104 protein-coding genes, 3 pseudogenes, 1 CRISPR repeat array and 2 other annotated features (2 of these 110 cut by a window edge) are annotated in these 115343 nt (G+C 36.5%); of the genes and pseudogenes, 87 read left to right on the forward strand and 20 right to left on the reverse strand.

Annotation, left to right across the window (positions count from 1 at the left end; translation table 11 throughout):
• A protein-coding gene (locus PYW32_RS05305) for an argininosuccinate synthase (protein ID WP_016175368.1) crosses the window boundary here: on the reverse strand, nucleotides 1–832 show its 5' portion. The gene continues 371 nt to the left of window position 1, outside the view; 832 of the gene's 1203 nt are visible here — the first part of the coding sequence; the start codon lies at nucleotides 830–832; its stop codon lies off the left edge, out of view.
• A gap of 206 nt (nucleotides 833–1038) precedes the next feature.
• On the opposite strand from PYW32_RS05305, the gene PYW32_RS05310 reads away from it, so the two are divergent.
• From PYW32_RS05310 to PYW32_RS05420, 23 genes are all read left to right on the forward strand, one after another.
• A complete protein-coding gene (locus tag PYW32_RS05310; protein WP_211210802.1) occupies nucleotides 1039–2499 on the forward strand; it encodes an amidase in 1461 nt (486 codons plus the stop codon).
• Between the two features lie 109 nt (nucleotides 2500–2608).
• Nucleotides 2609–3136, forward strand: coding sequence for a YqeG family HAD IIIA-type phosphatase (locus PYW32_RS05315; RefSeq protein ID WP_016175366.1), 528 nt, complete (start codon nucleotides 2609–2611; stop codon nucleotides 3134–3136).
• A complete protein-coding gene (gene yqeH / locus PYW32_RS05320) occupies nucleotides 3133–4242 on the forward strand; it encodes a ribosome biogenesis GTPase YqeH (protein WP_016175365.1) in 1110 nt (369 codons plus the stop codon). The genes PYW32_RS05315 and yqeH overlap by 4 nt, the downstream gene beginning before the upstream one ends.
• A gap of 11 nt (nucleotides 4243–4253) precedes the next feature.
• Nucleotides 4254–4565 (forward strand): ribosome assembly RNA-binding protein YhbY, encoded by a 312-nt coding sequence (yhbY, locus tag PYW32_RS05325; RefSeq protein WP_016175364.1) that lies wholly within the window; start codon nucleotides 4254–4256, stop codon nucleotides 4563–4565.
• A 60-nt stretch (nucleotides 4566–4625) separates the two neighbouring features.
• On the forward strand, nucleotides 4626–5225 hold the full coding sequence (locus PYW32_RS05330; RefSeq protein WP_245558574.1) for a nicotinate-nucleotide adenylyltransferase: 600 nt from the start codon (nucleotides 4626–4628) through the stop codon (nucleotides 5223–5225).
• Complete coding sequence (yqeK, locus tag PYW32_RS05335) at nucleotides 5215–5802, forward strand: bis(5'-nucleosyl)-tetraphosphatase (symmetrical) YqeK (protein WP_016175362.1); 588 nt, start codon at nucleotides 5215–5217, stop codon at nucleotides 5800–5802. The genes PYW32_RS05330 and yqeK overlap by 11 nt, the downstream gene beginning before the upstream one ends.
• Before the next feature lie 32 nt (nucleotides 5803–5834).
• The gene (gene rsfS / locus PYW32_RS05340) at nucleotides 5835–6176 is read left to right on the forward strand and encodes a ribosome silencing factor (protein WP_211210801.1); all 342 of its coding nucleotides are present in this window, start codon (nucleotides 5835–5837) and stop codon (nucleotides 6174–6176) included.
• 2 nt (nucleotides 6177–6178) lie between these two features.
• A complete protein-coding gene (locus PYW32_RS05345) occupies nucleotides 6179–6907 on the forward strand; it encodes a class I SAM-dependent DNA methyltransferase (protein WP_016175360.1) in 729 nt (242 codons plus the stop codon).
• Between the two features lie 437 nt (nucleotides 6908–7344).
• Nucleotides 7345–7582: a binding site (T-box leader), on the forward strand.
• Nucleotides 7583–7644: 62 nt separating this feature from the next.
• Nucleotides 7645–9012 (forward strand): anthranilate synthase component I, encoded by a 1368-nt coding sequence (gene trpE, locus PYW32_RS05350; protein WP_016175359.1) that lies wholly within the window; start codon nucleotides 7645–7647, stop codon nucleotides 9010–9012.
• Nucleotides 9009–9569 (forward strand): aminodeoxychorismate/anthranilate synthase component II, encoded by a 561-nt coding sequence (locus tag PYW32_RS05355; protein ID WP_016175358.1) that lies wholly within the window; start codon nucleotides 9009–9011, stop codon nucleotides 9567–9569. The genes trpE and PYW32_RS05355 overlap by 4 nt, the downstream gene beginning before the upstream one ends.
• Nucleotides 9570–10583: an anthranilate phosphoribosyltransferase gene (gene trpD, locus PYW32_RS05360; RefSeq protein WP_016175357.1), complete on the forward strand. Its 1014-nt coding sequence runs from the start codon at nucleotides 9570–9572 to the stop codon at nucleotides 10581–10583.
• Nucleotides 10583–11350: an indole-3-glycerol phosphate synthase TrpC gene (gene trpC / locus PYW32_RS05365; protein WP_016175356.1), complete on the forward strand. Its 768-nt coding sequence runs from the start codon at nucleotides 10583–10585 to the stop codon at nucleotides 11348–11350. Before trpD ends, trpC begins: the two co-directional genes overlap by 1 nt.
• Nucleotides 11337–11948, forward strand: coding sequence for a phosphoribosylanthranilate isomerase (locus PYW32_RS05370; RefSeq protein ID WP_016175355.1), 612 nt, complete (start codon nucleotides 11337–11339; stop codon nucleotides 11946–11948). Before trpC ends, PYW32_RS05370 begins: the two co-directional genes overlap by 14 nt.
• The gene (gene trpB, locus PYW32_RS05375; RefSeq protein WP_016175354.1) at nucleotides 11929–13119 is read left to right on the forward strand and encodes a tryptophan synthase subunit beta; all 1191 of its coding nucleotides are present in this window, start codon (nucleotides 11929–11931) and stop codon (nucleotides 13117–13119) included. Before PYW32_RS05370 ends, trpB begins: the two co-directional genes overlap by 20 nt.
• Complete coding sequence (gene trpA, locus PYW32_RS05380) at nucleotides 13116–13880, forward strand: tryptophan synthase subunit alpha (protein WP_016175353.1); 765 nt, start codon at nucleotides 13116–13118, stop codon at nucleotides 13878–13880. The genes trpB and trpA overlap by 4 nt, the downstream gene beginning before the upstream one ends.
• A gap of 469 nt (nucleotides 13881–14349) precedes the next feature.
• Nucleotides 14350–16032, forward strand: a complete 1683-nt coding sequence (gene ilvD, locus PYW32_RS05385) for a dihydroxy-acid dehydratase (protein ID WP_016175352.1) — start codon at nucleotides 14350–14352, stop codon at nucleotides 16030–16032.
• Between the two features lie 11 nt (nucleotides 16033–16043).
• Nucleotides 16044–17750 (forward strand): biosynthetic-type acetolactate synthase large subunit, encoded by a 1707-nt coding sequence (gene ilvB, locus PYW32_RS05390; protein WP_016175351.1) that lies wholly within the window; start codon nucleotides 16044–16046, stop codon nucleotides 17748–17750.
• Nucleotide 17751: 1 nt separating this feature from the next.
• The gene (gene ilvN, locus PYW32_RS05395; RefSeq protein ID WP_016175350.1) at nucleotides 17752–18225 is read left to right on the forward strand and encodes an acetolactate synthase small subunit; all 474 of its coding nucleotides are present in this window, start codon (nucleotides 17752–17754) and stop codon (nucleotides 18223–18225) included.
• Nucleotides 18226–18294: 69 nt separating this feature from the next.
• The gene (gene ilvC, locus PYW32_RS05400; protein WP_016175349.1) at nucleotides 18295–19290 is read left to right on the forward strand and encodes a ketol-acid reductoisomerase; all 996 of its coding nucleotides are present in this window, start codon (nucleotides 18295–18297) and stop codon (nucleotides 19288–19290) included.
• A 24-nt stretch (nucleotides 19291–19314) separates the two neighbouring features.
• Nucleotides 19315–20571, forward strand: coding sequence for a threonine ammonia-lyase IlvA (gene ilvA / locus PYW32_RS05405; protein ID WP_016175348.1), 1257 nt, complete (start codon nucleotides 19315–19317; stop codon nucleotides 20569–20571).
• A gap of 88 nt (nucleotides 20572–20659) precedes the next feature.
• The gene (locus PYW32_RS05410) at nucleotides 20660–21700 is read left to right on the forward strand and encodes a hypothetical protein (protein ID WP_016175347.1); all 1041 of its coding nucleotides are present in this window, start codon (nucleotides 20660–20662) and stop codon (nucleotides 21698–21700) included.
• Between the two features lie 9 nt (nucleotides 21701–21709).
• Nucleotides 21710–22966 (forward strand): tetratricopeptide repeat protein, encoded by a 1257-nt coding sequence (locus PYW32_RS05415; RefSeq protein WP_016175346.1) that lies wholly within the window; start codon nucleotides 21710–21712, stop codon nucleotides 22964–22966.
• Between the two features lie 10 nt (nucleotides 22967–22976).
• A complete protein-coding gene (locus tag PYW32_RS05420; protein ID WP_016175345.1) occupies nucleotides 22977–23534 on the forward strand; it encodes a YpiB family protein in 558 nt (185 codons plus the stop codon).
• A gap of 106 nt (nucleotides 23535–23640) precedes the next feature.
• Here PYW32_RS05420 and PYW32_RS05425 read toward each other — a convergent pair whose 3' ends face one another.
• A complete protein-coding gene (locus tag PYW32_RS05425; RefSeq protein ID WP_016175344.1) occupies nucleotides 23641–24849 on the reverse strand; it encodes an ISL3 family transposase in 1209 nt (402 codons plus the stop codon).
• Nucleotides 24850–25147: 298 nt separating this feature from the next.
• On the opposite strand from PYW32_RS05425, the gene PYW32_RS05430 reads away from it, so the two are divergent.
• The 4 genes from PYW32_RS05430 (at nucleotide 25148) to tnpA (ending at nucleotide 29042) form a co-directional block, all read left to right on the forward strand.
• On the forward strand, nucleotides 25148–26254 hold the full coding sequence (locus PYW32_RS05430; protein ID WP_016175341.1) for an IS4 family transposase: 1107 nt from the start codon (nucleotides 25148–25150) through the stop codon (nucleotides 26252–26254).
• 95 nt (nucleotides 26255–26349) lie between these two features.
• Nucleotides 26350–27069, forward strand: a complete 720-nt coding sequence (locus PYW32_RS05435; RefSeq protein WP_016175343.1) for an aspartate/glutamate racemase family protein — start codon at nucleotides 26350–26352, stop codon at nucleotides 27067–27069.
• Between the two features lie 129 nt (nucleotides 27070–27198).
• Nucleotides 27199–27432: a binding site (T-box leader), on the forward strand.
• An 89-nt stretch (nucleotides 27433–27521) separates the two neighbouring features.
• The gene (locus PYW32_RS05440; protein ID WP_016175342.1) at nucleotides 27522–28385 is read left to right on the forward strand and encodes a MetQ/NlpA family ABC transporter substrate-binding protein; all 864 of its coding nucleotides are present in this window, start codon (nucleotides 27522–27524) and stop codon (nucleotides 28383–28385) included.
• A 183-nt stretch (nucleotides 28386–28568) separates the two neighbouring features.
• Complete coding sequence (gene tnpA, locus PYW32_RS05445) at nucleotides 28569–29042, forward strand: IS200/IS605 family transposase (protein WP_016174131.1); 474 nt, start codon at nucleotides 28569–28571, stop codon at nucleotides 29040–29042.
• 463 nt (nucleotides 29043–29505) lie between these two features.
• On the opposite strand, the gene PYW32_RS05450 is transcribed toward tnpA, so the two are convergent.
• Nucleotides 29506–30612, reverse strand: coding sequence for an IS4 family transposase (locus PYW32_RS05450; protein WP_016175341.1), 1107 nt, complete (start codon nucleotides 30610–30612; stop codon nucleotides 29506–29508).
• Between the two features lie 291 nt (nucleotides 30613–30903).
• A CRISPR array of direct repeats spans nucleotides 30904–31268; the repeat unit is 32 nt; unit sequence GTTGCAGTCTTCATGCCTGCATGGATTGAAAT.
• A 648-nt stretch (nucleotides 31269–31916) separates the two neighbouring features.
• Here PYW32_RS05450 and PYW32_RS05455 point away from each other — a divergent pair.
• The 3 genes from PYW32_RS05455 to PYW32_RS05465 all read left to right on the forward strand — a co-directional run bounded on the left by PYW32_RS05455 (nucleotide 31917) and on the right by PYW32_RS05465 (nucleotide 34974).
• Nucleotides 31917–32993 (forward strand): hypothetical protein, encoded by a 1077-nt coding sequence (locus PYW32_RS05455; protein WP_016175340.1) that lies wholly within the window; start codon nucleotides 31917–31919, stop codon nucleotides 32991–32993.
• Nucleotides 32990–34156, forward strand: a complete 1167-nt coding sequence (locus PYW32_RS05460) for a nucleotidyltransferase (RefSeq protein ID WP_016175339.1) — start codon at nucleotides 32990–32992, stop codon at nucleotides 34154–34156. Before PYW32_RS05455 ends, PYW32_RS05460 begins: the two co-directional genes overlap by 4 nt.
• Before the next feature lie 98 nt (nucleotides 34157–34254).
• Complete coding sequence (locus PYW32_RS05465; protein WP_016175338.1) at nucleotides 34255–34974, forward strand: YebC/PmpR family DNA-binding transcriptional regulator; 720 nt, start codon at nucleotides 34255–34257, stop codon at nucleotides 34972–34974.
• A gap of 39 nt (nucleotides 34975–35013) precedes the next feature.
• On the opposite strand, the gene PYW32_RS05470 is transcribed toward PYW32_RS05465, so the two are convergent.
• On the reverse strand, nucleotides 35014–35343 hold the full coding sequence (locus tag PYW32_RS05470) for a hypothetical protein (protein WP_016175337.1): 330 nt from the start codon (nucleotides 35341–35343) through the stop codon (nucleotides 35014–35016).
• A 125-nt stretch (nucleotides 35344–35468) separates the two neighbouring features.
• On the opposite strand from PYW32_RS05470, the gene PYW32_RS05475 reads away from it, so the two are divergent.
• The 3 genes from PYW32_RS05475 (at nucleotide 35469) to cls (ending at nucleotide 38039) form a co-directional block, all read left to right on the forward strand.
• Nucleotides 35469–35642 carry a hypothetical protein gene (locus PYW32_RS05475; RefSeq protein ID WP_016175336.1) on the forward strand — a complete coding sequence of 58 codons (174 nt, stop codon included), beginning with the start codon at nucleotides 35469–35471 and terminating at the stop codon, nucleotides 35640–35642.
• 127 nt (nucleotides 35643–35769) lie between these two features.
• A complete protein-coding gene (locus tag PYW32_RS05480; protein WP_035010184.1) occupies nucleotides 35770–36411 on the forward strand; it encodes a hypothetical protein in 642 nt (213 codons plus the stop codon).
• A gap of 59 nt (nucleotides 36412–36470) precedes the next feature.
• Nucleotides 36471–38039 carry a cardiolipin synthase gene (gene cls, locus PYW32_RS05485; RefSeq protein ID WP_016175334.1) on the forward strand — a complete coding sequence of 523 codons (1569 nt, stop codon included), beginning with the start codon at nucleotides 36471–36473 and terminating at the stop codon, nucleotides 38037–38039.
• Between the two features lie 36 nt (nucleotides 38040–38075).
• On the opposite strand, the gene helD is transcribed toward cls, so the two are convergent.
• Complete coding sequence (gene helD / locus PYW32_RS05490) at nucleotides 38076–40346, reverse strand: RNA polymerase recycling motor HelD (protein ID WP_016175333.1); 2271 nt, start codon at nucleotides 40344–40346, stop codon at nucleotides 38076–38078.
• Nucleotides 40347–40446: 100 nt separating this feature from the next.
• On the opposite strand from helD, the gene PYW32_RS05495 reads away from it, so the two are divergent.
• The 12 genes from PYW32_RS05495 (at nucleotide 40447) to thrS (ending at nucleotide 52415) form a co-directional block, all read left to right on the forward strand.
• Nucleotides 40447–41289: an aminoglycoside 6-adenylyltransferase gene (locus PYW32_RS05495; RefSeq protein ID WP_016175332.1), complete on the forward strand. Its 843-nt coding sequence runs from the start codon at nucleotides 40447–40449 to the stop codon at nucleotides 41287–41289.
• 77 nt (nucleotides 41290–41366) lie between these two features.
• Nucleotides 41367–41900: a sigma-70 family RNA polymerase sigma factor gene (locus PYW32_RS05500; protein WP_016175331.1), complete on the forward strand. Its 534-nt coding sequence runs from the start codon at nucleotides 41367–41369 to the stop codon at nucleotides 41898–41900.
• Between the two features lie 172 nt (nucleotides 41901–42072).
• Complete coding sequence (locus tag PYW32_RS05505) at nucleotides 42073–42300, forward strand: PH domain-containing protein (RefSeq protein ID WP_035010182.1); 228 nt, start codon at nucleotides 42073–42075, stop codon at nucleotides 42298–42300.
• Between the two features lie 360 nt (nucleotides 42301–42660).
• Nucleotides 42661–43185 (forward strand): GNAT family N-acetyltransferase, encoded by a 525-nt coding sequence (locus PYW32_RS05510; RefSeq protein ID WP_016175328.1) that lies wholly within the window; start codon nucleotides 42661–42663, stop codon nucleotides 43183–43185.
• A gap of 213 nt (nucleotides 43186–43398) precedes the next feature.
• On the forward strand, nucleotides 43399–45258 hold the full coding sequence (gene asnB / locus PYW32_RS05515) for an asparagine synthase (glutamine-hydrolyzing) (protein WP_016175327.1): 1860 nt from the start codon (nucleotides 43399–43401) through the stop codon (nucleotides 45256–45258).
• A gap of 136 nt (nucleotides 45259–45394) precedes the next feature.
• Nucleotides 45395–46663: a carboxylate--amine ligase gene (locus PYW32_RS05520; RefSeq protein WP_016175326.1), complete on the forward strand. Its 1269-nt coding sequence runs from the start codon at nucleotides 45395–45397 to the stop codon at nucleotides 46661–46663.
• 6 nt (nucleotides 46664–46669) lie between these two features.
• Nucleotides 46670–47398, forward strand: coding sequence for an aspartate/glutamate racemase family protein (locus tag PYW32_RS05525; protein ID WP_016175325.1), 729 nt, complete (start codon nucleotides 46670–46672; stop codon nucleotides 47396–47398).
• Between the two features lie 115 nt (nucleotides 47399–47513).
• Nucleotides 47514–49349 carry an FAD-dependent oxidoreductase gene (locus PYW32_RS05530; protein WP_016175324.1) on the forward strand — a complete coding sequence of 612 codons (1836 nt, stop codon included), beginning with the start codon at nucleotides 47514–47516 and terminating at the stop codon, nucleotides 49347–49349.
• Between the two features lie 192 nt (nucleotides 49350–49541).
• Nucleotides 49542–49796 carry a DUF488 family protein, N3 subclade gene (locus tag PYW32_RS13350; RefSeq protein WP_414841545.1) on the forward strand — a complete coding sequence of 85 codons (255 nt, stop codon included), beginning with the start codon at nucleotides 49542–49544 and terminating at the stop codon, nucleotides 49794–49796.
• A complete protein-coding gene (locus tag PYW32_RS13305) occupies nucleotides 49742–49894 on the forward strand; it encodes a DUF488 family protein (protein WP_338070862.1) in 153 nt (50 codons plus the stop codon). The genes PYW32_RS13350 and PYW32_RS13305 overlap by 55 nt, the downstream gene beginning before the upstream one ends.
• 35 nt (nucleotides 49895–49929) lie before the next feature.
• Entirely contained in the window at nucleotides 49930–50106 is a 177-nt protein-coding gene (locus PYW32_RS05540; RefSeq protein WP_016175323.1) for a 2-hydroxymuconate tautomerase, read from the forward strand.
• Nucleotides 50107–50477: 371 nt separating this feature from the next.
• Nucleotides 50478–52415 (forward strand): threonine--tRNA ligase, encoded by a 1938-nt coding sequence (gene thrS / locus PYW32_RS05545; RefSeq protein WP_016175322.1) that lies wholly within the window; start codon nucleotides 50478–50480, stop codon nucleotides 52413–52415.
• A 161-nt stretch (nucleotides 52416–52576) separates the two neighbouring features.
• Here thrS and PYW32_RS05550 read toward each other — a convergent pair whose 3' ends face one another.
• Nucleotides 52577–53029, reverse strand: a complete 453-nt coding sequence (locus tag PYW32_RS05550) for a TetR/AcrR family transcriptional regulator (RefSeq protein WP_016175320.1) — start codon at nucleotides 53027–53029, stop codon at nucleotides 52577–52579.
• A 384-nt stretch (nucleotides 53030–53413) separates the two neighbouring features.
• Here PYW32_RS05550 and PYW32_RS05555 point away from each other — a divergent pair, with 384 nt between their 5' ends.
• The 12 genes from PYW32_RS05555 (at nucleotide 53414) to ribF (ending at nucleotide 62121) form a co-directional block, all read left to right on the forward strand.
• Nucleotides 53414–53671 (forward strand): hypothetical protein, encoded by a 258-nt coding sequence (locus PYW32_RS05555; RefSeq protein WP_016175319.1) that lies wholly within the window; start codon nucleotides 53414–53416, stop codon nucleotides 53669–53671.
• Nucleotides 53602–54078, forward strand: coding sequence for a carcinine hydrolase/isopenicillin-N N-acyltransferase family protein (locus PYW32_RS05560; RefSeq protein ID WP_245558573.1), 477 nt, complete (start codon nucleotides 53602–53604; stop codon nucleotides 54076–54078). Before PYW32_RS05555 ends, PYW32_RS05560 begins: the two co-directional genes overlap by 70 nt.
• Nucleotides 54079–54175: 97 nt before the next feature.
• Nucleotides 54176–54613 (forward strand): DUF4234 domain-containing protein, encoded by a 438-nt coding sequence (locus tag PYW32_RS05565; RefSeq protein WP_016175317.1) that lies wholly within the window; start codon nucleotides 54176–54178, stop codon nucleotides 54611–54613.
• A complete protein-coding gene (locus tag PYW32_RS05570; protein WP_016175316.1) occupies nucleotides 54598–54939 on the forward strand; it encodes a DUF2752 domain-containing protein in 342 nt (113 codons plus the stop codon). Before PYW32_RS05565 ends, PYW32_RS05570 begins: the two co-directional genes overlap by 16 nt.
• A 155-nt stretch (nucleotides 54940–55094) precedes the next feature.
• Complete coding sequence (gene rimP / locus PYW32_RS05575; RefSeq protein WP_016175315.1) at nucleotides 55095–55568, forward strand: ribosome maturation factor RimP; 474 nt, start codon at nucleotides 55095–55097, stop codon at nucleotides 55566–55568.
• A 20-nt stretch (nucleotides 55569–55588) separates the two neighbouring features.
• On the forward strand, nucleotides 55589–56731 hold the full coding sequence (nusA, locus tag PYW32_RS05580) for a transcription termination factor NusA (protein WP_016175314.1): 1143 nt from the start codon (nucleotides 55589–55591) through the stop codon (nucleotides 56729–56731).
• A 17-nt stretch (nucleotides 56732–56748) separates the two neighbouring features.
• On the forward strand, nucleotides 56749–57045 hold the full coding sequence (gene rnpM, locus PYW32_RS05585) for an RNase P modulator RnpM (RefSeq protein ID WP_016175313.1): 297 nt from the start codon (nucleotides 56749–56751) through the stop codon (nucleotides 57043–57045).
• Complete coding sequence (locus PYW32_RS05590) at nucleotides 57038–57340, forward strand: YlxQ-related RNA-binding protein (RefSeq protein ID WP_016175312.1); 303 nt, start codon at nucleotides 57038–57040, stop codon at nucleotides 57338–57340. The genes rnpM and PYW32_RS05590 overlap by 8 nt, the downstream gene beginning before the upstream one ends.
• A 12-nt stretch (nucleotides 57341–57352) precedes the next feature.
• Nucleotides 57353–59752, forward strand: coding sequence for a translation initiation factor IF-2 (gene infB, locus PYW32_RS05595; RefSeq protein WP_016175311.1), 2400 nt, complete (start codon nucleotides 57353–57355; stop codon nucleotides 59750–59752).
• Between the two features lie 27 nt (nucleotides 59753–59779).
• Complete coding sequence (gene rbfA, locus PYW32_RS05600) at nucleotides 59780–60127, forward strand: 30S ribosome-binding factor RbfA (RefSeq protein WP_016175310.1); 348 nt, start codon at nucleotides 59780–59782, stop codon at nucleotides 60125–60127.
• Between the two features lie 123 nt (nucleotides 60128–60250).
• Nucleotides 60251–61171 carry a tRNA pseudouridine(55) synthase TruB gene (gene truB / locus PYW32_RS05605; RefSeq protein ID WP_016175309.1) on the forward strand — a complete coding sequence of 307 codons (921 nt, stop codon included), beginning with the start codon at nucleotides 60251–60253 and terminating at the stop codon, nucleotides 61169–61171.
• Nucleotides 61172–61185: 14 nt separating this feature from the next.
• Nucleotides 61186–62121, forward strand: coding sequence for a riboflavin biosynthesis protein RibF (ribF, locus tag PYW32_RS05610; RefSeq protein WP_016175308.1), 936 nt, complete (start codon nucleotides 61186–61188; stop codon nucleotides 62119–62121).
• A gap of 44 nt (nucleotides 62122–62165) precedes the next feature.
• Here ribF and PYW32_RS13355 read toward each other — a convergent pair whose 3' ends face one another.
• Nucleotides 62166–62369, reverse strand: coding sequence for a DUF3923 family protein (locus PYW32_RS13355; protein ID WP_081633714.1), 204 nt, complete (start codon nucleotides 62367–62369; stop codon nucleotides 62166–62168).
• 43 nt (nucleotides 62370–62412) lie between these two features.
• On the opposite strand from PYW32_RS13355, the pseudogene PYW32_RS05615 reads away from it, so the two are divergent.
• Nucleotides 62413–64571 (forward strand): annotated as a pseudogene (locus PYW32_RS05615) (ATP-binding cassette domain-containing protein).
• 41 nt (nucleotides 64572–64612) lie between these two features.
• Here PYW32_RS05615 and PYW32_RS05620 read toward each other — a convergent pair.
• The 3 genes from PYW32_RS05620 to hemW all read right to left on the reverse strand — a co-directional run bounded on the left by PYW32_RS05620 (nucleotide 64613) and on the right by hemW (nucleotide 67810).
• On the reverse strand, nucleotides 64613–65569 hold the full coding sequence (locus PYW32_RS05620; RefSeq protein WP_245558540.1) for a CAP domain-containing protein: 957 nt from the start codon (nucleotides 65567–65569) through the stop codon (nucleotides 64613–64615).
• A gap of 235 nt (nucleotides 65570–65804) precedes the next feature.
• Nucleotides 65805–66578 (reverse strand): HAD family hydrolase, encoded by a 774-nt coding sequence (locus PYW32_RS05625; RefSeq protein ID WP_016175303.1) that lies wholly within the window; start codon nucleotides 66576–66578, stop codon nucleotides 65805–65807.
• Between the two features lie 68 nt (nucleotides 66579–66646).
• Nucleotides 66647–67810, reverse strand: coding sequence for a radical SAM family heme chaperone HemW (hemW, locus tag PYW32_RS05630; protein WP_016175302.1), 1164 nt, complete (start codon nucleotides 67808–67810; stop codon nucleotides 66647–66649).
• A gap of 240 nt (nucleotides 67811–68050) precedes the next feature.
• Here hemW and hrcA point away from each other — a divergent pair, with 240 nt between their 5' ends.
• The 5 genes and pseudogenes from hrcA to PYW32_RS05655 form a co-directional block, all read left to right on the forward strand.
• Complete coding sequence (gene hrcA / locus PYW32_RS05635) at nucleotides 68051–69091, forward strand: heat-inducible transcriptional repressor HrcA (RefSeq protein WP_016175301.1); 1041 nt, start codon at nucleotides 68051–68053, stop codon at nucleotides 69089–69091.
• A gap of 16 nt (nucleotides 69092–69107) precedes the next feature.
• Complete coding sequence (grpE, locus tag PYW32_RS05640) at nucleotides 69108–69683, forward strand: nucleotide exchange factor GrpE (protein WP_051113384.1); 576 nt, start codon at nucleotides 69108–69110, stop codon at nucleotides 69681–69683.
• 50 nt (nucleotides 69684–69733) lie between these two features.
• Entirely contained in the window at nucleotides 69734–71557 is a 1824-nt protein-coding gene (gene dnaK, locus PYW32_RS05645; protein WP_016175299.1) for a molecular chaperone DnaK, read from the forward strand.
• 169 nt (nucleotides 71558–71726) lie between these two features.
• Nucleotides 71727–72887 (forward strand): molecular chaperone DnaJ, encoded by a 1161-nt coding sequence (gene dnaJ / locus PYW32_RS05650; protein ID WP_016175298.1) that lies wholly within the window; start codon nucleotides 71727–71729, stop codon nucleotides 72885–72887.
• Between the two features lie 79 nt (nucleotides 72888–72966).
• Nucleotides 72967–73584 (forward strand): annotated as a pseudogene (locus tag PYW32_RS05655) (ABC transporter permease); the annotation flags it as partial.
• 42 nt (nucleotides 73585–73626) lie between these two features.
• Here the strand turns inward: PYW32_RS05655 and PYW32_RS05660 are convergent.
• Complete coding sequence (locus PYW32_RS05660) at nucleotides 73627–74364, reverse strand: amino acid ABC transporter ATP-binding protein (protein ID WP_016175296.1); 738 nt, start codon at nucleotides 74362–74364, stop codon at nucleotides 73627–73629.
• A 1-nt stretch (nucleotide 74365) separates the two neighbouring features.
• The gene (locus PYW32_RS05665) at nucleotides 74366–76522 is read right to left on the reverse strand and encodes an amino acid ABC transporter substrate-binding protein/permease (RefSeq protein ID WP_016175295.1); all 2157 of its coding nucleotides are present in this window, start codon (nucleotides 76520–76522) and stop codon (nucleotides 74366–74368) included.
• Between the two features lie 253 nt (nucleotides 76523–76775).
• Between PYW32_RS05665 and uvrB the strand changes: the two genes are divergently transcribed.
• The 5 genes from uvrB (at nucleotide 76776) to whiA (ending at nucleotide 84707) form a co-directional block, all read left to right on the forward strand.
• Entirely contained in the window at nucleotides 76776–78761 is a 1986-nt protein-coding gene (gene uvrB / locus PYW32_RS05670) for an excinuclease ABC subunit UvrB (protein WP_016175294.1), read from the forward strand.
• Nucleotides 78762–78779: 18 nt separating this feature from the next.
• Nucleotides 78780–81605: an excinuclease ABC subunit UvrA gene (gene uvrA, locus PYW32_RS05675; RefSeq protein WP_016175293.1), complete on the forward strand. Its 2826-nt coding sequence runs from the start codon at nucleotides 78780–78782 to the stop codon at nucleotides 81603–81605.
• Nucleotides 81606–81864: 259 nt separating this feature from the next.
• Nucleotides 81865–82749, forward strand: a complete 885-nt coding sequence (gene rapZ / locus PYW32_RS05680) for an RNase adapter RapZ (protein ID WP_016175292.1) — start codon at nucleotides 81865–81867, stop codon at nucleotides 82747–82749.
• The gene (locus PYW32_RS05685) at nucleotides 82746–83753 is read left to right on the forward strand and encodes a gluconeogenesis factor YvcK family protein (protein ID WP_016175291.1); all 1008 of its coding nucleotides are present in this window, start codon (nucleotides 82746–82748) and stop codon (nucleotides 83751–83753) included. Before rapZ ends, PYW32_RS05685 begins: the two co-directional genes overlap by 4 nt.
• A gap of 18 nt (nucleotides 83754–83771) precedes the next feature.
• A complete protein-coding gene (gene whiA / locus PYW32_RS05690) occupies nucleotides 83772–84707 on the forward strand; it encodes a DNA-binding protein WhiA (protein WP_016175290.1) in 936 nt (311 codons plus the stop codon).
• A gap of 38 nt (nucleotides 84708–84745) precedes the next feature.
• Here whiA and PYW32_RS05695 read toward each other — a convergent pair whose 3' ends face one another.
• On the reverse strand, nucleotides 84746–85258 hold the full coding sequence (locus PYW32_RS05695) for a thioredoxin domain-containing protein (protein ID WP_016175289.1): 513 nt from the start codon (nucleotides 85256–85258) through the stop codon (nucleotides 84746–84748).
• A 173-nt stretch (nucleotides 85259–85431) separates the two neighbouring features.
• On the opposite strand from PYW32_RS05695, the gene cdaA reads away from it, so the two are divergent.
• The 8 genes from cdaA to PYW32_RS05735 all read left to right on the forward strand — a co-directional run bounded on the left by cdaA (nucleotide 85432) and on the right by PYW32_RS05735 (nucleotide 94470).
• Nucleotides 85432–86322, forward strand: coding sequence for a diadenylate cyclase CdaA (gene cdaA / locus PYW32_RS05700; protein WP_016175288.1), 891 nt, complete (start codon nucleotides 85432–85434; stop codon nucleotides 86320–86322).
• Nucleotides 86322–87515 carry a CdaR family protein gene (locus tag PYW32_RS05705; protein WP_016175287.1) on the forward strand — a complete coding sequence of 398 codons (1194 nt, stop codon included), beginning with the start codon at nucleotides 86322–86324 and terminating at the stop codon, nucleotides 87513–87515. Before cdaA ends, PYW32_RS05705 begins: the two co-directional genes overlap by 1 nt.
• Nucleotides 87516–87517: 2 nt before the next feature.
• The gene (glmM, locus tag PYW32_RS05710) at nucleotides 87518–88870 is read left to right on the forward strand and encodes a phosphoglucosamine mutase (protein ID WP_016175286.1); all 1353 of its coding nucleotides are present in this window, start codon (nucleotides 87518–87520) and stop codon (nucleotides 88868–88870) included.
• Nucleotides 88871–88975: 105 nt separating this feature from the next.
• Nucleotides 88976–89905, forward strand: a complete 930-nt coding sequence (locus PYW32_RS05715; protein ID WP_016175285.1) for an AAA family ATPase — start codon at nucleotides 88976–88978, stop codon at nucleotides 89903–89905.
• A gap of 4 nt (nucleotides 89906–89909) precedes the next feature.
• On the forward strand, nucleotides 89910–90923 hold the full coding sequence (locus PYW32_RS05720) for a DUF58 domain-containing protein (RefSeq protein ID WP_016175284.1): 1014 nt from the start codon (nucleotides 89910–89912) through the stop codon (nucleotides 90921–90923).
• Nucleotides 90920–93055 (forward strand): transglutaminase-like domain-containing protein, encoded by a 2136-nt coding sequence (locus PYW32_RS05725; RefSeq protein ID WP_016175283.1) that lies wholly within the window; start codon nucleotides 90920–90922, stop codon nucleotides 93053–93055. The genes PYW32_RS05720 and PYW32_RS05725 overlap by 4 nt, the downstream gene beginning before the upstream one ends.
• A gap of 128 nt (nucleotides 93056–93183) precedes the next feature.
• Nucleotides 93184–93807, forward strand: a complete 624-nt coding sequence (locus PYW32_RS05730; protein ID WP_016175282.1) for a hypothetical protein — start codon at nucleotides 93184–93186, stop codon at nucleotides 93805–93807.
• Nucleotides 93808–93927: 120 nt separating this feature from the next.
• Entirely contained in the window at nucleotides 93928–94470 is a 543-nt protein-coding gene (locus PYW32_RS05735) for an HdeD family acid-resistance protein (protein ID WP_016175281.1), read from the forward strand.
• 40 nt (nucleotides 94471–94510) lie between these two features.
• On the opposite strand, the gene PYW32_RS05740 is transcribed toward PYW32_RS05735, so the two are convergent.
• The 5 genes from PYW32_RS05740 to PYW32_RS05760 form a co-directional block, all read right to left on the reverse strand.
• Nucleotides 94511–95077: a hypothetical protein gene (locus tag PYW32_RS05740; RefSeq protein ID WP_016175280.1), complete on the reverse strand. Its 567-nt coding sequence runs from the start codon at nucleotides 95075–95077 to the stop codon at nucleotides 94511–94513.
• A gap of 13 nt (nucleotides 95078–95090) precedes the next feature.
• A complete protein-coding gene (locus tag PYW32_RS05745; protein WP_016175279.1) occupies nucleotides 95091–96158 on the reverse strand; it encodes an RnfABCDGE type electron transport complex subunit D in 1068 nt (355 codons plus the stop codon).
• The gene (gene rsxC / locus PYW32_RS05750; RefSeq protein WP_016175278.1) at nucleotides 96151–97491 is read right to left on the reverse strand and encodes an electron transport complex subunit RsxC; all 1341 of its coding nucleotides are present in this window, start codon (nucleotides 97489–97491) and stop codon (nucleotides 96151–96153) included. Before rsxC ends, PYW32_RS05745 begins: the two co-directional genes overlap by 8 nt.
• A gap of 138 nt (nucleotides 97492–97629) precedes the next feature.
• Entirely contained in the window at nucleotides 97630–98070 is a 441-nt protein-coding gene (locus PYW32_RS05755) for a hypothetical protein (RefSeq protein ID WP_016175277.1), read from the reverse strand.
• Nucleotides 98071–98151: 81 nt separating this feature from the next.
• Nucleotides 98152–98679: an HdeD family acid-resistance protein gene (locus tag PYW32_RS05760; RefSeq protein ID WP_016175276.1), complete on the reverse strand. Its 528-nt coding sequence runs from the start codon at nucleotides 98677–98679 to the stop codon at nucleotides 98152–98154.
• 142 nt (nucleotides 98680–98821) lie between these two features.
• Between PYW32_RS05760 and PYW32_RS05765 the strand changes: the two genes are divergently transcribed.
• The gene (locus PYW32_RS05765) at nucleotides 98822–99307 is read left to right on the forward strand and encodes a hypothetical protein (RefSeq protein WP_016175275.1); all 486 of its coding nucleotides are present in this window, start codon (nucleotides 98822–98824) and stop codon (nucleotides 99305–99307) included.
• Nucleotides 99308–99331: 24 nt separating this feature from the next.
• Here the strand turns inward: PYW32_RS05765 and PYW32_RS05770 are convergent, their stop codons facing one another.
• Nucleotides 99332–99928, reverse strand: coding sequence for a nitroreductase family protein (locus tag PYW32_RS05770; RefSeq protein WP_016175274.1), 597 nt, complete (start codon nucleotides 99926–99928; stop codon nucleotides 99332–99334).
• 259 nt (nucleotides 99929–100187) lie between these two features.
• On the opposite strand from PYW32_RS05770, the gene PYW32_RS05775 reads away from it, so the two are divergent.
• The 10 genes from PYW32_RS05775 to PYW32_RS05815 all read left to right on the forward strand — a co-directional run bounded on the left by PYW32_RS05775 (nucleotide 100188) and on the right by PYW32_RS05815 (nucleotide 114191).
• Nucleotides 100188–103730, forward strand: coding sequence for a PD-(D/E)XK nuclease family protein (locus PYW32_RS05775; RefSeq protein WP_016175273.1), 3543 nt, complete (start codon nucleotides 100188–100190; stop codon nucleotides 103728–103730).
• A complete protein-coding gene (gene addA / locus PYW32_RS05780; RefSeq protein WP_016175272.1) occupies nucleotides 103723–107391 on the forward strand; it encodes a helicase-exonuclease AddAB subunit AddA in 3669 nt (1222 codons plus the stop codon). The genes PYW32_RS05775 and addA overlap by 8 nt, the downstream gene beginning before the upstream one ends.
• 66 nt (nucleotides 107392–107457) lie before the next feature.
• On the forward strand, nucleotides 107458–107778 hold the full coding sequence (locus tag PYW32_RS05785) for a winged helix-turn-helix transcriptional regulator (RefSeq protein WP_035010301.1): 321 nt from the start codon (nucleotides 107458–107460) through the stop codon (nucleotides 107776–107778).
• 328 nt (nucleotides 107779–108106) lie between these two features.
• The gene (gene pheS, locus PYW32_RS05790) at nucleotides 108107–109150 is read left to right on the forward strand and encodes a phenylalanine--tRNA ligase subunit alpha (protein WP_016175270.1); all 1044 of its coding nucleotides are present in this window, start codon (nucleotides 108107–108109) and stop codon (nucleotides 109148–109150) included.
• Between the two features lie 5 nt (nucleotides 109151–109155).
• Nucleotides 109156–111576, forward strand: coding sequence for a phenylalanine--tRNA ligase subunit beta (pheT, locus tag PYW32_RS05795; RefSeq protein ID WP_016175269.1), 2421 nt, complete (start codon nucleotides 109156–109158; stop codon nucleotides 111574–111576).
• Nucleotides 111577–111759: 183 nt separating this feature from the next.
• Complete coding sequence (locus PYW32_RS05800; RefSeq protein WP_016175268.1) at nucleotides 111760–112737, forward strand: NERD domain-containing protein; 978 nt, start codon at nucleotides 111760–111762, stop codon at nucleotides 112735–112737.
• A 295-nt stretch (nucleotides 112738–113032) separates the two neighbouring features.
• Nucleotides 113033–113443, forward strand: coding sequence for an ABC transporter ATP-binding protein (locus PYW32_RS05805; RefSeq protein ID WP_016175267.1), 411 nt, complete (start codon nucleotides 113033–113035; stop codon nucleotides 113441–113443).
• 5 nt (nucleotides 113444–113448) lie between these two features.
• Nucleotides 113449–113769, forward strand: a complete 321-nt coding sequence (locus PYW32_RS05810; protein ID WP_016175266.1) for an ABC transporter ATP-binding protein — start codon at nucleotides 113449–113451, stop codon at nucleotides 113767–113769.
• Nucleotides 113770–113843: 74 nt separating this feature from the next.
• Nucleotides 113844–114023 carry an ATP-binding cassette domain-containing protein gene (locus tag PYW32_RS13360; protein ID WP_102035476.1) on the forward strand — a complete coding sequence of 60 codons (180 nt, stop codon included), beginning with the start codon at nucleotides 113844–113846 and terminating at the stop codon, nucleotides 114021–114023.
• A 12-nt stretch (nucleotides 114024–114035) separates the two neighbouring features.
• Nucleotides 114036–114191: an ABC transporter ATP-binding protein/permease gene (locus PYW32_RS05815; protein WP_143139824.1), complete on the forward strand. Its 156-nt coding sequence runs from the start codon at nucleotides 114036–114038 to the stop codon at nucleotides 114189–114191.
• 39 nt (nucleotides 114192–114230) lie between these two features.
• Here the strand turns inward: PYW32_RS05815 and tnpB are convergent.
• Nucleotides 114231–115343: pseudogene (gene tnpB / locus PYW32_RS05820) on the reverse strand (IS200/IS605 family element RNA-guided endonuclease TnpB); it runs 16 nt beyond the window's last position.

Below are 115343 nucleotides of genomic sequence, written 5' to 3' on the forward strand. Positions count from 1 at the left end.
AGGTCATTGCACCTGGGCATTCGTAAACTTCTCTTGATTTAATCCCTACGAGACGATTTTCAATATGGTCGATACGACCAACACCATGGTTTCCTGCTAATTGATTCAATTCAGCAACTAGAGAAGACAAGTTCATTTCTTTCCCGTCTAATGCAACCGGCACACCTTTTTTAAAGGTAATTTGGACAATATCAGCTTGATCAGGTGTATCTTCTAGTTCTTTTGTTAATTCATATGCCCCTTTTGGAGGTGTTGCCCATGGATCTTCTAAAACGCCACATTCACATGCACGTCCCCATAGATTTTGGTCAATAGAATATGGATTATCTAAGTCAGCCGGAATTGGCACTCCTTTTTCTTGGGCATAAGCAATTTCTTCTTCACGTGACCATTTCCATTCACGAACAGGTGCAATTACTTTTAAAGATGGATCTAACGCTGCGATAGCAACTTCAAAACGTACTTGGTCATTTCCTTTTCCAGTACAACCATGAGCGATAGTTGTCGCATTCGTTTCATGTGCTAATTCTACCAATTTTTTAGAAATCAAAGGACGTGATAAAGCAGAAACTAATGGGTAAGAATTTTCATAAAATGTATTCCCTTGTAAAGCGATTAAAGCAAAATCTTGTGCAAATTCTTCACGAGCATCAATAGCATAAGAAGCGCTAGCACCAACAGCTAATGCTTTTTGGCGAATTGATTCAGTATCTCTTCCTTCACCCACGTCTAAACAACATGCAATAACATCGTATCCTTCATCTACTAACCATTTTACTGAGACAGAGGTGTCTAATCCTCCAGAGTAAGCTAAAATAACCTTTTCTTTCATATTTATATAATACCTCGCTTTTAATGTGATGACGTTATAGTATCAGAAAATATTCTAATAGGCAATAGAAAATAGAATAAATATTCAATATTTATAAATAAAAAGGTTAAATATACATTTATAAATCATCTGTAAACGAAAACATGCAAGAAAAATTATGAAATTCGGCGTATTTATGGTAAAAAGAAAGAGAGGTGAAGGAAATGATACAAGATGGATTATTTTGGTCAGAGCAATTGAAAACAAAGCAATTGTCTTTTCAAGAATACGTGGAAGCAATCGAGCAGAAAGTCAAAAAGGAAAATCCACAATTAAATGCCTTAGTCACTTTTGATAAAGATGCAGCCTTGCAACAATATAATGAAACAAAAAATATTCAAGAAACCACTTTTGCTGGTTTGCCGATTCCTTTAAAGATGTTAGGTCATTCTAAAAAAGGTTGGTTAGCAACATCAGGTAGTCGTTTGTTTATCAAACAACGTGCAACTTATACGAGTCATTTTGTTCATGGATTGGAAAGAAATGGCTTGATTCCATTGGGACAAACGGCCGCTCCAGAGTTTGGGTTTAAAAATGTAACGGATGCGAAAATTTATGGTGACACGAGAAATCCTTGGAACTTAGGGCATTCAGCAGGTGGATCAAGCGGTGGTGCCGCATCTGTTGTGGCGGCAGGTATCTTTCCAATTGCGGCAGCAAGTGATGGAGGTGGCTCGATTCGCATTCCAGCCTCATTTAATGGATTGATTGGTTTAAAACCAACCAGAGGAACAATGCCAGTAGGACCTTCAGGCTGGCGCGGATGGCAAGGAGCGTCGATTTCTTTTGCCTTAACTGTGTCAATGCGTGATACGCAGACGCTTTTTTATGGCATGCGTGGAACGGAATTAGCGGCTCCTTATCAAGCACCCGCAGTAGAATGGCATCAGCATCAACCAGCCAATAAACAGCCATTGAAAATTGCTTTTACAACGACATCTCCGGTAGGAACACCGGTGTCAACAGAGGCAAAACAAGCAGTGAAAGAAGCTATTGCATTTTTAGAAGAACAAGGCTATGAGCTAACAGAGATTACGTATCCAGTAGATGGTCCTCGTTTAATTCGTGACTATTATCAAATGAATGGTGCCGAAACAGCTGCAATGTTTGAAGATATTTCGCAAGGATTCAAACGTGAGATGACTATGGAAGATATGGAACTAATGACATGGGGCATTTACCAGTACGGGACTAAATTATCGGCATCAAGTTACGTCCATTCATTACAATCGTGGGATGAAGCGACGGATCAAATGGAGAAAATGTTCCAAGAATATGATTTGTTTTTAACTCCAGCAACCGCACATACTGCACCAAAAATAACGACAGATTTACAGAGTGACAGTATTCGTGAACGGTTGTTGCATGCAGCAGAACTTTCGGCAAATGAAGCGGCAGAAGTTGTCTACGACATGTTTGAAAAAAGTTTGGCATTATCACCGTATACGCAACTAGCAAATTTAACAGGACAACCTGCAATTAGTTTACCTACATTTGTTACGCAAGAAGAGTTGCCATTAGGCATTCAGTTTATGGCATCTAAAGGGCGAGAAGATTTGTTATTCCAAATTGGTTTGAGCTTTGAAGAACACCAACGTTTCCAACTTCCTAAAGTTTATCGTGTGTAATAAGAAACTTTTAAGTAGATAACTTTTATTTTTAAGCATTTTATTGTATAATCAACGGTTGAGGAGTACATCACAGTACTCCTTCATTTTTTGACTACGAGGAGAAAATATGTTTTCAAATTACAAACCAACTTGGATGGTAGATGCGATTTATAAAGTGACTCCTGAACAATTAAATAAACATGGTATCAAAGCTGTGTTGACTGATTTAGACAATACGTTAATTGCTTGGAATAACCCCGATGGAACAGACGAATTACGTATATGGCTTGAGTCCATGAAGAAAGCCAATATCCCTGTTATCGTGGTGTCAAATAACAATGCCGAACGTGTAGGACGAGCACTCCAAGCTTTTGAACTTGATTATGTTGCACGTGCCTTAAAACCTTTTGCAAAAGGCATTAACAAAGCGTGTAAGGATCTTGGCGTAGAAAAAGATGCCATTGTGATGGTAGGCGATCAAATTATGACCGACATTCGTGCTGCGAATCGTTCTGGTGTGAAAAGTATTTTGGTGCGTCCTGTAATCGATACGGATAGTTGGAAAACGCAATTGAACCGTATGATGGAACGAAAAATTATGAAATATCTTTTAAACAAACATCCGGAAATGAAATGGCAAGGTGAAATAAAATGACAGAAACAATTCAATGTATCGGTTGTGGCGTAACAATCCAAACTGAGAATAAAGATGAATTAGGCTATACACCCAATGCTGCATTGGAAAAAGGGTTAGAGACAGGTGAAGTTTATTGTCAACGCTGTTTTCGATTGCGTCACTACAATGAAATTCAAGATGTTTCATTAACTGATGATGACTTTTTGCGTCTTTTAAACGAATTAGGTCAAAAAGACGCATTGATTGTGAATGTGGTTGATATTTTTGACTTCAATGGTTCACTAATTCCTGGTTTGCATCGCTTTGTCGGTAATAATCCAGTGTTATTAGTGGGAAATAAAGTGGATATTTTACCTAAATCATTGAAAAAATCAAAATTAACTCAATGGATGCGTGAACGTGCGCATGAAGCTGGTTTACGCCCAGTTGATGTATTATTAACGAGCGCAAAAAAACCACATGAACTATCGACCTTATTAGATGCGATTGAAGAACATCGTAAGGGTCGCGATGTCTATGTTGTTGGTGTAACGAATGTTGGTAAATCAACTTTGATTAATCAAATTATTCGTCAATCCGCTGGTGTACAAGAACTAATTACGACGTCACGTTTCCCAGGAACGACTTTAGATAAAATTGAAATTCCATTAGAAGATGGTCGGTTTTTAATTGATACACCAGGAATCATCCATCGTCATCAGATGGCACATTATTTAGGAAAAAAAGATTTAAAAATTGTCGCACCTCACAAAGAAATTAAACCAAAAGCTTACCAATTAAATTCAGCGCAAACATTGTTCTTAGGTGGCTTGGCACGTTTTGATTTTATTCAAGGGGAGCGCAGTTCGTTTATTGCCTATGTCTCAAATGACGTAGAGATTCATCGAACAAAATTAGAAAAAGCAGATGCGTTTTATGACAAACATGTCGGTGGATTGTTACAACCACCACGTGCTGAAGAAGTTGCGGCGTTTCCTGAACTTGTTCGTTTTGAATTTTCAATTAAAGAAAAAACAGATATTGTCTTTGCTGGACTTGGCTGGATTACCGTAACGCAACCTGGCGTTGTTGCAGGATGGGCGCCTAAGGGTGTCGATGTGCTAAGAAGAAAAGCATTGATTTAAGGAGAAAAAAGATGGAATTAAGAGGAAAACAAAAACGTTTTTTACGTAGCGAAGCACATCATTTACAACCAATCTTTCAAGTAGGAAAAGGTGGAGTAAATGATGCAATGGTCGCTCAAATTGGCGAAGCATTAGAAAAACGTGAATTAATTAAAGTGTCATTATTACAAAATACCGATGAAATTGCTGAAGATGTTGCAGCAGAATTAGAAGCTGCTTTAAATTGTGATATTGTTCAAATTATTGGACGTGTCTTAGTTGTATTTAAACCATCATCAAAAGAAAAATATCAAAAAATTTCATCACGTGTTCGTTCAATCTAATGAAGGAGGTCTTTTGAGTTGCAAGGTGAAACATTTAGTCGTGTACAAACATTTACAGAAATGGAATCAATTCGTACCTCACCACGAAAGCAAGTAGGGATTCTTGGCGGGACATTTAATCCTGTTCATATCGCTCATCTCATTACGGCCGATCAAGTGGGAAAAGCATTAGGGTTAGAAACTGTGGCATTAATGCCGTCTAATCAACCCCCACATCAAGACGAAAAAAAGACGATTGATGCGAGTCATCGTTTGCAGATGCTTGAATTAGCACTTGCAGACAATCCATTATTAACAATTGAACCGATTGAACTACAACGTGCAGGTAAAAGTTATACGTACGATACAATGAAATTACTGACGGAGCAAAATCCAGATACCGACTACTACTTCATTATCGGTGGTGACATGGTAGAATATCTACCAAAATGGTATAAGATTGATGAGTTAATGCAAATGGTAAACTTTGTTGGTGTACGTCGACCTAACTATGCAACGGAAACACCGTATCCAATTATTTGGATTGATGTACCATTGATGGATGTCAGCTCGACACAACTACGCAAAAAGATTGCACAAGGTTGTTCCGTTAATTACCTCGTTCCACCAAATGTAGTAAACTATATTCAAGAAAAGGGGCTGTACCTAGATGAATTATAGTGGGAAATATACCAAATTAGAACGTGAATTATTAATGCAACGTGTCCAAATGCAAATGAGTGAAAAGCGTTTCCGTCACGTATTAGGTGTGGAAGAAACAGCCATTGCGCTTGCTGGTAAATATGGTGCTTCATTGGAAAAGGCGAGCATTGCGGCTTTAACGCACGATTATGCCAAAGAACGTTCGGACGATGAATTTCAATTAGTGATTCGTCGTGACCAGTTTGATTTGGATTTATTGCATTGGGGAAATGAAATTTGGCATGGCTTAGTAGGTGCAAATTTTGTTCAACGTGAATTAGAAATTGACGATGAAGAAATTTTGCAAGCAATTCGTGTGCATACGACAGGTGCTGCTGAAATGTCATTACTAGATAAAATTATTTATGTAGCTGACTATATCGAACCTGGTCGTAAATTTCCTGGTGTGGAAAAAGCACGTGAAATTGCCTTAATCAATTTAGATGATGCAGTTGCTTATGAAACCAAGCATACATTAGCACATCTTGTTGAAAAAGAGGTGCCAATTTATCCAAAAACAATTGAAACATACAACAAATGGGTCGCTAAAAAGTGACCAAGGAGGGAATTATCATAGATAGTAAACAAATTTTAGAAATCGCTGTTCGTGCAGCTGATTCTAAGCATGCAGAAGATATTATCGCATTAGACGTTCATGAAATTTCATTATTAGCAGATTATTTTGTCATCTGTTCAGGAAATAGTGATCGTCAAATTAATGCAATCGTTGAGGAAATCATCGAACAAGAAGAAAAAGCACAAGTAGAAGTAAAACGTGTGGAAGGAAAAGATGGCGGTAAATGGGTATTAATCGATTTAGGCGATGTAATTATCCATGTATTTAGCAATTCTGAACGTGATTTCTACAATCTTGAAAAACTTTGGTCAGATGCACCATTAGTTGACATTCGTGAATGGGTCGTTGAGTAATCATGGCGTATGAAACCTTTGCATTCGTTTATGACGAAGTAATGGATACGGGACTATATAAGCGTTGGTTAGAGTTCTCCTTACGTCATCTTGGTGAACGCAAACAAGTTTTAGAGTTAGCCTGTGGAACGGGTGCCTTAGCTGTGGAATTTGCAAAAGACGGATTTGATGTGACAGCATTGGATTTATCAGAAGAAATGTTAATGATTGCCAGTGGACGTGCACAAGAAGCAGAAGTTGATATTCAGTTTGTAGAAGGCGATATGTTGGATTTATCTGATGTGGGCACTTATCAAGCAATTACTTGTTTTTCTGATTCTATTTGCTATATGCAAAATGAAATGGATGTACAACAAGTATTTGATGGTGTGTATCAAATTCTTGAAGACGAAGGGGTCTTTATTTTTGATGTGCATTCAACTTATCAAATTGATGAAGTATTTCCTTCATACAGCTACCATTATCAAACAGAGGAATTTGCCTTTTTATGGGACAGTTATCAAGGTCAAACACCGCACAGCATTGAACATTTTTTAACATTTTTTGTTCAAGATGAAGAGGGGCGTTTTATTCGTGAAGATGAATTACATGAGGAACGAACGTATTCATTAGGTACGTATTTAATGTTGTTAGAAAATGCTGGATTTAGTAATGTCGAAGCTTATGCTGATTTTATCGATAGTGAACCAAATGAAAAAAGCCGTCGCTGGTTTTTTGTTTGTCATAAGTAATCAGAAGACTGAGAGAAATCTCGGTCTTTTTTGTTTGTAAAATAGTTGTATTTGGGGAAGCATGGTATGCTTTATCTATAAGAAATACTTTGAATAAATCCTTGGTGCGAATCCCATGCTCCCAGAAAATCCCTAAAAGACTCGCACCATAAAAATCACCTTTTCGAGTTGCAGTCTCCATAACTGCACGAATTAAATTATCAATATTGTCCGACTGAAGCCTATTAATACAAACATCAAAATCTTTACAAAAAGTTCCATCTCGCTCCCAACGTATGTCCAACACATCAAAACTTACAATAACATCGTGTGAGAACTATTTTTTGCTCAGATAATTATTGTTTTCTCTGTCAGAAAAATAGTGAAACTACAAATTTTAATAAAATGATAAAAATATATTGACAATTAAATGAGAAAACTGTAATATTCTGATTAAATATTAAGCGGACAAAAGAAGAGTAACTTTTTTGATACTTTACAGGGAGCTAACGGTTGGTGGGAGTTAGTAAGTTAGAGAAAGTGAATGGGCTTTTGCGCTGAGGCATTGAACTGAAGTAGGTGACTCCGGGAACTCCCGTTATAGAGGAAAATCGTTGATAGACGATTGATAACGAGGATTTGAATAGAATTATTCAAATTAAATTGAGGTGGCACCGTGAATTATTCGCCCTCAGATTTGCTTTTTAGCGAGTCTGAGGGCTTTTTTGTATCTAACGGTCAAGGAAAGGATGAAAAAAATGAAAATTATTCGACAAATTCAGGGGGATTATTTGACGCCTGTCTCCATTTTTTTAAGAATTCAAAATGATAAAAAATTTTTGCTAGAAAGTAATCCGCGTGAAGCAGAAGAAGGGGCGCGCTATTCAATTATTGCTCTTGATCCTGTTAAAGAATTACGCTATCAAGAAGGAATTTTTTCAATCAATGGCGAAAGCTTTCCTTGTGCCGATCCATTAAAAGAATTAGAAAAACATATTCTACATGAAGAAGAAACAATTCCTGAAATTCCCTTCCAAGGTGGGGCTATTGGTTATGTCGGTTATGATGTGGCAGCTTGCTATGAGAACATTGGCGAGATTTCAAAAGATGAATTAAATGTACCAGATATTTATTTTTATGTTTTTGAAGTTTTCGTCGTATACGATCATCGAACTGAAACGGTAACAATCGTACATTCAAATGCCTATAGTCAAAAAACAACTGACGAGATGGAAAATAGAATTCAAGAAGTTATTGAGTATTTACAAACACCTTCAAGCAAAGAATTGATTGAAAAAAAAGAATTGAATTTACCATTTACTAGTAATGTCACGCAAGCAGAATTTGAAAATCGTGTACGTAAAGCGAAAAAGTTAATTGAAGAAGGCGATTTGTTTCAAATTGTTTTGTCACAACGTTTACAAGCAGAATTTGAGATTGATCCATTTGATTATTATCGTTACTTACGTTTATCCAATCCGTCTTCGTATATGTATTTTCTTGATTTTGAAGAATTGCAAGTAGTAGGCTGTTCTCCTGAAAGTTTAGTGAGTGTCAAAAACGGATTGGTCACGACCAACCCAATTGCCGGTACTCGAAAACGTGGCGCAACGGTTGAAGAAGATGTTGCATTAGCCGAAGAATTATTAGCTGATGAAAAAGAACGTGCAGAGCATATGATGTTAATTGATTTAGGACGAAACGACATTGGACAAATTGCCAAACGTGGAACAGTTCGTTTACCGATTCATATGACGATTGAAAAATATCGTTATGTGATGCATATTGTTTCTTTAGTAACTGGTGAACTAAAAGAAGGATTAACACCAATGGATGCGTTACGAGCAACCTTGCCGGCAGGAACTGTCAGTGGAGCACCCAAAATTCGAGCGATGACACGCATTTATGAATTAGAACCTGTAAAACGTGGGATGTATGCTGGCGCTGTGGGTTATTATTCCATGGATAATCAAGCAGACTTTGCGATTGCGATTCGTACGATGTTAGTGAAAGACAAAAAAGCATATATTCAAGCAGGTGCGGGAATTGTCGCTGATTCAGATCCAACTGCTGAATATTATGAAACGTTACAAAAAGCCAAAGCTCTTTTGGAGGTGGGAAGATGATTTTACTTGTTGATAATTATGATTCATTCACACATAATCTAGCACATCAATTTCATACAGAATTAGTCATTTTACGAAATGATGATCCCAATTTAATGGAGACGGCACAAAAAGCTTCAGCAATTGTGTTTTCACCAGGTCCAGGCCGACCAAATGAAGCGGGACTTATGGAAGAGGTAATTCGTCGTTTTTATAAAGAAAAACCGATGTTGGGTATTTGTTTAGGTCATCAAGCATTAGGAGAAGTTTTTGGAGGGAAAATTAGTATTGCGAGTAAAATCATGCATGGCAAGGTTTCTCAATTAAAGCATGAACAACAAGGATTGTTCCGGGATGTCACTTTAGACACCGATATCATGCGTTACCATTCTTTAATTATTGAACCGGATACTTTACCCGATGTTTTTGAAATATATGGTTATGCTGATGACGAAATTATGGCAATTAAACATAAAGAGTATCCTGTATATGGACTGCAATTTCACCCAGAATCAATTGGTACAACAGAAGGTCAGACAATGATTGATACATTCCTAGAGTCAGTGGAGGATAATTAAATGAAAGACATATTTGAAAAATTATATCAAGGAAATGATTTAACCGAAACAGAAATGACGCAATTATCCGAAGCGCTTTTTGCAGGTGAATTAAAAGATACTCAAATTTCTGCAGCGTTAATTGCTTTGAAAATGAAAGGTATTACGTCAACTGAAATGGCAGCTATTGCGAAAGTCATGCAAAAAAATGCGTTAACCATTGAAAATGCGCCAGTAAATGCGATGGATAATTGTGGGACAGGAGGCGATCATTCAAATAGCTTCAATGTCAGTACGACTACTGCTTTTGTATTGGCGGCTGGAGGAATTCCGATGGCAAAACACGGCAATCGTAGTATCTCAAGTCGTTCGGGTAGTGCCGATGTTTTAGAAGAGTTGGGTGTAAAATTAATGACATCGCAAGAACAAATTAGTCAATTGCTAAATGAAATTGGTATTGCCTTTTTATTTGCACAAGCGATGCATCCAAGTATGCGTTATGTGAGTAATGTTCGTCGTGAACTAGCAACCCCAACTATTTTAAATTTAATTGGTCCTTTAACCAATCCAGTGCATTTAGAAACGCAACTGATGGGGACTTTTGCAGGGAATTTATTAAAAGAAACCGCAGAAACGCTTGGAAAACTTGGACGAAAACGCGCGATTGTTTTACAAGGTGCGTACGGAATGGATGAAGCAAACTTGGCAGGCGATACCAAAATTGCGTTATTGGAAGATGGTGAAGTCATTGAGCAAACCATTTCTGCAGCAGAAGTGGGATTACCAGAATATCCATTAGGTGCAATTGTGGGTGGCGATGCGAAACGCAATGCAGAAATTTTAGTTTCTGTATTAGATAATCAACCATCTCCATTTTTAGATACCGTTTTATTAAATGCTGGTTTAGGATTTTACGCAAATGGCAAAGTAACGAGCGTTCAAGAAGGTGTCGAAGAAGCACGCAAAGTGATTGCTTCCGGAGCGGCTCGTGAAAAATTAGCTCAATTAGTTGAGAAACAAAAGGAGGTCCAGTAATGGATTTTTTAGAGAAAATTTTAGTAGAAAAACGTAAAGAAGTTGCTCAATTACCAGTGGTTGAACGACAAAATCAAGCAGCAGCCTATCCGTTTTACCAACAAGTTAAAGCGCATCCTGAAAAGTTACACGTGATTGGCGAAATTAAGCGTGCTTCTCCTTCAAAAGGCGAAATTAACGTTGATGTCGATATTGTGTCACAAGCAAAATCCTATGAACAAGCAGGCGTTTCAGCTATTTCAGTTTTGACAGATGAAGTATTTTTCAAAGGGAATATAACTGATTTGCAAACCGTCGCTAAAAATGTACAGGTACCAGTTTTATGTAAAGATTTTATTATTGATGAAAGACAGTTGTTCCGTGCAAAAAATGCAGGCGCAAGTATGGTGTTGTTAATTGTTGCGGCGTTACCTTTCGAGCAATTAAAAGAATTGCATGAAAAAGCGACAGCATTGGACTTAGAGATTTTAGTTGAAACGCATAATGTAGAAGAAATGGAAAAGGCACAGGCAATTGGCGCAAAAATTATTGGTGTCAACAATCGAAATTTAAAAACTTTTACGGTCGATATTCAGCATAGTTTAGATTTAGCTCAACCGGATGATGGTCCTGTATACATTAGTGAATCTGGATTTGTGACAGGGGCAGATGCTCAACGTGTTGCGCAAGACTATCATGTCATTTTGGTTGGTGAAACACTCATGCGTGCAGAAGACCCTAAAGCTAAAATTACTGAACTGCGAGTGAGTCGTCATGACGAAAGTTAAAATTTGTGGATTGATGGATAAGCAAACGGTAGATGAAGTCTGTCGCTTGGGCGCAGATTATATTGGTTTTGTCTTTGCGAAAAGTAAACGGGAAGTCTCTCCTGAACAAGTTCGTTTACTAACAGAAGATGTCCCGTCATCGATAAAAAAAGTCGGAGTTTTTGTTTCTCCAACTATTGGACAATTACAAATGGTCATTGAGAAAGCGGGACTGGACTTAGTCCAAATTCATGGTGAATTTCCAGAAGGGACATGCAGTGTACCTATGATTCAAGCGAAAAGTGTCAAAGGAAATGAACGGAATTTAGCTACTACTGCAGATTTTTTACTATTAGATGCACCTCCGAAAGAGTATTATGGAGGAAACGGAGAACCGTTTTCATGGGAAACAATTCAGCCGAATACTTTGCCGCAAGAAAAATTATTTGTTGCTGGTGGACTGACCGTTGCAAATGTGCAACAAGCAATTGCCTATTTTCAACCGTTTGGTGTTGATGTTTCTAGTGGCGTTGAAACAAATGGCGTGAAAGATTTAGCAAAAATTCAAGCATTTATTAACCAAGTAAAGGAGTATGATCATGTACCAACAACCAGATAATAAAGGATTTTACGGTGAATTTGGTGGACAATTTGTTCCAGAAACACTGATGTATGCTGTAAAAGAATTGACACAAACTTATGAAGAAGCAAAAAAAGATCCAGAATTTCAAGAAACATTAGATTATTATTTAAAACAATATGTTGGGCGTGAAACACCTTTATATTATGCAGATAACTTAACCAAACATCTTGGTGGTGCCAAAATTTATTTGAAACGTGAAGATTTGAACCATACAGGAGCACATAAAATCAATAATGCGATTGGACAAGTATTGCTGGCCAAACGTATGGGGAAAAATAAAATTGTTGCGGAAACCGGTGCTGGTCAACATGGAGTTGCGACGGCTACTGCAGCAGCGTTATTCGGTATGGAATGTATTATTTTCATGGGTGAAGTGGACGTAAAACGTCAAGAATTAAATGTTTTCCGGATGGAATTATTAGGTGCAAAAGTTGAAAGTGTTGTTTCAGGTAGCCGTACATTAAAAGATGCCGTGAATGAGGCGTTGCGCTATTGGGTGGCAACTGTGGAAGATACCCATTATGTTTTAGGTTCCGCTTTAGGTCCTCATCCTTTTCCAGAAATTGTTCGTGATTTCCAAAGTGTGATTGGTACAGAAGCGAAGCAACAATATTTAGAAGTAGAAGGGAAACTGCCAGAAGTGGCGTTAGCTTGTGTTGGCGGTGGTAGTAATTCGATAGGGTTATTCTATCCATTTATCAATGATAAAGATGTCCGCTTAATTGGTGTCGAAGCTGCTGGTAAAGGATTGGATACCGAAGAACACGCAGCATCTATTACCAAAGGGGATGTGGGGGTGTTACATGGAAGCAAAATGCATTTACTGCAAGATGACGATGGGCAAGTGCTAGAAGCCTTTTCTATTTCAGCAGGCTTAGATTATCCTGGGATTGGTCCTGAGCATTCTCATCTATATACTTCTGGCAGAGCTGAGTACAAAACGATTACAGATGAAGAAGCACTAGAAGGGTTCCATTTATTATCACGTACAGAAGGTATTATTCCTGCGCTTGAAAGTTCTCATGCGATTGCTTATGCCATGAAATTAGCGAAAGAAATGTCACCAGAAGAAAGTATTTTGATTTGTTTATCTGGACGTGGGGATAAAGATGTGCAACAAATTAAAGAAAGGATGGCACAGGAATGAAATCATTGACGCGTGTATTACAACAAAAAAAAGACAATGGCAATAAATTGTTTATCCCGTATATTATGGCTGGAGCAAATGGCTTAGAACGTTTGGCTCATGAAATTGAAATGTTAGCAGAAAGTGGCGCTAGCGCAATTGAATTAGGCGTACCGTTTTCTGACCCAGTAGCAGATGGCCCAGTGATTCAATTAGCTGGCATCCATTCTCGTGAACGGGGAACCACTTTGAAGAAAATTATTGCTTTCTTAAAAGAATTCAATTCACCAATACCTTTAATTTTAATGGGCTATTTTAATTCATTTTTACATTATGGTTTAGAGGGATTAGTAGAAGATTTGAGTTCGACAGATGTCAAAGGTGTAATTATTCCTGATTTACCTTACGAACATCGTGAAATGTTTTTAGATCCAGCAAAAGAAAGTGATATTGCATTCATTCAATTGGTCACATTAACAAGCTCTGATGAACGAATAGATCAATTAGTCAGTGAAGCAGAAGGGTTTATTTATGCCGTAACAATTAATGGAACAACTGGAATCAATCGTGACTATCAAGACAATTTGTACCAACATCTCCAAAAAATTACTGAAAAGAGTCCGATTCCAGTTCTAGCGGGATTTGGTGTCTCAAAACCAGAGCATGTGCAAATATTTAATAACTATTGCGATGGTGTTATCATTGGTAGTTGCATCGTACAAAGTCTGGCTCAAAATGGTATAGACGAAACGCAAGAATTAATTGAAACATTGTTTGCTTAAGGCGCATTGCGACATTTTTTGTCGCAATGCTTTTTTTAGGATTTATTTACTTAACATTCATTTGTTTTTCATGTACAATGATAAAAACGTCGATATTTTTTAATTTTTTTTTCATTTTACGGTGTGCATTTTGGTAAAGTTTACCATTTGTGCAGAAAATAAAAAAAATTCAGAAAACTTATTGACTTTTATTTTGATTAACGTTATATTGTAAAAAATCAACAAAATAAACCAGATTTAAAAATAGATTTTTCAACTTGTAAGGAGACGATTCACATGCACAAAGAAAGACAATACTTATTAGTCATTATTAGGTAAGTGGACTTAGAACACGGAAAAAACAATCCGGTTGTTTGAGTCCTATTTGTGTTAGTGAATGGGATTCTTACAAGAGAGCATCCCATTCTACTTGTTAGAAGGATGCTCTTTTTTTCAGAAAAATCTGGCGTAAGGAACTAGGAGTGGAACTATGAGAAGCGATCAAATAAAAAAAGGAATTGATGCTGCACCAGCTAGAAGTTTGTTATATGCGACAGGGCAAGTAAAGAATATTCAAGATATGAATAAGCCGTTTATTGCTATCTGTAATTCATATATTGATATTGTCCCTGGACATGTTCATTTAAGAGAACTAGCTGATGTGGCAAAAGAAGCAATTCGTGAAGCAGGAGGTATTCCGTTTGAATTCAATACAATTGGTGTTGATGACGGAATTGCGATGGGTCACATCGGGATGCGCTACTCATTACCAAGTCGTGAATTAATTTGCGACTCTGCAGAAACAGTTATTAACGCTCACTGGTTTGACGGAGTTTTTTACATGCCAAACTGTGACAAAATTACACCAGGAATGATTATGGCAGCGATGCGTACTAATGTACCAGCTATTTTCTGTTCAGGTGGCCCAATGAAAGCGGGTATTGATCCACGTGGTCATCAAATTACATTGTCAAGTATGTTTGAAGCGGTTGGTGCACATAAAGCAGGAACAATGTCTGCGGAAGAATTTAAATTTATGGAAGAAAATGCATGTCCAACATGCGGTTCATGCGCAGGAATGTTTACGGCCAATTCAATGAATTGTTTATTAGAAATTTTAGGATTAGCTTTACCAGGAAATGGAACGACATTGGCAGTTTCAGAAGATCGTCGTGAGCTTGTTCGTCAAGCTGCGTTTCATTTAATGGATTTAGTTAAAAAACAAATTAAACCACGTGACATCGTGACGAAAGAAGCGATTGATGATGCCTTTGCCTTAGACATGGCAATGGGAGGTTCAACCAATACGGTTCTTCATACGTTAGCAATTGCCAACGAAGGGGAAATTGATTACAACTTAGCCGATGTGAATGACATTGCCAAACGTGTACCGTATCTTTCAAAAATTGCGCCATCGTCTGCTTATTCGATGCATGATGTTCATGAAGCTGGTGGTGTTTCTGCTATTATTCGTGAACTCTGCGATATAGAAGGCGCTATTCATCCAGACCGTATAACAGTTACTGGTAAAACGATTCGTGAAAATGTTCAAGATGCAGTCATTCATAATACAGAAGTGATTCACCCGAAAGAAAATCCATATAGTCCAGTTGGTGGTTTATCTATCCTTTATGGAAATATCGCCCCTGAAGGCAGTGTGATTAAAGTAGGTGGGGTCGATTCAGATATTCATGAATTTAGAGGCGAAGCTATTTGCTTTAGTACACATGATGAAGCAGTAGCAGCGATTGATGATGGCACAGTTAGAAAAGGACATGTCGTGGTCATTCGTTACGAAGGGCCAAAAGGTGGTCCAGGGATGCCTGAAATGTTGGCACCTACTTCTAGCATTGTTGGTCGTGGTTTGGGTCGGGATGTAGCCTTAATTACGGATGGACGTTTCTCAGGAGCAACGCGAGGCATTGCCGTGGGACATGTTTCACCAGAAGCCGCAGCAGGCGGTCCATTAAGTTTGGTTAAAGACGGCGATATTATTACTATTGATTTAACAAATCGTACATTGAATGTGGAAGTATCGGATGAAGAATTAGCGGAACGCGAAAAAACACGTCCGAAGTTTGAATTTAAAGTAAAACATGGTTGGTTAGCACGTTATACAGCATTAGTAACATCTGCCCATACTGGGGGAATTATGCGAGTTCCAGAAGACTAGGAGGAAATTTAATGAAGAATCAAGAACAAGAAATAGCTCAAAAAATGTCAGGCGCAAGACTTTTATTAAAATGCTTGCAAAAACATGATGTTGAATTAGTTTTTGGGTATCCTGGTGGTGCGGTTCTTCCATTATATGATGCTTTATACGATGCAGAAATTCCAAATATCCTAACAAGACATGAACAAGGCGCGGTACACGCGGCAGAAGGATATGCCAAAGCAACTGGCAAACCTGGTGTAGTAATTGTAACAAGTGGCCCTGGGGCAACAAACGTTGTAACCGGAATTGCCGATGCGATGGGCGACTCAGTTCCCCTAATTGTTATTACAGGGCAAGTTGCGACACCTGGTATTGGAAAAGACGCGTTCCAAGAAGCAGATATTTTAGGAATTACACTACCTATCACAAAACACAATTATCAAGTGCGTGATGTAGAAGAATTAGAAAAAACAATCGATGAAGCTTTTCATATTGCGACAACAGGTCGTAAAGGTCCCGTGGTGATTGATTTACCAAAAGATATTTCAATTATTGAAGGGACGTATACACAGCGTACAAAACCCGTAAATTTGGTTAGTTATCAACCAACAACCAATCCTTCACAATTACAATTAACGCGCTTGATGGATCAATTGAAAAAAGCGAAAAAACCGATTGTGTTGGCAGGAGCAGGTATTACGGCTTCTAAAGCGGCAGACCAATTGAAAGAGTTTGTAGAACGCTACAAACTACCGACAGTCAATACGTTACTTGGTTTAGGAACACTACCAGCCGATTGTCCATATTTCTTAGGAATGGGCGGCATGCACGGTAGTTACGCAGCGAATATGGCATTAGCTGAATGTGATTTACTGATTAACATAGGAAGTCGTTTTGATGACCGTTTAGCGACATGTCCGAGTCAATTTGCAACAGGAGCAGTGATTGCGCATATTGATATCGATCCCGCTGAAATTGGTAAAATTATCCCAACAGACATTCCAATTGTAGGAGATGCCAAAAACGCGTTAGAAAAACTATTGGCTTTTGAACCATTTGATATCGATAGTCAAGAATGGCAAGATATTTGCCAAGAGCGTAAACAAAACTACCCATTTAAGTATGACCGTGACAACAAAGATGAAATTAAACCACAACGTGTTATTGAAAAAATTGGTGAAATTACAAAAGGACAAGCCTTTGTTTCAACCGATGTTGGGCAACATCAAATGTGGGTTGCACAATATTATCCATTTAATTTCCCAAATCAATTGATTACAAGTGGTGGACTAGGAACGATGGGCTTTGGAATTCCAGCAGGAATTGGCGCGCAATTTGCGTATCGTGATCGTCCGGTAATTGTTTTTGTTGGGGATGGTGGTTTCCAAATGACCAACCAAGAATTTGCAATTTTAAACGAAAATGGTTTGAACGTAAAATTTGTTTTAATCAACAATGGTTCATTAGGAATGGTTCGCCAATGGCAAGAGCGATTCCATAATGAAAGACGTTCTTCTTCTGTCTTTGACGGACAGCCAGATTTTGTTAAATTAGCAGAGGCTTATGGAATTGATGCTGTGCGTATCATGAATCCTGCCACTGTCGATAGCGAGTTAGAAGCAGCCTTTGCAAAAGAGGGACCATTGTTAATTGAAGTAATTGTTTCAAATTCGGAACAAGTTATGCCAATGGTTCCAGCAGGGATTCCTAATGATCAGATGATAGGGGTGGAATAAGATGAGACGAATTATAACGGCAATCGTTTATAACAAATCCGGTGTATTGAGTCGAATTACAAGTGTGTTGAACCGTCGACAAGTAAATATTGAAAGTATTTCAGTTGGCGTGGTTGAAGCAGAAATTTCTCGAATGACAATTGTCATTAATGTGAATACTTTGTCAGAAGCAGAGCAAGTAACCAAACAATTGAACAAACAAATTGAAGTGGTGAAAGTATCTGATATTACAGATGATCCACATATCGAGAGAGAATTAGCTTTAATTCAAGTGAATGCACCAATGAGTATACGATCTGAGATTCAAGCAGTCATTGCACCATTTCGTGCCGATATCGTTGATGTGGCACAAAAAACTATTATTATTCAAGTGGTTGGTACCCACGATAAGATTGACGCATTTATTGATGTGTTACGTCCGTATGGTATCAAACAATTGGCAAGAACCGGTATTACCGGTATAAAAAGAGGTTAATCGCATTAAATATGCTTTTAATATATATATTATAAAAAAGAAGATTATAACTTTGGAGGGAATAGATTTATGGTAAAAGTTTATTATGAAGATGCAGTAGTAGAAAATGCACTAGAAGGAAAAACAATTGCGGTTGTGGGATACGGTTCTCAAGGTCATGCCCATGCTCAAAACTTAAGAGATAATGGCCACCAAGTTATCATCGGAATTCGTGAAGGTAAATCAGCAGAAGCAGCCCGTGAAGATGGCTTTGATGTTTTTGAAGTAAGTGAAGCAGCGAAACAAGCAGAAGTAATCATGATTTTAGCACCAGACGAAATTCAAGGTTCACTTTATGAGAAAGAAATTGCACCAAACTTGGAAGCAGGAAACTCTTTAGTATTTGCTCATGGATTTAACATTCACTTTGATGTTATCACTCCTCCAGCAGATGTTGATGTATTCTTAGTAGCACCAAAAGGACCAGGTCACTTGGTTCGTCGTACATTTGCAGATGGCTTTGCTGTACCAGCATTATTTGCGGTATATCAAGATGCAACAGGTAAAGCAAAAGAAACAGCATTATCTTATGCACAAGGGATCGGCGCAACTCGTGTAGGTGTATTAGAAACAACGTTTAAAGAAGAAACAGAAACTGACTTATTCGGTGAACAAGCAGTTCTATGTGGTGGTTTAACTAGTTTGATCGAAGCAGGTTTTGAAACATTAGTAGAAGCTGGTTACCAACCAGAATTGGCTTACTTTGAAGTATGTCATGAAATGAAATTAATCATCGACTTGATTTATGAAGGTGGATTCGCTAAAATGCGTGATTCTATCTCAAACACTGCAGAATACGGTGACTACGTTTCTGGTCCACGCGTTATCACAGAAGTTGCAAAAGCAAACATGAAAGAAGTTTTAACAGACATCCAAAATGGTACATTTGCAAATAACTTTGTAAAAGACAACGAAAATGGTTTCCCAGAATTCAAGAAAATGCGCGCAGAACGTGCTGGTCACCAAATCGAAGCTGTTGGTGCTGAATTAAGAAAAATGATGCCATTCGTAAAAACAATCGACTAAGACATAAGTAGGGGTGTGAATAATTTGGGGTTAGTAACAAGAAATGATGTAGACCAAGCGTATCAGCTACTCAAATCAGCTGTTGCTCATACACCATTACAATATGATCGATATCTATCAGAGAAATATCAAGCAACAATCCTACTAAAACGAGAAGATCTGCAAAAAGTTCGTTCATTCAAATTGCGAGGCGCTTATTATGCGATTAAAAAGCGCTCGCAAAGCGAACTAGCAGCAGGCGTTGTGTGTGCCAGTGCAGGAAACCATGCTCAAGGAGTTGCGTACACTTGTCGAGAGATTGGTGTCCAAGCCGTAATCTTTATGCCAAGTACAACGCCACAACAAAAAGTATCACAAGTTTCTTTCTTTGGTGGCAATAATGTCACGATTGAATTAGTAGGAGATACCTTCGATGCTTCGGCAGCAGCAGCTAAAGCTTTTGCAAAAGAAAAAGGGATGGCGTTTATTGACCCGTTTGATGATCCCGCGATTATCGCAGGACAAGGAACGTTAGCCGTTGAAATGATGGCTGATGCGTTAGCAGAAAGTTATCAACCTGACTATGTCATTGCAGCTATTGGCGGCGGTGGTTTAATTAGTGGTGTTAGCACGTATGTAAAAGACGTTAGCCCAGTAACTAAAATTATTGGCGTGGAGCCAAAGGGAGCCCCTTCGATGCAAGAGGCTTTTGACTACGGCGCACCTATCGCCTTGGAACAACTCGATAAATTCGTAGATGGAGCAGCTGTAAAAGAAGTCGGACAACTTACCTATCAACATGCGAAAGAATATGTTGATCAGCTGATGACAGTGGACGAAGGATTAGTTTGTTCTACAATTTTAGAATTGTATAGTAAGCAAGCAATTGTCGCAGAACCTGCAGGAGCGTTAAGTGTCGCGGCATTAGAAGCGATACAAGACGAAATTAAAGGGAAAACCGTTATTTGTATCATTAGTGGCGGGAATAATGACATTAATCGTATGGCTGAAATTGAAGAACGTTCATTGATATATCAAGGATTGATGAATTACTTTGTTATCAATTTTCCTCAACGCCCAGGAGCATTGAAAGAATTTGTTAACGATGTATTAGGTCCAGATGATGATATTACTCGTTTTGAATATACGAAAAAAATCAATCGTGGCTCAGGTCCAGTTGTTTTAGGTGTTTTATCAAAAACACGTGAGGATGTACCAAGTTTATTTGAGCGAATTGTTGAATTTGATCCAACATACATTGATTTAAGTGAAAACCAATCGTTATTCACCTTATTAGTCTAATGAAAAAGCAAAATCTTTCGAGATTTTGCTTTTTTCTGCTCTTTAAAGGAAACATGCTATAATATTACATAACAAAGGAGGGAGAAAAATGCAGTTAACTTACCAAAAAACGAAGAAACAAAGTACAATTGTTTATGGCGAAATTTTATCCGCCAGTATTAAACCAGAAATGTTTCAAAATAAACACATTATTGTCGTAACGAATCAACGGTACTACGATCGCTTTTTTGAAAAAATACAACACATTTTTTCTCCCCAACCAATTGATTGGTATGTTTGTAGTAATTTGATCTATGGAAACAACGTTCGGGAATTGATGGATATATTAGATTTTTTAGGGCGTTTTCCACCAAATAAAGAATATTTATTTATCGCTTTTGGAAATGAAGGCGTCATTCAATTGACTGGTTTTGTTCAAAAAACAACAATTTTACCAGGTGACTTTTGGGTGTTACCGACTACGTTACGCGCTTTTGCAGTAGCTATCGTGGAAGATCGTTTCATCTGTAAACAACCAATGGAAATGTTGCTCATTGAAAAGAATTTACCTGAAAAAATCTTTTTAGATCAAACAATTGTTGCTGGACAGAAAGATGGGAAATTAGTTGATTTACAAACGTTCATTCGTATAGGTTTAGTTCATGATTATGCTTTTTTACAAACATTGTTTAAGAACTTTCCGAATAAAAAACAGGTACAAGGAACCTCATTTATGGCGTTTGTCGAACAACTAACGACTAGCTATCAACTAGCTTCAAAAGAAATTGAAGACTTTGGTAAAATTTTTGAAGAAGCTTTTTATCTAACTACCAATGGTCATTTCCTATCAGAGAACATGAAACGTTTTCTAGGAGTAATGTTACATTTGTTTTGGAATCTTGAAATAATTGACTCTTCTTTTCGAATTAAGAATTTTATGATTTGGTTAAAACATTTAGGGTTTCCAATTCTTTTTCCCGAGCAGATTTCGGTTGCTGAATACTTACAAAATGTGTTACATTTACAAAAAAAGTACCCACAGTTGGTGGTTTTGGCAGAAATTGGTACAATAGGAAGAGAGCAATCGATGACTGAAAAGCAGTTGATAAAGGTAATGGAACAGTATCAAAAAATGATTGCAGAGATTTGAGGGAAGAAAATGACATACAGTGAAAAAATGCTTCAAGCATTACAAAATGAAGATTTGGCTGAAGCGCAATTATCTTTAGAAGAAGCATTAAAAAAAGACGATGATGCTATTTTAGCAGAATTAGGCGAAGAATTATTAGCGATTGGCTTTTTAGAAGAGGCGAAAGTTGTTTTTGCAACTTTAAAAGAACGTCAACCGAAAGAAGACGCGTATTATTTACCGCTTGCTGAAATTGCGATTGAGAATAATGAAATTGAAGAAGCTTTTGATTATTTAGAAGCTATTCCAACCACAAGTGACGCGTATCCACAAGCGTTATTGATTACAGCAGATTTGTATCAAGTTTTAGGAATTCCAGAAGTAAGTGAAGCAAAATTAAAAGAAGCTGCTCAGTTACTTCCAGATGAAAATCTGATTCAATTTGCTTTAGCAGAGTTATATTTTTCAATGGATAAGTTTTCTGAAGCAGAAAAAATTTATCGTTCTTTATTACAAGATGAAGAGTTAGATATTACAGGCGTGTCTATGACTGAAAGAATCGGTTCTTCATTAAGTATGCAAGGAAACTTTGAAGACGCAGTATTGTTTTTAGAAGAAGCGTTAGAAGAAGAACAAACAGATGATCGTTTATTCCAAACAGCTTTTGTCTATTTACAATTGAAAGAAAATGAGAAAGCTATTTATTATTTACAACAATTACGTGCATTGAATCCACAATATCAAGCATTGTATTTATATCTAGCAGAAGCGCTACAAGAAGAAGAATTATTAGAAGAAGCACAAGCAGTCATTGAGGAAGGGATTCAAGAAAATCCATTTCAAGTTGACTTTTATCATTTTGCTTCTGAAAATAGTTACCGTCTGCATGATGCTAAAAAAGCAGAAGAATTCTTGGTGAAAGCTTTAGAAACTGGCGAAAAGACTGATGAAACATTATTGACATTAAGTAATTTGTACTTAAATGAAGAAATGTTTGAAGAAGTCATTGATGCAGTTGGTCGTATGGAAGAACAAGAAAATCCATATGCTTTATGGAATTTAGCGCATGCTTATAATGAATTAGAAGAATTTGATTCTGCTGCAAAATACTATGAAGAAGCAAATGATGCGTTACATCATGAACCAGAATTCATGAAAGAATATGGTATTTTCTTACGAGAAGAAGGTCGCCTAGAAGAAGCTAGTCATCTATTGTCTCATTATTTGGCTCATGAACCAGGTGATTTGGAGGTACAGTCTATTTTAGACGATTTATCAGAAAGATAGGGTGAAAAAAATGACCATCAATGTTGCAGATAAAAAACGTTTTTTAAATTGGTTAGTGTCACATGAGTCTTTTTCACGACGAGAAGTTTCTTGGATTTTGAATTATTTAACGAATCACGAGACGATATTGAAAAATGTTCATTTTGTTGAAATTGCTGATAAAACGCCTCGCGGAATTTGTGTGCAAACAACGACTATTGAAGGTGAGGCGATGTCCTTATTTTTAGAAGGGAAAGTCTTTACTGATAGTGATCAAATTTTCCATGAAATTCGTTTGAATTGGAAAAATCCGTTATACTTAGAATGTCGTTTTAATCGTTCATGGGAAAATGAATTCTTTTTGGCTGTTTTAGAAGACAATCCTTATCATCGTTGGAACGAAACCTTAGATGCTGACGTTGTTTCTAAGGTAGAGGAATATTTTTTTAAAGAAGATGTAGAGATGAAAATTGCCGATTTATATAGACAAATCGATCAAGCCTTAGAAAATGATAATCACGAATTGTTTCTACAATTATCTGCCGAGGTTAATCAGCTATTAGAAAAGAAAGCATTAGTGACTGAATAAAAAAGATCCAAGGACAATTTTTAGGGCTCTTTGTCAATAAGGACTGATGAAGAGGAATTTTATAAATCAGAGTAAGTAGAGAAATCGTCTTACTCTGATTTTTTTGTTATTTTACAATAATCAACTGATTCATCATAAAAATTCTCGTTCTCATATTGTCAAAGGATTTAAATCCATAACTCACTCGCTTCAGTGTTTTGATGTGTGTATTTTTAGCTTCTATTTTTCCGTTAGAATAAGGATATACCATGGCATTTCGTATGCCTTCTTCATACTTAGTTAGTCCTTGGAGTTTTATATTATGGAAGCATTCATAAGTTTCTTTTAAAGCTGGTGAGTAATTCAATAAACGATCGATCATCATAGCTTCTGTTAAATATGGATATTTAGGTGCACGAAAACTTCGCCATGTTTTATATTCTGTATGTTGGATTAAGCTTCTATTTTTTGTGAGATAACGCCAATTTGCTTTTAATTTAAAGTAGGCTTCTTTATTTTTCGTCACAGCGATTCGCTTCATTTCTTTAACTCTAAAATCCTGAAAGGATTTATTTAAATGTTTTATGATGTGAAATCGATCGATGACTACTTTCGCATTTGGAAAGACACGTTTCGTTAATTGGTCGTAAGCTGCATTCATATCCGTTACGAGATAACGGACATTCATTCGAGAAGGGTTTTCCATAAAATAGTGTGTTAATTTGTTTAATTTCCTCTTTGGTAAAATATCCACGAGTTTTCCCGTTTCCCCATCTGCACAAATAAAACTCATTTTATCTTCTAAAGAAGCGTGAGAACGAAATTCATCCACCATTAATACACTAGGCAAACTAGATGTGTTAGGATTTGGAATATAAGTGCGTAATCCTTTCAGGATTCGAATCACTGTGGTGATAGAAACATGACAAAGTTTAGCAATCAACGTAAGTGAGCATTTTTCTTTTAATAAATCGATAACTTTGAATTTTACATGATAGCCAATCGAACAACGTTTTTCAACTAAAGAACTTTGGGCAGTCCAGTTACTTGAACATTCTTTACACTTGTATCGCTGTTTAAATATCTTGATAATTGTTGGAAGATGATTGTATTGATCTAATCGTACACGTACACATTTTTTTCCATTCTTCACAATTGAAAGCTTTCCGAACTGATTTTGAGCTGTACATCCACAATTTGGACAGCTCTTTTGATAAGGAGAACAAGTAGCCTCAATGACGATTGTTTGTCTATTTTTGATAGTTTCGTAAGAAACATGGATAATTTTTAAAGAAGGGTCTGTAATTCTTAGCATTTTTTTGATATGATTATTCATAAGACATACTCCTTTCTCTTGTTTATTTTGTAGTGATTTAATCATACAGGAAGTGGGTATGTTTTTTAATACCTAAAATTACAAATGGACTGATGAATTGAATTCAATTCATCAGTCCATTAAATTATAGAGCCATTTTTAGTTGTTCTTGGATCTTTTTGTTCTTTTTCATGATAAAATAAAGTAATAAAAAAATACACTAGTGTTGCATTAAAAATTGTACTATTCCATGAAACAAAAAAATTCTTTATACTAGCACTTGGATGACTTATCCAAGACCAATACAAAGAACCACAATGTGGATAAGTATAAAACAAATTCTGCATTTAATAAATGGTTTTCTGCCATAAATTTAGAAAATCTTTCTGTTTGTGCTAAACAATTCATTGTCAATTACAATTCATATCGGAAAAAACTCTCTTTTGAAGCGGTTCTGAAGCTCTTTCTCTACGCCATTAACGAAGAAAAAGAAAGCTTACGTGATTTGAGTACCTCTCTAATCAACGAATCACTTCAGCTAGAAACTGATGTGACAACTATCAGTCATACTCAATTATCGCGTGCATTTAATGCCCTTGATTCAAGCGTGTTAGAAGAAATCTTCCAACGGCTTTTAGAAAAAGTCCACTATCAGACAAGACCAACGAAACGAAACAGTCTGTATCTGATTGATTCCAGTACCTTTTCTCTCAGTTTGAAACGTCATAAGTGGGCGACTTTTCGCCAAACAAAATCAGGTGTTAAGTTACACTTAAACTACTGTTATATGGACGATACTACGATGTATCCCACTGATTTTACCTTAACGAATGCCCGTGAACATGATGTCAATCAACTGCCCTTGCTGGTGAATAAACCTGAAGCGACCTACGTTTTTGATCGTGGCTACTTGGATTTTGAAAAGATGGACCAGATGCATTGGGATGGCTACTTCTTCGTTACACGTATCAAGAAAAACACCACTGTTCGCTTGATTGAAACCTTGGAAAAATCACCCGAAAAAGAAATTCTACGAGATGAATCGGTTCGTTTGGGTTCTAAAGCGTATGTGACAACGCTGCTTCGTTTGGTCACCGTTCAAGATGACACAGGACGAGTGTTTCAATTTATTACTAATCGAATGGACTGCACGTCAAAAGAAATAGCGGACATGTATCACGCTCGGTGGCAAATCGAATTGTTTTTCAAACACATCAAACAACACATGACCAGTAAAACCTTCTTTTCTCAAAGTGAACAGGGCGTGCAGAATCAATTGATTCTAACGATGATTTCTGCACTGCTCACGTTTCTCATCAAATTGGAAACAAAGACAGTAAAATCGGTGTTTCAGATCAAACGATTCTTTCGATATTTACTCTTTCAACCAGTTGAATGTTGGTTAGAAAAGTTAATTCCCACATGAGAAATAAGAAAAATAGCTCGTTACTTTTGGTTTTCAGTTGAATAACAGCTAAAAAATTCTGGAAAAAGTCATCCTCTGCGTCAGCACAGCTTCTTTTGACCTATTTCCAGAGAAAGTGGTTTTCAGAATATTCTGAAAGGTTTTTATGCAACACTAGTGATTATGAACAAATCAATCAATTAGTCAATCAACGATTAGGAGGTTTGCATTCGGCCAAGATTCTTTTAGCTAGTGTTGATTTTGATGAGATCGAAAAACTGCAATCACAAAATGAATGGGAAAAAAGTGGTCAAATACTTGGAGAAGTTGCTAAGAGTTTGGAAAAAGCAGGAGCAGAATTTTTTTTAATTTGTACCAATACCATGCATAAGGTCGCAGACCAGGTCCAAGAGGCGGTAACAATCCCTATGCTGCATATCGCAGACGCAACAATCAAAGAATTGAATCAAAACAAAATTACCAAAGTGGGATTGTTAGGAACCAAATATACGATGCAGCAAGACTTTTACAAGCAACGAATCCTTGCTTCTAATATTGAGGTACTTGTGCCTGAGTCGGAAGATATAGAGAAGATCAATCAAGTGATTTTCAATGAACTTGTCTTAGGTGAGATTACTCCCGAGTCCAAACAAGAGTATCAAATCATTATTGAAAAATTGATCGCAGCTGGTGCACAGGGAATCATCCTCGGATGTACAGAAATCGGTTTGTTGATCCAGCAGGATGACGTGACGATCCCGATTTTTGACAAGACAGTGATCCACTCAAAAGCAGCAGTGGATTATGCTTTAAATGATTCGGAGCAACTAAACTAGTGAGCCTGTTTGTAATCGCTAAACAAAAGAAATGTTAGCAAAATATTTCTTTTATTTACCACTCTTTTCATATTTGTTGTTGACATTGAATTGTTTCTAAGGTAAATTACTTTTTAAGCAAATAAAATAATTCGTCTGTTGAAGAGAAGAGTAGTTTTGTCGATCTTTTTAGAGAGGTTCTGGTTGGTGAAAAGAACTAAGGGAGAGAAGCGAAGATGGTCTCTGAGGATAATCCATCGATAGGTAGGTGGGTTCGGTCTGGCCGACCGTTAACATGGACACCATTTCTTATAGATGATGAGATGGGTTAAGGAAAGCTGATGCTTTCAAATAAAGGTGGTACCACGGTTATACGTCCTTTTGTCAACTCGTTGACAAAAGGACTTTTTTTATTTTATTTGATAAATAATCAAATAGACAATACAAATAGGAAAATAAAAGGAGCGATTGAGATGAAAAAGGGTTGGAAAAAAATTATCGGTTTAAGTTTATTAGGTGCAGTGTTTCTAGGTTTGGCAGCTTGTGGAAATAGCGGTGATACTTCAGAGACAGGAGCTGCTGAAGGTGGCAATGAAGAACCAAAAACGATTGTTGTAGGTGCCGGAGCAACACCGCACGCAGAAATTTTAGAAGATGTGAAAGGTCGTTTGGCTGAAGAGGGTTACGATTTAGAGATCAAAGTGTTTGACGATTTTGTATTGCCAAATACAGCATTAGCAGATGGCGATCTAGACATCAATTTGTACCAGCACGAGCCGTTTTTGATCAATTTCAACGAAGAGCATGATACAGATCTGGTTGTTGCAGGCGATACGAAATACTATTTCTTGCCTTTAGGTATCTATCCTGGACAAACATCTTCTTTGGATGAACTGGCAGACGGCGCAAAAGTTTCAATTCCGAATGATGCAACTAATGGGGGCCGTGCCTTACTGTTGTTACAGGATGCAGGATTAATCCAATTAAAAGAGGACGCAGACATTACGGCAACAGTGAGTGATATAGTAGAAAATCCTAAAAATTTGGAACTTGTTGAACTAGATGCTGCTCAAGTTGTTCGTTCTCTGGATGATGTGGATATTGCTGTCATCAATGCCAACTACGTTTTAGGTTCTGACTTGAGTGTCAATGAGGATACATTGCTGACTGAAGCGAAGGATTCACAAGCCGCAGAAACCTATGCTTGTGTAGCAGCTGTTAAAGACGGTGCCCAAGACGATGAAGCGATCCAAGCATTTCTTGCAGCTTTAGGATCTGATGAAACAAGAGAATTTATCGAAGAAACCTATCAAGGAGCGGTCATTCCAGTATTTTAATCAAGCTCTTGAAAAACGCCGAGAAGTTTTCGGCGTTTTTTTTTTTTTATGTGTATTGAAAACCCCTGGCTAAGCCGGGGGTTCCAAAGAGCTTCCAGCGAGGTATTAAAAAAGCCTCCCAAAAATGATAAGATGAAATTGGTTTCCCGACCACCACATCCATCAATTTAGGAGGTGCCTATTATGAAAAAGGCTAATGAAAGTTTATCACACACGACATGGAAATGTAAGTACCACATTGTTTTTGCACCAAAATATAGACGACAAGTGATTTATGGAAAGTATAAGAAAAGTATAGGTGAGATCATCCGAACATTATGTGAAAGAAAAGGAGTGGAGATCATCGAAGCAAATGCGTGCAAAGATCATATCCACTTACTCGTAAGTATCCCACCAAAATATAGTGTATCAGGTTTTGTAGGCTATTTAAAAGGCAAGAGTAGCTTAATGATTTTTGACAGACATGCGAATTTGAAGTATCGGTATGGGAACCGAAAATTTTGGTGTAGAGGGTATTACGTGGATACAGTAGGAAGAAATAAGAAGCAGATCGAAGAATACATTCGGAATCAAGTACAAGAAGATTATGTAGCAGATCAGCTAACATTGTTTGAAGAGTATGATCCGTTTACAGGACAAAAAAACAAGAAGAAGTGAAAGAGATTCTTTAAGGATCAGTGAGTAAAAGTGGTGCAAGTGGGAAACCGTTCAGGAAGCCTTTTAGGCTATGGCCGGTAAAAGAGGCTTTCAGCCGAAGAACAAACCTCCAGTTCACACTGGAGGTTTTGATTGAGAAAAAATAGCATGACTACGAATGACCAATCAATGAATAATCGATCATGACCAAAATACCGAAAGTTCAGAACTAGCTATTTTATTTACTTGAGACGATAACAAGAAAAATCAGTCAGTTTTCCCAGTAATCAAAAAAATTTTATTTATTGTTATTTATAAATTTTTTCACTAGTGTTGCATAAAAACCTTTCAGAATATTCTGAAAACCACTTTCTCTGGAAATAGGTCAAAAGAAGCTGTGCTGACGCAGAGGATGACTTTTTCCAGAATTTTTTAGCTGTTATTCAACTGAAAACCAAAAGTAACGAGCTATTTTTCTTATTTCTCATGTGGGAATTAACTTTTCTAACCAACATTCAACTGGTTGAAAGAGTAAATATCGAAAGAATCGTTTGATCTGAAACACCGATTTTACTGTCTTTGTTTCCAATTTGATGAGAAACGTGAGCAGTGCAGAAATCATCGTTAGAATCAATTGATTCTGCACGCCCTGTTCACTTTGAGAAAAGAAGGTTTTACTGGTCATGTGTTGTTTGATGTGTTTGAAAAACAATTCGATTTGCCACCGAGCGTGATACATGTCCGCTATTTCTTTTGACGTGCAGTCCATTCGATTAGTAATAAATTGAAACACTCGTCCTGTGTCATCTTGAACGGTGACCAAACGAAGCAGCGTTGTCACATACGCTTTAGAACCCAAACGAACCGATTCATCTCGTAGAATTTCTTTTTCGGGTGATTTTTCCAAGGTTTCAATCAAGCGAACAGTGGTGTTTTTCTTGATACGTGTAACGAAGAAGTAGCCATCCCAATGCATCTGGTCCATCTTTTCAAAATCCAAGTAGCCACGATCAAAAACGTAGGTCGCTTCAGGTTTATTCACCAGCAAGGGCAGTTGATTGACATCATGTTCACGGGCATTCGTTAAGGTAAAATCAGTGGGATACATCGTAGTATCGTCCATATAACAGTAGTTTAAGTGTAACTTAACACCTGATTTTGTTTGGCGAAAAGTCGCCCACTTATGACGTTTCAAACTGAGAGAAAAGGTACTGGAATCAATCAGATACAGACTGTTTCGTTTCGTTGGTCTTGTCTGATAGTGGACTTTTTCTAAAAGCCGTTGGAAGATTTCTTCTAACACGCTTGAATCAAGGGCATTAAATGCACGCGATAATTGAGTATGACTGATAGTTGTCACATCAGTTTCTAGCTGAAGTGATTCGTTGATTAGAGAGGTACTCAAATCACGTAAGCTTTCTTTTTCTTCGTTAATGGCGTAGAGAAAGAGCTTCAGAACCGCTTCAAAAGAGAGTTTTTTCCGATATGAATTGTAATTGACAATGAATTGTTTAGCACAAACAGAAAGATTTTCTAAATTTATGGCAGAAAACCATTTATTAAATGCAGAATTTGTTTTATACTTATCCACATTGTGGTTCTTTGTATTGGTCTTGGATAAGTCATTCAAGTGCTAGTATAAAGAATTTTTTTGTTTCATGGAATAGTACAATTTTTAATGCAACACTAGTGAAAAAAATAATAAGATAATGTGTGCGAATCCTAAGCTCCCATAAATTTCCTAGGAGATTCGCACCACTAAAATATCATTAAATGATAAAATAAATACATTTATATTCTATTTTACCAAAAAATACATATAATTGGGCGATACTCATCAGAAAATGTATCCTCTTCAAACCATTTCCCCCCATAAATCGCCGTTGCAGTCTTCATGCCTGCATGGATTGAAATCGTTTTTGCGCTGACTACTAGTGTATGCACCTCTTTGTTGCAGTCTTCATGCCTGCATGGATTGAAATGATCTTAGAATCATTACTACCTAAATTGTCAGAAGTTGCAGTCTTCATGCCTGCATGGATTGAAATCACAAGCTTGCTTTGACGTTTTATCCGATGTAAAGTTGCAGTCTTCATGCCTGCATGGATTGAAATTTCGAAAGCATCAGCTACATTTAAATCCAGTTTTTGTTGCAGTCTTCATGCCTGCATGGATTGAAATTATAATAGACGTAAGAATGAACACACTACAAAATGTTGCAGTCTTCATGACTGCATGGATTGAAATAAACTATGTGCACCCCACGCTTTGCAGTCCTCCACCAGCATAAACGGTAGTTTGAAAATCAATAATAAGACTTATTTAGGGTCATTCAAAAATTGCAATATAAAAATGTAAATGATTTTAATGAACTATGTGTATCCTATATAAATAGTTCACAGAATTTGAAGGATGAGTTAGAGTATAACAATATAAATTGTTTTATCGCTTTTGTTTATATGCTAAAATAATAATTATATTCTATACAATGAGTTGGATTAAAATAACGAGTTTGAAAAGATTCTACTAGGTGTATGTTACAAATTTTATAAGGTGTGAACAGAAATATAGAATTAAATATTCCTGTTGTCGTTACAGTCTTCATTACTTCATGGGTTGAAATAGCTACAGGCGTTTCGCTTGATTGTTTAGCATCAAGTTGCAGTCTTCATGATTGATATGATGAACTATGTAAATGCGATGTCTTATGTTTGTATTAAATTTTCATTGCTAAAATATGTAATCTGCACATGAAAAATACGATAGGTATTTTTGTCAGACTCAGTGAGTAATCTGAAAACGGCATTAAATTAGTAGTAGCATATTTTAAACTCCTTATGATGTAACAAGGAGTTTATTTGTATAGAGAAAAATAGTTAAAATAGGAGGAACATTATGAAAAAAATTCTCTCCACACTTGCATCACTTATCTTCGGAGGAACAATTGGTTTGTTTTTTGTTTGGTATACGATTATCTATCAGCAATGGGGAATATTTCAGTATTTAGTATTGATGTTTGCGGTTTGCTTCTTTTTTGTCATTCATCTTGTTATTCATGAGGTAGGACATTTAGTTTTTGGAAAGTTATCGGGTTATCAATTTAGTAGCATTCGTTTTTTTTCTATGGCGTTAACTAAAAACAAAGACGGAAGATTTTATTTTCATCGTTTTAACGTTCCAGGAACTTTAGGGCAATGTTTGATGATTCCGCCAAAACAAGAAAAATTTGTGTTTAAATTATATTTATTGGGTGGAGGATTAGGCAATTTATCAATGAGTCTGCTAGCTTTGCTTATTTTGGGTATTCATAATTCGTATGCTTTATTTTTTTGCTTAGTTGGTGTTTTTATGGCAGTAACAAATTTAATTCCTACAAGTTTTAATGATGGTATGAGTTATCGCTTAGCAAATTCTAGCAAAGAGCAAAGGGATTTATTATATCTTCAATTGCAAGTGAATTATCTGACTTCTTTAGGATATGCATATGATGAATTACCTGAAGATTACTTTCAACCTATTGCTAGTAATCCGAAGCATACATATTTTAATGATTGGCAGACATTTTTAATTGCTGGACGTTATTTAATTTATGGTAAATGGGAAGAATATCGTCAGTCTTTGGAATGCATTTGGCAAAATCAGGAGGAACTTATTTTACCTTATCGACTGGAATTGAAGAAAGAATTGCTTTTTGCATTATGCTTAACTAATCCAGATGATGAACGAATCACTGCTTTATGGAATGATAAGCAACTAAAACAAACGTTGAGACAACCATCTATCAGTCATCAACGATTGAAAGCTGTGTATACAAAATATGTTCTGAAAGATGATTATGCTGTGCAGGCGATGATGAAAGAAATTAAGCAAAAAAAATGGACGGCATTAAATCAAGGAGACCTTCAATCAGAATTGAAAGTCATTCATCAGCTTGAACAACATTTTTTGGTAGAAAAAGAGGCGAAAGAATGAAAGCATGTGGCATCATTGTTGAATACAATCCTTTTCATAATGGACATAATTACCATGCAAAAAAGGCTAGAGAACTATCAAAAGCTGATGTTGTTGTTGCCGTAATGAGTGGTAATTTTTTACAACGTGGAGAGCCGGCGATTATTGATAAGTGGATGCGTGCCAATGAAGCCTTACAAAATGGCGTGGATTTGGTAGTGGAATTGCCCATTCAATGGTCGTTGCAGTCAGCTGATTATTTTGCGCGTGGAGGTATTTTACTGTTGCAAGCATTAAAATGTGAAAGTTATTGCTTTGGTACAGATGTAGCTAGTGAATTTGATTATCAAGCATTTGGGAAATTTGTAAAGGAAAATCAGAAAACCATTAATCAAACTTTTCAGCAGTTAAGCAACCCAACAATGTCCTATGCACAAACGATGACGGAAGTTTATCGAGAGCTTTATCCGCAATTATTATTAACAGGAGAGCAACCGAATCATGTTTTAGGATTAACTTATGCTCAAGAAAATGCACAGTATACGAATCCAATGACAAGTATTCCTTTACCCAGAGTTGGAGCAAGCTATCATTCAAAAGAAATTCACAATGAAATTGCAAGTGCTACAGCAATTCGTAAAGCGATAATTGAGGGCCTGTTGGTTGAACAAGTGGTCCCACAACAAACAACGAGTGATTTGCAGGCGTATCAAATCACTTGGAATAATTATTGGGAATTTCTTAAATATCGGATTATAATCAGTTCGGTTGATGAGCTAAGAGAGATTTATCAAATGGTTGAAGGATTGGAATACCGTTTGAAATCGTTAATTTATGAAGCAAACTCTTTTGAGGAATTTGTTCAAGCAGTAAAAACGAAGCGTTATACTCAAACGCGAATCCAACGTTTATTATGTTATGTTTTGCTAAATATTAAAACGAGCGATATTAAAGAAGCATGGGAAAGTAACTATTTACATGTGTTAGGTTTCACTGAAAATGGGCAACGTTATCTAAAAGAGAAAAAAGCGGTGATAGACTACCCAGTGCTTTCTAAAATTGGAAAAAAAGAAGAGCAAGCATACAAATTAACCGTTCGTAGTGATAAAGTGTATCAAATGGGGAATCCGCTTATTTTAGAACAAAATTTTGGGAAATTTCCAATTCGTAGCAATCCTTTGTAAGAAAATACTTCACAGAATCGTTTCTGCCAAGTATAATGATAAAGGACAATTTCATCGGATAAAAGATGAAATGAAAAAATAGAAAGCGAAGTGAGATTATGGGTCGTAAATGGGCAAATATCGTAGCTAAGAAAACTGCGAAAGATGCAAACAACAGTAAAGTTTACGCTAAATTTGGGATTGAGATTTATGCAGCAGCGAAATCAGGTGATCCTGATCCTCACTCAAACCAAAAATTAAAATTTGTTATCGATCGTGCAAAAACATATAATGTACCAAAACACATTATTGATCGTGCTATTGAAAAAGCAAAAGGTTCAGGTGATGAGCAATTCTCTGAATTACGTTATGAAGGGTTTGGACCAAATGGCTCTATGGTTATCGTGGATACATTAACCAATAACGTAAATCGTACAGCTGCGGATGTACGTGCTGCTTTTGGTAAAAATGGCGGAAACATGGGTGTATCTGGTGCTGTTTCATATATGTTTGATAACACAGCATTATTTGGTTTTGAAGGTACTGACGCCGATGAAATCTTAGAATATTTGATGGATAAAGACATTGATGTTCGTGATGTGGAAGAAGAAGAAGGACAAATCATGGTACATGGTGAACCAGAAGATTTCCATGCTATTCAAGAAGCATTAAAAGAAAAAGGAATCACAGAATTTAATGTTGCGGAAATGGAAATGGTTCCTCAAAATGAAGTAACATTAACTGGCGAAGACTTAGAAAAATTTGAAAAAATGATTGATGTATTGGATGATTTAGAAGATGTTCAAAAAATCTTCCATAACGTGGATCTAGGCGAATAATAAAAAGAAGTTGTGGAAGGTTTTTCTTCCACAACTTTTTTAATCTAAGTCTTGTTTGGCTTTACGCGCTTCTTGGGCATAATATTCTTTGACGGATAAACCATGAGGTAAAATCGTCACGTCAGGATAGCCCGTTAAACTTTTTTCTTTGTTTAAGGTCACTGCTTCTACAAATTTTTCTGGTTGATGGATACGGACAGATTCCACCCATTTAAAACTATCAATAGGAATTTTGGGTTCATGTTTGATGTATCGCTTTGGTGTACTACGCGTGTGTTCTTCCGCATTTTTGGTCATTGTTTCATTTTCAACTTGTTTTGGAACTGGTGATTGAGAAGGGATAGATGGCACATGATTTGATATTTTCACATTAACTCACACTCCTTTTATCGTTACTACTCTTATCGGTTGCTTTTTTAAGAAGTTTAGATGAAATAGGCGAGAAATGCATTTCTTTTGCTGGTTTGTTATAATAAGGAAGAGGACGTGATTAGATGCCAAATCGTTACACAAAAAACTGGATGGAAGCTTCTAAAAATTTACGGACAGGCAAGAAAAAAGAAAGCCCATTTGGTAAAAAGAAGATGACTGCTAAAGAGAAACAAGCTCAAAATCGTCGTCGAGGATTTTTAATGGGGGTAATTCGTGAATTGATGAAAAATAAGTAGTTATTGAGGATGAGGTGTAAAAACCTTGTCCTTTTTCAAGTGAATTTCGAAAATAGAGTAGTTCGATGTTCGCATTATATGGTATGATAAGGAAAATGTGTTCTATTTTGTAACAGGGGGATGAGCAGTGGAGGAGAAAATTTTGTTACAACCCTTTGATCGGATTTTAAGCGGCTATGATCGTTTATCTGAAGTTGCTGTCTCAATTGAAGATTGTGGAAAGCTTTATCGCAAGTATCAAGCACTAGGGGTTCAAGAATATCGGGTATGGAGTTATCAAGGAGCAAGTTATCTCAATCATTATTTGCATTGTTCTGTTGATCGTGTGCCTGCGCTGATTTACAAAAATAAATATTTGATTCCATTAATTTTTCGTGCTTCTAGAGAGTCAGAAGCACTATTTGATGCGCCGTATCGCATGAATGGTTTCTTTTGTTTATTGGACTGGATGGTTGAACACCGGCCAAAGCAAGCTTTAATTGATTATGACAAAGATAAAGAAAAAGAAGTTCTTTATTGGGTGGTTGATAGTGCGTATATTGCTTTTCGTCTTTATGAAATCATGGAGGGCGCTGGTTTTCCGTTGAGTCATTTCCGTTCAGTTGATGAATTTGAAAAGTGGAATCGAATTTATAGCTTAATTAATAGTGGGAGAATTGGTCGCCATAGTCGGTCATTTGATGAAAGCAATGCGGAACAACTGTCAGAATTACAAATGATTTTAAACATAGTAAAATTAAAATATCCGAAAACAACGCTATTTGTTTAAAGAAAAAAGCTGATTATGTTCAGCTTTTTTCTTTGTTTTGTTAAAAGGGAGAGGGGAAAATGAAAGAGTCAGATGAGCCGATTTATTTGTTGAAAAAAGGGAAGAAAGGCTTATTGCAATTAATCTTTAGTCGTCTAGGGATTGTTCTTGTCTTTTTACTTTTACAAGTTGTTATGCTAGTAGCATTTTTTCATTATGTATCAACCAATTATGTGCATGTTTTTTATGGTGGCGCAATTGTCGTGACCATTTTTGGGTACATGTTTTTGTTAAATAGTGCCAGTGATAGTAGCGTCAAACTTACATGGATGGTCTTATTTACAGTATTACCTATTATTGGTATCTTTTTTTATTTTTATATGAAGTTAGAGCTAGGGCATCGCTTAGAAAAGCGGCGCTTGATTCGTTTGAAAAATGAAAGCAATACGCTCATTCAAACAGATGCAGCTGTGAAAGTGAAAATTCAAACAGAAAAAGATTTATTAGGAATTGCTACTTTTTTATCAGGAACAGGATCGTATCCCGTTTATGAAAATGCAGAATTAAACTATTTTCCGACCGGAGAAGCAAAGTTTGCTGACTTATTGGAAGAATTGAAAAAAGCTGAGTCTTTTATTTTTCTAGAATATTTTATTGTAGGTGAAGGAAAAATGTGGGGACGTATTTTAGATATTCTCATTGAAAAAGCAGCAGCGGGTGTCGAAATTCGTTTTTTATATGATGGATTTAATGAATTTTCATTGTTGCCACACAGTTACCCTAAAAAACTAGCGAAATTAGGAATCAAATGTAAAGTGTTTGCACCGATTTATCCCTTTGTCTCGACGGTATATAATTTCAGAGATCATCGGAAAATTTGTGTGATTGATGGGAAAGTAGCGTACACAGGTGGCGTGAATTTAGCGGATGAATATATCAATGAAGTAGAACGTTTTGGGTATTGGAAAGATACGGCCATTAAAGTGAAGGGGCAAGCCGTAGATAGTTTCACGTTGATGTTTTTACAAATGTGGGCAATGGATGATGGTGTGTTAGACTTTGAACACTGGCTACAACGACCGCAACCAGCCATTCAAAAGCCAGGGTACATTATTCCGTATGGCGATGCGCCGTTAGATGATGATCGTGTAGGAGAATTTATTTATTTTGATATTTTAAATAAAGCAACCGAATACGTGCATATTATGACGCCTTATTTGATTTTGGACGGTGAAATGGAAACAGCCTTACGCTTAGCAGCGAAACGTGGCGTTGAAGTGATTATTATTTTGCCGCACATTCCAGATAAAAAATATGCCTTCGCTTTAGCTAAAAGTCATTATAAGAGTCTGCTGCAAGCAGGCGTGAAAATCTATGAATTTACACCAGGATTCATTCATGCCAAAGTTTTTGTCAGTGATGACAAAAAAGCAACTGTGGGAACTGTTAATTTAGATTATCGTAGTTTTTACCATCATTTTGAATGTGGGTTGTATATGGAAGGTGTCGAGACCTTGGCAACCATTGAGAAAGATTTCCAAGATACTTTGGCACAATCACAAGAAGTGACAATGCAAGATGCATTAAAAGAAAAAACAACAACTAAAATTTTGGGGTGGATGCTAAAAGTGTTTGCGCCCTTAATGTAAAAAACGCAAGTTCATAGTGAGAACTTGCGCTTTTTTTTACATTTGTTGATACGTCGTTGCATCAGCACCAGCAACTAATGGGCTTTCTGCACCAATTGTTACGAGTGATAATTCATGCATGGCACGTGTTGCAATCGTATATAGAACCAATTGATCTTGTGCGGTTTCAAAATTTGCACCGATATTCCAAGCAAAGACACGATCAAATTCCAATCCTTTGGCTAAAAAGGCCGGAATAATCATGATTGGACGTTTCATGAAATCTTCTTCTGAAACAATCAATTGGACTTTAGTTTGCATTTCTTCCGATAATTCGGCATACAATGCTTCACAGTCGGCTGTTGTTTTCCCAATAATAGCTGTACGCCAGCGTCGATTTTTTTCGTCATCTTGCAGCTCATTAACCAACCAATCCAGACTTTCGCAGAGCGTTTCTTTTTGAACCAGACGTGGTAAAGGCCCTTTGCGTGCTGTGGTTTTTACTTGGTCTTCTTGTGACAAGAATTGATTCGCAAATTGTGTGATTTCTTCGGTTGAACGATAACTAGTTGTTAACTGGTAACGAGTGACTTCTTGTTCAGGGAATAAGGTGTCTAGAGAATGAACAATTGTTTCATTTCCAAAGACTTTTTGATTCAAATCCCCACATAAAGTCATACCAGCACGCGGATATAACTCACGTAGCAAAGCAACTTGTGCAGGTGGAAAGTCTTGCATTTCATCAATGAAGATAAAGCGTGCTTTTTGTTCAACATGCACAGGATATAAACGGCGTAGTAATAAGACAAATAACAACGCATCTTCTTGTGTGAGTTCTCTGTTTTTCAAATGCTGACGTGTTTGGTTACTGGCCATTGCCCAATCTGCACCAGAAATTCCCGCTTTGGCTAACAATGCTGGTTGAATTTGTTTTAAAAAGTGTAAGTATTGCTTTGGAAAATTGATAAATTGGAAACGTTGCACGCCACGAGTTAAGGCACGGAATTTTTTACGTACAAGTTGACGTCGTACTTTATTAAACAGTTGGCGTTCTTTTTCCTCTGAATCTTCTAAATTAGGGTCATTGTCAAAAATTTCTTGGACTTTTTCACGTGTTGCTTCCTTTACCCATGCTTTTTTCGCTTCGTCTTTTTCGAGCCCACCAATTTTTTTCAACACTTTGGTTTGTAATAACTGTGTTCGTTGGTAAAGTGGTAGTTGTTCATTGGTTTGTTGGTACCAGTGACGGAGTTGTTCTTTAGTGATGTACGTTTCACCTTTGATTTTTAAGTCACGGAACAATGGACCAAACGGTGTGATTCCTTCTACATAACGCGAAATTTGTTGAACTAACGTTAAGCCATTTTTGAGTTTTTCGACACGATCATTCGCACCAGTTAAAAATTGTGCTTCCTGTTGTTCTTCTTGGACAATTTCATAATTAGGTAATAGATTTTGTAAGAAAGAACGGAATGTTCGAGTAGGTATTTCACTTTCACCTAGAGATGGCAAAACCATGGCGATATAGTCTGAAAAGAGATGGTTGGGTGAAAACAATAAGACTTGTTGATCATCTAACCATTTACGATTTCGATAGAGCACAAAAGCAATGCGTTGCAGTAAAGCAGAAGTCTTTCCACTACCTGCGATTCCTTCAATTAGCATGACTTTACTCGTTGTGTCACGAATAATTTGGTTTTGGGCTTTTTGAATCGTTGAAACAATATTTTTCATTTGTGAAGAAGACGCTTCATCTAAAATCTCTAATAAAAATTCATCATTGATGACTTCGGAAGTATCAACCATGGAAAGTAGTTGACCATCTTGAATTTTAAATTGACGTTTTAATAGCAAGTCAACTTCAAATTGGTCAGTATCTGTTTGATAAAATGTTGTTCCCAGTTCTCCTTCGTAATAAAGATTTGCAATCGGTGCGCGCCAGTCAATGACAATTGTATTTTCTTTGTTGTCGCGTAAAGACGCAATTCCTAAATACAAGGTTTCTTTAGGTTCATTGCCTTCAGTGAAATCAATCCGTGCAAAATAAGGACTGTTGGTCATTGTTGCTAACGTTTTGAGTCGTTTTTCTTGTGACTCTGCTGTTTTGTAGCGAAGCATCAATTCTTGTTCATGTTGTTGATACTCTAATACTGATTCATAGAACGCTTCTTCTGAACCAATGTTAATTTTTTTATCGGAAATTTCTTTTAACTGTGAATTTAAAGAATCTTCTAACGTTGCTTGTTGTTTTTTGATCATTTCTTGCTCATTGTGAATCACTTGGACTGTGGATTCGACATGTTGTTGTTCTAGTAAACGTTCGTTCATGCAGACAACCTCCTAAAAAATATAGCCATAAAATTATAGCACATAACGGCCACTAATGGGGTGGAAACATGATAAAATGAGAAGAAAAGGAGAGGGTTGTTTGAGAAGTGAAGAAGAAATGAGGACATTGATTTTAGCTGTCGCTCAAGAGATAGGGGCTAAAGCAGTGGCGCTGAGTGGTTCACGGGTGAATCCTTGTGTACCGAAAGATGATTTTCAGGATTACGATATTGTTTATGTGGTAGAAAATAAAACAGAATTACTGGAAAATCGCGCGTGGTTAAAACGCTTTGGAGAGATTTTAGTGAGTCAAAGGCCGGAGGAAATGACCTTGTTTCCATCAACGTTAGGTGAACGTTTTACATTTTTGATGTTGTTTAAAGATGGCAATCGGATTGATTTAACGCTCTGTCCACTATCATTTGTCGAACAATGGAGAGTAGAAGAACCACTTTTTCAAGTGCTAGCTGATCCAGAAAATATCTTGCAACCCGCACCACAATTAACAGATGAAATCTATCGGACTCAAGTGCCGAGTGAAGCAATGTTTCAAGATTGTTGCAATGAGTTTTGGTGGGTCACCACCTATGTTGTCAAAGGTTTAGTTCGGCACGAACAGACGTATACTGTCGATCACCTGTATGGTATTTGCCACCAAGAGCTTTTGCGACTGCTTAGTTGGCAAGTCGTTCGACAACAAGGTCCCGTGAACGTCGGGAAAAACTACAAATATTTATTTACGTATTTAGATGCCGCGTATAAACAAAAATTTCAATCCTTACTTGATTTTTCCAGTGAATCGAACATTGCGCAATCGCTTTTAGCTACGCAACGCTTTTTCCATGAAGAAGCACAATTATATGCCACACAAACTAAGGTTAGTTATGACAAAGTAACCGCCGAAAATGTGATAGCTTATACCCAAAAATGGATGAACTCTTGAAATTTTTTTCAAGAGTTTCTTTTTGCTTGATAGGTTTTCGATAATTGGTTCGTATAATAAGTAAAAGAGGTGATGATGTGGACAAAGACAAACAAATCATTCATTTGATGGCAGCGCAAGATTTTTCTGGATTGGAATTCTTAATTGATGAATATAGCTCAAATTTGTATAAAACGGTATATAGTATTTTATCCTATCCAGAAGAACGAGCTTATGTGGAAGATGGTATGAATGAGATTTTATATGAAATTTGGCAAAAAATCACACGTTACGATGAAACGAAAAGTAGCTTTCAAACTTGGATGCTAATGATTGCAAGGAATCGTTCAATTGATTGGAAACGAAAATTAGTTCGGGAGCGTACGGTAACAGATGAAAATGTCACGATACCAACAGATAGCGAATTATTGGAAAAAGAAAATTTTTTAGCATTGGTTGACCATTTGTCTGACATCGATCAAGAAATTTTTTTATATTATTATTTTTATCAATTTTCAGCGAAAGAAATTGCCGAAATGCTGGCGGTGAGTGTAGAAATCATTTTTAATCGATTATCTCGTGGAAGAAAGACATTACGAGAATTGGAGGAGAAAAAAGATGGCAAACTTTAAACAAACGGTAAATACGGTTACGTCACAGTTGAATGGGGAATTAACACATGCACAAAAAGCAACACTTTTTGCGCAGTCAAAACGGTATATTCTAGTTCAATAATTACTTGCTAGTATCGAAAAATATTTAACAACAGATGAAGAAATTAAAGGTGTTTTACCATTAGCTAACTTGGAAAATACAGCGGTATCTACAACAGGTGTCTTAGGATTTTCTGCTGCGACCACTCCAGAAGCGAAAAATTATTTGAAACATTTCCATGATACGCGTGGCAATCGTTTGTTATTATTTACGAATACACGGATTATTTTCTTGTTTTCTTTAGAATTTTTTGAAAGTCAAACCTTCTTCAGTTATCCATACACGTCAATTAAAGCAATAACGATGAAAGCAAACTAAGAAGCAATTGGAGGTGTCGGCAATTGGACATTATTGGATTTTCAATCAGGTAATCATATTTTTACGGAAACACTCTCAGATCAAGATGCTCAAAAATTTCAAGAAATAAAAGAACAAATTCCTGATTTGCGAAAAATTCCAATCAAAGAAAAAGTAGTGCGTAGAAACTATTTTGATTCTTTCGTGAACAATCTTTCATTTGGGGTGAAAATAGGCTATGCCGGAAATTTGTTATGGATACTTTGGTTTTTCTTTCTCCTATTCGGTATTTTTTTTTTAGGATGGGGACCATTGAAAGGGTTGTATGACTTAATTCCGAGGTAAATGTCTATGTTATACTAGATAAAAGGAAGTGGTTAGATGTTAATTTTAAAACAACCAACGATGGCTTACGCGACACAAATTGAACAATATAGACAAGAATTTATCGCTAACAACGACTCCATTGATGGTAGCTCTTTTTTAGAACAGATGCCTTCCATTGAACAATGGTTAAAACTATTAGCGTTGTTTCGTTCGGAAGAGACAGTTCCAGCAGATTATGCTCCTGCGGAAACCTGGTTAGTCATTCGGCAAGAAGATGATTGTCTAGTGGGAATGAGCAATTTACGCTTTGAATTAAACAATGCGTATTTGCAACAGTTCGGTGGGCATATTGGCTACTCTGTCAGACCCAGTGAGCGAAAAAAAGGTTATGGAAAAATGATTTTGCACCAAACCCTCCAACAAGCCAAATTACAAGAAATTACCAAGGTACTCGTAACTTGTAATGATAATAATATTGGTTCGGCAAAAATTATTGAAGAAAATCAAGGAATATTGGAGAAAAAAGTGGTGGATACCTCAGATCAACTAGTAGTCAGACGCTATTGGATTACGCTATAAAAAGACAATTTCGATTGTCTTTTTTTTATTTATGTGATCGTTTCTACGACATATTCATGAAATTTTCATTTTTTATTTAAAAAAAACCAAATTTTTTGTATACTCCTAGACTATATTGATTAGGTATTCTATACTATACTAGACTATTATTGTGGTCAAAGAGGGAAATTGATTATGAGATAGATAATTAAATATTTAGATAGGTGGATTTATATGTGCGGAATCGTTGGTTTTGTGACGAGCAAATACTCAATAGAAGAAAAAAAAGAACAAATTAACCAAATGATGGATCGAATTATCCATCGTGGACCAGACAGTTCTGGTGAATTTGTAGACAAACACGTAGCGCTGGGTTTTAGACGTTTAAGTATCATTGATTTAAAAAGTGGCGATCAACCTATTTTTAATGAAGACCGAACAAAAGCGATTATTTTTAACGGGGAAATCTATAACTTCCAAGAATTAAGAAAAGAATTAGAAGCAAAAGGACATATTTTTACAACAAAAGCAGATACTGAAGTAATTTTACATGGATATGAAGAATATGGGACAGATATCGTTAAAAAATTACGTGGGATGTTTGCTTTTGCCATTTGGGACCGTGAAAAACAAGAATTATTTGGTGCAAGAGATCATTTTGGAATCAAACCGTATTACTACTATCAAGGAAATGATACATTTATGTTTGGTTCTGAAATTAAGAGTTTCTTAGATCATCCTGATTTTGTGAAAGAAGTCAATCCAAGAGCTTTAAAACCTTACATGACTTTCCAATATTCAGCAATTGACGAAACATTCTTTAAAAATGTGTATCGTATTCCAGAAGGTCATTATTTCTTTGTACGTAATGGCGAATTAGAAATGACACAATACTGGGATGCGCAATTCTCAGAAGAAGACATGTCATTAGAGCAAGCGATTGACTTAATTGATGAAGCTGTACAAGAATCTGTTGCGGCACATTCAATCAGTGATGTAAAATTGGGTACATTCTTATCAAGTGGGGTCGATTCAAGTTTTGTGACGTCTGTAAGTAAACCAAATTACACATTCTCTATTGGTTTTGGCGATAAAAGTTACAATGAATCGCATGAAGCGAAAAAATTAACAGAACGTTTAGGTCTACGTAATTTTTCAAAATTGGTAACTAGTGAAGAAGCTTTTGAGGCTTTCCCAAATATTCAATATCATTTGGATGAACCAGCATCAAATCCTTCATGTGTTCCATTGTACTTTTTAGCAAAACTAGCACGTGAACAAGTTACAGTCGTTCTTTCAGGAGAAGGCGCGGATGAATTGTTTGCAGGTTATACGGATTATGGTTTTGCGACAAAAGCCAAATCAGTACGTGTCTTTGCTGAAAAATTGAAACAATTACCAAAAAAATCACGCTATCGTTTAGCGCGTACCATTAAAAAGATGCCGAACTTCAAAGGGAGTTTACATTTATACAAATCTTTAGCACCCGCAGAAGAATTCTTTATCGGACAAGCATTTGTGTTTGAAGAAACAGAAGCAGATGTCTATTTACAACCTAAATTCCGTAAGAGCGAAACTGTCCGTGAAATTGCGCAAAGACAATATGATAAAGTGCCAGATTTACCAGAAGTGAAGAAAATGCAATATTTAGATATTCATCAATGGATGCCAAAAGATATTTTGCTAAAAGCAGATAAAATGACAATGGCACATTCACTAGAAGCGCGTACGCCGTTATTAGATATTCGTATGATGGAATTAGCAGAACGTATTCCAGTGAAATATCTATTAAATGCTGAAAATACGAAATATGCGTTTAGAAAAGCGGCAAACCGCCATTTACCAGATGAGTGGGCTGACCGTGAAAAACTAGGTTTCCCTGTACCAATTAAAGATTGGTTACATGAAGAAAAATTCTATAAAGAAGTGCGTGGCGTATTTGAAGCAGACTTTGTTCCTGAATTTTTTGATCAAGAAAAAATTCTTGATATGTTAGATAAAAATTATACGCAGGAAATTGATGCACGTCGTAAAATTTGGACAATTTATTCTTTCTTAGTCTGGTACAAAGTGTATTTTATCGACGAAAAATAAGAAAGAGATTGCCTTGTATTTCTTGATTTGTGTTACACTGATGAAGATATTATGCTGATTGTAAATACAATCGACGAAATCACAGCGATAAACAACATGAATCAGCTTGGGAAATTTTAAAGTATCTAATTCAAGAATGAATGAACGAAAGAATGTGATTTTAACAGTGAACGAAAAGATTAAGGAACAATTTCAACCTATTTTATTAGGTAGCGATATCAATGTTTATGGGATGGCGCGTTCCTTCTATGAAGAGTATGGAATTGTCTCAGAGGCCCATAGTGCTGCTTTCCTTTCTGCAACAAAGTACAGTAAAATCGTAAACGTACATGCGCACCAAGGTTTCAGTGAACCAGAAGGATTTATTAAAACAATGCGAGAATTAATGAAGCAATATGCCAACGATTCACGTAAGTTGTTATTAGTTCCTTGTGGGGATGTCTACACAGAGTTAGTAACTCATTATAAAGATGAATTATCACAACGTTTTATTTGTCCAACAGTAGACGCGAAAACGCAAGAAGTGTTATCAAATAAAGTTTCTTTTTATGAAACGTGTGAAAAATATGATTTACCATATCCTAAAACATTAATTATTACAAAAGAACTTTTCCACGAAACGCCATCAGTGGAATTACCTTTTGAATTTCCAGTGGCGTTAAAACCAGCTAACAGTGTTGAATATTTAGATGTTGATTTTGAAGGACGTAAAAAAGCTTTTATTATTGGCGATCAAAAAGAGCTTGATGACGTACTTGCGAAAATTTATCACGCAGGCTATACATCTGAAATGATTTGCCAAGACTTTATTCCTGGTGACGATTCTCGGATGCGTGTGTTAAATGCTTATGTTGACCAACAGCATAATGTACGTATGATGTGTTTAGGACATCCTTTATTGGAAGATCCTACACCACAATCAGTTGGGAACTATGTAGCGATTATGCCAGATTACAATGAAGAAATCTGCAAAAAAATCAAATCTTTCTTAGAAGAAATTAAGTATTCTGGTTTTGCAAATTTTGATATGAAATATGACGAGCGTGATGGCGAATATAAATTATTTGAAATTAATTTACGTCAAGGTCGTAGTAGTTTCTTTGTTACACTGGGTGGCTATAATTTAGCGAAGTATTTAGTAGAAGATTATATTCTAGAAACGCCATTTACTGAAACAGTTTACGGTAAAGGCGACAAGTTATGGATTGGTGTGCCAAAACGTATCTTGAAAAAATACATTACTGACGGTCCAGATAAAGACGAAGCAATGAACTATTTAAAAAATAAACAATATGGTTCAACCATTTTTTATAAAGAAGACATGAGTATCAAGCGTTACTTACTTGTACAACATATATTCTACTCGTATTATGGACGATACAAAGAATACTTTAGAAAGAAATAGATGTGTATGAAAAACTTTTTTGCAATTTTAGGTGGGATGGGGACATTAGCAACTGAAAGCTTTGTCCACGTGCTGAATGAGCGTACGCCCAATCATTCAGATCAAGATTATTTGAACTATGTATTGATTAATCATGCAACAGTCCCTGATCGAACAGCTTTTATTTTAGGGAAATCTGAAAAGAGTCCAGTTGCTGCTTTAAAAGAAGATATTCGTCAATATTCGACTTTAGAGCCACGTTTTTTTGTGTTGACTTGTAATACAGCGCATCATTTTTATGATGAGTTGGTAGAGACCACAACGACGCCATTATTGCATATGCCACGTCTAGCTGTTCAAGCGGTATTAAAGAAATTTGCTGATTTAGAGCGTCCAATTCGTGTGGGTGTCTTGGCAACAGAAGGAACAATTCAATCAAAAGTCTACGAAAATGAATTGAATTCATATACGAACATTGAGACCATTATTCCTAATCAAGAAATCCAACAACAAGTGACTCACTTGATTTATCGTGATATTAAAGAGCGTAACTTTTTAAATCAAGAATTGTATTTTTCTATTTTAGATCAAATGATTCGTGAGCAACAATGTGATGTCGTCTTGTTAGGATGTACAGAGCTTTCTTTAATGCAAGAGTCTACAAAAAATGCTGCTTATTCAGTGATTGATGCCCAATCTGAATTAGTAGATGAAACCATTCGTTTAGCTTTAGAATATCGTCAAGCAGATAGTTAATCAACTGTCTGCTTTTTTTATATTTAATTGTGAAAAAAGTACTAAAATGTATTGCCTTTTATATCAATGCCATTTATATTTTATTAGTGAATAAATAAACAAAAGGAGTAGGGATATGAAAAAGATAATAAAAATTGTTGGGATTGTTTTTGTTTATATTGTGATTTTTGTATCAATGTCTGCTTGTGGTAATAATCAAGCGGTAGAAGAACAAGGCACATACCAAGCAGGAACATTTGAAGGGCGTGGCGAAGGGAAAAATGGACCGATTGTCGTGGAAGTTACTTTTAGTCCAGAGAAAATTGAAAAAATTGAAGTTGTCGAACATCATGAAACAGAAGGATTGAGTGATAAATCTATTCAAGAAATTCCTGAGTCTGTGGTGGCCTATCAATCATTGGGAGTAGATACGGTCAGTGGTGCTTCGTTAACCAATGATGCGGTATTAACAGCTATTAGTGAAGCCATTGAAAAAGCTGGTGGTGATGTCGATGCTTTGAAAGCAGTTGTTGTGGAAAAAGAGCAATCAGATGAAGTCATTGAATTGACTTCCGATGTGGCGATTGTTGGAGGAGGTGCAGCCGGAATGTCTGCTGCCTTGCGTGCTGACGAATTGGGATTAAAAACGGTGTTATTTGAAAAAATGAGTTACTTAGGTGGTGCTATTTCCATTAGTGGCGGTAATCAAGTAGTTATGGGGTCAAAACTTCAAGAACAAGCAGGTGTCAAAGATGATAGCGTGACGAGTATGGTTGCTGATTTTATGAAAAATGGAGATGAAAAAAATGTTCCTGAATTATTGACACTCTATGCAGAAAACGTTGGTGAAACGACTGATTGGTTGCATGAATATGTGGGCATTCAATATGATACTGATTTACACAAATTGGCAGAATATAGTCATGATCGTGAGTTAGCTTATACGGATGGTGGACCAGGATTTGCAAAAACAGCCCGTGAGAAAATTGCGGAAACCAAAATAGAGGTGCATTTAGATACTCAAGTGAAGCAATTAACTGTTGATGATAAAGGAGTCATTACTGGTTTTGAGGCGCAAGCAATTGATGGAACGACGTATCATGTACAAGCTAAAGCGGTCATCATGGCGTCTGGTGGTTATGGCAATAACAAAGAATTATTGTCTGATAATTTGAAGAATGTTTTGTATTATGGGCCTGAATCATCTACGGGTGACGGAATTATTTTAACGGAAAAAGAAGAAATTGATGCAGCAACTCGTTTAATGGAATATGGAAAAACCTATCCTAATGGTGTAGAAATTTCAGAAGGGAAAGCGAAATCAACGATTGCTGGTAATATTGTTGTATTTAAACAAAATGCTATTTTAGTCAATGCACAAGGAAAACGTGTTGTTAATGAACGTGCAAGTAACCGTGAGATTCTAGAAGTTGAGTTAGCTCAACCAGAACAAATGCTGTATTTATTAATGGATCAAGAAGCGTTTGATTTATTTAAACCGGCTGTTGCGGAATCAGGCATCAGTGAAAGCGATATTGATAAATGGTTAGCCAACAATGGTTCTACAACGCCGTATTTCTTTTATGGAGAGACACTTGAGTCACTTGCAGAAGTTGCGGGCATTGAACCAGCTGTTCTAACAGAAACAATTGCTACGTATAATGGTTATGTCACAGCCAAAGAAGATCAAGAATTCCAACGGCCTGTTGAATTTATGCCAAAAAAAATAGGTGACGGACCATATTATTTGATTGAACAAAAACCACGTTTTGCAACAACAATGGGTGGTTTGGTTGCAAATGACCAGTTACAGGTACTAAATAAACAAGGAAAAGTGATTCCCGGATTATATGCTGCTGGTGAAATTGTCGGTGGTGTGATGGGCGATGATTCACCATCTGGAGCAAATAATGCTTGGGCATTGACTTCAGGGAAATTAGCGTCTGAATCTTTATCAGAAGAAATTAAATAAACAAAACAACGCATCAGAATGCGGTCATAAATATGGCAAGAAATCACTCGAGATAAGAAAGAGAATGGACGTGTCCTAGGGGATAGTTTGGTCAATAAGAGACACCGCTGTGAGTAAAGAAATACGCTCGCAAGTATGCTCTATTCCCAAGAATCTCGTGACTTCAGCCATGAGAGGTTCAAGGGAAACTTAATGCTGAAACGAGCATATGACGTAGTAAACGTAACTGATGGCAAACGAATTCTAGTGGATAGAATTTGGCCGAGAGGGGTAAAGAAACGCTACAATTGGATTTGTGGGCGAAGCAACTTGCACCGACTAAAGCGTTACGTTAGGCATTTAATCACGAGCCTGAAAAATTTTCGTGGTTTACAGAACAATATCAAAAAGAATTGCAGCAAAATCCTGCTACGCCAGAATTTGTGTTCACTGTTAAGCAGTGGTTAGAAACAGCAAATGTTACCTTGGTTTATAGTGCAAAAGATCCCTTATTTAATCAAGCACAAGTCTTGCAGAAATTCTTACAAGAACAGCTTAAAACGTAGTATAATGAATGTACGTTTATGAAGGAGGAATTAGTATGCCATTTGTCCATATTGAATTGTTAGAAGGAAGAACACCTGAACAACTTGAAGCAATGATGAAAGAAGTAACTGATGCTGTGCATAAAACTAGCGGAGCACCGAAAGAAAATATTCATGTAATTATTAATGAAATGAAAAAAGGTACTTACGGAAACAACGGCGCTTGGAAATAATTTTGTTTCTTACTTGCAATTTTCTGTAAGAAGTGGTTAAATAAGACCATAATTGATTGATGAGAAAGACAACTGCACTTGAGAGTCTTCAACAAGAGAGGAAAAGCTAGGCTGAAACTTTTCTAGAAGAAAACCAAGGAATGACCACTTTCGAAACCTTTGTTGAAACAAAGGCGGTCGTCCCGTTATCACGTTTGAGGAACACATATATTTATTGTGTTCAAAATTAGGTGGAACCACGAGAGTATTCGTCCTAGTATCGCATAGCGATGCTAGGACTTTTTTTGTTGCAAGTCATCTTTTAAAGATGAAACAGGAACTTGTAATGTGGTTGGATTTCTTATCAATTAGTAATTGAAGGAGGAAATAGCATGTTAAAAATCACTTTTCCAGATGGCGCTGTCAAAGAATTTGAATCTGGAATTACAACAAAAGAAATTGCTGAAAGTATTTCTAAAAGTTTAGCTAAAAAAGCATTAGCAGGAAAATTCAACGGAGAATTAATTGACTTAGATCGTGCCATTGAAGAAGACGGGGCAATCGAAATCGTTACACCTGATCATGAAGAAGCTTTAGCTTTATTGCGTCATTCAACTGCACATTTAATGGCAAATGCGATGCGTCGTTTGTACCCAAGTATCCATTTTGGTGTTGGTCCAGCCATTGATTCTGGTTTCTATTACGACACTGATAATGGTGAGCAACCAGTAACAGCAGAAGATTTACCAGCAATTGAAGCAGAAATGATGAAAATTGTAAAAGAAAACAATCCAATTACTCGCCGTGTACTAACAAAAGAAGAAGCACTAGAATTGTTTGCGGGCGATCCTTATAAAGAAGAATTGATCAATGAATTACCAGCAGATGAAGTTATTACTGCGTATGAACAAGGGGATTTTGTCGATTTATGTCGTGGCCCGCACGTACCATCAACTGGTCGCATTCAAATCTTTAAATTACTTTCAGTTGCTGGGGCATACTGGCGTGGCAATTCCGATAACCACATGATGCAACGTGTGTACGGAACAGCTTTCTTTGATAAAAAAGACTTGAAAGAATTTATCCGTATGCGTGAAGAAGCCAAAGAACGTGACCATCGTAAATTAGGAAAAGAATTGGACTTATTTATGTTATCACCTGAAGTTGGTTCTGGTTTACCATTCTGGTTACCAAAAGGTGCTACGATCCGTCGCACAATTGAACGTTATATTACTGATAAAGAGATTAGCTTAGGTTATCAACATGTCTACACACCAGTTATGGCGAATGTAGAATTCTACAAACGTTCAGGACATTGGGATCATTACCATGAAGATATGTTCCCACCAATGGATATGGGTGATGGTGAAATGTTAGTCTTACGCCCAATGAACTGCCCACATCATATGATGGTTTATAAAAATGATATTCATTCTTATCGTGAGTTACCAATTCGTATTGCTGAATTAGGAATGATGCATCGTTATGAAAAATCTGGTGCATTATCAGGTTTACAACGTGTACGTGAAATGACCTTGAATGATGGACATACATTTGTTCGTCCAGATCAAATTAAAGATGAATTCAAGCGTACATTGGATTTGATGACTTCGGTTTATGCAGATTTCAATTTAACTGATTATCGTTTCCGTTTAAGTTATCGTGATCCAAAAAATACTGAAAAATACTTTGACGATGATGATATGTGGAACCACGCACAAGCAGTGTTGAAAGAAGCAATGGATGAATTAGAATTAGATTACTTTGAAGCAGAAGGTGAAGCGGCCTTTTACGGACCTAAACTTGATGTGCAAGTAAAAACTGCGTTAGGAATGGAAGAAACATTATCAACAATTCAATTAGACTTTTTATTACCAGAACGTTTTGATTTAACATACGTGGGTGAAGATGGTGAAAATACACATCGCCCAGTAGTTATTCACCGTGGTATTGTATCAACAATGGAACGTTTCGTTGCATATTTAACAGAAATGTACAAAGGCGCTTTCCCAACTTGGTTAGCACCAATTCAAGCAACAATTATTCCTGTATCTGTTGAAGCACACAGTGATTATGCGTATGAAGTGAAAGAAATGTTACAAACAAAAGGAATCCGTGTTGAAGTCGATGATCGTAATGAAAAAATGGGGTACAAGATTCGTGCCTCACAAACACAAAAAATTCCTTACCAAATCGTTGTCGGTGACCAAGAAATGAACGATGGCACTGTCAATATCCGTCGCTACGGTAGCAAAGAAACAGCTGTTCAACTATTACCAGAATTTGTTGAAGCAATTGTTGCTGATGTGAATAATTTTAGTCGTCAATAAAAGAAAAAGGGAGAAAAGCACATTTGCTTTTCTCCTTATTTTTTATGTGTGGCTAAATAAGTGGTCAATGTCACATCAATTGTCGATAATAAGTCAGTCATTTTTTCTTTAGGATAAGCAAAATCTGTTTCTGCCCATTGACGAATCACCGCAAAGCAACCTTATAAATGATATTGCGCTAAATAATTTAATTCTTCGGATACATCCGTCGTATTTAAAGCGATGCACCAACTTTTTAAGCAGGTATTTTTAAAAAGTAAAGTTAAACGGTCAAAAAAGCTATGTGTGACATGATTGCTAAACAACATTTTACAAAAATGTTTGTTTTCAGCAATGTAGTCAAATAAGATTTGGTAATAGATGGTAAAGTCCAATGAAAAATTCGTTTCGATTAATTCAGTTAATTCTGAAATCACCATATTTTCCATTTCTTCATATAAATCGTAAATATCTGCATAATGTGCATAAAAAGTGGAGCGATGCACATCGGCTTTGTTGGTTAACTCTTTGATGGTGATATGATGTACTCCTTTTTCACTAACTAATGTCGCAAGGCTATCTTGTAAAAGTTTTTTCGATTTTCTTACGCGACGATCATTTTGAGTAGCTGACATAAATTTTTCTCCTTAATCCGACAATAGACGTCTCGAATGTCGGCTAACCGACATTTCATCGTTGTATTGACCATTGTAGGTAATTATACGGTCATATTACAATAGAGAAAGGTGATTTTTATCGAGTAGATTATGCAGCGGATTATAAGCTAGATGAGGTTTTAGCACATGGAGTACGCGATGTGCGAGAATTAGAATCACTAGTGTCAGAACAAATTTTCTTTGGTTATCCTATTAAAACCAATGAAAATTTGTTCGGTTGTAGCGCCTTTGCTGTGGAAATACCTGATGGGAAACAACTTGTCGGACGTAATTTTGATTACGCAAAAGCAGGATCGTTACTGATTTATACGGCTCCTAAAAAAGGGCTATCGTGCGTATTCAATGGTGAATTTAGCACATTTAGGTGTTTCAAAAGAAGAAGGAACGATGCCAGAAACACTGATCGGGAAATTCTCCATTTTAGCAGTACCTTATGGAAGCGTTGATGGTGTAAATGAAAAAGGATTACGTGTTTCTGTACTAGAGTTACAAACGGAACCAACGAACCAAGAGACGGGAAAACAGCTATTATCACTACCGTTGCTGTACGAATGTTACTGGATAAAGCAGCTACTACTAAAGAAGCGATTGCTTTATTAGAAAAATACGACATGCATTCTTCGTCTGGAGTGGCCTATCACTTTTTTATCACCGATGTTTCAGGAGAAATCGTCATTGTCGACTGGGCTAATCAACAAATGAATGTGGTAGATACGAAAATGGCAACCAATTTCCAACTATCTCAAGGAAAAGATTATCAAGTAGGCATCGGTCATGATCGTTACGATAGTCTAAAAGCCACACTCCAAGAAAAAAATGGGGTTATGTCAGAAGAAGATGCCATGAATTTGTTAGAAAAAGTAAAAATCGAATGGAATGGCACTTGGGCGACAGAATGGTCAGTTGTCTATAATCTCGATGATTTTTCTGTCGCGATTAGTAATGATATGAATTACGAAAAGGTTCATCATTTTCCAAAAACAGAAGCGAAAACGAACGGACAATAATGAAATAAAACTAATTTTATTTAAAAATTTGCTTATTTTCTTACCAATTTGTTTGTTTCATTGTATACTAAATTGAAACGAATAAAGGAGAGAAGTTATGCAAAACAACCGTCTTCTTGGACGCGAGCGTTCAGTCTTATTAGTCTTAGTTCTAATTTTTATCACGTGTGGTATTTATTTCTTTGTCTGGATGTATCAAACAACGAAAGAATTGACAGAATATACGGAAGATTATCGTTTGAATCCAGCTTTAGCGTTAGTTTTTACATTTTTAACATGTGGTTTTTATACGCTGTATTGGTGGTATCGTATCAATGATTTGATGATGACAGCACAACATGAAACAGGGTATCAAGTGATAGCAGACAATAAATGGTTATTCATTTTATTTACCATTTTTGGGATTAGTTTTATCAACGTGGCGATTTTACAATCCGATTTAAACCGACTATGGGAGCGCGCCGCCTTAGCTGAAGAACCAGAAATTGCTGAAGCACCATTTAAAACGGATGATGACGAATGGACCGATTATTAATCTGTCCCTTTAAATGGATCACAGGGCTACCTTGTCCGGGATGTGGCATGACACGTGCTTGTCTTCATTTTCTATCAGGAAATATAGAAGAAGCATTTTATTATCACCCATTATTTTGGTTAGTGCCGATTGTTTTTGGTGTGGTCCTTTTTCAAAAGTATCCTTTGGTAGCTAAAATCTATCGTTTACCGTTCTTTTGGCGGAGTGCATTGTTTTTAATTATTGGTGTGTACGTCTATCGAATGGCTGCATTTTTCCCAACACAAGTACCGATGGATTTTGACACGCGGGCATGGCTTCCAAGACTTTTTGCGTTATGGTGGTAGGAAACACGCTGACGCGCGAAGCTTGAATTTATGCCAAAGTTATGTTATATTCATAAATGTAATGATAGTAGAGGTGAGTGAGGGCGAGTTTTTCCCTCACTCTTTTTATGGAATGAACTAAGTTTCATTCATTGAGATAAAGGAGGCGATAAATTTTGAGTACTGTGGTGGAAACTGTAACCGAGTTAGTAACCCCTATTTTAGAGGAACAAAATTTTGAGTTAGTAGAAGTAGAATTTTTGAAAGAAGGCAAGAATTGGTTTCTTCGTGTCTTTATTGATAAAGAAGGTGGCATTGATATTGAAGAATGTGCCTTTGTCAGTGAGCATTTAAGTGAAAAACTAGATAGCATTGATCCGGATCCGATTCCTCAAGCATACTTTTTAGAAGTCTCTTCTCCAGGAGCAGAACGCCCGTTGAAGAAAGAAGCAGATTATCAAAGAGCATTGGGTGAATATATTCATGTATCTCTTTATCAACCACTAGATGGAGAAAAGCAATATGAAGGATTTTTACAATCTTATGATGATGCGGAACTTGTTCTAAAAATTAGAATTAAAACAAGAGAAAAAGAAATTACTGTTGATCGCAAAAATATTGCGAAAGCTCGTCTAGCTATTCAATTTTAAACACGGAGGAATCAAAGACAATGAGTAAAGAAATGTTGAACGCATTAGATGCTTTAGAAGCTGAAAAAGGAGTTTCTAAAGAGATCGTTATTGAAGCATTAGAAGCAGCATTAATTTCTGCTTACAAACGTCATTACGGACAATCACAAAATGTAGAAGTGGAATTCGACCAGAAAAAAGGCAACATCCACGTCTATGCGGTCAAAGAAGTTTCTGAAGAAGTTATGGACTCTCAATTAGAAGTCTCTTTAAAAGAAGCCATCACAATCAACCCTGCTTACGAAATCGGTGACAGAATCCGTTTTGAAGTTACACCAAAAGACTTCGGACGTATTGCCGCACAAACAGCAAAACAAGTTATTTTACAACGTGTACGTGAAGCGGAACGTAACATTATTTATAATGAATTCAGCGCATATGAAAAAGACATTATGCAAGGAATCGTTGAACGTCAAGACAACCGTTACATTTATGTGAACCTTGGCAAAATCGAAGCTGTTTTATCAAAACAAGATCAAATGGTCAACGAATTTTATCAACCACATGATCGCATTAAAGTGTATGTTTCACGTGTTGAAAATACATCAAAAGGTCCACAAGTCTTTGTAAGTCGTAGTCATCCAGATTTATTACGTCGTTTATTTGAACAAGAAGTGCCAGAAGTGTATGATGGTATTGTAGAGATTGTTAGCATTGCTCGTGAAGCAGGCGACCGTTCAAAAATTGCGGTTCGTTCACATGATGCAAACATTGATCCAGTTGGAACCTGTGTTGGACCAAAAGGACAACGTGTTCAAGCGCTTGTTAATGAGTTAAAAGGCGAAAATATGGATATCGTGGAATGGAATGAAGACCCGGCAGTCTTTATTGCAAATGCATTAAACCCAGCAGAAGTTAGCGATGTTATTTTTGATGCAACAAATCCAAAAGCATGTACGGTAGTTGTACCAGACTATCAATTATCATTAGCGATTGGTAAACGCGGACAAAATGCTCGTTTAGCTGCAAAATTGACTGGTTATAAAATTGATATTAAATCAGAATCAGACATGAAAGATTTCTACGCACAACTAGATAACGATGGAATTGTGGAAGAAATTGATGCAACTATTGATGAAGCGGAAACTATTTTAAATGATGAAGCAACATCAGTAGACGAATAATATCTGGAGGGATTCTAATGAAAAAAAGAAAAATTCCTTTGAGAAAATCAGTTGTATCGGGTGAGATGTTTCCCAAAAAAGATTTGTTACGAATTGCCCGCTCAAAAGAAGGCGAAGTTTCAATTGATCCAACAGGTAAAAAACCGGGTCGTGGTGCATATATTGCCATCGAACCAAGTGAAGCACAACTTGCATGGGATAAACGCATTTTAGACCGTGTATTAGAAGCAAAACTAACGGATGAATTTTACCAAGAATTATTAGAGTATGTCACACATCAAAAAGCGCGTCGAGAGTTGTTTGGCAATGAATAAACAAAAAGCGCTCAATATGTTAGGACTAGCAATGCGTGCTGGTAAACTGGTAACCGGTGAAGAAATGACGATTAAAGATGTTAAATCGCAAAAAGCGAAACTCGTTTTAATCGCTCATGACGCTGGTAAGAATACACAGAAGAAAGTAAAGGACAAAAGTTCTTTTTATCAAGTTCCTTGTCTTGACCATTTCGACTCAAATGAACTGAGCCAAGCCATCGGTAAAGACCGAATGGTGGTTGGCATTCTGGATAGTGGATTTGCCAAGAGAATTGAGGAATTAATATTAGGTTAGGAAGGTGATTGCATGGGGAATAAAAGAGTATACGAACTTGCAAAAGAAATTAACAAATCAAGTAAAGAGATTGTCGATAAAGCACAATCACTAGGCTTTGACGTGAAAAATCACATGGGAGTAATCTCAGATAGTGAGGAGAAAAAATTGCGTCAAACATTAGGCGGAGGTGCAGCGCGATCAAATAAACCAGCATCCCAAAAACCAGGAAACCAACAAAATAACGCACAAGGCGAGAAGAAATTCCAATCGCAAAGAAATAATCCTAACTTCCAAAACCGTCAAAATCAAAGTGGGAATCAAAATCAAAACCGTTCAAACAATCAAGGACAACGCGGTCAAAACAATCAAAATCGTCCAAATCAAGGACAACAAAATAATCAAAATCGTCCAAATCAAAATCAAGGACAAGCAACAAGTCAAAACCGTCCAGCACAAGGGCAAAGCAATAATCAAAACCAAAACCGCTCAAACACTGGTCAAGGTCAAAACAACAACCAAAATCGTAACCGTAACAACAATTTCAATAATCGTAACAATTTTGGTGGGAATCAAAACCGTAACAAATTTAACAAAAAAGGCAAAAAAGGGAAACAACATCCACAATCGAATAAACCTGCTGTACCAGCACGTAAGTTCCGTGAATTACCAGAAGTATTAGAATATACAGACGGTATGAACGTAGCGGATATCGCGAAAAAAATCTATCGTGAACCAGCTGAAATCATCAAAAAACTCTTTATGATGGGTGTGATGGTTAACCAAAACCAACCATTAGATAAAGAAACAATTGAGTTATTAGCGACAGATTATGGAATTGATCCACAAGAAAAAGTTCAAGTGGATATTGCAGATATTGATAAATTCTTTGAACCAGAAGAGTTGAAAGAAGAAAATCTAGTTTCTCGTCCACCAGTTGTAACAATCATGGGACACGTTGACCATGGGAAAACAACCTTGCTTGATACTTTACGTCATTCACGTGTAAGTGTGACAAGTGGGGAAGCGGGCGGTATCACGCAACATATCGGGGCTTACCAAATCGATATCGATGGTAAACCAATTACTTTCTTGGATACTCCAGGACATGCGGCGTTTACAAGTATGCGTGCGCGTGGTGCAAGTATCACCGATATTACAATTTTAGTAGTAGCAGCGGATGATGGTGTTATGCCTCAAACAATTGAAGCGATTAACCATGCGAAAGCAGCGAAAGTGCCAATTATTGTAGCGGTCAATAAAATTGATAAACCAGCAGCAAATCCTCAACATGTGATGCAAGAATTAAGTGAATATGAATTAATTCCTGAATCATGGGGTGGCGATACTATTTTTGTTGAAATTTCAGCGAAATTTGGACAAAACATTGAAGAATTGCTAGAAATGATTTTATTAGTTGCTGAAGTGGAAGATTTGAAAGCAGATCCGACACAAAATGCAATTGGTACAGTGATTGAAGCTCGTTTAGATAAAGGCAAAGGCCCAGTAGCGACATTATTAGTACAACAAGGAACACTACATGTTGGTGATCCAATCGTAGTTGGTAATACGTATGGTCGTGTGCGTGTGATGACGAATGACTTAGGTCGTCGTGATAAAACCGCTGGCCCAGCGACTCCAGTTGAAATTACAGGATTAAATGATGTACCTCAAGCAGGTGACCGTTTTGTTGTCTTTGAAGATGAGAAAACAGCTCGTGCAGCCGGTGAAGAACGTGCGAAACGTGCATTAGTGGAACAACGTGCATCAAGTTCTCGTGTCACATTAGACAATTTATTTGAAAGCCTAAAAGAAGGCGAATTAAAAGACGTTAATGTTATTATTAAAGCTGATGTTCAAGGTTCTGCCGAAGCTTTAGCTGCTTCATTGAAGAAAATTGATGTGGAAGGCGTTCGTGTAAATATCGTCCATTCAGCAGTAGGTGCGGTGAATGAAAGTGATGTCACTTTAGCTGCAGCAAGTAATGCGATTATCATTGGATTTAATGTACGTCCAACACCACAAGCGAAACAACAAGCTGATGCGGAATCTGTAGACATTCGCTTACACCGTATTATTTACAAAGCAATTGAAGAAATTGAAACAGCGATGAAAGGAATGCTTGATCCTGAATTTGAAGAAAAAATTACAGGTCAAATGGTTGTTCGTGAAACGTATAAAGTTTCTAAAATTGGTACAATTGCTGGTTGTTACGTAACAGAAGGCTTTATCCGTCGTGATAGTGGCGTTCGTGTTATCCGTGATAATATCGTTATCTATGAAGGTGAATTAGCTAGCTTGAAACGCTTCAAAGATGACGCAAAAGAAGTGAAATTAGGCTTTGAATGTGGTGCGATGATTGATAAATTCAACGACATCAAAGTAGATGACGTAATCGAAGGATTCGTTATGGAAGAAATCAAAGCAAAATAATTACGTTAGAAAATAGGAGGTCTTCACATGGCCAATTATCGTGATCGTAGAGTTGCGCAAGAGATTTTGAAAGAAGTCAATCAAATCTTGCGAAGAAAAGTTCGTGATCCTCGTGTCCAAGATGTGACTATTACAGATGTACATGTGACCGGAGATTTACAACAAGCAACCGTGTATTACAGCATTTTATCTGATTTAGCTTCAGATAAACAAAAAGCGCAACGTGGGTTAGAAAAAGCTACTGGTTTAATTCGTCGTGAATTAGGTCATGAATTATCGCTTTATAAAACCCCTGAATTAATCTTTGAATTAGATGAATCTGTCGTATATGGCAACAAAATCGATGAAATGATTCGTAATTTAAACAAAGACTAAACGAGACGGAGACGAGACGACAGTGTTTCGTCTCCGTTTTTTGTTTTCGGAAATTCCATCATGCGCAAGAGAAGGCCAATATGTTATAATAATTGAGGTCAAAAAATAAATTGAGGTGTATCCATGAACGGCATTTTACCACTATGGAAAGAACGCGGCATGACGAGTCATGACTGTGTATTCAAATTAAGAAAAATCTTACATACTAAAAAAGTAGGGCATGGCGGAACGTTAGATCCAGATGTTGATGGTGTGCTACCAATTTGTATTGGAAAAGGAACGAAAGTCATTGAATTTCTTAGTGAATCAGGAAAAGTCTATGAAGGAGAAATTACTTTAGGGTTTAGTACGACCACAGAAGATGTTTCGGGTGAAATTGTGGAACAGCAAGCAATTAATACTCCTTTTTCTACTGAACAAATTGATCAAGCAATGCAACAATTGACGGGAGAAATTACGCAAATTCCACCGATGTACTCAGCTGTCAAAGTGAATGGGAAACGATTGTATGAGTATGCACGAAACGGTGAGACTGTAGAACGTCCACAGCGTAAAGCACAAATTGATGTGTTTGAACGAATGACAGAACCCATCTGGAATAACGAAACGAAAACACAATCGTGGCGTTTTCGTGTGGTTTGTGGCAAAGGTACTTACGTCCGCACGTTAGCAGTCGATACTGGCAAAACATTAGGTGTGCCAGCACATATGTCGGATTTAACTCGCACCGCTAGTGGCGGTTTTACCAAAGAGCAAGCAGTAACTTTGGCGCAAGTCGCAGAAGCAATGGAAAAGAATGAACTGGGACAAATTTTATTGCCAATTGAATTTGGAGTAAAAGATTTTCCACGCGTTGATATTACTGAAGTTTTATGGAAAAAGGTCAAAAATGGGATGCGTTTGCCTTATGAAGAATTTGGTTTCACGCAAATGCCTACCACAGCTTTTGCTGTCTTTTACCAAGAAAAAGTCGTTTGTTTATATCAACCACATGAACGACAAAAAGGGATTGTCAAACCTTTAAAAGTATTACAAACAGAGTGAGGAGAAAAAATAGAATGAAAGTAATTGAAATTCGTCATCCTTATGAAAAAACAATGATTCCAACAGATGACGTTGTCTTAGTGATGGGCTTTTTTGATGGTGTGCACCGTGGGCATCAAAAAGTGATTCAAGAGGGAAAAAAGATTGCTGATGAAAAAGGATTGAAATTAGCAGTTATGACCTTTAATCAACATCCATCCATTGTGTTCCAAAAAGTCCAACCTGAATTAATGCGTTACTTAACAAGTTTAGAACAAAAGAAACAGTTGATGGAAGAACAAGGTGTTGATTATTTATATATCGTGGAATTTACATCGGCTTTTGCAAGTTTGAAACCACAAGATTTTGTTGATCAGTATATGGTTGAATTAAATGCAGCTTATGTTGTGGCGGGCTTTGATTACACCTATGGACCCAAAGATGTAGCAAATATGGCTTGTTTAGCAGAGTATGCTAAAGGACGTTTTGATATTTTAACAGTTCCTAAAGAAAGTTTAGAAGAACGTAAAATTAGTTCAACGCGTATTCGCGAAGATTTAGATGCTGGTCGTATGGAAGAAGTGACGGAATTGTTAGGGTATATCTATGAAATCGATGGGACTGTTGTTCATGGTGATGCTCGTGGACGTACGCTAGGTTTTCCAACTGCCAATATCAAAACAAAGAGTACCACTCGTTTACCCAAAGAGGGTGTGTATGTCACAGAAATAAAAGTTGGCGATAAATGGTACCCATCGATGGGATCAATTGGTCATAACGATACCTTTGAAAAAGGACGTCAATTGACAGTCGAAGTCTATATTTTGGATTTCAAAGAAGATATTTATGGTGAGCATGTTAGTGTACGCTGGAATCATTTTTTACGTGATCAAGTAGCCTTCGATGGTGCCGAAAGTTTGATTAAACAATTGCGCCAGGATGAATGTGATACACGTGACTATTTTGAATGAAAATAAAAAAACAGGGTTGATTCGGCGAATCAATCCTGTTTTTTTTATCTTTTTTGTTTATTTCTTAAACTCAGTCCCCAGGTAAATTGACAAAGAAAAATAAATAGAAAGAAAATAAAAAGCAAAATGAAAGAAATCATTTGGAGTTCTACTGTCTGAATCGTGCCAGCAGCTTCCGATTTGCGAAAAAGAGTATACCCAACTGTTACAACAAATAAAATAGACCATTCTGAATATAGGACATTAATTGAACAATTTCATCATTTGCACTAAGCTAAACATCAATTGACAGTGGTGACGGGCGTTTCGGGTTCAGGAAAATCATCGCTAGTATTTGATACATTAGCTGCTGAATCGCGTCGAGAATTAAATGATACATTTCCTAGTTTCTTACAACATTTCTTACCTAAATATGGTCGTCCTTCAGTGGGAAAAATAGAAAATTTACCAGTAGCGATTGTGATTGAACAGAAAAAATTATCTCCCAATTCACGTTCAACTGTGGGCACTTATACAGAAATCTATACTTTTTTACGTTTATTATTTTCACGAGTAGGTGAGCCTTTTGTAGGTTATTCTGATACATTTTCATTTAATCATCCAGATGGAAAGTGTCCAACGTGTGATGGCTTAGGGTATGTCACGACAATCGATATTCATCAATTAGTTGACTTTGATAAATCTTTAAATGCAGACCCGATTCATTTTCCAACATTTGGCAAAGACGCATGGCGCTGGAAACGCTATGCGTACAGCGGATTGTTTGACTTGGATAAGAAAATCAACGACTATTCTCCCGAAGGATTAGCCCTTTTTTTACATGCCCCCAACAAAAATTGAAAAACGCTCCTGAAAAATGGCCTAAAACAGCTTTATATGAAGGGATTATTCCTCGCATGGAACGTAGTATTCTGCATTCTGATGAAGGAAAGCGACATCAAAAACAACTTGATCGTTTTGTGACTGTTCAAACGTGCCACGATTGTCAGGGAAGTCGCGTAAATGAAAAAGTACGTAGTTGTAAAATTAATGAAAAAAGTATTGCTGATTTAGTAGAATTATCTTTAGATGAGTTGCAAGCATTCATAGCTACCGTTGATGCCCCGTTGGCAATTGATTTAAAACCAGAATTAACTAATCAGCTGCAAGCGCTCATTGACATTGGGTTAAGCTATTTAACGTTGAATCGTTCAACTAGTAGTCTATCTGGTGGGGAAGCACAGCGGATTCGTATTTCTAAATATATTAATAATGCGTTAAATGATGTTCTTTATATCTTAGATGAACCTAGTGCCGGACTATATTCGAAAGACATTGAACGGATTAACCGAGCATTGCAACGATTAAAAGCTAAAGGAAATACGGTTGTGTTAGTCGAACACCATCCACAATTGATTCAAACGGCTGATTATATCATTGATATTGGACCAGCGGCTGGTGAACAGGGGGGACAAGTTCAATTTGCGGGACCGTATCATGAATTTCTAAAGCAACCTACAATAACTAGCCAAGAATTGCAAAAAATGATCCCTGTAAATGACACGCCACGTCACCCCCAAGGATGGTTAGCGGTTGAACATGCGAATTTACACAATTTAAAGGATGTTTCAACAAAAATCCCATTAGGCGTTATGACCGTTTTATATGGTGTTGCAGGTTCGGGAAAATCTTCTTTTGGCGAAGTGATTCGCCAAACTGCTTTAGAAAATAAGCAAGAAGTTATTGCTATCTCTCAAAAAAGTATTGGCATTAATTTACGTTCTACACCATTAACGTATTTAGATATTTTTAGCGATATTCGTCAGCTATTTGCTAAAGAAAATCAGGTGAGTACGACTTTATTTAGCTATAATTCCAAAGGTGCTTGTCCGCATTGTAAGGGAAAAGGGGTAATCGTTTCTGATATGGCGTTTATGGATGATATTGTGACAGAGTGTGAAATTTGTCATGGCACACGGTATCGTCCAGAAGTGTTGGCGTATATGTATCAAGGAAAAACGATCGTCGATATTTTAGATATGACGGTTAACGAAAGTAGCCAATTTTTTGCTGGTGAAACGTTTGTGAAATAATTAACGATGTTAGTTGAAGTTGGTTTAGGCTATTTACGTTTAAACCAGTCGTTAACCACACTTTCTGGTGGTGAGCTTCAACGCTTGAAATTAGCGAATCAACTGCATAAAAAAGGTGCTTTCTATTTATTAGATGAACCAACCGATGGACTGCATTTAAAAGACATTGAACAATTATTAGAGTTATTCAATCGTTTAGTTAATCAAGGGAATACATTAGTATTACTTGAACATCATATGAGTGTCATTAAACGTGCCGATTGGTTGATTGAAATTGGGCCAGAAGGTGGCAGTCATGGGGAACAAGTCATGTTTACGGGTACACCACAACAATTACTGGCTTCAGATGATCAAATTACGAAACCGTATATGTCCTAAAAAAGAGAGACGCTCATTCATTCGAATGGACGTCTCTCTTTTTATTTATAAAATAATTCTGTAAAATAAGGTTGATTTTCTTCATTGAAGGAAACACCAATTCCCAGATTTTCAAACCCATTATTTAAAATATTCTTGCGATGCCCTTCTGAATTTAGTAATCCTTGATGTGCAAAAATACTACTTGCTTGTCCATAAGCTAAATTTTCACCTGCTAATGTATAGGAAATCTGATCATCATTCATCCGATCGAAAGGTGATTTTCCTTGTAAATTAATATGGTCAAAATAATTATTATCTGCCATATCTTTACTATGCTTGCGTCCGGTTGCTTGTGCTGCCGAGGACCAATTTAAAACAGACAACCCACGTTTGACACGAGAAGCATTAGTTAAATCAAACAATTGTGTCTCAAAACCTGTTTGCAAATCAGTTGATTGAGTTGCGTAAAGATAATTTTTGTTTAATTCTAATTGCTCTTCGATAATTTGTACGGCAGTAACTTGTTCACCTTCGTGTAAATCGTAAAAGAAGGTGATGTAGTTATTATCTACAAGATAAACATCATATTCGCCTTCACTATTAATGAGATAATTGTAGAGACCTTTACGAATGGCACTTTCTGGTTCGCCCAGTAATTCGCGAATGGTTTGTTTGTCTGTCCCCACATGAATATCAAGGGTTGAAGAAAGTAATTCTTGGTTGGTAAATAAGCCACGAACAGTATTATCTTGGTCATAAGCAACCATTAAAAAATTTTGATAGTTTTGATGGTAAGTTGCCCATTGTGTGCCATATTCATTTTGTGTTTGGCTTTGTGCTGTTCCATACATTGCTTCAACGTCTTGCTTCGTCGCACCAATTTCAACATTTCCAACTGAAAAGGTTTGTGATTCTGGCTGTGATAAATCTAAAGGAGGAGGTGTTGATTCCTCATTAGTGATTAATTGAGAGAAAGATTGTTGGACAAGCTGTGTTCCTTCTGTCAATAAATCCAACCAAAAAGCACGTGTGAAAAATAATAAAGCGAGGAGACAGAGAAAATAAAAAATCCGTTTTAAGATAAAAAGCACCTCCTAATAAGTATACTATACTGGATAATTCGCAATTTAGAGTAGGTAGAAAGCTGAAAAATGCTTTTTTTAGTTTTTCTTAATTCTTTTTAGTAAGTAGAAAGAAAAAAGAGACTATGGATAAGTCTCTTTAACAGTAAAATAGTTTCAATTTTATTATTTACAATTTTTCAATAATCGGTAAAATTTCCGCTAATCTAGCTACTTCGTGGGTTGGTTGCACAGTCTCGGGCGTTTGTTGGTGATGGTTAATCCAAATATTGGGGATTCCTGTCCGATTCGCCCCTAAAATATCAGTCATTAAATTATCGCCAACCATAATGGCTTCTTGTGGTACGACCGCTGCTGTGGTTAGTGCAAATTCAAAAATTTGCAAATCGGGTTTACCCACACCAACCTCACCTGAAATAATAATATGCGTAAAATAAGGAGCAATCTCAGGTGTTAAAGTTAATTTCGTCCGTTGTAGTGAAGGTGAACCATTGGTGATTAATACTAATTGATACTTGTCTTTTAATTGATCTAACACCGCAAAAGTTTCTGAATAGACAAATGGATGTTTTTTACGTTCAACGACAAATTGTTGCGCAAGTTGTTTACCTAACACCTTATCGTCAATACCACATGCTTTTAAACCATTCGTCCAAGCATCGACTTGATACTTGTTGATTAATTGATGCATTTGTTGGAATTCTACACCTGAATCATCAAACGTGCCCCAAAGTCCTTCAAAAGGATTGATTCCAATCATTTGTGTGAATGGATAAGTTGGATAGCTTTGGTATAATTTTGTTGCTTCTTGTCTAACGGCCTCTTCAAATCTTTCTGGATCAAGTGATGCAACAGTTTTACAAGTTTCTTGAAAGGCCGTTTTAATACTTTTTTTATCCCATAATAAGGTATCATCTAAATCAAAAAAAATAGTTTTAATCATCTGTTTTCCCCTTTGTAGAGCCATAATTAGCTACATTCTAACAAAGATTAAATGAAAAAGGAATAACTTTATTTCGGTAGTAAGAATTTTTCGAAAACTTCATTCCCAATAAACAGTCCTTGTTGTGTGAGCCGAATTCGATCATCTTCGACAACTAACCAATTGTTCTCGATTAATTCTGGTAAAATGTTTCCATAAACATCCATGAATGAACGATTAAATTTTCTAGCAAAGTGTTGTTGTGAAATTCCTGATCGTTTACGGAGTCCTAAAAACATTTCTTCTTCAATTTGATTGTCAATCGTTAATGGTTCTGTTTCAACAATCGGCAAGTTGTTTTCACGTAATGGCCGTAGATAATGTTGAATCGGTCCAAAATTTTTATAGCGCTCATTTTTTAAATACCCACTGGCGCCTGCACCAAATCCGTAATAATTTTCATTGTTCCAATAGACCAGATTGTGTTGGGATTCTTTCCCTGGAATAGCGAAGTTACTAACTTCGTATTGGTAATGTCCAGCTTTTTCCATAGCTTCAATGGCTTCTTCAAACATTTTACTCTCAACTTCTTGCGAGGGTAATTCTAATCGACCTTGACGCACCCAGTTCATAAATTGTGTTTTATTTTCTAAAATCAACGAGTACATTGAATAATGAGGTAAACCTAATTCAATGGCTCGATGTAAAGTATCGCGAAAATCTTCGAGTGTTTGTCCAGGTAGCGCATAAATTAAATCAATACTCACATTATCAAATTGATTTTTTTCAAGTACACGAATGGTTTCATAGACATCTTCAGCGGTATGTTTACGACCGATTTTTTTTAATAAGCGATTATTGAAGGTTTGTACGCCCATCGATAAGCGATTCACCCCATGATGTTTCATTACGTGCAATTTTTCTTCTGTTAAATCACCAGGATTGGCTTCAACTGTAAACTCTTTGGTGGTATTAGTAGGGAGTAAACGATGAATTCCTGTGAATAGAACATCTAATTGGGCAGCGGATAAAGAAGTAGGCGTACCTCCACCAATATAAATAGTTTCAGAACAATCGGTGGGATGAAGTTGTAGCGTTAATTCAATTTCTTTTAGCAAAGATTGAATGTATTCATCCACAGGTTGCCCTTCTAAAAAAACTTTATTGAAATCGCAGTAATAGCAGATGTGTTCGCAAAAGGGGATGTGAATATAAGCCGATGTATTTGTCACTCGGGGTGTTTCTTCAAACATAAATGTGTTTCCTCCATTATCACAATTTCTGTGATCCATTGTATTCGACAAATAGTGTACCATACTTTATTAACTAGACGATATATAGAAGACTTTTTTGGTGTAAAAAAGAAATTAGCACTCTGATGGATAGAGTGCTAAAATTTGAGTGTTTCTTCTTGACTTCTATTTTAAATATGATATATTTATACATGTAGTTAGCACTTAGAAGATAAGAGTGCTAATTAAGAGGTGATAAATTTGTTAACAGAAAGACAAGAAAATATCTTGCGTCTGATCATCCAAAATTATACAAATTTAGGCCAGCCAGTTGGCTCGAAAAAATTAATGGAGGATGGCATCGAAGCAAGTTCAGCGACGATTCGTAATGAGATGAAGACGCTTGAAGATTATGGACTGCTTGCAAAAACACATTCTTCTTCAGGTCGAGTTCCTTCAATGACTGGTTATCGGTATTATGTCGATCACCTATTGACACCTTCGAAAGTAGATAGCGGAGAAGTTGCACTGATTCGTCAGTCTTTTGGGAAAGAATTTCATGAGATTAATGAAATTATTCAACAGTCTGCGAATATTTTATCTACCTTGACAAGTTATACTGCATTGTCACTTGGACCAGATGTAAAGGATCGAAGACTCACTGGTTTTCGAATTGTTCCTTTAAACAATCGCCAAATCATTGCAATTATTGTCACAGATAAAGGAAATGTGGAAAGTCAAATCTTTTCAATTCCTAAAAATTTAAGTAGTGAAGACCTTGAAAAAATGGTTCGTATTATCAATGATAAATTAATCGGGCAACCGCTCATGAATGTTTATCATAGGTTACGAACTGAAATTCCGATGATTCTGCATAAATATTTTCAAACGACTGATGGCGTGTTAGATTTATTTGATGGCATGCTAAATCATATTTTTGAAGAGAAGGTTTTTGTCGGTGGACGAATGAATTTATTGAATTTCGAACACAGTCAAGATGTGGAACAATTTAAGTCGATGTATTCTTTTATGAAAAACTCAGAAAACTTAAATCAGTTATTAGCTCCACGTGATGGTGCCATACAAATTCGTATTGGGACAGAACTTGGCGATAACCTATTGAATAATATGAGTATGATTCAGGCAAGTTATGATATTGAAGGACACGGAAAAGGAACCATTGCTTTATTAGGGCCTACTAGCATGCCTTATTCAAAAATGTTTGGTTTAATCGATGTATTTCGCCAAGAATTAGCTTTAACCTTAGCCAATTATTATCGATCATTAGATTCTGATAATTAGCTAGTTAATCAATAGCATGATTTCAAATAGAAGGGAAGTTAGTCCATTGTCAGAAAAAGAAAAAGTTTCTGAAGAAGTAACGGAAACAAATGAAGTAGAAGAATCGACAGTAGACGAATCTACAGAAGAAACAGAAGTTGTTTCTGAAGTCGATGAACTGAAAAAACAACTAGAAGAAACTGAAGACAAATTCTTACGTGCACGCGCTGAAATCGCAAATATTACAAATCGTAATCGCAATGAAAGAGAATTGTTGCAAAAATATCGTTCGCAAGATTTAGGTAAAAAATTATTACCGGTGATTGATAATCTAGAGCGTGCGATGAATAGTGAAGTAACTGATGAACAAAGCGTCAGTTTGAAAAAAGGTGTGGAAATGGTGTTAGAAAGTTTACGCCAAGCATTAAAAGAAGAAGGAATCGAAGAAATTCCAGCGACAGGTGTTGCTTTTGATCCAAATCTACATCAAGCTGTACAGACTGTACCTGCATCGGATGATTGTCCAGCAGATACGATTGTTGAAGTCTTACAAAAAGGCTATAAATTACATGATCGTGTGTTGCGTGCAAGTATGGTTGTTGTGGCACAATAATAAAATTGATAATTTGATTGAAATGAATACAAACAAAGGAGATCTTTAATATGAGCAAAATTATTGGTATTGACTTAGGTACAACAAACTCAGCTGTTTCTGTATTAGAAGGCGGCGAAGCAAAAATTATTACAAATCCAGAAGGAAACCGTACAACACCATCTGTTGTGTCTTTCAAAAACGGTGAAATTCAAGTTGGTGAAGTAGCAAAACGTCAAGCAGTGACAAACCCTAACACAATTTCATCAATTAAACGTCATATTGGTGAAGCAGGTTATAAAGTAGATGTAGAAGGTAAATCTTATACACCACAAGAAATCTCAGCAATGATCTTACAATACATCAAAGGTTTTGCAGAAGATTATTTAGGTGAAAAAGTGGAGAAAGCAGTTATCACTGTCCCTGCATACTTTAACGATTCACAACGTCAAGCAACAAAAGACGCTGGTAAAATTGCTGGTTTAGAAGTTGAACGTATTGTCAACGAACCAACTGCAGCAGCTTTAGCTTATGGTTTAGATAAAACTGACCGTGATGAAAAAGTCTTAGTATTTGACCTTGGTGGTGGTACATTTGACGTATCAATCCTTGAATTAGGTGATGGTGTCTTTGACGTATTATCAACAGCAGGTGATAATAACCTTGGTGGGGATGACTTTGATAACAAAATCATTGACTACATGGTAGAAGAATTCAAAAAAGAAAACGGCATTGACTTAAGTAAAGATAAAATGGCTGTTCAACGTTTGAAAGATGCTGCTGAAAAAGCGAAAAAAGACTTATCTGGTGTAACAAGCACACAAATTAGCTTACCATTTATTACAGCTGGTGAAGCTGGTCCATTGCACTTAGAATTAACATTAACTCGTGCGAAATTTGATGAATTAACTGCTGATTTAGTAGAACGTACAAAAGTTCCAGTACGTCAAGCATTAAAAGATGCAGGTATTTCTCAATCTGAAATTGATGAAGTAATCTTAGTTGGTGGTTCTACTCGTATTCCTGCAGTAGTTGAAGCTGTCCGCAAAGAAACTGGCAAAGAACCAAACAAATCAGTAAACCCTGATGAAGTAGTAGCTATGGGTGCTGCTATCCAAGGTGGGGTAATTACTGGTGATGTGAAAGATGTCGTATTACTTGACGTAACTCCACTTTCATTAGGTATTGAAACAATGGGTGGCGTATTTACAAAATTAATCGATCGTAATACAACTATTCCAACAAGTAAATCACAAGTATTCTCAACAGCCGCTGATAACCAACCAGCAGTAGATATTCATGTATTACAAGGTGAACGTCCAATGGCTGCGGATAACAAAACTCTTGGAAGATTCCAATTAACAGATATTCCACCAGCACCACGTGGAATTCCTCAAATCGAAGTAACATTTGATATCGATAAAAATGGTATTGTAAATGTTTCTGCGAAAGATTTAGGTACACAAAAAGAACAAACAATTACAATTAAATCTTCTTCAGGTTTATCAGATGATGAAATTGAACGTATGGTGAAAGATGCTGAAGCAAATGCGGAAGCAGATAAAGCACGTAAAGAAGAAGTAGATTTACGTAACGATGTGGATGCTTTACTATTCACTGTTGATAAAACATTGAAAGAATTAGAAGGTAAAGTTGACGCAGATGAAGTGAAAAAAGCTGAAGATGCACGCGATGAATTAAAAGCTGCTGTTGAAGCGAACAACATTGAAGAAATGAAGACAAAACGTGATGCGTTGAATGAAATCGTACAAAACTTAACAGTTAAATTGTATGAACAAGCCGCTCAACAACAAGCACAACAAGATCCTAATGCTGCTCAAGGTGGCGCAGATGATGTGGTTGATGCCGATTTTGAAGAAGTAGATAACGACTAAGCTCGTTACTTGTGAAAAAGCCAAAGTCATCCGCTTTGGCTTTTTCTTCTGGATTGAAGAGATGAAAAGAAACATTTTTTCAACGGATTTTTTCAAAAGGATGTTCCTTCTTTCGGTTTTATGATAAAATACGAAAGACTGTTAAAAGCAAGAAAACGGAGGGAAGCCAATGGCAACAAAACGTGATTATTACGAAGTCTTAGGTTTACAAAAAGGGGCTTCGGACGACGAAATCAAAAAAGCGTATCGTAAGCTTTCCAAAAAATATCATCCAGACATTAATAAAGAAGCTGATGCTGAAACGAAATTTAAAGAAGTTTCAGAAGCATATGAAATTTTAAGTGACCCACAAAAACGTGCAGCATATGATCAATATGGACATGCTGGTACAGATCCAAACTATGGTGGTGGCGCTGGTGGTTTCGGTGGTTTTAATGGCGGCTTCTCAAGTGCTGGTGGATTTGGCGGCTTTGAAGATATCTTTGAATCATTCTTTGGTGGAGGCGGACGTACAGTAAATCCAAACGCCCCACGTCAAGGAGAAGATTTACAATATTCCATTAACCTAACATTTGAAGAAGCAATCTTCGGTGTAGAAAAAAATATTCAATACAAACGTGATGAAACATGTCATACGTGTAGCGGAAATGGTGCGAAACCAGGTACACAGCCAGAAACATGTCATAAATGTCATGGTTCAGGTACGATTAATGTCGAACGTCAAACACCACTTGGTCGTGTCATGAGTCGTCAAACATGTGATGTTTGTCATGGAACCGGAAAAGAAATTAAAGACGTTTGTGAGACTTGTCATGGAACTGGTCATGAAAAGAAAACACACAGTGTGAAAGTAAATGTTCCTGCTGGTGTTGAAAACGGCCAACAAATGCGTTTAGCTGGTCAAGGTGAAGCTGGTACTAATGGCGGACCTTACGGCGATTTATATGTGATTTTCTATGTAGAAGAAAGTGATATCTTTGATCGTGATGGCGCAGAAATTTATTATGAATTACCATTAAACTTTGTCCAAGCTGCTTTAGGAGATGAAGTAAACGTACCAACCGTTCACGGAGAAGTAAAACTAAAAATTCCTGCAGGTACCCAGACAGGAACAAAATTCCGTCTACGCGGTAAAGGTGCACCTCGTTTGCGTGGCAATGGCAATGGTGACCAACAAGTAACAGTGAAATTAATTACGCCGAGAAACTTGAATGAAAGTCAAAAAGAGGCATTACGTAAATTCGCTGAAGTTAGTGGACACCAAACAATTGAACAACAACCAGAAGGCTTTTTCGATAAAATGAAAGATGCCTTTGGTAAGAAAAAATAATTAAAAAGCACTAGTCATGTAAAAGTGATTAGTGCTTTTTTAATGCATCTTTTTTATAAAAATAGATTGTTTTCTAGTCATGTTTTCCATGCCAGAAAGTAATATTTCGATTCCAGAGAAAGTTTATGAACGTTACTTTACAAATGATTCATCCAGTTCAACATTAGTCGTGACTTTAGAAAATGAGGCAACACCTGCGACAGTAACCACGGATGTAATTAAACGATTAGAAGAAAAAGGAACAATGGAAGATTTCGGTGAATATGTGGTCTTTGATACCGCCTTGTTAACAGATGGGATTAGTCAAATTTTAGGAACGATTACGTTATTCATTTCCTGTGTTGCAGGTATTTCGCTCTTAATTGCGGGAGTAGGGGTGATGAGTATGATGTATATTTCTGTTTCTGAACGAACCAAAGAAATTGGCATCCGTCGTGCATTAGGTGCTACTCGCAATTGGATTCGTTTACAATTTCTTTTAGAGGGTGTGACGCTGACTTTAGTTGGCGGCATTATTGGCTATATTATCGGCATTGCATGTGCTTATTTGATTGGTTCTCTAATCGATGTTTCTGTATCAATTGATTTCTTTACCATTGCGTTAGCAGTAGGTGTTTCTAGTGGAATAGGCATTATCTTTTCAGTCATACCTGCTTCAGAAGCGGCGAAAAAAGATTTAATTGAAATATTACGATGAAAAAAGACGTCACATTCGTTTAAAGATGTGACGTCTTTTTTATTAGATATTTAATACTTTGTCTAAGAAATCTTGGGTACGTTCATGTTGTGGGTTGTTGAAGACTTGTTCTGGTGTACCGTCTTCTAAGAAGTTACCGCCATCAATAAACATGACACGATTTGCCACTTCTTTCGCAAAGCCCATTTCATGCGTAACGATAACCATCGTCATCCCTTGTTTCGCTAGTTTTTTCATAACGTTTAATACATCACCAACCATTTCTGGATCAAGTGCTGAAGTTGGTTCGTCAAACAACATGATATCTGGGTTCATCGCTAAGGCACGAGCAATTGCGACACGTTGTTTTTGTCCCCCAGATAAATTATCGGGATACATATTTTTCTTATCCGCTAAGCCAACTGTTTCAAGTAGTTTAGTGGCTTGTTCTTCGGCTTCTTTTTTTGGAGAACCTTTTAAGTCCATCGGTGCTAACATAATATTTTCTAGCACGGAAAGATGAGGGAACAAGTTAAAGTGCTGGAATACCATACCGATATGCTGACGCACTTGGTTAATATTAGTTGTTTTATCCATTAAATGTGCACCATCAATGATGATATCGCCGCTTGTAGGCTCTTCTAAGCGGTTTAAACAACGTAAGAATGTAGATTTACCAGAACCAGAAGGACCGATGATACAAACGACGTCACCCTCTTTAATTGAAGTGCTGACATTATTTAAAACAGTATTATCTCCATATTTTTTTACGAGATTTTCAACAAGAATTTTTTCTTTCATCTTAGTTCACCTTCTTTTCTAACACTTTAGCAAGTTTAGTTAAAGCCGTAATCACAATCAAGTACATGATTGCAATGATTAAGTAAACATACGTACTTTGCATTGTTCTTGCCACGATAATTTTACCAGTTTGGAGTAATTCAACCACACCGATAACAGAAATAATTGTTGTATCTTTTAATGAAATAACAAATTGGTTAACGAAAGATGGAATCATAATACGAATAGCTTGTGGTAAAATGATTTTTTGCATTGTACGAGTATAAGAAAGACCTAAGCTTCGAGAAGCTTCCATTTGTCCTTTTGGTACGGCGTTAATCCCACCACGGACAATTTCTGCAATATACGCACTTGCATTTAAGGTTAACGTAATGACCCCAGCTGCGAAGTCGGGAATTGTTACACCAATCGCATCAGATAAACCAAAGAAGATAAAGAATGCCAATACCATCATTGGAATACCACGAATCACATCGACATAGATTGAAGCAAAGATACGTAAACCTTTGATAGGTGCGACACTGAATAATCCAAAGATAATCCCCACAACTAAAGCTAATGCAAAGGAAATTAATGCTAAACCAATTGTTTTACCAAGTCCTGTTAGTAAGACTTTATAATTGTTTTTGATTAATCCCATAAAGGTTGATTCATTGACACTACTTTCAGCTTTTTTACCATCTTGAATGTAGCGAGAAACAATTTCATCATATTCCCCAGTACGTTTCATTTCAGCTAAAGCTTCGTTAAACATTTCTAGTAATTCAGGATTTTGGCCTTTTTTAACGGCAAACCCGTACTCGCCACCTGTTTCACGTTCGATTGGTGTTTCTAGTTCTTGACCTTGTGCAATCGCATAACCAATGACTGGATAATCATCCATTAAGGCATCAATTGCTCCTACACGAACAGCATCATATAATTGATCGGCTGCATCATAATACTTAATTTTATAACCATAGTTGTCTTTATTTTTTTCTAAGAAGTCAGCACTCTCTGTCCCAACTTTAGCACCAACTGTTTTACTATCTAAATCTTCATAAGAAGCGATGCCTGTTGTTCCAGTTTTCACTGCTAGTTGAATTCCACTTTCAAAGTAAGGCTCTGAAAAATCAAATGATTCTTTTCGTTGATCGGTGATTGACATTCCTGCAATCATACCTTCTGCTTGATTGCCTTCAACGGCTTGAACAGCACCAGAGAAACCAATGTGATTAAATTTAATAGTAAATCCTTGTAATTCAGCGGCACGGTTTAGTAAATCAACGTCAATCCCAATGTATTGATTGTTTTCATCTTGAAACTCAAATGGCGCAAAGGCAGAGTCACTGGCAATGACATAGACATCTTTTTTCGGTTCAATTTTTTTCATCTCACCAGAGGCAGCTTTTTCTTCCGAACCAGATGTGATATATTTTGCGACAATTTTATCGTATTCGCCAGATTCTTTCATTTTCTTTAGTCCAGCATTGAATTTGTCCAATAATTCTTTGTTTTCACCTTTTTTAACAGCGAAACCATAGGAATTACCAGCTTGAGGTTCACCAATTAATTTTAATTGTTCCCCTTGATTGATGGCATAACCTAAAACGGGATAGTCATCAAAAATTGCAACGGCTGTTCCATTTTTAACAGCACCATATAAACCAGTTGCATCATCGTAATTTTTGATATCAAAATCATATTTTTCTTTGTTGTCTTCTAAGAAAGTTGCACTTTCTGTCCCAACTTTAGCACCAACTGTTTTTCCTTTTAAATCATCCAAGGAAGTGATGTCTTTGTTGTCAGCTTTTACAGCCATTTGAATCCCACTATCAAAATATGGATCTGAAAAATCAAAGCTTTTTTTACGCTCATCTGTAATACTCATCCCAGCAATCATTGCATCAAGTTGATTTGATTGTACTCCTTGTACAGATGAATCGAACCCAAGAGGGCGCAAATCAACGTCAAAATCTTGATCGTCAGCGATAGCGTGCAATAAATCGATGTCAATCCCAACGTATTGATTTTTTTCGTTTTGAAATTCAAAAGGTGCAAATGTGACATCTGTCCCTATTTTATACGTTTTTTCTGCAGCAAATGTAGTTGTGCTTGCAAAAAAGAATAACGTCATAACAAACGAAAATAATGAAATGAATAGAGTTTTTCTTTTCATATTAAATAATTCCTCCTAAGTGTCAGATATTACAAAATTATATATCAAAGCTTTTATACTAGGCAAGAAAATAGCCGAAATTTGCGAAAAAATATCTTTGTTTCTGACATTAAGTGTGAGAAATATCAATATTTCATGGTTTTATTGGGGAAAAGTTATAAAAAATAGCGAAAGTATGTTCGCTGTGTTAAAATAATAAAAGTAGATGGTGTTTGTTTTAAGACGCTTAAAGAAGAAAGAAGGCATGCAATTTATGATTGAAAGAGATACTACTCATCATTTTGAATTAGTCTCCAACTATCAACCTGCAGGAGATCAGCCAGAAGCGATTAGAGAATTGACGGAAGGCGTGCAAGCAAACAAAAAAGCACAAATTTTACTAGGTGCGACCGGTACAGGTAAAACGTACACAATTTCAAATGTTATCAAAAATGTAAATAAACCAACGTTGATTATTGCGCATAATAAAACATTAGCTGGCCAATTATATGGCGAATTTAAAGAATTTTTTCCAACGAATGCGGTAGAGTATTTTGTTAGTTATTATGATTACTATCAACCGGAAGCCTATGTTCCTTCAAGTGACACCTATATTGAAAAAGATTCCAGTATTAATGATGAAATTGATAAGCTGCGACATTCTGCAACCAGTGCATTGTTAGAACGCAACGATGTAATAGTTGTTGCATCAGTGTCGTGTATTTTTGGTTTGGGGTCACCAATGGAATATCAAAAACAAGTTGTTTCTGTCCGTGTGGGAATGGAAATTAGCCGTGATGAATTGTTACGTTCATTGATTGATATTCAATTTGAAAGAAATGACATTGATTTCCAACGTGGTCGTTTTCGTGTCCGTGGTGATGTGGTAGAAATTTTCCCAGCTTCGCGTGATGAACGTGCGTTACGTGTCGAATTTTTTGGCGATGAAATTGATCGTATTCGAGAAGTAGACGCATTAACAGGAGAAGTTTTAGGAGAAACCGAGCACGTGTCGATTTTCCCAGCAACGCACTTTTTAACCGATAGTGATCATATGGAACATGCGATTGCTTCTATTCAACAAGAGTTAGATATGCGCTTAGCCATTTTAAAAGAGAATAATCAGTTGCTAGAAGCACAACGCTTGGAACAACGGACAAATTATGACATCGAGATGTTGCGTGAGATGGGGTACACATCTGGTATTGAAAACTACTCTCGTCATATGGATGGACGACATGAAGGAGAACCGCCTTATACGTTGCTCGATTTCTTTCCGAAAGATTATTTGATTGTTATCGATGAATCGCATGTTACGATGCCACAAATTAGAGGGATGTACAATGGCGATAGAGCAAGGAAACAAATGTTAGTCGATTATGGGTTTCGCTTGCCTTCCGCTTTAGATAACCGTCCGTTACAATTGACCGAATTTGAAGAGCATGTGAATCAAATTATTTATGTTTCTGCTACACCTGGACCTTACGAACACGAACAAACGGATGATGTGGTTCAACAAATTATTCGTCCAACTGGTTTGTTAGATCCAGTGATTGAAGTCCGTCCAATTATGGGGCAAATTGATGATTTAGTTGGTGAAATTAATGAACGTGTCGAGAAAAATGAGCGCGTTTTTGTTACCACTTTAACGAAGAAAATGTCAGAAGACTTAACAGATTATTTCAAAGAATTAGGAATTAAAGTGAAATATCTGCATAGTGATATTAAAACGTTAGAACGGACTGAAATTATTCGTGATTTACGTCTAGGTGAATTTGACGTATTAGTGGGAATTAATTTACTTCGTGAAGGATTAGATGTTCCTGAAGTTTCATTAGTGGCTATTTTAGATGCCGATAAAGAAGGATTTCTACGTAGCGAACGCTCATTAGTCCAAACAATCGGCCGAGCTGCTCGGAATGCAGAAGGGAAAGTCATTATGTATGCAGATAAGATGACTGATTCAATGCAACGAGCGATTGATGAAACGTCTCGACGTCGTAGCATTCAAGAAGCATACAATCTGGAACATGGGATTGTACCAAAAACAATCATTAAAGAAATTCGTGATTTGATTTCTATTTCGAAAGTAGCTGAAGAAGTAGCAGATTATGATATTCATTCTTATGAAGAGTTATCGAAAGAAGAAAAAGAATTACTACTCTTAAAATTAGAAAAAGAAATGAAAGAAGCTGCCAAAGCATTAGACTTTGAAAAAGCAGCTACTTTACGTGACACTATATTAGAATTAAAAGCTTAGTTGAACAGGAGGCAAATTATGGCGAACGATAAAATCGTGATTCATGGCGCACGTGCGCATAATTTAAAAAATATTGATGTAACTATCCCAAGAGACCAATTAGTCGTAGTGACCGGCTTATCGGGGTCAGGTAAAAGTTCACTAGCATTTGATACGCTTTATGCAGAAGGGCAACGACGTTATGTCGAGAGTCTTTCTGCGTATGCGCGTCAGTTTTTAGGTCAAATGGATAAACCAGATGTTGATAGCATTGATGGCTTGAGTCCAGCTATTTCTATTGACCAAAAGACAACCAGTAAGAATCCGCGTTCAACAGTGGGAACAGTTACTGAAATTAATGACTATTTACGACTTCTTTATGCACGAATTGGTCATCCAATTTGTCCGAATGATCATATTGAAATTACTAGCCAATCTGTGGAACAGATGGTAGATCAAGTCTTGGAGTTACCCGATCGTAGTAAAATTCAAATTTTAGCACCTGTAGTGACCCAAAAGAAAGGACAACACAAGCGTGTCTTTGAGATGATTCAACGCGAAGGTTATGTCCGAATTCGTGTAGATGGGGAAATCTATGATATTTCAGAAGCACCTGAACTTGAAAAAAATAAAAAACATGATATTGCGATTATTATTGACCGTATCGTGGTGAAAGAAGGAATTCGTTCCCGTCTATTTGATTCGTTTGAAGCAGCTTTGCGTTTGGCGGAAGGTTATGCCGTTGTGGACGTTATCGGACAAGAAGAGTTATTGTTTAGCGAGCATTACTCTTGTCCTTATTGTGGTTTTACAGTTGGCGAATTAGAGCCGCGTCTGTTCTCTTTTAATGCACCATTTGGGGCTTGTGCTGAATGTGATGGTTTAGGAATGAAACTAGAAGTGGACGTTGATTTAGTCATCCCAGATCAAACCAAAACGTTACGTGAGGGTGCGTTAGTTCCGTGGAATCCAATTAGTTCCCAATACTATCCACAAATGTTGGAGCAAGCGTGTTTAGAATTTAATATCGATATGGATACACCTTTTGAAGAATTACCAGAAGAACAACGCGAGATTATTTTGAATGGTTCAAATGGTGAGTTGTTCCATTTCCATTATGAAAATGATTTTGGAGGTGTTCGTGACGTCGAAGTACCTTTTGAAGGTGTCTTAACGAATATCAAGCGCCGTTATCATGAAACAAATAGCGATTTTACACGTGATCAAATGCGTTTATACATGACGGAATTAACATGTAAATCTTGTCAAGGATACCGATTAAATCCTCAAGCCTTATCTGTGAAAGTTAATGACAAACATATTGGTGAAATTAGCGAATTAGCGATTAATAAAGCTGTTCCTTTTGTCGAAGGGTTAGAATTAAGTGAGCAAGAAGCAATTATTGCGCGGCCAATTGTCAAAGAAATCAACGACCGCTTGAGTTTCTTGGAAAATGTGGGATTAGATTATTTAACGTTAAGTCGATCAGCAGGAACCTTATCTGGAGGCGAAGCACAGCGGATTCGTTTAGCGACACAAATTGGTTCCAATCTTTCTGGTGTATTATATATTTTGGATGAACCGTCAATTGGTTTGCATCAACGAGACAATGATCGTTTATTAGATTCATTACGGAAAATGCGTGATTTAGGAAATACATTAATTGTGGTTGAACATGATGAAGACACGATGAAAGCGGCCGATTATTTAATTGATGTGGGTCCAGGTGCTGGTCATGCTGGTGGTGAAATTGTAGCTGCAGGAACACCGGAAGAAGTTGCAGCCAATCCAAAATCATTAACAGGACAATATTTATCAGGCAAAAGATGCATTCCGGTACCAAAAGAACGACGACAATCCAATGGTCAAGCGATTAAAATTACTGGTGCATCGGAAAATAATCTTAAAAATGTCACTATTGCCTTTCCTTTAGGTCAGTTTGTAGCGGTAACGGGGGTTTCTGGGTCTGGTAAATCAACATTAGTCAATGAAATTTTGAAAAAAGCTTTGGCGCAAAGAATTAACCGTAATTCCAATAAACCCGGGCGTTTCAAAAAAATGACCGGTTATGAGAGTATCGAAAAGATTATCGATATTGATCAAAGTCCAATCGGGCGAACACCGCGTAGTAATCCTGCGACGTATACTAGTGTTTTTGATGATATTCGTGATTTGTTTTCTCAAACGAATGAAGCAAAAATCCGTGGCTATAAAAAAGGACGTTTTAGTTTTAATGTAAAAGGTGGTCGTTGTGAAGCATGTAAAGGTGACGGCATTATCAAAATTGAAATGCACTTTTTACCAGATGTTTATGTTCCTTGTGAAGTTTGTCATGGTAAACGATACAATTCAGAAACTCTTGAAGTTCATTATAAAGGAAAGAATATTTCTGAAATCTTAGATATGACAGTTGAAGATGCGGTAGAATTCTTTAAACATATTCCCAAAATCCATCGAAAACTGCAAACGATTGTTGATGTTGGTTTAGGTTATGTAACATTGGGTCAACCTGCTACGACGCTATCTGGAGGCGAAGCACAACGTATGAAGTTGGCAAGTGAGCTTCATAAAAAATCAAATGGTAAAAGTTTCTATATCTTAGATGAACCAACTACGGGACTTCATTCTGATGATATTGCTCGTCTATTAAAAGTGTTAGAGCGTTTGGTAGATGCAGGCAATACGGTTTTAGTAATTGAACACAACTTGGATGTCATCAAATCGGCCGATCACGTGATTGATTTAGGGCCAGAAGGTGGCGAAGGTGGCGGAACAATTCTAGCAACAGGAACCCCAGAAGAAATTGCTCAAGTAAAAGATAGCTATACAGGGAAATACTTGAAGACTGTTTTGGAAAAGCATTAAATTTATAGAAAATTCTAATAAAAAACTTGCGACAATCATAGAGGTTAGATAGAATCAAAGACAGTTGGAATATCCTTAAAGGAGTTCCACCTATAAGTTCTATCCGTTCAAATAGAGAAAAAGCGATCAGAAGCGATTCTAGATGGCTTTTTTTCTTTAAAGAGAATCAGAAAAATTCGCAATGATACGCCCGGAATGATATAATGAAATGTAAACATTGAATTGCAGATGACTGCAATAGATGAGAGGAGCAAGAACGATGGGAGAAAGTTTAGAATTAGTTATTATTACAGGGATGAGTGGTGCTGGTAAAACAGTCGCAATCCAAAGTTTTGAAGATATGGGGTATTTCTGTATTGATAACATGCCTCCAAGCTTAATTCCTAAATTCTGGGAATTAATTAAAGAATCAGGTAAAGTAACGAAAATCGCGTTAGTGGTCGATTTACGTTCTCGTTCATTTTTTGAAGAAATCCAAAGTATGTTAATCGATATTGAAAATACTGCTTTTATTGATACTCGCGTCCTATTTTTAGATGCGTCTGATATTGAACTAGTGTCTCGTTATAAAGAAACACGTCGTACGCATCCGTTAGCGATGGATGGTTTAGTGACAGAAGGGATTCGCAAAGAACGGGCCATTTTAGATGATTTAAAAACGAAAGCATCGATTGTGATTGATACAACGAATTTAACCCCGCGCCAATTACGTGAAAAGATTAATGAGGAATTTCGTCATTCGCAAGATCACGGTTTTCGAATTGAAATGGTCTCATTTGGTTTTAAATATGGGTTGCCAATTGATGCCGATATTGCGATGGATGTGCGTTTTTTACCAAATCCGCATTATATTAGTGAATTACGTCCTTTAACAGGAATGGATAAACCAGTTTATGAATATGTGATGTCTTTTGATGAGACAGAAGCATTTTATCAACAATTTTTAAGCTTATTACAAACAATTATGCCTGGATATGTCAAAGAAGGAAAAAGTAGTTTAACGATTGCGATTGGCTGTACAGGTGGGCAACACCGTTCGGTTGCTTTAACTGAACGTGTGGGTAAAGTTTTATCTGAAGAGTATAAAGTGAATATTACTCATCGTGATAAAGATAAGCGAAAAGAAACGGTGAATCGCTCATGAAAATGAAAACGTACCGTATCAGAAAACCGAAGATTGTTGTTGTAGGTGGTGGTACTGGTTTACCGGTTATCTTAAAGGGATTACGAAATCAAGGTGTTGATATTACTGCTGTAGTTACTGTCGCAGATGATGGAGGGAGTAGTGGTCAATTACGTGATTCTGTGTCAACAATGACCCCGCCTGGAGATTTACGGAACGTCTTAGTCGCTTTATCGGATATGCCTAAATTGTATTCAGATATTTTTCAATATCGTTTTAATAAAGAAGATAAATTTTTAGCGAATCATGCGTTAGGAAATTTAATTATTGCGGCGATGTCTGAAATGCGCGGCAGTACTTATGAAGCAGTACAATTATTATCAAAAATGATGCATGTCGATGGTCGTGTTTATCCATCTTCGGATGAACCTTTAGTATTGCACGCAGTATTTAAAGATGGAACAACTGCTGTGGGAGAATCTAAAATTGCTTTAGATCGTAAAACGATTGATCATGTATACGTTCGGAATCATGCAAATGATGATGAACCAAAACCTGCCCGCAAAGTTGTAACATCGATTTTAGAGGCCGATATGATTGTTTTGGGACCAGGCAGTTTGTTTACTAGTATTTTGCCTAACTTAATGATTTCTGATATAGGACAAGCAATGTTGGAAACGTCTGCTGAGACGGTCTATATCTGCAACATTATGACTCAAAAAGGTGAGACGGAACATTTTACAGATGCCGATCATGTGCGTGTTTTACATCAACATTTAAAAGCGAAATTTGTAGATACGGTGCTCGTAAATACAGAGCCGGTACCTGAAGGTTACATGGATACTGAAACATATGATGAATACTTAGTTCAAGTAAAACATGATTTCAATGGTTTACGCGAAGAAAGTTGTCGTGTTGTATCAACTGATTTTTTAGAGTTGAGAGACAATGGTGTGTTTCATGATGGCGAAAAAGTGGTGCAAGAATTATTACGCATTGTTTATGGTGCAAAATTAAAAAATTAAAGAGAGGAGGAGAATAAGATGTCTTTTGCAGCAGATGTAAAAAAAGAACTGACGGCTTTAGAAGTTCATCGTGAACATGCCCGAGCAGAATTAGCTGCATTGATTCGCATGAATGGATCGATTAGTTTATCCAATCAACAAATGATTTTAAATATGCAAACTGAAAATGCTGCGATTGCACGTCGAATTTATTCTCTACTCAAAGATCACTATGATGTTCGTAGTGAATTATTGGTTCGTCGAAAAATGAAATTGAAAAAAAATAACGTCTATATTGTTCGTTTAAAACAGGAAACACAAGCTGTTTTAGATGATTTAGGAATTATGGATGGCTTAATGTTTCATAGTCATGTTTCAGGAGAAATTATGGGGAATGCTCAAAAAATGCGCTCGTATCTTAGGGGCGCATTTATGGCGTCTGGCTCTATCAATAATCCAGAAACAAGTCGGTACCATTTAGAGATTTATTCGATTTATGAAGAGCACAATCAAGATATTTGTAATATGTTAAATTACTATGGTTTAAATGCCCGAACTTTAGAACGACGGAATGGCTATATTTCGTATCTCAAAGGAGCCGAACATATTGCTGATTTTTTAACATTAATTGGGGCAACCAATTCGATGTTAAAGTTTGAAGATGTGCGAATTGTCAGAGATATGCGGAATTCAGTGAACCGTTTGGTCAATTGCGAGACTGCCAATATGAATAAAACGATTGATGCAGCGTCGAAGCAAATTGAAAATATTCAATATATTGAAGACCGTGTAGGCTTACAATCATTACCAGAAAAATTACAAGAAATTGCTGAATTACGTTTAGAACATCCAGAGGTTAGTCTAAAAGAACTCGGTGAAATGATGCCTTCTGGTGTGATTTCAAAATCAGGGATTAATCACCGGATTCGTAAAATTAACGAATTTGCTGATCGATTACGTGAAAATGCTACTTAAAAAACCAAGCAAGTTGGAAAGAACTTGCTTGGTTTTTATTAATTAAAATAACTTTTTAGTGTATCTTGATCAATCGTTTCATCAAAAATATGTGAATCAATAATCACTGTTGGGACAAATTTAATATTGGCACGTTCGGTTTCTGCTACTAATTTTTCTGCGTAGTCCAAATGATTGTGCTCTGTTAACTGCAGTTCATTTTTCGCGAATGCCGCAACCTCCTCCAATGATAAATGACCCCACTGTGCTTGGGTATCAAAAATCTTTGTTAAATCCGCAAGTGTTTGCTGGGCATCATTTGTTGTGACAAAACGATGCATTACATTGCCTCGCTGTAACGATTCTTTTTGGCGATCCACTAATTTAATGAGTCGTTGAATTTTTTTTGCAGCAATCGCTTCATCTAATGTGTCACGCGTCTCTTCAAACCATTTTTTGCAATACGGGCAACGAACATTAATAAATTCTAATAATTGTTTTGGTGCAGTTTCTCCTACTAAAATACCATATTCTTGGTTTGTTTCATTGGCTTTAATGACTGAAATATCCATGATAATTCCTCCCTTTATCGTCTAGTGTAACGAATTTTTGATGGAATGAAAAGTTGCTTGTTTTGAGGTAAGTCGGAAAATTTTCAAAGAAGAGCTTTTTTTGTCGCCACCAGAAAAAAACCTATGCTATACTAATAGAAGAACAAGTCTTAGAATAAAGGAAGGCTGTTAGTATGAAACTTAATATTGGCGAATTATTTAACTTAGAATATTGGAGACAATTGTTATCTATTGATGTATTTTCATTACCCTTTTTAATAAATGTATTAGACATTATTGTTGTTTGGTATATTGTATATAAATTAATCCAACTTGTGCGAGGAACGAAAGCTATCCAGTTATTTAAAGGAGTAGCGATGTTCATTGGAATTCGTTTTGTAGCAGAATTGATTGGACTACACACATTGTCGTGGTTAATGGACCAAGTCATCACTTATGGGGTCATAGCGGCAATTGTTATTTTTCAACCAGAAATTCGACGTGGTTTAGAACATCTAGGTCGAACGACATTCTTTACTCCTTCAAAAAATGAAAAAAATAAAGATGAAGAAATGATTAAATCATTTGATAAAGCAATTCAATACATGTCCAAACGAAAAATTGGGGCATTGATTACGATTGAACGTAATACAGGTTTAGAGGAATATATTGAAACAGGAATTCCTTTAGATGCAGATATCACAGGAGAACTATTGATTAACATTTTTATTCCAAATACACCGTTGCATGATGGTGCTGTAATTATTCGAGATGGAAAAATATCTGTGTCCTGTGCCTATTTACCATTATCAGATAGTGTGTTGTTACCAAAAGAATTTGGTACAAGACATCGTGCCGCGTTAGGTGTCTCTGAAGTAAGTGATGCATTAACAATTATTGTTTCTGAAGAAACGGGAAATGTGAGCATCACGTTGAACAATCAATTATATCCAGATTTAAGTCAAGAAAAATATTTAAACATGCTAAATGATGCATTTATTTTGGAAGAGAAACCCAAAGAAAAGAAAAATATTTTTCACATGATTTTAGATGAATTGAATAGATTGAACAAAGGAGGTAAATAATGTTTACTAAGCAGAGAAAAAGCAACATCATGTATGGATTGTTGGCTTTGTTGTTTAGTTTAGTGTTATTTTTTAATGCTAATGGATCGACTCTTCAAAATAGTTTAATCACACCGAGTGCGTATGAAGAGACGGTAAATGATGTACCAATCCAAACAATCTATGATTCAGATAAATATTTTATCCAAGGCTATCAACCAACTGTTGACGTGAAATTATCGAGTGTGAATCGTGTGCAATTAAATGCTGAGAAAAATTCAGAAACACGAAACTTTCGCGTAGTTGCAGATTTAACGGACTTAGATGTCGGAACACATGATGTATTGTTAGAAATTCAAGATATGAGCAATAGTGTGACTGGAAAAATTGATTCAAGAATTTTTACAGTAACAATTGAAAAGAAAGTAACTCAAAAATTTCCAGTGGAACTTAATTATTCTGAAGAAAATTTGCAAGATGGCTTTCAATTAGATAAAATAGTGTCTGAACCAAGTGAAGTAACTGTAACTACTGGTGACCAAACACTTAAAGATATTGCTAAAATTGTCGCAGATGTCGATGCGTTAAAAGGTGCAACAGCGAATCAAACAGTCGAAGCGCCTGTTTATGCCGTAGATAAAAATGGTGAGATTTTACAAACAGAAATTGATCCTCAATCAGTTGAAGTGAGTGTTCAAGTTTCTGTGCCGGAAAAATTGGTTAGCCTGTATGCTAGTCAGCAAGGAACAAAAGCAACAGGCATTTCACATTTTGATTTTCTACTGGATCGGACACAAGCCACAATTTCTGGTCCACAGCAAATATTAGATACAATCGAAAGTATCGGTGTGCCTGTGGATGTATCTGATGTACAAAAGGCAACTAAAAAAGTGGTGACTATTCCAACAGAAGAAGGTGTGGTAGCAACACCCAATCAAGTGACTGTAGAAATATCACCAGTGTTTATAGAAGAAAGTAGTTCAACAAGGTCATCTAGTGTATCGACAACAGAAGAGAGTCACGAAACAGCTATGGAAAGTGGACAAAATGTACCACAAACTTCCGTAAAAACAGTGCCCTCTTCTGAAGGAACAATTTCTTCAATCGAACCAGAGATAACTTCTAGTTTTAGTGAAGAAACGATACCTGAAGACAGTACTCAAGAATCATCTTCAATAATTGAAGAACAAGAGACAATGGGAGAGGAACAATAATTATGGGAAAATATTTTGGTACGGATGGTGTCCGCGGCGAAGCCAATAAGGAATTGACACCGGAGTTAGCGTTTAAATTAGGTCGTTGTGGCGGTTATGTATTAAGTCAACATGAAACAGGAGACAAACGTCCACGCGTACTTGTTGGTCGTGATACACGTATTTCTGGACAATTATTGGAAAGTGCCCTAGTTGCGGGATTACTTTCAGTCGGCATTGAAGTCTTCCAATTAGGGGTTATCTCGACACCGGGTGTAGCGTATTTAACACGTATTCAAAAAGCCAGCGCAGGCGTCATGATTTCAGCGTCACATAATCCTGCGCAAGACAATGGGATTAAGTTTTTCGGTAATGACGGCTTTAAATTGGTTGACGAGCAAGAAGCAGAGATTGAAGCGTTATTAGATGCAGAAGAAGATACCTTACCACGTCCATCTGCAGACGGCTTAGGAACGGTAGAAGAATTTCCAGAAGGCTTATTGAAATATTCACAATTCTTACAACAAACGATTAGTGGCGATTTATCTGGTCTAACAGTATGTATCGACGCAGCGAATGGTGCCACCGCGTCTTCTGTCAACCGTTTATTTGCAGATTTAGAAACAGATTTCTACACAATAGGCACTTCACCGAATGGTTTAAATATCAATGATGGTGTGGGTTCCACACATCCTGAAAAATTAGCCGCATTTGTTGTGGAAAAAGGCGCAGATGCAGGATTAGCGTTTGATGGCGATGGCGATCGGATTATTGCGGTAGATGAACGTGGTCAAATCGTGGATGGCGATAAAATCATGTACATTTGTGCCAAACATTTGGCGCAACAAAAACGCTTGAAAAAAGACACGATTGTGACGACCGTTATGAGTAACTTAGGTTTCCACAAAGCTGTGGAAGCAATTGGCTTAAAAGATGTGATTACGCAAGTTGGCGACCGTTATGTGGTGGAAGAAATGCGTAAAAATGACTATAATTTTGGTGGCGAACAATCTGGTCACATGGTCTTTTTAGACTTTAACACGACGGGTGATGGGATGTTATCAGGCATTCAATTGTTAAGCATTATGAAACAAACAGGGAAAAAATTATCGGAATTAGCCGATGAAGTGACGATTTACCCACAAAAATTAGTGAATATCCGTGTGTCCAATAAAAATGGTGCGATGGAAGTCCCTGCAATTAAAGCGGTAATCGAAGAAGCTGAAGCAGAAATGAACGGTGAAGGTCGTATTTTAGTTCGTCCTTCTGGTACAGAACCATTATTACGCGTGATGGCAGAAGCACCAACCGACGAAAAAGTGAATTATTATGTCGATAAAATTGCGGAAGTTGTCCGTAAAGAAATCGGTTTGTAAAATAAAAAACGAGAGAGAAATCATCCTGATTTTTCTCTTATTTTTTATCAATAATAGTAAGAAAATTCAGAAATGACTAACGAGTCTTTTAAAAGGAGGAAGCAAATGAGCGAAGAATTAACGAAAAAAATCCCTGAATTAATTGACGAAGTGGAAAAAGTTATTTTGGGAAAACGAGAAGTTATTCAATTAACAGTAGCTTCTTTGTTAGCTGGAGGCCATGTTTTATTTGAAGATATTCCTGGTGTAGGGAAAACATTAATGATTAAAACACTGGCCCAAGCAATACATGGAAAATTCTCCCGTGTACAGTTTACCCCCGATTTATTTCCAAGTGATATTTTAGGTGTGTCTATTTTTAATAATCAAACCAATCAATTTGAGTTTCGCCAAGGGCCTATTTTCACTACTGTTTTATTAGCTGATGAAATCAATCGAACCAGTCCTCGCACGCAAGCGGCCTTGTTAGAAGCGATGTCAGAAGGAAAGGTCACGATTGATAATCAAACCTATTCATTATCCCCCCACTTTTTTGTGCTAGCTACGCAAAACCCAATTGAATATGAAGGAACGTATCCATTGCCAGAAGCCCAACTGGATCGTTTTTTATTCCGCTTGAAAATTGGCTATCCTTCTTCTGAAGATGAACTAGCTTTAATGCTGGGACAGCAACAATCAGCAGTTATTCGTCGTGTTTTGACTGAACAAGAAGTCGATGAATTAAAAGCATTAGTAGAGAATGTTTTTGTCCAAGAAAATGTTGTCAAATATGCGTTACAACTAGTGCAAGCAAGCCGCAATCATCAAGGGATAAACTTAGGTGTCAGTCCTCGCGGAAGCGTGGCATTTGTCCGTGGAGCAAAAGCCTATGCGTTAACACAAGGCCGTCAATATGTCATTCCAGAAGATTTGCAAAAAATTTTACCCGCAGTGTTTGGCCATCGCTTGCAATTAAAAAATCGTACTAGTGAAGAAGAACGAGAGGCGATTTTAAGACAAATCATTGAACGTGTTCCTGTGCCTATTCGGAGGTGAGTGGATGAAACAGCTAAAAAATTGGGGCAATGGTTTTACTCTGTTTCTAGCGTATCTTTTTATTGTAATCTATGCGCTCATTTTTACCAATGAAACAGGTTGGACGTTGTTATTGTTTGCTACACTATTGGTCGGCATAGAGATGATTAGTCTTTTGGGTTCTTTGCGGCGTTTGAAGCTAGTTAGCCGAGAAGAACTATTATTGCAAATGGGAGAATCAGCAAAACTCTCTTTTGAAATAACCAAACGGGGTAGCTATCCACTTGTGTTCATCCAAATGAAACTAATGAGTACTGCTTTTCCATCAACGATTTCTTTGTATTTTTTTCAAGGAAAAAAGCAGCTCCAAACCATGTGGTCACCTGCAGAACGCGGCTATTTTCAAAAAGTACCTATTCAAGTAACTAGTAGTGATTTTTTTGGATGGTTTCAAAAAAAACGCATATTAGAGATGGAAATGAACGGATTTGTGCTACCACAATTTTCTGTCGAAGCAGACACAGTTGTTGCTTATTTTCAGCAAGTATTGCATCAAAGTACATATGGCGAATCAAGTTTTACCGTGAAAAACTATCGTCCGTATCGTATGGGTGATGCGTTAAAGCAAATTGATTGGAAAGTCTCTAGTCGTCAACAAGAATTAATTTACCGAGAATACCAACAATACCAAACTTCAGAATGGGTTTTTATCTTTTATGGACAGGATAGTTTTTATTTTGAAGAAATGTTAGGGATCTTTTATTCCTTGCATCGTCAGTTTCCACAATTTACTACAATTTTAATAGGTGAAAACGTCCCAATGGTTGAGACGAATGATTTAAGGCAATATGCACTTATTCAGCCATTAATTGCGCCACAAGTTTTACCGGAATTCCATCAAAAGAGAATTTTTCTATTTACACCCCAATATTCTGAGGCGTTAGAAGAACAAGTGACACACTTGCAACGAGACAATCAACTCACTGTTTATACGTATAAAGAATTGATGGCAAAGTTAGGAATTGAGGTGACATTATGACACAACAATTCAAAGATAAATTTTTTCCAATGGTGTTAACCTTTCTGACGTTTGTTTTATTCTTCATGCAATTTTTGTCTATTTATCGTCTAGGTACGTCTTTATTGGCGAATGTGACAGTGGGGATTTTTTGTTTGATTGCAGGTATGATACCGTATCGTTGGTTGAAATTTCCCATTTATTGTGTAGCAGGCAGTGGTATGGCCTATCTCTTTATGCCACTGGAGCAGACGTTTTCTCTAGATTGGTTCTTTCTATTTGCGAAAACACTCAAAGAGAATTATTTGGGATTTTCGAGTGGAGAAATTGCTTTTATTCCACCAGCAATTGCATTGACTATTATTTTAACGTTGATGGTTTTATTGATTGAACTGCAAATTGAATATTTACGTGTTTATTTGAGTACTATGATTGTTGTAGGATACTTATTACTTTTGGTGATTTATAATCATTTGGCTTTAAGTATGGTAATCTTATTTATTTTATGTAATGCTTTGTTTTTCCGTCTAGTCGTTTATGTAAAAGAGCGGCAAGCCATCATTTTTGGCACAGTGATGATTGGTATCTTATTTTTTAGTGCCTTCGCTATTCCCAAAACAACTATGGAGAATCGATTATTAGAAGTAAGTTCTTCCATTCGTAATCGATTGAATCAACAAGGATTTTATCGTTATTTTGAACAAAACGGTCAAGGAATTGGTGGCGTTAATGGGATATCACGGACAGGTTTTAGCGAAGATGATGCTTCGTTGGGTGGCCCTTTACTAGATGATCGGACGATTTTATTTGAAGCAAACCAGCAACACGCGCATTATTGGCGTGTGGATAGTAAAAATATCTATACGGGGAAAGGTTGGCAACATTCTCCTGAAAATTTAACGCGTGAGTCTTTGTTGTATGCGATGGATTTAGATATACCAACTCGTGGGTATCAAGGTCCACTAGCTGAAAGTGAGCGTATAGATGTCACTTTCCATAATCGCAATGGCAATCAATATTTGCCGTTACCTTATGGTGAAAAACAAATTCGTTTAACGTATGGTCAGACAAGTTTTTATCGCTATGAAGAAAGCGATCGGATTGATTTCTTGGGTCAAGGTGTGCAAATCGACTGGCAAGACTTGGACTATTCCGCTGCTGAATTAGCTGAGATAGCCGTGACATTACCAGATAATGCCATCAACTATTTGCAATTACCTGTAGGAATCCCACAACGTGTGCGTGATTTAGCGAATGAATTAACCGTTAATCAAGAAACAATGTTTGAAAAAGTCATGGCGATTCAAAATTATTTGAAAACATCGACTGATTTTCGCTATTCAAAATTAGATGCTCAAGTTCCACCAGAAAATCAAGATTACGTTGATCATTTCTTATTTGATTCAAGAGTAGGATATTGCGATAATTTCTCTACGGCAATGTCTGTGTTACTTCGAAGCGTCGGTATTCCCACGCGATGGGTGAAAGGCTTTGCTCCAGGAACGGTCACTGAAACAAGACCTAATTATCAAACTTACACCGTTCGTAATCAAGATGCACATTCTTGGGTAGAAGTGTATTTTGAAGGTTATGGATGGTTGCCTTTTGAACCAACACCATCGTTTTCACAGCCATTAACAGAAGAGTTAACACAAGAGACGACAACCACGACAAGTTCGGAAAGTACAACAACGAGCGAAACATCAACTACTAGTCAGACAACTAGTGAACAAACGACAATGAGTGAAGAAATATCTGAACAACCAACACCACAAGTGTCATTTTCGAAAATTTGGAAGTGGTTAAGATGGTTCTTGTTAACAATTATGCTAGTGAGTGGTTGGTACTGGTTTTTCTATGGACTGGTTTTACTTTTATTAAAAATCAGTAAGCAACCATTATTGTCAATCTATCCTTTATTCTTAGCAAAAATGGCAAGAAAATTTCCACGTGCGAAAGAGCAGCCACTAGAACAATATGCTAGACAAGTGGAAGCTAAGTTTTCAATATTAGAAGGTGAGTTCTTAGCATTAACTTCTTATTATGAAAAAGCCATCTATAGTGATGAAAAGATGACTGAAAATGAGAAAGAGCTAATAAAATCGTTGGCATGGAAATTGAATAACCCGTTCAAAGTGTATAAATCAAAATGATTTATACACTTTTTTCTTTAAAATCAGTCTTTAGTCTTATGAGAAAAGTATGAGAAGGAAGGTTTTTATATGCTATAATGAAAGGCAGGGGGGGCTCTAGCCCTTTTTTGTTGAGAAGGAGAAAAGAAATGAAAAGTGTATATATTGTATTAACGGATACGGGGACGGTACTCACACGATGTATCAAATTGTTTACTAGAAAGAACTATAATCATTCTTCTATCGCATTAGATAGCCAATTAGATCACGTCTATAGTTTTGGTCGTAAAAAAGTTAATAATCCTTTTAACGGGGGATTTGTGAAAGAAAATTTATATCAAGATTTTTTCTTGCGTTCACGTTGTCAAGTGTATCGTTTAGATATGGAAGAAGCCCATTTTGAGCGAATGCAAGAAAAAATTACTGAATTTGAATTGAAAAGAAGCGATTACCGCTATAATCTTTTGGGACTAATCGGCATTGCCTTACATCAAGAATGGGAACGTGAAAATGCCTTTTTTTGCTCTCAATTTTTAGCCTATATCTTACAGGAAAGTGGGATGGTTCATTTCCATAAACCGATTTATTTAATTACACCGGATGATTTAATTGCTTATGTTAATCCTCAGTTAATTTATCAAGGGACAATTAGTCATTATTTAGCGAATCAAACGTTGTATGCTGAAAATCCTGAAATAAGTTACGAGACGAATTATGTACCACAAACCTTTATGAAAAAATGGACACTACCCATGATTAATCGTTTTTTATAATTAGAAAAATTAGTGGAACTCTTATACCATTTCAACTTCTTCTGTTATGCTTTGACTCAAAATTTAAAAGAGTAGTAGGATAGATACATAGGAAATAATCCTTGTTGTTTAACTATTCTTTTGAAGGAGCGAGTCAACACGTATGAAAAAAATCGTTTTGATTGGAGTAGCTTAATTTTAGGGGTATTATTTCTAATTGTATCGTTAATGGCTTTCCAAAATCCAGGTAGCAGTTTAGTGGCAATTGTCAACTATTTCGCTATTAAAGCAATTATTAACGGAATTACTAGTATTTTTATTCGTAATCAAGTAAAACAAGTGACTGGATTCAAAGCAACGGCCTTATTGATTTTAGGAATTTTGGAAGTCGTTTTAGGGATTGTGTTGATGTTTAATTTACATGTCGGAATTATGGCATTGGCTTACGTCTTTGCGATGTGGTTTGTGATTGATTCTGTCCGTAACTTATTCATGTTAAGTGAAGCCCGTTTAATCAGTACAGCTTATTACTGGTTTTCAATAATTGTTAACATTATCGGTATTTTTATTGGTTTTTCTTTATTTTTCGATCCAATTGTTTCGATGTTAACTTTGTCATTCTTAGTAGGCTTTTATTTAATGTTAATGGGCATTTTTTACGTTGTCCGTGCATTCGCAAAATAAAAAAAGAAGGAACGTTTGTAAGTATGACGTTCCTTCTTTTTTAGAATAATTGATCAAAAAAGACTCCGTTTAAGAAAGAAAAACTTAATAAAAATAAAAATAAGGTGAGCAGATCAAGTGGTAATCCCTTGATGAAATCAGGAATCGGCGCAATACTCATACGGTCTTTCACTCCTGCAAAACCAATGACAAAGAGAGCATACATTCCGCCATAAATCACGACTTCTTTGATGAGATAGTGTGGGTCAATCAAAGTAAAGGTTGAGAGTGCTAATAAAAGTTGAACAACGAGCATCATTTTTTTGATGTCTTTCGTTAAGAATTTTTGATGATAAGGAGCAAAAAAGCTGAGATAGGTGAGGACTAGGCTAAAACCAGTAACAGTTATTGATGTGGTAATACGTTCATTTCCGTATTGCATATAAGGAAGCAGAGTTTCAAATAAAAGACCACTGAGAATATATGTCAAACTAATTAAGAGTCCAACATAACTTACTCGCTTAATGACTAGAGGTTGTTTCTTTTGAATCGTTGATGGGTAGTTATCACATACATAAAACGTAATTAAAATAGCCAGAAAAAAAACTAAACGATTGGCAATAATCATCTAACAACCCTCCTTAAACATTGATTTTTAAATTAAAGGGACTTTGTTTTCCTTCACCTAATACTCGTAGCCGTAGAAAGCGATCAATTGCAGGAGTAAAGCAGTTCATAATCAAAATACCATAACTGACCCCTTCATTAGTTAAACCAAAGAATCGGAAAATAATTACTAGAATACCCACACCTAAAGCAAAGAGATTTTCACCGAATTTAGTTGAAGGCGTGGAAGCATAATCTGTTGCCATAAAAAATGCGCCTAGAATCGCCCCTCCACTGATAATATGCCCAATGATATTTTGCCATGAACCGGTAAACCATCCTTCCGGGCCTAAAACAAAGGCACCTAAGCCAATTGTACCTAGAATAATTAAGGGGATACGAGGTGAAATAATTTTTTTATAGATTAAAAATGCACCGCCTAACAACAAAAGAAACGCACTTGTTTCACCAGCTCGTCCGCCAACAAAACCGAAAAAAGCAGTATTTAAATCATGGGATGATAAGGTTTCACCGGCACGCATGATTGCCAAAGGGGTAGCGCCTGATAGTGTATCAATAGCTGGGTCAAAGGGCTGTGAGGGCAGTTTGCTAAAGGGTGGATCAGGCCAACTAATCGCAAACATTTGTTGATAAAAAAGAGCAACTAAAAACGCTCTTCCACCTAGTGCGGGATTGATAAAATTGTAACCTAAACCGCCAAAGAATTCTTTGATGACGATAATGGCAAATGCTGTTCCAATAACAGGAAAATACCATGGAGCAGATGGAGGCAAATTCATGCCTAATAATAATGCGGTTAACATTGCGCTATAATCCCATTGGTAAGGTCGCTTTATCCATTTAAACCAAAGAAATTCCACTGAGATACCTGTTATCATTGCTAAGAGATAGTTGAAATAGACACTAAACCCAAAAAGATAACCTGAAAATACAAGGGCTGGAAGCAATGCTAAGATGACCATGAGCATGATGTTTTGCGTTTCTTGATTGCCACGGATGTGTGGATTAGGCTGTGTTTTAGGGAACTTAGTTGCTTGTTGAAAAAGTTTTTCGCTTTCAGAATCCTGACAATAACTAGGCATGTTGCATCGCCTCCTTTTTTAAGGCGATTACTTTATTTTTCGCGTCTGTAATAGTCGCTGCCAAGTTTCGTCTCGCAGGGCAAACAAATGTGCAGGCACCACAACTAATACAGGCTTCTGCAAGCAATTCATCACATTTGTCATAATCACCTGCGCGAAAATACTGATCGATACTTAACGGCATTAAACGCATTGGACAAGCTTCTACACATTTGTTGCAACGGATACAAGGATTTTCAGTGAACAGCCAATCGTTATCTTCGTTAAAAACTAACACGCCGTTGCTGCCTTTTGTTGTAGGAACACGCAAAGTCGTAACCGTTCGTCCCATCATAGGACCGCCTAAAATCACTTTACTAGGAGCTCCTTGAAAACCACCAGCAAAATCTATTAATTCACCGGCTAAGGTACCAATTGGACTTTGAATCACTTGAGGGTGCTGTACATCACCAGTAACAGTTGTGTAGCGATTAATTAATGGTTTATTCCAACAAACAGCTTCAGTGATGGCGAAACTAGTGGCGACATTCATCAAAATAACACCAATGTCAGCAGTTAATTTACCTAAAGGAACTTCTCGATCTAAGAGAACTTCAACTAATTGTTTTTCACCACCTGTTGGATAGACAGTAGGTAAGACTTCGATTTGAATAAAAGAGTAAGGGGCAGTTGCTTTTTTCATCGCAGCAATAGCAAGAGGTTTATCGTCTTCAATGCCGATAATAATTACAGGATCATGAAGTAGTTTACGTGCGATTCGAGCACCTTCAATAATTTGCTCCGCTTTTTGTTCCATTAATAAAGCATCGCTACTTAAAAAAGGTTCACATTCGGCACCATTTAATACTAATGTGTCGATTTTTTTGGTCTCATCAATTGCAAACTTAACGTGTGTGGGGAAAGTTGCACCGCCTTTACCAGCGATGCCAGCTTGTTGAATTTTTTGTTTGATGACATCATTTGCTGTTTCTTCCCAATGAAAGGGTGTTGAAAGGAAATCATTATCATAGGTAAAATCATTTTCAATGACAATGGTTTGTGTGGTCTCATTATTTTGATTGGGCCACTCGGTAATGTCTAAGACTTTTCCAGAAACGCTAGCATGAACTTTGGCAGAAACAAAGGCATCGGATTCACCAATAACTTGTCCTTGTTTGACATAATCACCGGGTTGAACAATCGGTTGTGCAGGGGCACCAATATGCTGTGACAAAGGGATAAATACCATATTGGGTTCAAAAATGGCTACTTGTGATTGCTGGATTTCTAGTTTTTGCTTCAACGCTTTTAATGGGGGGCTTAATGAAAAGCCACCAGTTACTTTTTTCTTCATCGTCTTCCTCCTAAAATTATGACTTATAAATAAGTTACTTAAAGTTTAACATAAAACGCTTTCTTAGATAAACCAATAAGGGTACTTTATTTAAAAAAGACGAAAAAAACACATATCTTATTGATATGTGCTCGTATGTTAATTAAAAATAGGCAGACCAGAAAAAGGTGTTTCTTCTAATTTTGTGATACGTTTATTAATTCTTCTCAAAATTCCTTCAGAGAATTCGACAGAACCTAGATTTTTACGGGTCAGAATTAATAGTTCTTTTTCTTTCGTAAAACGTTGTTGTTTACGATAAATGTTGGCTAATCGTTCGACATATTCGTAATGAGTATAGTCTGTATAAGCAATTAAATATAACAATAAATCTTCTGCTTTTTCTAATTCATTATTGCTATAATAAGTAATCGCTTCACGATAAAGTTTAATTTCTAGTTCTTCAAGTAATTTTGCTTGCTGTTTTTGCTTTTTCCATTCATTCACTGAAAGTTTACTAGCAATTTGTCCAGTGGCATCATAAGAAAAAATCACAGGGACATCATTTGGATGTGCTTGTTCTTGATGGATTTTTTTCATGAAATAACCTCCCGTGTTTATGATGTAAGCTAAATATACTATATCTGTTAGAAAATTGCCACATTATTTCCAAGTTGTTTGTTAAGACAAGTTGCGTTTGATTTGAATGTAGCCCCCAATTTCAGAAATTCCCATAAAAATTAATAGACTTCCAAATAACGTCATAATGCTTGCTACTGCTTTAAACATTAACAACAAACCACCAACGACTAATAATGCACCATAAAAAATCCATGGTAAGTAACGTTGGTTTAAACCTTTCAAATTAAATCCTTGTACAATTCGTAAGATACCATTAAGAACGATCAGAATCCCTAAGAAAATCGTCATAATCGTAAAAATTGGTTTCGCTAAGGCTAAGATAGCTGTAGCTGCCACTAGTAATAAAATACCGACAGTCATTTCAAAGCCAACATAACCAGAACGACGTTTCTCTTGGTAAGCACTCCATAAATTCATGATACCTAAAATTGCAACATAACCTGCAATTAAATAGATGATGCCCTGTGTGAATTCTTTTGGATACATGATTGCGAATATCCCTGTTAAAATATAAAGGATGCTACGTAATAAGGCATAGCGTTGAAATTGTTGAATCACTTTACTCATAATGTTCCCTCATTTCATTTGTTTTTTTTTATTTTAACGAAGTTTTGATAAAATAGAAAATTATTTGCTAAAATCGAGGAAATTCATTTGGTAGAGTTTCTAAAGGTCTGTTAAACTAAAAAGAAAAGACTAGGAGAATAAAATGAACCTATTTACAGGATTGTTTGGCGCATTTACCATTGTATTGTATGCTTATTTATTTTCATTAAAAAAAGAATTGGTATTCGTAGCTAAACGTAAGTCAATGTTTTCAATTATTGCCCCAATTATAGTTGCGGGATTTATTAGTGCTTCACAAGTTTTTGCTGAAACTTTAGATGAAAAAATTAGAGGTATCTTTGCCGCCTTGTTAATTTTGAGCTATTTGGTTAATGGTCGTGGGATGACAGAAGATCGCTTTGTCATTCATTCATTGGATAATCGGGGCATTAAATTTACCGAGATTGATCGTGTCGTATTATTTCAAGATACGAAAGAAAAAGTTGTCCGCATTAATTTCTTTAAACGTGGTTTGCGAGGCCCGTTAATGAAGTTTAGTGCGTCCATTGAAGAAATTGCTAGTTTTTTGACCAAGCATTTAAAAGAAGGGACACCGATTGATGTAATTACCCAAGATGAAAAGAGCTAGTGGATTTTCCACTAGCTCTTGTTTTTATTTAAATACACGGAAACGTTCAGATTCTGGTAAAAATTCTTTTTCGCCTGCTTCAGCTTCTTTGGAACCAAAGACTAATTGTGAGCGTAATTTCCAATTTGCAGGAATAGCCCATTCTTTTGCTACTGCGTCATCAATCACTGGATTGTAATGTTGGAGACTTGCACCTAGTCCAGCTTCGGATAAAGCTGTCCATGTGTTAGCAGTGGCAATTCCATTTGATTGCTCCGCCCAAACTGGGAAGTTGTCTGCATATAAAGCAAATTGTTCTTGTAAGTTAGTTACCGTTTCTTCATTGTAGAAAAATAAGACTGTACCAAAACCAGCTTTAAAGCTAGCAAGTTTTTGTTTTGTTCCTTCAAAAGCTTCCACTGGAGTCAATGGTTCTAAAGCTGCTTCAGTTAAGTCCCATAATTTTTCATGTGCATCGCCAAATAAAATAACTACACGTGTTGATTGAGCATTGAATGCACTAGGGCTTGCTTTTACAGCCTCTTTAATTAAGTCTTCAATTTCTGTTTCAGATAAAGAAACATTGCGTCCTAAAGCATAAATTGAACGACGAGATTTGATTGCATTTAAAAAGTTTGTCATGTTATAATCCACCTTTATTTTTTTCTTGATTACAAAAACTAGTATAAACTCTTACTAAAAGTTAGTAAATAAATTTGCTCATGTTTCTTGTGAATGAAAAATAAATACGAACGTATGTTTGAATTTTGGTTCGTGTGTGTTAAAATATGAGAAAGAAGGATATAGAAATTCAGCGAAGAGCAAGCAGACATTCTATAAAATAACAGGAGAATAATTCAGGTAATGCTATAATAGATAAGAAAGTAAAGGAGGGTCTCTTTTGAGTTTGCAATTTATCACAGGTGGTGGGAATACCAATCACCAACAAGCAATTATTGAGTTGGCAAGTGAATGGCTCGCTAACCCCCAGCAAGACGTCTTTTTTCTAGTTCCCAACTATAATAAATTTGAACGTGAGCAAGAGTTACTTGCTCAATTGAAGCAGAAACAAGGTAGTGATGAATTTACATCCATTCGAGGGCAAGTCTACAGTTTTAATCGTTTGGCTTGGTACTTTTTACAGCGTACAGGACAATTTGGTGGAGCGATGATTTCTGAAGTAGGTTCTGCGATGATTATGCGTAAAGTGTTAGAATCCGTCTCAGAAAAATTAACCATTTTTCGAGGAGAAATTAATAAGGCAGGATTTATTGCGCAATTAATCGAATTGTACAAAGAATTTCAATTAGGAAATATTCATGCTCAAGATTTACAGTTTGGACAACAACAAACGGATTTTGAAATGAAAATGACAGAAGTAAAACTTATTTTTTCTGCCTATGAAGAAGAATTAATGCAACGTCAATTACAGATTGAGCAACCAATTCCAATGCTTACACGCTATTTAACACAAACCGGTGAATTCTCCTCAAATGAAGAAATTCCTGATTTAAATAAAAGTCTTTTTATTGTTAGTGGTTTTTCAAATTTTTCTGCACAAGAACAAGCACTACTACAAGTGTTAATGCAACGGAGTCATCTCTGTATTGATTTATATATTGAAAATATACATGGTGAATTAGATGCGATGGAGTTGTTTTTTGAATCCAAGCAAACATATAAACTTTTAAAAAACTTTGCACAAACCTATCAAGTACCCGTTCTTTTTGACAAAAAAGCACACCAATTAGCTTCTGTTTCAGAAGGGTATCTAACCTTAGAAAATTATTGGTATCATAACAAAATTAAGGATAGCGATAAAAAAACTTTAAAAAGTTTTTTAGAGAGTTGGAAAGTTGAAACACCTGAAGAAGAATTACGTCAAATTGGCGTAGAAATTCGGCGATTAGTCGCGTCTTCGGCAAAGACAGATCGACCGATACGCTATCGTGATATTCAGTTAGTGACATTAAATCCAGATATTTATTATTCATTAATTCCAATTGTTTTTGACGAATTAGCGATACCATTTTATTTAGATGAAGATCGTAAAATGGAGCAACATCCCTTAGTTGAGTTCATTCATGCGTTATTTGCGTTAGATAAATATTATTATCGTTTATCAGATATTTTCCGTTTTTTACGAACAGAATTATATATTCCTAGAGAAATGAAAGAAACGAGCAAAGATTGGCAAGAAGCACGTGATTTGTTTCGCTATGCAGTAGATATTACAGAAAACAAAGCGTTATCACATCACTTCCAAGGAAACGATTGGTTAAAAAAAGATGATTGGCAATTAATTGAATATGATTTTGAAGAAAAGCAATTTGCCGATACTGTATCAGTAGAAGAACAAACGAATCAAGTGCGTCGAGCATTTCGTCGAGACATTGCTGCTTTTTTTGAGAAAATTAAAGGAGTGCAAACGAACTATGAAGCACTTGAAGTTTTTTATCACTTTTTAGTGCAACAAGGAATTGAAGCGCAACTAATTTGTTGGCGAAATCAAGAAATTGAGCGTGGTCATTTAGAACAAGCGAGAAACCATGAACAAACATGGTCCGCTTTAATGGATTTAATGGATGAATTTGCTGAAATTTATGGCGAAGATCCGTTTGATTATGCATTGTTTGAAGAAATTTTATCTAGTGGTTTAGCGAACTTAACATTTGGTAAAATTCCTACAGCTATTGATCAAGTGAAAATTAATCCGTTAGATTTGGCAAGACCCATGCAAGCTAAAGTGACCTTTGCCATTGGGCTAGATGAGACAACTTTTCCTAGAAAGATTGAAAATAAAACTTTGCTTTCTAGTGAGGAACGTGCGCAGTTAAATGAAGTTTTAGAAGAGAATCAATATTTACGTGATCATGTGGGAGAAACATTGAGGAATGAACCTTTTGTTGCGTACAATGTTTGGTTATCTGCTGCAGAAAAGTTATATATCACTTATGCAGCGAATCGAGACACGCAACAAAATATCAAAATGTCGCCATATTTAGCACGGTTATTAGACAGTACAGGCATTGAATTGCAACATCGCCAAAGTTTAACGCTTGAAAGCAATCCCGCTCACTATATTGGGACGTACCGCAGTTTAATTCGTCAGTTAAATAGTTTGTATCGTCAAACACAAGATGTCAAAGTCAATCTACCAAATACTTGGCGTTGGTTAGAAAAACAATTACGTGGAGAATACAAACAGTTAGCAGAGCGGGTTTTTGCAAGCCAAAGTCATCGGAATGTTCCAGTTTCTTTACCAAAAGAAACAGCAACGGCATTATATGGCACAGAAATTCATAGTTCTATTTCGCGAATGGAGACCTTCTATCAATGTGAATACCGTTATTTTGTCGATTATGGGTTACGTTTGAAAGAACGCGATATTTATGGTTTAAATCCAGCGATTACTGGTGAATTTTTCCATGATGCTTTAGACCGTTTTTTAACAGTCTTAATTGAAAAAGATATTTCATTAAATCAATTAACTGCGAGTGACCGTGATCGTTTTGTCGATCATGTCTTAAAAGAAATCTTTGGTGAAATTCGTTACAACTTATTAAATCGTTCGGCACGAATGAATTTTATTCGTCATCAATTAAGTAAAACGATTCAACGAGTCACATGGGCCTTACACAAACAAGGGGAGAAAACACAACTTACACCCGTACAAACTGAAGTGTTGTTTGGGCAAATTGCTGGAAAACGTGGGATTCCAGGATTGCAACTACCTTTAAATTCTGGAGGGAAACTTCATCTACGTGGAAAAATTGACCGGATTGATACGGCAATTGTCGATGGTCAACCATGGTTATCGGTTGTTGATTATAAGTCAAGTAGTCGAGAGTTTGATTTAACCGAGGCCTATTATGGATTAGCGATGCAATTAGTTACCTATTTAGATGTTGCTTTGACGGATGCTGTTGAATTAATTGGTAGAGAAGATGCGAAAATTGCGGGTGCTTATTATTTCCATGTGCATAATCCGGTGATGGATAATCAAAAAGCAACCGATGATGAACGATTAAAACAGTATAAATATGATGGCTTGTTTGTAGATGATGCTGAAGTCTTTCCAATTTACGATGACACATTGACGAAATCGAAAAATTCAGCTTTGTTTCCGATTCGCAAAGATAAAAACGAAACATTACAAAAAATTAGTCAAAGTAAAGATAAATTTTATACCGAAGAGGAAATCAATTATTTAATTCAACATAATCGTCAAAAAATGATCGATGGTGGGAATCGTATTCTTTCGGGAGAAATTTCATTAAATCCTTCCTACAAAATGAAAGATAAAAAACGGGCATGTCAACACTGTCCCTTCCGGAGTGTATGTACCTTTGATGTTATGTTACAAGAAAATGAGTACCATCGGATGAAACAATTATCAAAAGAAGAAATTATTGAACGTATGAGGGAGGAAAAAAATGACTAAGATCCCTTTAAGACCTAGTAACGAAACTTTTACTGATACCCAATGGCAAGCGATTTTTGACAAAGGGGATAATTTATTGATTTCTGCTTCTGCAGGGTCAGGGAAAACAACCGTACTTGTTCGTCGAGTAATTGAAAAATTAAAAAGTGGTAGTAATATTGATGAGCTATTGATTGTTACGTTTACCGAAGCTGCTGCTCGTGAAATGAAAGAAAGGATTCAAGTGGCATTGCAAGCTGCTGTCAATCAAGAAAGCGATGCACAGAAAAGAAGTCATTTCGTTAGACAATTAACCTTATTGCCATTGGCGAATATTTCCACTTTACATGCTTTTTGTTTAACCGTCATTCGCCGTTTTTATTTCTTGATTGATTTAGATCCAGTGTTTCGTATGTTAACAGATGAAACCGAGAGTCTTTTGCTAAAAGAAGAAGTTTGGGAAGAGCTACGCGATGCTTGTTATGAAGCACAAGATGAACGATTTTATCGTTTGACTGAAAACTTTTCGAGTGATCGTTCAGATGAAGGAGTGACAGATTTAGTCATGTCTCTCTATACCTTTGCACGTGCTAATCCGAATCCCAAACAATGGCTAGAAAATCTTGCAGATAATTATCAAACGACTGGTGGATTGACGCAAAATCCGTTGTATATGACGCAATTGAAACCGACGATTATGCACACAATAGAAGCTGCGATTCAACGATTGGAAATTGCTTTGCAACTAGCGCAAATCGATACACTAATTGAAAAAGCAGCGATGTTAGTAGCAGATGAATTAGCTCAAGCTCAGCGTTTGCTCATGTATTTTAAAGAGGACGATTTAGACTCCGCTTATGCGCAAATTGAGGGATTATCTTTTGGTCGCTATCCTGCTTTTCGAAAAGCCGAACAAAAGGAATTATCGGAACCAGTCAAACTACAACGTCAAACAGCCAAAGAATTAGTAGAATCAATCAAACAATTCTTTGCTTATTCACCAGAAGAAATGCTAGATTTGATGGAACACGCGCGTCCAATTGTCGAAGAAATGGGAGTTATCACGAAACGTTTTATGGAGAATTTTCAACAACGAAAATTAGACAAAGGTGTGTTAGACTTTAATGATTTAGAACATTTTACGTTAGCTATTTTACAAGGATCAGGCGATGGTAGTGAAGCTGCAGCCTATTACCGTCAAAAGTTTGAAGAAGTTTTAGTCGATGAATATCAAGATGTCAATCGTTTGCAAGAAGCAATTTTGTATTGGGTTCGCGAGCCAGATGATACGCAAGGAAATATGTTCATGGTAGGCGACGTGAAACAATCCATTTATGCATTTCGTTTAGCTGATCCGACATTATTTATTGATAAATACTTAGCCTTTGAACAAGCAAAAGGTGGTCGCCGGATTGTTTTAGCAGAAAATTTCCGTTCGCGTTCTGAAGTATTGCAATTTACCAATCTGGTTTTTGAACAATTAATGGATGAAGAAGTGGGGCAGATTCCGTATGATGAGGCTGCCAAGTTAATTCCTGGTTTTCCAGCGTTTCCAGAGAGCGATCAATTTCAACCAGAACTCCTTTTGTTTGAAAAAGGGATTGAAGAAGATCCCGATGTCGTGGATGATAAGACAGAAGGCGAATTACATGTGGTTGCCTTAAAAATTAAAGAATTAATCAATCAGCAGTTTGAAATTTATGATAAAAAAGCGAAAACCAATCGTCCCGTTCGGTATCAAGATATTGTCTTACTCACGCCTACACGTAAAAATAATTTGGTCATTATGGATATCTTCAAAAAATTTGATATTCCATTAGAAGTCAATGATGCGCAAAACTATTTTCAAGCAACCGAAGTACAAACTATGGTGTCACTCTTGCAAATTATTGACAATCCTTACCAAGATATTCCATTAGTTGCTGTTTTGCGTTCACCCATTGTTGGTTTAAATGAAGAAGAATTAGCGGAGATTCGTTTGACCAAAAGAAATGGCGACTACTTAGAAGCCGTACAACTATATGCAGAAAAAGACACGGAGTTAGCGCAACGTTTACACCAATTTTTATCACAATTAGCTACTTGGCGCGAAATGGCACGACGTCGTTCTCTTGCTCAACTTATCTGGGCTATTTATGAAGAGACGGCCTATTTAGATTATGTCATTGGATTGCCGTCTGGTCGTCAACGATATGCGAACCTAGTCGCATTGGCAAATCGTGCAGAAAGTTATGAACAAAGTAGTTTCCGTGGGTTGTATCAATTCATTCGTTTTATTGAAAAAATGCAAGAAAAAGACAAAGATTTAGCTGAACCGTTAGCTATCTCGACAGAAGATGCTGTGCGTGTGATGACCGTTCACGCTAGTAAAGGGTTAGAATTTCCCGTTGTTTTCTTATTGGATACCACGAAACAATTTAACTACCAAGACTTTCATTCACGCTACATTTTTGAAGAACGTTTAGGTGCAGGGATTCAATTTACCAATGATGAACGGATTCGGTTTGATACCTTACCTTATCAAGCGATTAAGCAAGTGCGTATTCAAAAAGCGCTGTCTGAAGAAATGCGTAAATTATATGTGGCATTTACTCGAGCAGAACAAAAATTATATTTAGTAGGTTCCTATAAAAATAAAGAAGAAGCGTTTAAAAATTGGTCTCGTGCATTAACACAAGAGAATTTCGTCTTAGATGCAGCCTTACGTTTGAATGGAAAAGGTAATTTAATGAATTGGATTGGAATGACTTTAATCCGCCATCCTGACATGCAGCATGTTTATGAAGAAGTTGATGCTGTTCGTCCAATCAATCATGTCGCTGGTTTTCAAATTCATTGGTGGAATCAAGCAACCATTTTAGAAAAATTACCCGGAGCCTTGGCTGAACCGATACCGCCAGAACAATTAGCGATGCAAGCAAGTGAGGAAACCGCCGAATTTCAACGGCGCTTGTCCTTTAGGTATCCTTTAGAAAAATCAACAATGACGACAAGCTATCAATCTGTTTCCGAAATGAAACGAATTTACAATGATCCTGACGAACAAGATATTGCTAAATTAGCATGGGAAAGTACTTTTGAACAAAGTCGAAAACAACATTTTCGTTATGTCTCAGATGAATTGGCGAAACCTAAATTTTTACAAAAAGAAAAAATTGAAGCAACCACTATTGGAAGTGCGACACATACTTTGTTACAGTTACTTCCATTATCGAAAATGCCTACACAAGCAACGATTCAAGAAAAGTTAACGGAATTAGTTACACATCATTATTTAGAGAAAGCTGTGGCAGATAAAGTAAATATTGATTCGATTGTCTGGTTCTATCAAACGGATTTAGGGAAGTCGTTGGTTACGCACGCTGAAAATGTTCATCGAGAACAGCCATTTTCAATGTTAAAAGATGCGCAAACCGTCTTTTTAGATTTTGAAGAATCTGGTGCGGAATTACTTGTGCATGGGATTATTGACGGATATATTGAATTTGAGGATCAAATTATTTTATATGACTTTAAAACAGATGCGGTCTACGCGGATAATGAAGTGCAGCTACAACAGCAATATCAAGGACAGTTACGTTTATATAAAGAAGCGTTGCAACAAGCGTTGAAAAAACCAGTAACTAAAACGTATCTTGTCTTGTTGAATGGCCAAAAAATTTTACAAATGCAAAACTTATAAGTTGTAGAAACAGTAAAAAATGCCCGTATTGTGGTATAATAAGGCGAGAAGAGGTGAGTGCCAATGATGGAGACAAGTAAAACAAACTATACACTTTGTCCAAAGTTTGAAAAAGCTTTTTCAATTTTAGGGAAAAAGTGGAATGGATTAATCATTGATGTGTTACTTCAAGATGGTGAACAGCGATTTGTCGATCTTGCAAAAAAAATTCCCATGCTAAGTGATCGCGTCTTAACAGAGCGCTTGCGGGAGCTCGAACGGGAAGGTATTGTAGATAAAATTGAGAGTTTATACCAACTTACTGAAAAAGGAATTGCCTTAGCAAATGCCTTAGAATCTGTTAAACATTGGAGTCATGATTGGGTAACAGACGAAGAATGTAGTTGATTTCTATCACAATATCTAGTAAACTAAAAAACAATTGGATAAGTAACAAGCGAAGATGGAAACAAGTAATTTGGCTGAAACAGACCAGGGAGATTTGCCATAGACTGAAAGCAATGACTGTATTCGAAAAATGAAATTCACTTCCTGAGCTTGCTTAGTGGAAAAACTAAGCCGGTAGTCACTATCGTTAACGAATTGAGTGCGCGTTATTTGACGCGAAGTAGGATGGTAACACGAGACCTCGTTCCTTTTTGGGAGCAAGGTCTCTTTTTGTTCGCTCGTAACGACACCAATTTTCTTGAATTATTATATTAGAGGAGGCAATCAAATGTCTTTACAGGAAAAACTGGAAGCATTAAAAACAGCGACAATTGAAAAGATTGAAGCAGTTGAAGATTTAAATCATTTAAATCAAATTCGAGTGGAAACACTTGGTAAAAAAGGTCCTATCACAGAAGTTTTACGAGGTATGAAAGATCTTTCCGCAGAAGAGCGTCCAAAAATTGGGAGCTTTGCTAATGAAATTCGTGACGTCTTAACAGGCAAAATTGAAGAGAAAAAAAGAATGCTTGAAGAAGCTGCTATGAATAAAGCTTTGGCAGAAGAAAGCATCGATGTAACCTTGCCAGGAAAACAAATGGTTCAAGGAACACGTCATGTATTGACGCAAATCATGGAAGAAATTGAAGATATTTTTGTTGGCATGGGCTATCAAGTAATTGAAGGATTTGAAGTAGAGCAAGACCATTATAACTTTGAGCGTATGAACTTGCCTAAAGACCATCCAGCACGTGATATGCAAGACACTTTTTATATTTCAGATGAGATTTTAATTCGTACACATACTTCTCCAGTACAAGCACGTACGATGGAAAAACATGATTTTTCAAAGGGACCACTACGCATGATTTCACCAGGGAAAGTTTTCCGTCGTGATACTGATGATGCGACGCACAGTCATCAATTCCATCAAATTGAAGGATTAGTAATCGATGAACATGTGACAATGGGTGATTTAAAAGGAACATTAGAAGCTTTGATGCAACGTATGTTTGGGGCAGACCGTAAAATTCGTTTACGTCCAAGTTATTTCCCATTTACGGAACCTTCTGTTGAAGTGGACGTTAGTTGCTTTAAGTGTGGCGGTAAAGGATGTAACGTATGTAAACATACTGGTTGGATTGAGATTTTAGGTGCTGGGATGGTACATCCAAACGTTTTAGAAATGTCTGGCATTGACTCAGAAAAATACTCAGGCTTTGCTTTTGGATTAGGACCTGACCGAATTGCGATGCTACGTTATGGAGTGAACGATATTCGTAACTTCTATCAAAACGATACGCGATTCATTCGTCAGTTCAAGGGGGAATAAAACAAATGTTAGTTTCATATAAATGGTTAAATGAATATCTTGATTTATCAAAGGTTTCACCACAAGAATTAGCAGATAAAATGTCTGTTACAGGGATTGAAGTTGAAGCAGTCGAAGTACCTGCAGAAGGTTTGAAAAAAATTGTAGTTGGTGAAGTGATTGAATGTGTGGATCATCCTGATTCAGATCATTTACACATTTGCCAAGTGAATATTGGTGAAGAAGAATTATCACAAATTGTTTGTGGTGCACCAAACGTTAAAGCAGGTATTAAGGTGATTGTTGCTTTGCCAAATTCACGCATTGCAGGTAATGTAAAAATTAAAAAAGGCAAAATGCGTGGTCAAGTATCAAATGGCATGATTTGTTCATTAGAAGAAATCGGTTATTCAGATAGTGTCATTCCGAAAGAGTACTCAGAAGGTATTCAATATTTACCTGCAGATGCTGTGCCGGGTGAACCAGTCTTTTCATATTTAGATATGGATGATGCGATTATTGAATTGTCTATTACTCCAAACCGTGCAGATGCGTTAAGTATGCGTGGTGTAGCGTATGAAGTTGGTGCAATTTACAATCAAGTACCAAATTTTAAAAAAGAAGAATTACAAGAAGTAGCGAAACCAGCGAGTGAAAAAATTTCTGTTAACGTAACAGATACCACAGATACACCATCTTATCAAATTCGTATTATCGAAAATGTAAAAATTGCCGCAAGTCCGCAATGGTTACAAAATATCTTGATGAATGCTGGAATTCGTCCAATTAACAACGTTGTCGATGTGACAAATTATATCTTATTATTGTTTGGACAACCGTTACACGCATTTGATTACGACAAATTAGGTAGTCAAGAAATCGTGGTGCGTCGTGCACAAGCCGAAGAAGAATTAGTCACATTAGATGGTGTGACACGTCAATTAACAACAGAAAATATTGTGATTACAAACGGTCAAGTACCAGTTGCTTTAGCCGGTGTAATGGGCGGATTAGATTCAGAAATTGACAATCAAACAACTACTGTGGCATTAGAAGCCGCTTTATTTGAACCATTGTCTATTCGTCGTACGTCAAAACAGTTTAATTTACGTAGTGAATCTTCTTCACGTTTTGAAAAAGGGATTAACAAAGCAACTGTTGATCAAGCCTGTGACGTAGCTGCAGCAATGATTGCGAACCTTGCTGGTGGCGAAGTTTTAAGTGGCGCAGTTAAAGGCGCAGAGGTTGTTGCCAAAGATGTCGAAGTTGAAATTACGTTAGCACGTATCAATAATTACTTAGGGACAGCGTTAACTGTCGCTGAAGTCAATGGTATTTTTGATGCTTTAGGCTTTGTTTACAGCGAAAACGATGACCATTATGTGGTTGTAGTACCGCCACGTCGTTGGGATATTTCAATTGAAGCGGATATTATTGAAGAAGTAGCTCGTATTTATGGCTACAATAACTTACCATCTACGTTACCAAGTGGTGAAACAGTGGCAGGTGCATTGACACGCGAACAACGCTTAACTCGTAAAGTACGTAGTTTATTTGAAGGTAATGGCTTAAGTGAAGCGATTAGCTATGCGCTAACAACAGAAGAAAAATCAATGCAATTTATGATGAAAGAAAGTCAACCAACCCGTTTAGATTGGCCAATGACCGAAGATCGTTCGGTATTACGTTTGAACTTAATTAGTGGGTTGTTAGATGATGTCGCGTATAATGTGGCACGTAAAAATACACAACTAGCTTTATATGAAGTTGGACGTGTCTTCTATCAAAATGAAGAGGCGAATGTTGCTTTACCAATTGAAGAAACGCACATCGCGTTTGCTTTATCTGGTGAGTGGACAACCAAAGATTGGCAAGGCAAAGGTGAAAAGGTTGATTTCTATCACGCAAAAGGTGTGTTAGATAACTTGTTTGCGATGCTATCATTAGAGGATGTCATTACGTTTGAAAAGACTAGTGAGATGAAAGAGATGCATCCAGGTCGTACAGCGAACATTTATTTAGGTGAAACAAAAGTTGGTTTTATCGGTCAAGTGCATCCTTCTGTAGCCAAAGCATATGATGTTCCAGAAACGTATGTTGCAGAGTTAAACTTAGAAGCGTTGTTAGCCAATGATGCTGGTAAATTAATTTATCAAGCCGTATCTAAATTCCCAGCAGTGTCACGAGACATTGCGTTATTAGTAAAAGAAGAAATTTCGAATCAAGAAATTGTGAAAGAAATTAAACAAGCTGCGGGTAAATTCTTGACAAATGTGGAAATTTTTGACGTTTATCAAGGGAAAAATATCGAAGCAGGTCACAAATCATTAGCATACAGTTTAACTTTTGTGAATCCAGAAGCGACATTAACAGACGAAGAAATCAATCGTGCGATGGATAAAGTAACAAAAGCATTGACTGAGTCATTCGAAGCTGTGATTCGTTAATAGTGATAGTCAACAAGTTTGTTGTATAAACTATCCGAATATAATAGAGCGTATTCTTGCAACTAAGCAGAAGTACGCTTTATTATTCGGATAGTTTTTTGTATATCGTTTTGGCTGATTTTTTTAATAAAAGCGCGTATTTTCGCGTATTTTATGGTGTGATTTAAATAGGAGGGGAGTCGTATGGGGGTATTTGATCGTTTGTCAGAACCAGTCTTTTTGCGCGAGTATCAAGACCATTCTGACCAAATCCAACAATTAAAAGAAATCTATCCAACTTTAAATGAGGTTGGTAAAAGTGTGTTATTAAAAGATATGCAATTGATTGAATATGGAATGATTGGAGAGAAAAATATTGCTTTTGAACTGAGCCATAGCCATCTGCCAATGTACATAATACATGACATTTATCTTGAACATGAAGGATTATCTGCGCAAATTGATTATTTAGTACTGACTAGAAAAATGTGTTTTGTGATTGAGTGTAAAAATTTATATGGAAATATTGAGATAAATCATCGTGGTGATTTTATTCGCTCGATAGGAAAATGGAAAAAAGAAAGAATTTATTCACCAATTACTCAAAATCAACGCCATATTGAATTGCTAAAGCGTTTGCGAAAGAAAGAACAGAATCTATTTATGCAGAAACTACAACAATTATTTAGTGAAGAACGCTATCAATCAATTGTGGTTTTAGCAAATCCTAAAACAGTAGTCAATGATCGTTATGCGAGGAAAGAAGTGAAATCGCAGGTTATTCATATTGATCAATTGATTACTTATATAAAACAAATCCTTGAAAAATCTAAAAATGTGGCTTTCTCAGACAAAGATTTAAAAAAATGGGCAGAATTACATTTAGCATTGCATCAATCTAAGACGTATGAGTACAAAAAACGTTATGACAAATATCAAGAAGATGTACCATCTGTAAGTAATCAAGAAACGCTGATTCTGTCATTAAAAGCCTTTCGTCTAAAAAAAAGTAGAGAAGAAAACGTTAAAGCGTTTTATATTTTTAGTGATAAGCAAATGAATGATTTAATGATGAAAATGCCTAAAACGAAACAAGAGTTATCCAAAGTAACAGGATTTGGAGAAAAAAGAATTAATAAATTTGGTGAAGAGTTACTAGAAATTATTCATCAAAATACATAGGAAAGTAGGGAATAATATGAAACATTTACGAGGTATCTACTCGATATAGCTGAAAGGATAGGCACTATATCGAGGATGTTTTCCTATCAATTTTCAGCTATATCGTCATTATGTATCTAAATAATGAGGAGATATCGCTGTGAATAAAAAAATTATCAAGATATTTCAAACAAAATTAGGATTATATATTCTTTTAGGCATATGTGTATCCTTTTGACAAACAAGTAACGTTTATTTTTTACAATAATTCTTGGATCAAGTAAAGGAACAACCGCTAATCTGGATGATTGGTTATGTGATTACGTTATTTTTAAGTCCGTTACTAGCGTATGTGGCAGAATATCCGTTTAATCAATTGCAGCAAGGGATTTATTATTTTGTGAAACAGCAAGTCTTGCAAAAAATGAGTACAATTGATTATCTGACGTATTTACGTTATTCTCCTGGAGAATTATTACAAAAAATTGAAGTTGGTGCGACAGCCGGACGCAATATCTATGTGAAATTTTATTGTTGTTTGTTTCGAGAGTTGCTGCCAGAAGTGATATTTACACTATTTTTTATTCTATTTATTGATAAAAAAATGATTCCTCTAATTCTATTGGGGTGTCTAGTTGTTTTTTTTCTTTACAAGGATTTTATTGAGAGTGCTTCAGTCATTAAAAGAGGCGACCTTGCTTTCCGAAGAACGGCTGAATACAACTGAACCGAATGTATATCAAAGAACTGGCAACTTATCAACAAACAGCGAAAAAAGCAACAAACGTAACAACTAAAATGGCATTCATTCATGAAGCATTTTTTGCTTGTTTTGCATTGAGTGTCGCTTTGTTAAAAGTGTCGGTTGTTGTCTTGTTTTTTACAAAGCATTTAACCTTGTCACTTGGTGGTTTTATTGCATTGTTAGCATATATGGATAAGATTTACCAACCAATTGCCATTTTCAACGTGTTATTTGTTCAATATCGTTTAGATAAGATTGCTTATGCACGGTTAGAAACTATTTTGCATGCAAAAGATGATAAAAACTAATCATATCACAGCATTGGCATGAAAAAATTGATTGCTTGTCGCTGGAAAATCTTTCGTTTCAGATTGACGGGAAAATGATTTTATCAAATATTTCACTGCAATTTGAAAAGGAAATCTATGGTTTAGTAGGGAAAAGTGGTTCTGGTAAATCAACTATTCTTAAAGTGTTATTGGGTTTATTTCATCCTAGTGAAGGGACAGTACGGATAAATAATCAGAACTTGGATGAGTTTAATCTTTCGTCGGTTTATTAGCAGATGTTCTATTTGTCGCAAGATGCGCCTATTTTTGAAGGAACGTTACGGGAAAACATTGTGTTGGATTGTTCAGCAACTGATTCGGAAATTGAAAAAGTGTTGCAAAAATGTCAATTAGGCACCTTTTTGCAACACTTGCCAGATAAATTAGCAACCAAAAATTGACCAAACTATCCCCGTAGTTCCTACGGTTCTTGATTTTATTTATGCCAATGCGTGTATTCTCATGCCCTCAGTTAGAATATTGATACTTGCATTGATGTCTCGGTCAAACAAATAGGACACGTCCATTCTCGAATGTCGAGTGATTTCTTGCCATCTTTATGACCGCATTCTGAACAGAGTTGACTGGATGGAAACCATTGATCAATTTTGATAATTTCACGTCCATACCAGTCCGCTTTGTATTGTAATTTCGTTACAAAGCTAGACCACGAGACATCAGAAATGCTTTTCGCTAGTTTATGGTTACGCAACATCCCTTTTGTGTGTAAGTCTTCCATACAAATAATATCGTGGTTTTTGATTATTTCTGTACTCAACTTATTCAGAAAGTCGTTGCGCTGATTTTTCACCTTTTCATGTAGTCTAGCCACTTTTCGTTTCTGCTTTTGATAATTTTTTGCTTCAAGGAGAGAAAGACCTTTCTTTTTAGCGAGTAATGCGCGTCTTGATAACTTACGTTGTTCACGGTTCAATTTCTTTGCCATTTTTGACGTGAATCTATTGTTAGCAATTTTTTGACCATCAGAAAGAATCGCGAAGTCCGTAATACCCAAGTCAATGCCAATCGCAGCATTCATTTTAGGTAATTCACTAATTTCTTCTTTGCATAACAAAGAAACGTAATAGTTACCACTTGAATTTTTTCGAATGATCGCATGTAAGATGCGTCCTTTGAGCTCTCGACTCTTAGCGAACGTAACAAGTCCTAACTTCGGTAATTTCACGAAGCGATTTTTAATTTCAATACTGTTAGTTATATTTTTTGTGGTATAGCTTTGGACAAGATTTTTTTACTTTTAAATTGTGGGCGCCCATTTTGCTTTTTAAAGAACCGAGAAAAAGAATCAGAAAGGTTTTTCAATGAGGATTGAATCGCAATGCTATCAACTTCCTTTAACCAACGTGTCTCTGGATTTCGTTTCATTTGTGGAAGCATGGCGGAGCAAGAATGATAGGATAGTCCTTTTCCAGTAGTCGTATATTCGTGATTCCACAAATTCAAAAAATAATTATAGACAAATCTTACACAACCAATTGTTTTGACAATTAATAGTTCTTGTTCTTGATTCGGATAGATTCTAAATTTATAGG

The sequence above is a fragment of the Enterococcus saccharolyticus subsp. saccharolyticus genome (assembly GCF_029023825.1).
In the GTDB taxonomy this organism is placed as follows: domain Bacteria; phylum Bacillota; class Bacilli; order Lactobacillales; family Enterococcaceae; genus Enterococcus_F; species Enterococcus_F saccharolyticus.

Coding starts and splice junctions, on each gene's coding strand:
- PYW32_RS13360 (WP_102035476.1), top strand. CDS start 113,844: ATGATTTTATCAAATATTTCACTGCAATTTGAAAAGGAAATCTATGGT.
- PYW32_RS05730 (WP_016175282.1), top strand. CDS start 93,184: ATGAAAAGTGTATATATTGTATTAACGGATACGGGGACGGTACTCACA.
- PYW32_RS05810 (WP_016175266.1), top strand. CDS start 113,449: ATGTATATCAAAGAACTGGCAACTTATCAACAAACAGCGAAAAAAGCA.
- trpB (WP_016175354.1), top strand. CDS start 11,929: ATGTACCAACAACCAGATAATAAAGGATTTTACGGTGAATTTGGTGGA.
- rapZ (WP_016175292.1), top strand. CDS start 81,865: ATGGGAGAAAGTTTAGAATTAGTTATTATTACAGGGATGAGTGGTGCT.
- ribF (WP_016175308.1), top strand. CDS start 61,186: ATGAAAGTAATTGAAATTCGTCATCCTTATGAAAAAACAATGATTCCA.
- pheT (WP_016175269.1), top strand. CDS start 109,156: ATGTTAGTTTCATATAAATGGTTAAATGAATATCTTGATTTATCAAAG.
- PYW32_RS05415 (WP_016175346.1), top strand. CDS start 21,710: ATGACATACAGTGAAAAAATGCTTCAAGCATTACAAAATGAAGATTTG.
- PYW32_RS05330 (WP_245558574.1), top strand. CDS start 4,626: ATGGAATCAATTCGTACCTCACCACGAAAGCAAGTAGGGATTCTTGGC.
- PYW32_RS05685 (WP_016175291.1), top strand. CDS start 82,746: ATGAAAATGAAAACGTACCGTATCAGAAAACCGAAGATTGTTGTTGTA.
- trpC (WP_016175356.1), top strand. CDS start 10,583: ATGGATTTTTTAGAGAAAATTTTAGTAGAAAAACGTAAAGAAGTTGCT.
- PYW32_RS05770 (WP_016175274.1), bottom strand. CDS start 99,928: ATGACAAACTTTTTAAATGCAATCAAATCTCGTCGTTCAATTTATGCT.
- PYW32_RS05765 (WP_016175275.1), top strand. CDS start 98,822: ATGAACCTATTTACAGGATTGTTTGGCGCATTTACCATTGTATTGTAT.
- truB (WP_016175309.1), top strand. CDS start 60,251: ATGAACGGCATTTTACCACTATGGAAAGAACGCGGCATGACGAGTCAT.
- dnaK (WP_016175299.1), top strand. CDS start 69,734: ATGAGCAAAATTATTGGTATTGACTTAGGTACAACAAACTCAGCTGTT.
- rnpM (WP_016175313.1), top strand. CDS start 56,749: ATGAAAAAAAGAAAAATTCCTTTGAGAAAATCAGTTGTATCGGGTGAG.
- thrS (WP_016175322.1), top strand. CDS start 50,478: ATGTTAAAAATCACTTTTCCAGATGGCGCTGTCAAAGAATTTGAATCT.
- PYW32_RS05460 (WP_016175339.1), top strand. CDS start 32,990: ATGAAAGCATGTGGCATCATTGTTGAATACAATCCTTTTCATAATGGA.
- PYW32_RS05590 (WP_016175312.1), top strand. CDS start 57,038: ATGAATAAACAAAAAGCGCTCAATATGTTAGGACTAGCAATGCGTGCT.
- cdaA (WP_016175288.1), top strand. CDS start 85,432: ATGAAACTTAATATTGGCGAATTATTTAACTTAGAATATTGGAGACAA.
- PYW32_RS05455 (WP_016175340.1), top strand. CDS start 31,917: ATGAAAAAAATTCTCTCCACACTTGCATCACTTATCTTCGGAGGAACA.
- trpD (WP_016175357.1), top strand. CDS start 9,570: ATGAAAGACATATTTGAAAAATTATATCAAGGAAATGATTTAACCGAA.
- hemW (WP_016175302.1), bottom strand. CDS start 67,810: ATGTTTGAAGAAACACCCCGAGTGACAAATACATCGGCTTATATTCAC.
- PYW32_RS05800 (WP_016175268.1), top strand. CDS start 111,760: ATGGGGGTATTTGATCGTTTGTCAGAACCAGTCTTTTTGCGCGAGTAT.
- PYW32_RS05550 (WP_016175320.1), bottom strand. CDS start 53,029: ATGTCAGCTACTCAAAATGATCGTCGCGTAAGAAAATCGAAAAAACTT.
- tnpA (WP_016174131.1), top strand. CDS start 28,569: ATGAAAAAGGCTAATGAAAGTTTATCACACACGACATGGAAATGTAAG.
- PYW32_RS05315 (WP_016175366.1), top strand. CDS start 2,609: ATGTTTTCAAATTACAAACCAACTTGGATGGTAGATGCGATTTATAAA.
- PYW32_RS05425 (WP_016175344.1), bottom strand. CDS start 24,849: ATGAATAATCATATCAAAAAAATGCTAAGAATTACAGACCCTTCTTTA.
- PYW32_RS05520 (WP_016175326.1), top strand. CDS start 45,395: ATGAATGAACGAAAGAATGTGATTTTAACAGTGAACGAAAAGATTAAG.
- rbfA (WP_016175310.1), top strand. CDS start 59,780: ATGGCCAATTATCGTGATCGTAGAGTTGCGCAAGAGATTTTGAAAGAA.
- cls (WP_016175334.1), top strand. CDS start 36,471: ATGAAAGAGTCAGATGAGCCGATTTATTTGTTGAAAAAAGGGAAGAAA.
- PYW32_RS05665 (WP_016175295.1), bottom strand. CDS start 76,522: ATGAAAAGAAAAACTCTATTCATTTCATTATTTTCGTTTGTTATGACG.
- yqeK (WP_016175362.1), top strand. CDS start 5,215: ATGAATTATAGTGGGAAATATACCAAATTAGAACGTGAATTATTAATG.
- nusA (WP_016175314.1), top strand. CDS start 55,589: ATGAGTAAAGAAATGTTGAACGCATTAGATGCTTTAGAAGCTGAAAAA.
- PYW32_RS05475 (WP_016175336.1), top strand. CDS start 35,469: ATGCCAAATCGTTACACAAAAAACTGGATGGAAGCTTCTAAAAATTTA.
- grpE (WP_051113384.1), top strand. CDS start 69,108: ATGATTTCAAATAGAAGGGAAGTTAGTCCATTGTCAGAAAAAGAAAAA.
- PYW32_RS05715 (WP_016175285.1), top strand. CDS start 88,976: ATGAGCGAAGAATTAACGAAAAAAATCCCTGAATTAATTGACGAAGTG.
- trpA (WP_016175353.1), top strand. CDS start 13,116: ATGAAATCATTGACGCGTGTATTACAACAAAAAAAAGACAATGGCAAT.
- PYW32_RS05760 (WP_016175276.1), bottom strand. CDS start 98,679: ATGAGTAAAGTGATTCAACAATTTCAACGCTATGCCTTATTACGTAGC.
- PYW32_RS05525 (WP_016175325.1), top strand. CDS start 46,670: ATGAAAAACTTTTTTGCAATTTTAGGTGGGATGGGGACATTAGCAACT.
- dnaJ (WP_016175298.1), top strand. CDS start 71,727: ATGGCAACAAAACGTGATTATTACGAAGTCTTAGGTTTACAAAAAGGG.
- glmM (WP_016175286.1), top strand. CDS start 87,518: ATGGGAAAATATTTTGGTACGGATGGTGTCCGCGGCGAAGCCAATAAG.
- PYW32_RS05465 (WP_016175338.1), top strand. CDS start 34,255: ATGGGTCGTAAATGGGCAAATATCGTAGCTAAGAAAACTGCGAAAGAT.
- PYW32_RS05720 (WP_016175284.1), top strand. CDS start 89,910: ATGAAACAGCTAAAAAATTGGGGCAATGGTTTTACTCTGTTTCTAGCG.
- uvrA (WP_016175293.1), top strand. CDS start 78,780: ATGGCGAACGATAAAATCGTGATTCATGGCGCACGTGCGCATAATTTA.
- PYW32_RS05555 (WP_016175319.1), top strand. CDS start 53,414: ATGGTGAATTTAGCACATTTAGGTGTTTCAAAAGAAGAAGGAACGATG.
- infB (WP_016175311.1), top strand. CDS start 57,353: ATGGGGAATAAAAGAGTATACGAACTTGCAAAAGAAATTAACAAATCA.
- PYW32_RS05355 (WP_016175358.1), top strand. CDS start 9,009: ATGATTTTACTTGTTGATAATTATGATTCATTCACACATAATCTAGCA.
- PYW32_RS05785 (WP_035010301.1), top strand. CDS start 107,458: ATGGAGACAAGTAAAACAAACTATACACTTTGTCCAAAGTTTGAAAAA.
- trpE (WP_016175359.1), top strand. CDS start 7,645: ATGAAAATTATTCGACAAATTCAGGGGGATTATTTGACGCCTGTCTCC.
- asnB (WP_016175327.1), top strand. CDS start 43,399: ATGTGCGGAATCGTTGGTTTTGTGACGAGCAAATACTCAATAGAAGAA.
- PYW32_RS05660 (WP_016175296.1), bottom strand. CDS start 74,364: ATGAAAGAAAAAATTCTTGTTGAAAATCTCGTAAAAAAATATGGAGAT.
- pheS (WP_016175270.1), top strand. CDS start 108,107: ATGTCTTTACAGGAAAAACTGGAAGCATTAAAAACAGCGACAATTGAA.
- yqeH (WP_016175365.1), top strand. CDS start 3,133: ATGACAGAAACAATTCAATGTATCGGTTGTGGCGTAACAATCCAAACT.
- PYW32_RS05695 (WP_016175289.1), bottom strand. CDS start 85,258: ATGGATATTTCAGTCATTAAAGCCAATGAAACAAACCAAGAATATGGT.
- PYW32_RS05370 (WP_016175355.1), top strand. CDS start 11,337: ATGACGAAAGTTAAAATTTGTGGATTGATGGATAAGCAAACGGTAGAT.
- PYW32_RS05570 (WP_016175316.1), top strand. CDS start 54,598: ATGGACCGATTATTAATCTGTCCCTTTAAATGGATCACAGGGCTACCT.
- PYW32_RS05725 (WP_016175283.1), top strand. CDS start 90,920: ATGACACAACAATTCAAAGATAAATTTTTTCCAATGGTGTTAACCTTT.
- PYW32_RS05410 (WP_016175347.1), top strand. CDS start 20,660: ATGCAGTTAACTTACCAAAAAACGAAGAAACAAAGTACAATTGTTTAT.
- whiA (WP_016175290.1), top strand. CDS start 83,772: ATGTCTTTTGCAGCAGATGTAAAAAAAGAACTGACGGCTTTAGAAGTT.
- ilvB (WP_016175351.1), top strand. CDS start 16,044: ATGAAGAATCAAGAACAAGAAATAGCTCAAAAAATGTCAGGCGCAAGA.
- PYW32_RS05745 (WP_016175279.1), bottom strand. CDS start 96,158: ATGCCTAGTTATTGTCAGGATTCTGAAAGCGAAAAACTTTTTCAACAA.
- rsxC (WP_016175278.1), bottom strand. CDS start 97,491: ATGAAGAAAAAAGTAACTGGTGGCTTTTCATTAAGCCCCCCATTAAAA.
- helD (WP_016175333.1), bottom strand. CDS start 40,346: ATGAACGAACGTTTACTAGAACAACAACATGTCGAATCCACAGTCCAA.
- ilvC (WP_016175349.1), top strand. CDS start 18,295: ATGGTAAAAGTTTATTATGAAGATGCAGTAGTAGAAAATGCACTAGAA.
- PYW32_RS05755 (WP_016175277.1), bottom strand. CDS start 98,070: ATGAAAAAAATCCATCAAGAACAAGCACATCCAAATGATGTCCCTGTG.
- PYW32_RS05440 (WP_016175342.1), top strand. CDS start 27,522: ATGAAAAAGGGTTGGAAAAAAATTATCGGTTTAAGTTTATTAGGTGCA.
- uvrB (WP_016175294.1), top strand. CDS start 76,776: ATGATTGAAAGAGATACTACTCATCATTTTGAATTAGTCTCCAACTAT.
- PYW32_RS05345 (WP_016175360.1), top strand. CDS start 6,179: ATGGCGTATGAAACCTTTGCATTCGTTTATGACGAAGTAATGGATACG.
- yhbY (WP_016175364.1), top strand. CDS start 4,254: ATGGAATTAAGAGGAAAACAAAAACGTTTTTTACGTAGCGAAGCACAT.
- PYW32_RS05540 (WP_016175323.1), top strand. CDS start 49,930: ATGCCATTTGTCCATATTGAATTGTTAGAAGGAAGAACACCTGAACAA.
- PYW32_RS05420 (WP_016175345.1), top strand. CDS start 22,977: ATGACCATCAATGTTGCAGATAAAAAACGTTTTTTAAATTGGTTAGTG.
- PYW32_RS05565 (WP_016175317.1), top strand. CDS start 54,176: ATGCAAAACAACCGTCTTCTTGGACGCGAGCGTTCAGTCTTATTAGTC.
- PYW32_RS05510 (WP_016175328.1), top strand. CDS start 42,661: ATGTTAATTTTAAAACAACCAACGATGGCTTACGCGACACAAATTGAA.
- PYW32_RS05705 (WP_016175287.1), top strand. CDS start 86,322: ATGTTTACTAAGCAGAGAAAAAGCAACATCATGTATGGATTGTTGGCT.
- PYW32_RS05740 (WP_016175280.1), bottom strand. CDS start 95,077: ATGATTATTGCCAATCGTTTAGTTTTTTTTCTGGCTATTTTAATTACG.
- ilvD (WP_016175352.1), top strand. CDS start 14,350: ATGAGAAGCGATCAAATAAAAAAAGGAATTGATGCTGCACCAGCTAGA.
- addA (WP_016175272.1), top strand. CDS start 103,723: ATGACTAAGATCCCTTTAAGACCTAGTAACGAAACTTTTACTGATACC.
- PYW32_RS05625 (WP_016175303.1), bottom strand. CDS start 66,578: ATGATTAAAACTATTTTTTTTGATTTAGATGATACCTTATTATGGGAT.
- PYW32_RS05530 (WP_016175324.1), top strand. CDS start 47,514: ATGAAAAAGATAATAAAAATTGTTGGGATTGTTTTTGTTTATATTGTG.
- ilvN (WP_016175350.1), top strand. CDS start 17,752: ATGAGACGAATTATAACGGCAATCGTTTATAACAAATCCGGTGTATTG.
- PYW32_RS13350 (WP_414841545.1), top strand. CDS start 49,542: ATGCTGAAACGAGCATATGACGTAGTAAACGTAACTGATGGCAAACGA.